General features: G+C 58.3%; 104 protein-coding genes (1 of these 104 running past the window's edge). 39 read left to right on the forward strand and 65 right to left on the reverse strand.

The features are described from left to right. Positions 1-159 precede the first annotated feature (159 nt). Together I6E42_RS04940 and I6E42_RS04945 are read left to right on the forward strand one after the other, a co-directional pair. Positions 160-837 carry a DUF2461 domain-containing protein gene (locus tag I6E42_RS04940; RefSeq protein WP_235370822.1) on the forward strand — a complete coding sequence of 226 codons (678 nt, stop codon included), beginning with the start codon at positions 160-162 and terminating at the stop codon, positions 835-837. A 796-nt stretch (positions 838-1,633) separates the two neighbouring features. Then, positions 1,634-2,092: an SseB family protein gene (locus I6E42_RS04945; RefSeq protein WP_235370823.1), complete on the forward strand. Its 459-nt coding sequence runs from the start codon at positions 1,634-1,636 to the stop codon at positions 2,090-2,092. A gap of 51 nt (positions 2,093-2,143) precedes the next feature. Here I6E42_RS04945 and I6E42_RS04950 read toward each other — a convergent pair whose 3' ends face one another. Then, positions 2,144-3,514, reverse strand: coding sequence for a M56 family metallopeptidase (locus I6E42_RS04950; RefSeq protein ID WP_235370824.1), 1,371 nt, complete (start codon positions 3,512-3,514; stop codon positions 2,144-2,146). A gap of 3 nt (positions 3,515-3,517) precedes the next feature. Further along, entirely contained in the window at positions 3,518-3,871 is a 354-nt protein-coding gene (locus tag I6E42_RS04955) for a BlaI/MecI/CopY family transcriptional regulator (RefSeq protein WP_235370825.1), read from the reverse strand. A gap of 458 nt (positions 3,872-4,329) precedes the next feature. On the opposite strand from I6E42_RS04955, the gene I6E42_RS04960 reads away from it, so the two are divergent. Then, positions 4,330-5,265 (forward strand): LysR family transcriptional regulator, encoded by a 936-nt coding sequence (locus tag I6E42_RS04960; RefSeq protein WP_235370826.1) that lies wholly within the window; start codon positions 4,330-4,332, stop codon positions 5,263-5,265. Positions 5,266-5,340: 75 nt separating this feature from the next. On the opposite strand, the gene I6E42_RS04965 is transcribed toward I6E42_RS04960, so the two are convergent. From I6E42_RS04965 to I6E42_RS04990, 6 genes are read right to left on the reverse strand one after another with little or no spacing between them, the layout of a single operon-like run. Beyond that, positions 5,341-5,775, reverse strand: a complete 435-nt coding sequence (locus I6E42_RS04965; protein ID WP_235370827.1) for an acetolactate synthase — start codon at positions 5,773-5,775, stop codon at positions 5,341-5,343. Between the two features lie 19 nt (positions 5,776-5,794). Continuing rightward, positions 5,795-7,096 (reverse strand): phenylacetate--CoA ligase family protein, encoded by a 1,302-nt coding sequence (locus I6E42_RS04970; RefSeq protein ID WP_235370828.1) that lies wholly within the window; start codon positions 7,094-7,096, stop codon positions 5,795-5,797. 28 nt (positions 7,097-7,124) lie between these two features. After that, positions 7,125-7,496 carry a fluoride efflux transporter CrcB gene (crcB, locus tag I6E42_RS04975; RefSeq protein WP_412761285.1) on the reverse strand — a complete coding sequence of 124 codons (372 nt, stop codon included), beginning with the start codon at positions 7,494-7,496 and terminating at the stop codon, positions 7,125-7,127. A 2-nt stretch (positions 7,497-7,498) separates the two neighbouring features. Beyond that, entirely contained in the window at positions 7,499-8,071 is a 573-nt protein-coding gene (locus I6E42_RS04980) for an indolepyruvate oxidoreductase subunit beta (protein ID WP_235370829.1), read from the reverse strand. Between the two features lie 4 nt (positions 8,072-8,075). After that, the gene (gene iorA / locus I6E42_RS04985; protein ID WP_235370830.1) at positions 8,076-9,818 is read right to left on the reverse strand and encodes an indolepyruvate ferredoxin oxidoreductase subunit alpha; all 1,743 of its coding nucleotides are present in this window, start codon (positions 9,816-9,818) and stop codon (positions 8,076-8,078) included. A gap of 42 nt (positions 9,819-9,860) precedes the next feature. Then, complete coding sequence (locus I6E42_RS04990) at positions 9,861-10,175, reverse strand: YerC/YecD family TrpR-related protein (protein WP_235370831.1); 315 nt, start codon at positions 10,173-10,175, stop codon at positions 9,861-9,863. 605 nt (positions 10,176-10,780) lie between these two features. On the opposite strand from I6E42_RS04990, the gene I6E42_RS04995 reads away from it, so the two are divergent. Then, the gene (locus I6E42_RS04995) at positions 10,781-12,415 is read left to right on the forward strand and encodes a class I adenylate-forming enzyme family protein (RefSeq protein ID WP_235370832.1); all 1,635 of its coding nucleotides are present in this window, start codon (positions 10,781-10,783) and stop codon (positions 12,413-12,415) included. A 278-nt stretch (positions 12,416-12,693) separates the two neighbouring features. After that, positions 12,694-13,641: an AEC family transporter gene (locus I6E42_RS12805; protein WP_235370833.1), complete on the forward strand. Its 948-nt coding sequence runs from the start codon at positions 12,694-12,696 to the stop codon at positions 13,639-13,641. A gap of 41 nt (positions 13,642-13,682) precedes the next feature. On the opposite strand, the gene I6E42_RS05005 is transcribed toward I6E42_RS12805, so the two are convergent. The 20 genes from I6E42_RS05005 to I6E42_RS05100 form a co-directional block, all read right to left on the reverse strand. Beyond that, entirely contained in the window at positions 13,683-14,246 is a 564-nt protein-coding gene (locus tag I6E42_RS05005; protein ID WP_235370834.1) for a DUF2313 domain-containing protein, read from the reverse strand. Then, a complete protein-coding gene (locus tag I6E42_RS05010; RefSeq protein WP_235370835.1) occupies positions 14,243-15,298 on the reverse strand; it encodes a baseplate J/gp47 family protein in 1,056 nt (351 codons plus the stop codon). The genes I6E42_RS05005 and I6E42_RS05010 overlap by 4 nt, the downstream gene beginning before the upstream one ends. Before the next feature lie 15 nt (positions 15,299-15,313). Beyond that, positions 15,314-15,661, reverse strand: coding sequence for a hypothetical protein (locus I6E42_RS05015; protein WP_235370836.1), 348 nt, complete (start codon positions 15,659-15,661; stop codon positions 15,314-15,316). Between the two features lie 2 nt (positions 15,662-15,663). Continuing rightward, positions 15,664-16,056 carry a DUF3540 domain-containing protein gene (locus I6E42_RS05020; RefSeq protein ID WP_235370837.1) on the reverse strand — a complete coding sequence of 131 codons (393 nt, stop codon included), beginning with the start codon at positions 16,054-16,056 and terminating at the stop codon, positions 15,664-15,666. Positions 16,057-16,121: 65 nt separating this feature from the next. Beyond that, positions 16,122-17,072 (reverse strand): hypothetical protein, encoded by a 951-nt coding sequence (locus I6E42_RS05025; protein ID WP_235370838.1) that lies wholly within the window; start codon positions 17,070-17,072, stop codon positions 16,122-16,124. Beyond that, positions 17,069-17,641, reverse strand: a complete 573-nt coding sequence (locus I6E42_RS05030; RefSeq protein WP_235370839.1) for a LysM peptidoglycan-binding domain-containing protein — start codon at positions 17,639-17,641, stop codon at positions 17,069-17,071. Before I6E42_RS05030 ends, I6E42_RS05025 begins: the two co-directional genes overlap by 4 nt. Positions 17,642-17,686: 45 nt before the next feature. Beyond that, positions 17,687-18,199: a hypothetical protein gene (locus I6E42_RS05035; RefSeq protein WP_235370840.1), complete on the reverse strand. Its 513-nt coding sequence runs from the start codon at positions 18,197-18,199 to the stop codon at positions 17,687-17,689. Further along, on the reverse strand, positions 18,196-18,456 hold the full coding sequence (locus I6E42_RS05040) for a molybdopterin oxidoreductase (protein ID WP_235370841.1): 261 nt from the start codon (positions 18,454-18,456) through the stop codon (positions 18,196-18,198). Before I6E42_RS05040 ends, I6E42_RS05035 begins: the two co-directional genes overlap by 4 nt. Then, complete coding sequence (locus I6E42_RS05045; protein ID WP_235370842.1) at positions 18,450-18,833, reverse strand: hypothetical protein; 384 nt, start codon at positions 18,831-18,833, stop codon at positions 18,450-18,452. Before I6E42_RS05045 ends, I6E42_RS05040 begins: the two co-directional genes overlap by 7 nt. 3 nt (positions 18,834-18,836) lie before the next feature. Beyond that, entirely contained in the window at positions 18,837-19,226 is a 390-nt protein-coding gene (locus I6E42_RS05050; protein ID WP_235370843.1) for a hypothetical protein, read from the reverse strand. Between the two features lie 18 nt (positions 19,227-19,244). Further along, positions 19,245-20,303: a phage tail sheath C-terminal domain-containing protein gene (locus I6E42_RS05055; RefSeq protein WP_235370844.1), complete on the reverse strand. Its 1,059-nt coding sequence runs from the start codon at positions 20,301-20,303 to the stop codon at positions 19,245-19,247. Beyond that, positions 20,300-20,803 carry a hypothetical protein gene (locus I6E42_RS05060; RefSeq protein ID WP_235370845.1) on the reverse strand — a complete coding sequence of 168 codons (504 nt, stop codon included), beginning with the start codon at positions 20,801-20,803 and terminating at the stop codon, positions 20,300-20,302. The genes I6E42_RS05055 and I6E42_RS05060 overlap by 4 nt, the downstream gene beginning before the upstream one ends. After that, positions 20,800-21,123, reverse strand: a complete 324-nt coding sequence (locus I6E42_RS05065; protein ID WP_235370846.1) for a hypothetical protein — start codon at positions 21,121-21,123, stop codon at positions 20,800-20,802. The genes I6E42_RS05060 and I6E42_RS05065 overlap by 4 nt, the downstream gene beginning before the upstream one ends. Continuing rightward, complete coding sequence (locus I6E42_RS05070) at positions 21,120-21,467, reverse strand: hypothetical protein (protein WP_235370847.1); 348 nt, start codon at positions 21,465-21,467, stop codon at positions 21,120-21,122. The genes I6E42_RS05065 and I6E42_RS05070 overlap by 4 nt, the downstream gene beginning before the upstream one ends. A 1-nt stretch (position 21,468) precedes the next feature. Continuing rightward, positions 21,469-22,476, reverse strand: a complete 1,008-nt coding sequence (locus I6E42_RS05075; protein WP_235370848.1) for a phage major capsid protein — start codon at positions 22,474-22,476, stop codon at positions 21,469-21,471. A gap of 21 nt (positions 22,477-22,497) precedes the next feature. After that, positions 22,498-22,836 carry a hypothetical protein gene (locus I6E42_RS05080; protein WP_235370849.1) on the reverse strand — a complete coding sequence of 113 codons (339 nt, stop codon included), beginning with the start codon at positions 22,834-22,836 and terminating at the stop codon, positions 22,498-22,500. A 57-nt stretch (positions 22,837-22,893) separates the two neighbouring features. After that, a complete protein-coding gene (locus tag I6E42_RS05085; protein ID WP_235370850.1) occupies positions 22,894-23,829 on the reverse strand; it encodes a hypothetical protein in 936 nt (311 codons plus the stop codon). Further along, on the reverse strand, positions 23,826-24,965 hold the full coding sequence (locus I6E42_RS05090; RefSeq protein WP_235370851.1) for a phage portal protein: 1,140 nt from the start codon (positions 24,963-24,965) through the stop codon (positions 23,826-23,828). Before I6E42_RS05090 ends, I6E42_RS05085 begins: the two co-directional genes overlap by 4 nt. Positions 24,966-25,082: 117 nt before the next feature. After that, positions 25,083-26,342 (reverse strand): PBSX family phage terminase large subunit, encoded by a 1,260-nt coding sequence (locus I6E42_RS05095; RefSeq protein WP_235370852.1) that lies wholly within the window; start codon positions 26,340-26,342, stop codon positions 25,083-25,085. Between the two features lie 4 nt (positions 26,343-26,346). Further along, entirely contained in the window at positions 26,347-26,643 is a 297-nt protein-coding gene (locus I6E42_RS05100) for an XRE family transcriptional regulator (protein WP_235370853.1), read from the reverse strand. A gap of 800 nt (positions 26,644-27,443) precedes the next feature. On the opposite strand from I6E42_RS05100, the gene I6E42_RS05105 reads away from it, so the two are divergent. From I6E42_RS05105 to I6E42_RS05130, 6 genes are all read left to right on the forward strand, one after another. Further along, positions 27,444-28,592 carry a D-alanyl-D-alanine carboxypeptidase family protein gene (locus I6E42_RS05105; protein WP_235370854.1) on the forward strand — a complete coding sequence of 383 codons (1,149 nt, stop codon included), beginning with the start codon at positions 27,444-27,446 and terminating at the stop codon, positions 28,590-28,592. A 193-nt stretch (positions 28,593-28,785) separates the two neighbouring features. Continuing rightward, positions 28,786-30,897: a 1,4-alpha-glucan branching protein GlgB gene (gene glgB, locus I6E42_RS05110; RefSeq protein ID WP_235370855.1), complete on the forward strand. Its 2,112-nt coding sequence runs from the start codon at positions 28,786-28,788 to the stop codon at positions 30,895-30,897. Between the two features lie 80 nt (positions 30,898-30,977). Next, a complete protein-coding gene (locus I6E42_RS05115) occupies positions 30,978-32,186 on the forward strand; it encodes a glucose-1-phosphate adenylyltransferase (protein ID WP_235370856.1) in 1,209 nt (402 codons plus the stop codon). After that, positions 32,183-33,298, forward strand: coding sequence for a glucose-1-phosphate adenylyltransferase subunit GlgD (gene glgD / locus I6E42_RS05120; RefSeq protein WP_235370857.1), 1,116 nt, complete (start codon positions 32,183-32,185; stop codon positions 33,296-33,298). The genes I6E42_RS05115 and glgD overlap by 4 nt, the downstream gene beginning before the upstream one ends. A gap of 211 nt (positions 33,299-33,509) precedes the next feature. Further along, positions 33,510-34,946: a glycogen synthase GlgA gene (glgA, locus tag I6E42_RS05125; protein WP_235370858.1), complete on the forward strand. Its 1,437-nt coding sequence runs from the start codon at positions 33,510-33,512 to the stop codon at positions 34,944-34,946. Positions 34,947-35,199: 253 nt separating this feature from the next. After that, positions 35,200-37,632: a glycogen/starch/alpha-glucan phosphorylase gene (locus I6E42_RS05130; RefSeq protein WP_235370859.1), complete on the forward strand. Its 2,433-nt coding sequence runs from the start codon at positions 35,200-35,202 to the stop codon at positions 37,630-37,632. Positions 37,633-37,752: 120 nt separating this feature from the next. Here the strand turns inward: I6E42_RS05130 and I6E42_RS05135 are convergent, their stop codons facing one another. The 6 genes from I6E42_RS05135 to I6E42_RS05160 form a co-directional block, all read right to left on the reverse strand. Continuing rightward, positions 37,753-38,946, reverse strand: coding sequence for an ATP-grasp domain-containing protein (locus I6E42_RS05135; protein WP_235370860.1), 1,194 nt, complete (start codon positions 38,944-38,946; stop codon positions 37,753-37,755). Positions 38,947-38,993: 47 nt separating this feature from the next. Then, positions 38,994-39,746, reverse strand: coding sequence for an esterase family protein (locus I6E42_RS05140; RefSeq protein ID WP_235370861.1), 753 nt, complete (start codon positions 39,744-39,746; stop codon positions 38,994-38,996). A gap of 23 nt (positions 39,747-39,769) precedes the next feature. Next, positions 39,770-40,534, reverse strand: a complete 765-nt coding sequence (locus tag I6E42_RS05145; protein WP_235370862.1) for an alpha/beta hydrolase — start codon at positions 40,532-40,534, stop codon at positions 39,770-39,772. Positions 40,535-41,092: 558 nt separating this feature from the next. Next, entirely contained in the window at positions 41,093-42,688 is a 1,596-nt protein-coding gene (locus I6E42_RS05150) for a recombinase family protein (RefSeq protein WP_235370863.1), read from the reverse strand. A gap of 337 nt (positions 42,689-43,025) precedes the next feature. Beyond that, the gene (locus I6E42_RS05155) at positions 43,026-44,606 is read right to left on the reverse strand and encodes an ATP-binding protein (protein WP_235370864.1); all 1,581 of its coding nucleotides are present in this window, start codon (positions 44,604-44,606) and stop codon (positions 43,026-43,028) included. Further along, positions 44,593-44,955, reverse strand: coding sequence for a hypothetical protein (locus I6E42_RS05160; protein ID WP_235370865.1), 363 nt, complete (start codon positions 44,953-44,955; stop codon positions 44,593-44,595). Before I6E42_RS05160 ends, I6E42_RS05155 begins: the two co-directional genes overlap by 14 nt. Before the next feature lie 156 nt (positions 44,956-45,111). Between I6E42_RS05160 and I6E42_RS05165 the strand changes: the two genes are divergently transcribed. From I6E42_RS05165 to I6E42_RS05175, 3 genes are all read left to right on the forward strand, one after another. Continuing rightward, positions 45,112-46,755, forward strand: coding sequence for a hypothetical protein (locus I6E42_RS05165; protein ID WP_235370866.1), 1,644 nt, complete (start codon positions 45,112-45,114; stop codon positions 46,753-46,755). A gap of 313 nt (positions 46,756-47,068) precedes the next feature. Continuing rightward, positions 47,069-48,277 carry a RecQ family ATP-dependent DNA helicase gene (locus I6E42_RS05170; protein WP_235370867.1) on the forward strand — a complete coding sequence of 403 codons (1,209 nt, stop codon included), beginning with the start codon at positions 47,069-47,071 and terminating at the stop codon, positions 48,275-48,277. Positions 48,278-48,280: 3 nt separating this feature from the next. Next, entirely contained in the window at positions 48,281-49,342 is a 1,062-nt protein-coding gene (locus I6E42_RS05175) for a hypothetical protein (RefSeq protein ID WP_235370868.1), read from the forward strand. Between the two features lie 347 nt (positions 49,343-49,689). On the opposite strand, the gene I6E42_RS05180 is transcribed toward I6E42_RS05175, so the two are convergent. The 19 genes from I6E42_RS05180 to I6E42_RS05270 all read right to left on the reverse strand — a co-directional run bounded on the left by I6E42_RS05180 (position 49,690) and on the right by I6E42_RS05270 (position 73,021). Continuing rightward, the gene (locus I6E42_RS05180; RefSeq protein WP_235370869.1) at positions 49,690-50,082 is read right to left on the reverse strand and encodes a DUF3846 domain-containing protein; all 393 of its coding nucleotides are present in this window, start codon (positions 50,080-50,082) and stop codon (positions 49,690-49,692) included. Next, positions 50,069-51,010 (reverse strand): class II glutamine amidotransferase, encoded by a 942-nt coding sequence (locus I6E42_RS05185; RefSeq protein ID WP_235370870.1) that lies wholly within the window; start codon positions 51,008-51,010, stop codon positions 50,069-50,071. The genes I6E42_RS05180 and I6E42_RS05185 overlap by 14 nt, the downstream gene beginning before the upstream one ends. Then, on the reverse strand, positions 51,010-52,119 hold the full coding sequence (locus I6E42_RS05190; protein WP_235370871.1) for an amidoligase family protein: 1,110 nt from the start codon (positions 52,117-52,119) through the stop codon (positions 51,010-51,012). The genes I6E42_RS05185 and I6E42_RS05190 overlap by 1 nt, the downstream gene beginning before the upstream one ends. A 422-nt stretch (positions 52,120-52,541) precedes the next feature. Next, positions 52,542-54,401 (reverse strand): polysaccharide biosynthesis protein, encoded by a 1,860-nt coding sequence (locus I6E42_RS05195; RefSeq protein WP_235370872.1) that lies wholly within the window; start codon positions 54,399-54,401, stop codon positions 52,542-52,544. A 201-nt stretch (positions 54,402-54,602) separates the two neighbouring features. Continuing rightward, positions 54,603-56,114: an MATE family efflux transporter gene (locus I6E42_RS05200; protein ID WP_235370873.1), complete on the reverse strand. Its 1,512-nt coding sequence runs from the start codon at positions 56,112-56,114 to the stop codon at positions 54,603-54,605. Then, positions 56,111-57,127: a glycosyltransferase family 2 protein gene (locus I6E42_RS05205; protein WP_235370874.1), complete on the reverse strand. Its 1,017-nt coding sequence runs from the start codon at positions 57,125-57,127 to the stop codon at positions 56,111-56,113. The genes I6E42_RS05200 and I6E42_RS05205 overlap by 4 nt, the downstream gene beginning before the upstream one ends. A 23-nt stretch (positions 57,128-57,150) precedes the next feature. Further along, the gene (locus tag I6E42_RS05210) at positions 57,151-58,308 is read right to left on the reverse strand and encodes a glycosyltransferase (protein ID WP_235370875.1); all 1,158 of its coding nucleotides are present in this window, start codon (positions 58,306-58,308) and stop codon (positions 57,151-57,153) included. Positions 58,309-58,439: 131 nt separating this feature from the next. After that, a complete protein-coding gene (locus tag I6E42_RS05215; protein WP_235370876.1) occupies positions 58,440-59,759 on the reverse strand; it encodes a glycosyltransferase family protein in 1,320 nt (439 codons plus the stop codon). Beyond that, positions 59,756-61,291, reverse strand: a complete 1,536-nt coding sequence (locus tag I6E42_RS05220) for a hypothetical protein (RefSeq protein ID WP_235370877.1) — start codon at positions 61,289-61,291, stop codon at positions 59,756-59,758. The genes I6E42_RS05215 and I6E42_RS05220 overlap by 4 nt, the downstream gene beginning before the upstream one ends. Before the next feature lie 4 nt (positions 61,292-61,295). Further along, the gene (locus I6E42_RS05225) at positions 61,296-62,450 is read right to left on the reverse strand and encodes a glycosyltransferase (protein ID WP_235370878.1); all 1,155 of its coding nucleotides are present in this window, start codon (positions 62,448-62,450) and stop codon (positions 61,296-61,298) included. 23 nt (positions 62,451-62,473) lie between these two features. Next, entirely contained in the window at positions 62,474-63,586 is a 1,113-nt protein-coding gene (locus tag I6E42_RS05230) for a glycosyltransferase family 4 protein (RefSeq protein ID WP_235370879.1), read from the reverse strand. Between the two features lie 39 nt (positions 63,587-63,625). Beyond that, positions 63,626-64,708 (reverse strand): Gfo/Idh/MocA family protein, encoded by a 1,083-nt coding sequence (locus I6E42_RS05235; protein ID WP_235370880.1) that lies wholly within the window; start codon positions 64,706-64,708, stop codon positions 63,626-63,628. Next, complete coding sequence (locus I6E42_RS05240; RefSeq protein ID WP_268841890.1) at positions 64,709-66,028, reverse strand: nucleotide sugar dehydrogenase; 1,320 nt, start codon at positions 66,026-66,028, stop codon at positions 64,709-64,711. It lies immediately after the preceding gene. After that, entirely contained in the window at positions 66,029-66,607 is a 579-nt protein-coding gene (locus I6E42_RS05245; protein ID WP_235370881.1) for an acyltransferase, read from the reverse strand. Then, the gene (locus I6E42_RS05250; protein WP_235370882.1) at positions 66,607-67,734 is read right to left on the reverse strand and encodes a DegT/DnrJ/EryC1/StrS family aminotransferase; all 1,128 of its coding nucleotides are present in this window, start codon (positions 67,732-67,734) and stop codon (positions 66,607-66,609) included. The genes I6E42_RS05245 and I6E42_RS05250 overlap by 1 nt, the downstream gene beginning before the upstream one ends. Before the next feature lie 15 nt (positions 67,735-67,749). Then, complete coding sequence (locus I6E42_RS05255; RefSeq protein WP_235370883.1) at positions 67,750-68,517, reverse strand: glycosyltransferase family 2 protein; 768 nt, start codon at positions 68,515-68,517, stop codon at positions 67,750-67,752. A gap of 49 nt (positions 68,518-68,566) precedes the next feature. Further along, positions 68,567-69,247, reverse strand: coding sequence for a sugar transferase (locus I6E42_RS05260; protein WP_235370884.1), 681 nt, complete (start codon positions 69,245-69,247; stop codon positions 68,567-68,569). Further along, positions 69,247-70,362 carry a DegT/DnrJ/EryC1/StrS family aminotransferase gene (locus I6E42_RS05265; protein ID WP_235370885.1) on the reverse strand — a complete coding sequence of 372 codons (1,116 nt, stop codon included), beginning with the start codon at positions 70,360-70,362 and terminating at the stop codon, positions 69,247-69,249. Before I6E42_RS05265 ends, I6E42_RS05260 begins: the two co-directional genes overlap by 1 nt. 175 nt (positions 70,363-70,537) lie before the next feature. Next, on the reverse strand, positions 70,538-73,021 hold the full coding sequence (locus I6E42_RS05270) for an O-antigen ligase family protein (protein WP_235370886.1): 2,484 nt from the start codon (positions 73,019-73,021) through the stop codon (positions 70,538-70,540). A gap of 395 nt (positions 73,022-73,416) precedes the next feature. On the opposite strand from I6E42_RS05270, the gene I6E42_RS05275 reads away from it, so the two are divergent. From I6E42_RS05275 to I6E42_RS05315, 9 genes are all read left to right on the forward strand, one after another. After that, entirely contained in the window at positions 73,417-74,877 is a 1,461-nt protein-coding gene (locus tag I6E42_RS05275) for a sodium:solute symporter family protein (RefSeq protein ID WP_235370887.1), read from the forward strand. Continuing rightward, positions 74,874-76,532: a sensor histidine kinase gene (locus I6E42_RS05280; protein ID WP_235370888.1), complete on the forward strand. Its 1,659-nt coding sequence runs from the start codon at positions 74,874-74,876 to the stop codon at positions 76,530-76,532. Before I6E42_RS05275 ends, I6E42_RS05280 begins: the two co-directional genes overlap by 4 nt. Continuing rightward, a complete protein-coding gene (locus I6E42_RS05285; RefSeq protein ID WP_235370889.1) occupies positions 76,522-77,892 on the forward strand; it encodes a sigma-54-dependent transcriptional regulator in 1,371 nt (456 codons plus the stop codon). The genes I6E42_RS05280 and I6E42_RS05285 overlap by 11 nt, the downstream gene beginning before the upstream one ends. Positions 77,893-78,095: 203 nt before the next feature. Further along, on the forward strand, positions 78,096-78,863 hold the full coding sequence (locus I6E42_RS05290) for a LamB/YcsF family protein (protein ID WP_235370890.1): 768 nt from the start codon (positions 78,096-78,098) through the stop codon (positions 78,861-78,863). A gap of 32 nt (positions 78,864-78,895) precedes the next feature. Then, complete coding sequence (locus tag I6E42_RS05295) at positions 78,896-80,134, forward strand: NRAMP family divalent metal transporter (protein WP_235370891.1); 1,239 nt, start codon at positions 78,896-78,898, stop codon at positions 80,132-80,134. A gap of 75 nt (positions 80,135-80,209) precedes the next feature. Next, positions 80,210-80,947 (forward strand): 5-oxoprolinase subunit PxpB, encoded by a 738-nt coding sequence (gene pxpB, locus I6E42_RS05300; RefSeq protein ID WP_235370892.1) that lies wholly within the window; start codon positions 80,210-80,212, stop codon positions 80,945-80,947. Then, positions 80,944-81,888: a 5-oxoprolinase subunit C family protein gene (locus I6E42_RS05305; protein WP_235370893.1), complete on the forward strand. Its 945-nt coding sequence runs from the start codon at positions 80,944-80,946 to the stop codon at positions 81,886-81,888. Before pxpB ends, I6E42_RS05305 begins: the two co-directional genes overlap by 4 nt. An 18-nt stretch (positions 81,889-81,906) precedes the next feature. Continuing rightward, entirely contained in the window at positions 81,907-82,728 is an 822-nt protein-coding gene (locus tag I6E42_RS05310) for a putative hydro-lyase (RefSeq protein ID WP_235370894.1), read from the forward strand. 453 nt (positions 82,729-83,181) lie between these two features. After that, entirely contained in the window at positions 83,182-83,613 is a 432-nt protein-coding gene (locus tag I6E42_RS05315; protein WP_235370895.1) for a hypothetical protein, read from the forward strand. Positions 83,614-83,697: 84 nt separating this feature from the next. Here the strand turns inward: I6E42_RS05315 and I6E42_RS05320 are convergent, their stop codons facing one another. The 3 genes from I6E42_RS05320 to I6E42_RS05330 form a co-directional block, all read right to left on the reverse strand. Beyond that, positions 83,698-86,199, reverse strand: coding sequence for an S-layer homology domain-containing protein (locus I6E42_RS05320; protein WP_235370896.1), 2,502 nt, complete (start codon positions 86,197-86,199; stop codon positions 83,698-83,700). Positions 86,200-86,496: 297 nt separating this feature from the next. Further along, positions 86,497-87,090, reverse strand: a complete 594-nt coding sequence (locus I6E42_RS05325) for a TetR/AcrR family transcriptional regulator (RefSeq protein ID WP_235370897.1) — start codon at positions 87,088-87,090, stop codon at positions 86,497-86,499. 72 nt (positions 87,091-87,162) lie between these two features. Beyond that, the gene (locus I6E42_RS05330; RefSeq protein WP_235370898.1) at positions 87,163-87,846 is read right to left on the reverse strand and encodes a DUF554 domain-containing protein; all 684 of its coding nucleotides are present in this window, start codon (positions 87,844-87,846) and stop codon (positions 87,163-87,165) included. Between the two features lie 295 nt (positions 87,847-88,141). On the opposite strand from I6E42_RS05330, the gene I6E42_RS05335 reads away from it, so the two are divergent. Both I6E42_RS05335 and I6E42_RS05340 read left to right on the forward strand, forming a co-directional pair. Continuing rightward, the gene (locus tag I6E42_RS05335; protein ID WP_235370899.1) at positions 88,142-89,533 is read left to right on the forward strand and encodes a sodium/glutamate symporter; all 1,392 of its coding nucleotides are present in this window, start codon (positions 88,142-88,144) and stop codon (positions 89,531-89,533) included. A gap of 33 nt (positions 89,534-89,566) precedes the next feature. Then, a complete protein-coding gene (locus tag I6E42_RS05340; protein ID WP_235370900.1) occupies positions 89,567-90,982 on the forward strand; it encodes an amidohydrolase in 1,416 nt (471 codons plus the stop codon). Positions 90,983-91,126: 144 nt separating this feature from the next. On the opposite strand, the gene I6E42_RS05345 is transcribed toward I6E42_RS05340, so the two are convergent. Together I6E42_RS05345 and I6E42_RS05350 are read right to left on the reverse strand one after the other, a co-directional pair. After that, a complete protein-coding gene (locus tag I6E42_RS05345) occupies positions 91,127-91,471 on the reverse strand; it encodes a hypothetical protein (RefSeq protein ID WP_235370901.1) in 345 nt (114 codons plus the stop codon). Positions 91,472-91,814: 343 nt separating this feature from the next. Beyond that, the gene (locus tag I6E42_RS05350) at positions 91,815-92,783 is read right to left on the reverse strand and encodes a LysR family transcriptional regulator (protein ID WP_235370902.1); all 969 of its coding nucleotides are present in this window, start codon (positions 92,781-92,783) and stop codon (positions 91,815-91,817) included. A 200-nt stretch (positions 92,784-92,983) separates the two neighbouring features. Between I6E42_RS05350 and I6E42_RS05355 the strand changes: the two genes are divergently transcribed. Then, a complete protein-coding gene (locus tag I6E42_RS05355) occupies positions 92,984-93,685 on the forward strand; it encodes an RraA family protein (protein WP_235370903.1) in 702 nt (233 codons plus the stop codon). A gap of 104 nt (positions 93,686-93,789) precedes the next feature. Further along, on the forward strand, positions 93,790-94,752 hold the full coding sequence (locus I6E42_RS05360; protein ID WP_235370904.1) for a hydroxyacid dehydrogenase: 963 nt from the start codon (positions 93,790-93,792) through the stop codon (positions 94,750-94,752). A gap of 100 nt (positions 94,753-94,852) precedes the next feature. Here I6E42_RS05360 and I6E42_RS05365 read toward each other — a convergent pair whose 3' ends face one another. Together I6E42_RS05365 and I6E42_RS05370 are read right to left on the reverse strand one after the other, a co-directional pair. Then, on the reverse strand, positions 94,853-95,716 hold the full coding sequence (locus I6E42_RS05365; protein WP_235370905.1) for a DMT family transporter: 864 nt from the start codon (positions 95,714-95,716) through the stop codon (positions 94,853-94,855). Positions 95,717-95,803: 87 nt separating this feature from the next. Further along, on the reverse strand, positions 95,804-97,372 hold the full coding sequence (locus I6E42_RS05370) for a tripartite tricarboxylate transporter permease (protein WP_235370906.1): 1,569 nt from the start codon (positions 97,370-97,372) through the stop codon (positions 95,804-95,806). Positions 97,373-97,528: 156 nt separating this feature from the next. On the opposite strand from I6E42_RS05370, the gene I6E42_RS05375 reads away from it, so the two are divergent. Next, positions 97,529-98,503 carry a LysR family transcriptional regulator gene (locus I6E42_RS05375; protein WP_268841891.1) on the forward strand — a complete coding sequence of 325 codons (975 nt, stop codon included), beginning with the start codon at positions 97,529-97,531 and terminating at the stop codon, positions 98,501-98,503. Then, the gene (locus tag I6E42_RS05380) at positions 98,500-99,105 is read left to right on the forward strand and encodes a polysaccharide deacetylase family protein (protein WP_328284082.1); all 606 of its coding nucleotides are present in this window, start codon (positions 98,500-98,502) and stop codon (positions 99,103-99,105) included. Before I6E42_RS05375 ends, I6E42_RS05380 begins: the two co-directional genes overlap by 4 nt. 354 nt (positions 99,106-99,459) lie before the next feature. Here the strand turns inward: I6E42_RS05380 and I6E42_RS05385 are convergent, their stop codons facing one another. After that, a complete protein-coding gene (locus I6E42_RS05385; RefSeq protein WP_235370908.1) occupies positions 99,460-100,719 on the reverse strand; it encodes an MFS transporter in 1,260 nt (419 codons plus the stop codon). Beyond that, complete coding sequence (locus I6E42_RS05390) at positions 100,703-101,416, reverse strand: GntR family transcriptional regulator (protein ID WP_328284081.1); 714 nt, start codon at positions 101,414-101,416, stop codon at positions 100,703-100,705. The genes I6E42_RS05385 and I6E42_RS05390 overlap by 17 nt, the downstream gene beginning before the upstream one ends. 356 nt (positions 101,417-101,772) lie before the next feature. Here I6E42_RS05390 and I6E42_RS05400 point away from each other — a divergent pair, with 356 nt between their 5' ends. The 7 genes from I6E42_RS05400 (at position 101,773) to I6E42_RS05430 (ending at position 111,087) form a co-directional block, all read left to right on the forward strand. Further along, positions 101,773-102,582, forward strand: coding sequence for a BtpA/SgcQ family protein (locus tag I6E42_RS05400; RefSeq protein ID WP_235370909.1), 810 nt, complete (start codon positions 101,773-101,775; stop codon positions 102,580-102,582). Positions 102,583-102,618: 36 nt separating this feature from the next. Next, complete coding sequence (locus I6E42_RS05405; protein WP_235370910.1) at positions 102,619-104,145, forward strand: FGGY-family carbohydrate kinase; 1,527 nt, start codon at positions 102,619-102,621, stop codon at positions 104,143-104,145. 44 nt (positions 104,146-104,189) lie between these two features. After that, entirely contained in the window at positions 104,190-104,759 is a 570-nt protein-coding gene (locus I6E42_RS05410; RefSeq protein ID WP_235370911.1) for a TRAP transporter small permease, read from the forward strand. Further along, a complete protein-coding gene (locus tag I6E42_RS05415; RefSeq protein ID WP_235370912.1) occupies positions 104,752-106,035 on the forward strand; it encodes a TRAP transporter large permease in 1,284 nt (427 codons plus the stop codon). The genes I6E42_RS05410 and I6E42_RS05415 overlap by 8 nt, the downstream gene beginning before the upstream one ends. A gap of 71 nt (positions 106,036-106,106) precedes the next feature. After that, positions 106,107-107,177: a TRAP transporter substrate-binding protein gene (locus tag I6E42_RS05420; RefSeq protein ID WP_235370913.1), complete on the forward strand. Its 1,071-nt coding sequence runs from the start codon at positions 106,107-106,109 to the stop codon at positions 107,175-107,177. Between the two features lie 104 nt (positions 107,178-107,281). Beyond that, a complete protein-coding gene (locus I6E42_RS05425) occupies positions 107,282-109,339 on the forward strand; it encodes a hydantoinase/oxoprolinase family protein (protein ID WP_235370966.1) in 2,058 nt (685 codons plus the stop codon). Beyond that, entirely contained in the window at positions 109,336-111,087 is a 1,752-nt protein-coding gene (locus I6E42_RS05430) for a hydantoinase B/oxoprolinase family protein (RefSeq protein WP_235370914.1), read from the forward strand. Before I6E42_RS05425 ends, I6E42_RS05430 begins: the two co-directional genes overlap by 4 nt. A 128-nt stretch (positions 111,088-111,215) precedes the next feature. On the opposite strand, the gene I6E42_RS05435 is transcribed toward I6E42_RS05430, so the two are convergent. Together I6E42_RS05435 and I6E42_RS05440 are read right to left on the reverse strand one after the other, a co-directional pair. After that, positions 111,216-112,160 carry a VanZ family protein gene (locus I6E42_RS05435; RefSeq protein ID WP_235370915.1) on the reverse strand — a complete coding sequence of 315 codons (945 nt, stop codon included), beginning with the start codon at positions 112,158-112,160 and terminating at the stop codon, positions 111,216-111,218. 279 nt (positions 112,161-112,439) lie between these two features. Continuing rightward, positions 112,440-112,667: an IS3 family transposase gene (locus I6E42_RS05440; protein ID WP_235370916.1), complete on the reverse strand. Its 228-nt coding sequence runs from the start codon at positions 112,665-112,667 to the stop codon at positions 112,440-112,442. A gap of 30 nt (positions 112,668-112,697) precedes the next feature. Between I6E42_RS05440 and I6E42_RS05445 the strand changes: the two genes are divergently transcribed. From I6E42_RS05445 to I6E42_RS05455, 3 genes are all read left to right on the forward strand, one after another. Next, positions 112,698-112,925 carry a polysaccharide deacetylase family protein gene (locus I6E42_RS05445; RefSeq protein WP_235370917.1) on the forward strand — a complete coding sequence of 76 codons (228 nt, stop codon included), beginning with the start codon at positions 112,698-112,700 and terminating at the stop codon, positions 112,923-112,925. Positions 112,926-113,125: 200 nt separating this feature from the next. Further along, positions 113,126-113,476, forward strand: a complete 351-nt coding sequence (locus I6E42_RS05450; RefSeq protein WP_235370918.1) for a VOC family protein — start codon at positions 113,126-113,128, stop codon at positions 113,474-113,476. 15 nt (positions 113,477-113,491) lie between these two features. Beyond that, on the forward strand, positions 113,492-114,337 hold the full coding sequence (locus tag I6E42_RS05455; RefSeq protein ID WP_235370919.1) for a sugar phosphate isomerase/epimerase family protein: 846 nt from the start codon (positions 113,492-113,494) through the stop codon (positions 114,335-114,337). Between the two features lie 140 nt (positions 114,338-114,477). Here I6E42_RS05455 and I6E42_RS05460 read toward each other — a convergent pair whose 3' ends face one another. Beyond that, positions 114,478-115,343 carry the 3' portion of a 3-hydroxyacyl-CoA dehydrogenase family protein gene (locus tag I6E42_RS05460; RefSeq protein WP_235370920.1) on the reverse strand. It continues 118 nt past the right edge of the window, so only the last 866 of its 984 coding nucleotides appear in the window; its start codon lies off the right edge, out of view; its stop codon occupies positions 114,478-114,480.

Consider the following 115,343-nt stretch of genomic DNA (forward strand, 5'->3'; position numbering starts at 1 on the left):
AACCCACGCCTGAGCCGGAGCCCGAGCCCACCCCTGAGCCGGAACCGGAGCCCGCTCCGGACCCCCAGCCCGCCGGGGACGGTGAGGGCGAAGCCTCTGAGCCCAGCGGGGCCGGGCCTTCCGCCGCCTGAGGCGATCCTATAGAAAGAGGTCACAAGCATGTTTCAAGGTTTTTCCCAGGGAGCCGTGGACTTTCTCTGGGGCATTCGGTTCAACAATGAACGCAGCTGGTTTCTGGCCCACAAGGAGGAGTACCTGGAGCTGGTAGACGCCCCCCTGCGGGCGCTGGCCGCCCAGATGAGCGGGGCCATGACCGAGGAGTTTCCCTCCCTGGGCCTGGAGCTGAAGGTGAGCCGCATCTACCGGGACGCCCGGCGGCTCTACGGCCGGGGGCCCTACAAGGACCACATGTGGTTCAGCCTCCGCCGCCCCAGCGAGCAGGAGGGGGCCACCCCCGGCTTCTACTTTGAGATTGCCCCGGAATATTACAGCTACGGCATGGGCTGTTACGACCCCACCCCCCTCACCATGGCCAAGCTCCGCTCCCGCATCGACCGGGACCCCAAGCCCCTGGAAAAACTGGCACGGACACTGGAACGCCAGGAGGAGTTCGTGCTGGAGGGCAAGGAGTACAAGCGGCCCAAGGGCGATCCCGGCCCCCTGCTGTACCCCTGGTACAACCGCCGCCAGATCGGCCTGTCCAGCGATCACAACTGCGAGGGGCTCCTGTTCCAGCCGGAACTGGCCGGACAGATATTGAATGGGTTCCGCTTTCTGGTGCCCTACTACCAGTATCTGAAGGACTTGGCTGGGGACCCTCCTCCGGAATCCATGTAAATCAGGAAGGCACACCCCCGGGCAGAGTCCGGGGGTGTGCCTTTGTTCAAAATCACCATATATCTATTTTTGTCGGGATAATTTTTCAAGAAATTTCTAGAAAATGCTTGACATTAGCGTACTGATGTGGTACATTATGGTCAGAAAGGATGAGTCCAATGTACTAAGAAAAGCCCCAGCACCTGATGTCAAGCCCGACAGTCGAAAGCAGAAAGGCCCGAAAATCCACTTATTCAACAGCCAATCTTATACAGATGGAATTTGGCACAAAGTTACCTCTGAATGGAACCCGAGCAATCGCAAGGACTACCAGCATGAGGTTCAGAAATGGGCCATCTCCAGACAGGTCAAGTGCATGACTCAGGAAACGCGCATACCACACCCGGCAGACGAAGGACGGACAGCACCAACATCCAGTACCTCATGTATGGGGAGAGAACCGCAAGGACGGTCACAAGAGAAATGGTTGAGTGAAAGATTCCGAAAACGTCGAGCAGGCAGATGTGGCGTGTGGCGAATTGAAAGAAAGTGAGGTAACCAAATTGATGTTAGATAACAAGAACGAACAGAAATGACCCTTGGCTGCAACGGATTACGAAACGGGCAGTCAAGGGTCATTTCTTTTGTCTCAACACCCTGGCACAGCATACATCACAGGTCCAGTACCGGCGCCCGGGGGGCGCTTTTTTGCTGTCCGTTTCCGCGCCCCGGCGGTACGGGTATGGTGAGATTTCTCTTGTCTCCCGCTCCCCCTGGGAGTACAATGGAGACAATTACAAGACAGGAGGCCCCAACCATGGAGGATATGAACAAGCCGGTCGCCAATCCGGAGCTGCTGGCGGCGGTGGAGCGGATGAACCGGGAAAACAGCCGGGAGAGCCGGGAGGCGGTCTTGGACCTGGTCATCACCACGGCCCGTTTTTTGGCTCCGGTGACCATCACCCCAGCCCCCCAGGAGCAGGTTAGCGGTCAAGCCGCCCTGGGCCAGGACACCCAGATCCAGTTTCAGCTGCTGGCCAACCAGGAGGGGCAGCCCTTCTTCCCCGCCTTCACCAGCTGGGAGGAGCTGCGCAAGCTGTGCGGACCCAAGAACCAGCAGACCCTGGTGCTCACCTTTGACGACTACTCCGCCATGGTGGTGCGGGACGTGCGGGCCGCCGGGTTCGTGGTGGACCCTTTCGGCGCCTCCCTGTCCTTCGACCGTGCCATGGTGGAGCACCTGGTGGAGCGGAAGCGGCAGATGACCGGCAACTGATTTGCAAAAAGCCCGGCGCGGGAGTTCCAAACTCTTCGCCCGGGCTTTTGTTTATGGCGTTTTGATTTCTCCTGTCCAGATACCCAGTTGGGTGTAGCCTCTCAGGTCCGGTTCGCCCATGGCCCTGATGGAACCGACAATGTACCTCGTCTCTCCGTAGAATACACAGTGGTACCACACCCCGTCCTCGTCCAGCACCACCAGCTGGTCCTCCGTCCGGTACCAGACCTCCTGGGGCAGCCAATCCGGCTGGCCCAGCTTCTCCCGCAGGTCCAGGAGCACCTGGGGGCCCTGGGCATAGTTCAGCCAATTGACCATTTCCATATGCTCCCGGTACTCCGTACCCTCCCAGCTGCCGCAGTAGAAGAACAGCACCATGACCACCGCCAGCAGAAAAGACAGGGCCTCCGTCCACTCCTTCCGGGGCTTCCACCCGGCCACCCGCCGCACCCGCAGGGCGGCGTCGCACTCCCCGAAGGAGGTGAGCGCCCCCCACATGGGCTTCCCAGCCCCCAAGTCCACCAGGGTGCGGGCATATTCCCGGCGGTCCTTCGCGTTCAGTTGTTCCATCACCGCCTCGTCGCAGGCCAGTTCCATATCACGGCAGGTGAGGCGGTAAGCGATCCATAAAATGGGGTTCCACCAATAGAAGTACATGGCTGTGCTGATCACACTTTTCTGCCAGGGATGGTGCAGCCGCAGGTGCTCCAGCTCATGGCGCATCACCAGCTCCATCCGCTCCCCGGGCAGGTCGTCCTGGAGGCAGATGACGAAGCGCACCCCGTCCCCGAAGCCCTCCTCGTTGCCGAGGCGCACGAAGCTGGTGGGCAGGCCCTTGCACAGTCGGACCACCGTGTTGTCCCGGTCCACCCCGTATTTGGCCCGCTGCTCCCCGTCCATCTTCACGCCCTGAAGCCCGATCCGTTTCAGCCGTCTGGTCTGGCGGCTGTCCCACAGAAGCAGGCCGATCAGGGTACCCAGCCACACCAGCGCCACCGCTCCCTGGAAGACGGCACTGATGTGGACGGGGAACTCCGCCCCGCCGGGGAGGGCCACCGTATAGTCCCCAGGTTTCCAGACATCCGGCAAAAAAGCGGGGAGCGTGCCGTTGGAGCCTCTCTCGGTCCGCGGGATCACCAGTGCGCGGAAGGAGACGGGAAGCAGGCTTATCTTTCCGATCAACCGGTAGATTTGGGTCAGGAAGCAGGTATACCACCCCACGAACCAGATCCACACCCGCTGTCGGGGCGGCAGGAGCCGGTTGGTCACAGGGCGCAGCAGGATGAGCGCCCCGAAGGTCATGCCCATCATTAGACCGACATTGAAGAACTGGACAGCCGTCCCACTCAAAGCCGCCACCCAGAAGCTCTCCGCCAGTCTGGCTTCCAGGGCGGCGGCCACGTTATGAAGCCATGTCCCCACAGCTTACCCCTCCCCCATCTTCTCGTCGATGAGCCGTTTCAGCTCCAGCGCCTCCTGTTCCGTCAGCTTCCGCCCGCCCAGAAAGGCGGTCATAAAGGGGGACAGGCCCCCGGCCCACCGCTCCAGCTCCCGGCTCTGGTCCCGGATGGCCTGCTCCCGGGTGAGGATGGGGGTGACGGTGGCCTCCTCGTGGCGCACCGCCCCCTTGTGCTTCAGCTTGCGCAGGACGGTATAGGTGGTGCTCTTGTTCCAGCCCAGCTTCTCCCGGCACAGGGCCACCAGGCGGGTGGAGTTCACCGCTCCGCTGTCCCACAGCACCTCCATCAGCTTGTATTCGCCTTCAAACAATTTATCCATCACTTCTGTCCTCCTTCACTCCAGCCTGTCCCGGCCCCGCAGGCCGGGGAGATTTTCCGTGGAACCAGAGGTTCCCCAAGCCCTCCATGGCCGTCTCCTCTTTCGGAAGTTTATTGCGATAAACCTTTCACTTGAGGCAAGTTTATCAAAATAAACCTTTTTTGTCAATGGGAGGTACTTTCCCCGGCAAAAAATGTTTGACATTTTGGTTAGTTTATGCTAACCTATGTTTGGTTAGAGAAAGACGTCCTCCCTCCTCACACCTCCCTACTTTCTTCCACAAACAAGCATGTACGATCTCTGACCACCAGAAACGCCCGGCGGGTGCAGGCATCTCCCCCGGGCAGGCCCTGTCCGTGCCGTATACACGCGGACAGGGCTTTATTTTGTCTTTTCTCCTTCGGTGATCTGTGCTATAATCTGAAACATAAGCATTTTGTTATAAGGAGCGGCGTCCCATGTTCGTGAAAAATCCGGAATATTTCCTGACCATCGTGAAGGAACACAGCATCTCCAAGGCGGCGGAGCGTCTCTACCTGTCCCAGCCCTATTTGAGCCAATATCTGGCCAAGCTGGAAAACAGTCTGGGCGTTATCCTCCTGGACCGCTCCCACACGCCTCTGAAGCTGACCCCGGCCGGGGAGGTATTTTACGCCTATCTGGAGCGGCAGAGCTATCTGGACCGGCAGCTGGTCAGCGACCTGCGGGACCTTCAGGACAAGAAGCGCCCCACCCTCCACATCGGGGTGTCCCCCTGGCGCGGGTCCACCCTGCTGCCCGACGTGCTCCCCGCCTTTACCCAGCACTATCCCAACGTCCAGGTAGTCCTCCATGAGGCTCCCGTCCCGGAGCTGGCCCAGCTGGCTGAGGGCAACGTCACCGACTTCTGCATCATGCACATCCCCGGCGACCTGACGGAGCTTACTTACGAACTGGTCATGCGGGAGCACATCTTCCTCATCGGCCACCGGGACCACCCCCTGCTGCGTGGGCTGGACAGCACCTACGATGACCCCAAAAATTTCCGGGACCTGCGGCTGCTGGAGCATGAACGGATCATCATGCTGCCCAGCGACTGGCGGCTGTCCAAGCTGCTCCACAACACCTTCGCCGTCCTCAACGTGGAGCCCCAGAACATCCTGGTCACCACCAACAACACCACCGCCATCAACCTGGCGGCGGAGAACATGGGCTTCGCCTTCCTCCAGGAGAGCGGCATCGCCCGCACGCCTTACCTGGACCGGCTGGCCTGCTTCACCATCGGGGAGCCGCCCCTCACCTGCCCCATGGCGGTGGTCTATAAGAAAAACGGCTTCCTCTCCCCCGCCGCCCGGACTTTTATCGACTTGACCAAGGAGTATTACAGCCGCTTCGACCGCCCCAACCTGTCCTGACGGCGCTTCTTCCCGCCCAACATGAAAAAACCGGCCGCCCAGTGGGCGGCCGGTTTTTCAGGTTTTACAGGAAACTTACAGGGCCTCGATCTCTTCCTGCTCCACCACCCGGATGCCTTCGGCAGCCAGGGCGGCGGTGGCGGCGTTTTCATTGGCCACCCGGAAGATCATGTAGGCGTGGTCCACATCCTGTCCGCCCAGGAAGGCGTACATGTATTCCACATTCACCCGGGCGTCTGTGAGGACCTGGAGGACCTTGTTCAGGCCGCCGGGAGTATCGGGGATGGCCACTCCCACCACGGGGGTGACAGAGTGGATATAGCCGGCGTCCTTCAGGACAGTGGTGGCGTCATAGACATTGTTCACGATGATGCGGACGATGCCGAAGTCCTTGGTCTCCGCCAGGGACAGGGCCCGCATATCCACATTGTTCCGGGCCAGTACCCCGGTCATGCCGTAAAGGGCGCCGGGCTTGTTCTCCAGAAAGACAGAGATCTGCTTGATGCTCATGCTCTTACCCTCCTCAAACTCAAATCTTACGCTTGTCGATGACGCGGACAGCCTTGCCCTCGCTGCGGACGATGGACTTGGGAGCCACCAGGGTGACCTTGGCGGTCAGGCCCAGCATGGAGCGCAGCCCGTCCACCAGCTCCTTCTGGCGGCGGTTGATCTCGCCCAGATTGTCAGTGAACATCTCAGGAGTCATCTCCACCTGGACGTCCAGGGTGTCGGTGTTCTTCACCCGGTCCACAATGATCTGGTAGTTGGCGGAATAGCCGTGGTTCAGCAGGACGGTCTCGATCTGGGACGGGAACACGTTGACGCCGCGGATGATGAGCATGTCGTCGGAACGGCCCATGGGCTTGCACATCTTCACGTGGGTACGGCCGCAGGCGCAGGGGGTGTAGTCCAGCATGCAGATGTCGCGGGTGCGGTAGCGCAGCAGGGGGAAGGCCTCCTTGGTGATGGAGGTGAAGACCAGCTCGCCCTTGGAGCCGGCGGGCAGCACCTCGCCGGTGTCGGGGTCGATGATCTCGGCGATGAAGTGGTCCTCATTGATGTGCATGCCGGTCTGCTGGGAGCACTCGAAGGATACGCCGGGGCCGGACAGCTCGGTGAGGCCGTAGATGTCGTAGGCCTTGATGCCCAGGGTCTCCTGGATGCTCTGGCGCATCTCCTCGGACCAGGCCTCAGCACCGAAGATACCCGCCTTCAGGGGGATCTGGTCGGGGGTCAGACCCATCTCCTTCATGGTCTCGCCGATGTAGGCGGCATAGGAGGGGGTGCAGCACAGGATGGTGGCATTCAGGTCACGGATGAACATGATCTGCCGCTCGGTGTTGCCGGAGGAGGTGGGGATGGTCAGGCAGCCCACCTTGTGGGAGCCGCCGTTGAGGCCGGGGCCGCCGGTGAACAGGCCGTAGCCGTAGGACACCTGGCACACGTCCTCGTCGGTGCCGCCGGCGGCCACGATGGCCCGGGCGCAGCAGTCCTCCCACAGGTCGATGTCGTGGTGGGTGTAGAAGGCCACCACACGCTTGCCGGTAGTGCCGGAGGTGGACTGGATGCGGACGCAGTCCTTCAGGGGCTTGGCCAGCAGGCCGTAGGGATAGGCCTCACGCAGGTCGGCCTTGGTGGTGAAGGGCAGCTTGTGCAGGTCGGCCACGCCCTTGATGTCGTCGGGAGTCAGGCCCAGCTTCTCCATCTTCTTGCGGTAGTGGGGCACGTTGTCCCAGACGTGGCGCACCTGCTTGACCAGGCGCTCGTCCTGCCAGGCTCGGATCTGCTCCCGGGACGCGCATTCGATCTCGGGCTGATAATATCTTTCCATGGGGATCATTCCTTTCACTCCCGCTCACTCACACGCGGGAAATAATTTGACTCATTTTCAGGCCGAGCGCCACGCCCAACAGGCACAGAACCGCGCTCAGCAGCATGTAGGCGCCGCCCAGCAGGAGGCGTCCCCGCTGAAGCAGCCCCAGGCTCTCCAGCGAGAAGGTGGAAAAAGTGGTGAAGCCGCCGCACACGCCGGTTTTCCAAAACAGGGTCCAGCCGCCGGAGAGCCGCCCCCTTCCCGCCAGGCCTGCCACCAGGCCGATCAGGACCGCGCCCAGCAGGTTGGTGGCCAGGGTCAGGATGGGGAACTCCCCCTTGACAGGCAGCAGGCTGATCCCGTAGCGGCCCATGGCGCCCAGGGCTCCGCCCAGTCCCACCCAGAGAAGCTCCATCATGCTCAGGCGTTCTTGCCCAGGGTGAAGGCCTTCTTGTTCAGCTCCAGGAACTTGGGGGGCACCATGGCCTCCAGGGACTTGAGCCAGGCCTCCTCAGGCAGGTCGAAATAGTGGGACAGCCGGCCCATGAGGACGATGTTCACCGCCTTGGAGGACCCGGCCTCCTCGGCCAGAGCCAGACAGTCCAGAGCGTCCACCTTGGCCCCGGTGGCTTTCATCTTTTCCACCAGGTTCTCGGGATACTGGGCCGTCCCGGTGATGACAGGCATGGGGTCGATCTGCTGGGTGGAGGTGACGATCTGGCCGTCGGGCTTCAGATAGCTCAGCCAGCGGGCGGCCTCCAGCAGTTCGAAGGAGACGATGTAGTCCGCCTCGCCCTTGTCGATGACGGGGGAGGCCACCTTGTCGCCGTAGCGCACATAGGTCACCACGGAACCGCCCCGCTGGGACATGCCGTGGACCTCGGACACCTTTACGTCATAGCCCTGTTCCATGAGCAGGTGGCCCAGCAGCTTGCTGGCCAGCAGGGAACCCTGGCCGCCCACGCCCACGATCATAATATTCTTGGTTTCCATGTTCTCAGCCCTCCTTCTTGGTGCTGTGGAAGGCTTTCACGCCGCACAGCTGCTCACACACGCCGCAGCCCACGCACAGGGTGTTGTCCACATGGGCCTTGCCCTCTTTGATGGAGATGGCGGGACAGCCGATCTTCATGCAGTTCTTGCAGCCCACGCACTTGGCGGCGTCCACCGCCAGAGGGGCCTCGTGCTTGACGTACTTCAGCAGGGCACAGGGCCGGCGGGAGATGATGACGGAGGGCTCGTCGGCAGCCAGCTCCTCCTTCACCGCCTGGTCGCAGGCCTTCAGGTCGTAGGGGTCCACCACCCGCACCCGGTTGAAGCCCATGGCCTTGCACAGCTGCTCCAGGTCGATCTTGCCGGCGGGGTCGCCCTTGATGTTGTAGCCGGTGGTGGGGTTCTGCTGGTGGCCGGTCATGCCGGTGATGGAGTTGTCCAGAATGATGACGGTGGAGTTGGACTGGTTGTAGGCGATGTTGGCAAGGCCCGTCATGCCGGAGTGCATAAAGGTGGAGTCGCCGATGACGGCCACCGTCTTCCCCTCGGTCTCGGCGCCCCGTGCCTTGTTGAAGCCGTGGATGGCGGAGATGGAGGCGCCCATGCACAGGGTCATGTCCATGGCGGCCAGAGGGGCCACGGCCCCCAGAGTGTAGCAGCCGATGTCGCCCAGGACGGTGCACTTATTCTTGCTCAGGGTGTAGAACAGGCCGCGGTGGGGGCAGCCGGCGCACATGACGGGGGGACGGGGCGGGATGGCGTCCTCCAGAGCCACACCGGTATGTACGGTGCCGCCCAGCTTGGCGGCGATCAGGTTCTGGGAGAACTCGTCCTCCAGGGGCAGCACGTCCTTGCCCATGACGTCCAGGCCCAGCTGGCGGCAGTGGTTTTCAATGATGGGGTCCAGCTCCTCCACCACGGCCAGCTTGTTCACCTTGGCGGCAAAGTCCAGAATCAGCTTCACCGGCAGGGGGTTGACCATGCCCAGCTTCAGCACGGAGACGGAGTCTCCGAAGACCTCCTTCACATACTGGTAGGAGGTGGAGGAGGTGATGACGCCCAAGCCGGTGCCGCCCATCTCCACCCGGTTGACGGGGGCAGTCTCGGCCCACTCCGTCAGCTTGCGGGTGCGCTCCTCCACGAAGGGGTGGCGGCGCTTGGCGTTGCCCGGCATCATGACGTACTTGCCGATGTTCTTCTCATAGGGGCGGGTCTCGGGGACCACCCGGTCATGGAGCTCCACTAGGGACTGAGAGTGGGCGATGCGGGTGCACATTTTCAGCAGCACCGGTGTGTCAAACTCCTCGGACAGCTGGTAGGCCAGCTTGGCAAAGGCCAGGGCCTCGGCAGAGTCGGAGGGCTCCAGCATGGGCACCTTGGAGGCGATGGCGTGGTGGCGGGAGTCCTGCTCGTTCTGAGAGGAGTGCATCCCAGCGTCGTCGGCCACCCCGATGACCATACCGGCGTTGACGCCGGTGTAGGACATGGTGAACAGGGGGTCGGCGGCCACATTCAGGCCCACGTGCTTCATGGCGCAGAAGGAGCGCTTGCCCGCCAGACAGGCGCCGAAGGCCACCTCCATGGCCACCTTCTCGTTGGGAGCCCACTCGCAGTAGATGTCGTCGTACTTGGCGGCCTCCTCGGTGATCTCCGTGCTGGGAGTGCCGGGGTAGCTGGAGATCACGCAGCAGCCCGCCTCATACAGTCCCCGGGCAACGGCCGCGTTGCCCAGCATCAGTTGTTTCATATCCTTCCCTACTTTCTTCAAGATCCCGGCTGACGCCGGCGCTCAGTTTTCCTGTTTGGGTTCGCCCAGACCTTCCCGGATGATGACCTCCTGCATCACGCCGCCCGCACCGTTGTCCAGCATGGACCGCCGGACCCGACTGATGGTGGCGCTGCTGGCCCCCGTCTTGTCCAGAATATCCAGATAGACCAGCCCCTGCTGGAGGTATACCGCCACGTCGAACCGCTGCTCCAGGGAGCGCAGCTCCGTGGGGGTACACAGGTCGTCAAAGAACCGGCAGCACTCGTCCAGGTCCTTCAGCTTCAGGATGGTCTCGTACAGGGCCATGCTTCTGGCCCGTTTTTCCGCTCTTGCCATGGGTCGCGTTCCTCCTCCAAAATGATCAGTTGCTTCTTTCCGTTGGCGCTTACCTTAATATTAGCACATTAAAGCGTAAAGGTAAACAAAAACCTACACATTCTCCGGAGAAACAAAAAAACCTCTGGCCTGAACAGCCAGAGGACGGGAAATTTCCCGTGTTACCACCTCTATTTACCGCCCCCTCACGGGAAACGGCCTCGCCGGGTGTCCAACAACACCCTGTCTCTGTAACGGGAGGACCCGGTACCGTTCTACTTGGCCCGCAGGCCGTTCCTCGGACAGCTCAGGAGGTGAAATTTCAAGCCGCGCCGCCATGCCCCTCGCACCAACCGGGAACTCTCTGAATGGCAACCATCCGCGCCCTACTTTGCCTCCGTCTTTGCTTTTTCTGCATTATATACATCCGTTCTCCCCTTTGTCAAGGGGTTGCGGCGAAAAAATCCAAATCCTTAAAACTTTGAAGTTTGCAGGAAACTTTTCATCTTGCCCTTGACTTTTCCCCTGAAAACGATTATCCTTGCTTTAATGGTTTAAAGGTCAAAACTACCTGATCGGACTACATATCCGGGGCCGCCCCGGTTTGGAAAGGAACGTCGAACATCATGCCCATTACCGATCTGCTGGAACGCAACAGCAAGCTCTATGGCGAGGAGATCGCCCTGGTGGAGATCAACCCCGAGATCCAGGAGGAGCAGCGGGTGACCTGGAAGGAGTACGAACTCATCCAGCCCACCTCCACCGCCCCCTACCGCCGGGAGATCACCTGGTCCGTCTTTGACGAGAAGGCCAACCGGGTGGCCAACATGCTGCTGGGCCGCGGCATCCGCAAGGGTCAGAAGGTGGCCATCCTGCTGATGAATTGCCTGGAGTGGCTGCCCATCTACTTTGGCGTTTTGAAGGCCGGGGCCATCGCGGTGCCCCTGAACTTCCGCTACACCTCCGACGAGATCGACTACTGCGTCAAGCTGGCCGAGGCCGACGTGCTGTTTTTCGGTCCCGAGTTCATTGGCCGGATCGAGAATATCGTGTCCACCCTGGGCAAGAACCGCCTGCTTTTCTTTGTGGGCGAGACCTGCCCCTCCTTCGCCGAGGATTACCACCGGGCCACCGCCAACTGCTCCAGCGTGGCCCCCAAGGTGCTCATCGACGACGAGGACGAGGCCGCCATCTACTACTCCTCCGGCACCACCGGCTTCCCCAAGGCCATCCTGCTGAAGCACCAGGCCCTGCTCCAGTCCGCCCGGATGGAGGCCATCCACCACGAGACCACCCACGACGACGTGTTCCTGTGCATCCCGCCCCTGTATCACACCGGCGCCAAGATGCACTGGTTCGGCTCCCTGTTCACCGGCAGCCGGGCGGTGCTGCTGAAGGGCAACTCCCCCAAGGCCATCTTTGAGGCCGTGTCCCAGGAGCGCTGCACCATCGTGTGGCTGCTGGTGCCCTGGGCCCAGGACATTCTGGCCGCCCTGGACCGGGGCGATTTGAAGATCGAGGACTACCAGCTGTCCCAGTGGCGGCTGATGCACATCGGCGCCCAGCCCGTGCCCCCCTCCCTCATCAAGCACTGGCTGAGCTACTTCCCCCACCACAAATACGACACCAACTACGGCCTGTCCGAGTCCACCGGCCCGGGCTGCGTCCATCTGGGTCTGGAGAACGTCCACAAGGTGGGCGCCATCGGCGTCCCCGGCTACGGCTGGGAGGTCAAGATCGTGGACGAGCAGAACGTCCCGGTTCAGCAGGGAGATGTGGGCGAGCTGTGCGTAAAAGGCCCCGGCGTCATGGTGTGCTACTACCACAACCCGGAGGCCACCGCCGAGGTGCTGGAAAACGGCTGGCTCCACACCGGCGACATGGCCAAGCAGGACGAGGACGGCTTCATCTTCCTGGTAGACCGGAAGAAGGACGTCATCATCTCCGGCGGCGAGAACCTGTACCCCGTCCAGATCGAGGACTTCCTGACCGCCTATCCCAAGGTCCACGACGTGGCCGTCATCGGTCTGCCCGACAAGCGGCTGGGCGAGATCGCCGCCGCCATCATCCAGGTGAAGGAGGGCATGAACTGCACCGAGAGCGAGATCAACCAGTTCTGCATGGACCTGCCCCGGTACAAGCGTCCCCGGAAGATCATCTTCGCCCCCGTTCCCCGGAACGCCACCGGCAAGATCGAAAAGCCCAAGCTGCGCCAGCAGTACTGCGGCGTCCGGCTGGTGGAGGCCCAGAACAAGGCCTGACCGCCTGCCTAGGAGCCCGGCTGGCCGTTACACCGTATTCCGGACAAGGGAAGCTGCGCTGCAGCTTCCCTTGCCTTTTAATTTGCCCGCAAATTTTTTCGCCGCATCGGCCGCCCGACATGTCCACGTCGTTTCCCCGGAACAGGGCCTTGGGTCTTCCGCCCTTTTCCCCGCAAAGCTCCCTTCAAATTTCAGTTTTTCTGACCGTTTCTTTTTTCCAAAAACATGCTACAATGATACGGTCATCACACACGGTTTTCGCCGTATGCAAAAGGCGGGTGATCCAAACGGAAAATTTTATCATCGCGGTCCGCTGCGTGACCCCCATGTTCCTGACCCTGTGCGTGGGACTGCTGCTCCGCCGGGCCCACATCGTCCCCGATGAAGCCTTCCACCATCTCAGTACCATCAGCTTCCGCTCCCTGCTGCCCTGCGTGCTGTTTTATAACGTATACTCCGCCGACCTGAGCGCGGCCATCCAGCCCAAGCTGCTGCTGTTTCTGCTGCTGTGGGTGCTCGTGTGGTTTCTTGTGAACTACGCCGCCTACACCGTCTCGGTCCCCGATCCCCGCCGCCGCGGCGCTTACATTCAAAGCGCCTTCCGTTCCAATATCGCGGTGATCGGCGTCTCTCTGGCCCAGTCCATGCTCAGCCAGGAGGGTCTGGCCGCCCTGGCTTTCGCCATCAGCGTGGTGGTCCCCCTCTACAACGTGCTGGCCGTCATCACCCTGGAGACCTGCCGGGGCGGGGCCATGGACCCGGGCAAGACCCTGCGGGGCATTGTTCGCAACCCCCTGATCATCGGCTGTTTCCTGGGCGTTGTGTTTCTGTTCTCCGGTCTGCGACTGCCCTCGCCGGTGGAACAGACGGTCAGGAACCTGGGCAGCGCCGGCAGCGTCACCACCCTGCTGGCCCTGGGGGCCTCCTTTGAGCTCTCCGGCGTGGCCCAGAACCGGAAGGCCATCATACACTGTACCCTGCACCGCCTGTTGACCGCCCCGCTGCTGGGCCTCGCCGCGGCCATTCTGCTGGGCTTCCGGGGGGACGCCCTGGGGATCGTCCTGGTGTGTCTGGCCGCTCCCACCGCCTCCACAGCCTACCCCATGGCCCTGGCCTGTGACAGCGACCACCAGCTGACCGCCCAACTGGTGGTCATCACCTCCCTGCTGTGCACCTTCACCCTGTTTTGCTGGATCTTCTTTTTAAAACAGTTCGGATTGCTTTAAGCATGCAAAAACGGCGCGGAACTCTCGTTCCGCGCCGTTTTTCAATTCACATGGTTTTCCAGTTCTTCCCAGTTCAGTGCCAGATCCTCGATGTCCTGCCAGCAGGAGAATGTTTCCTCCAGTTCCTTCCAGGTCAGGTGCCAGAAAAAGTACTGGATCTCCAGATGGGGCGGCAGAATATCCTCGATGATCTTTTTCATCTGGTCAAAGCCCGCCGGCACCCCGGCCACGCCCGGGAAGGAGACTGTCACCCGCTCCACCCCCGTCTCCTCCACCTTGGCCGCGATGCCGCAGCCCGAGATGGTATCATTGACGGCCGCCAGGGTAAAGCTGTCCCCGCCGATGCGGAGCAGGGCCGCCAGGGCAGCAGCCAGCGCCCTGGGCGTATCTGCCACCGGGCGCCGGACAAACAGGCCCGCCGTCCGCTCCAGGCCCCAGCCTTCCGCCGTGGCCAGACTGGTCTCCCGCAGGTCCTCCTCCAGCGTTTCTTCCACCCCGTCCAGGGCCTCTCCCGCCCCTTCCAGCTCTCCGGCGTTGAATGGGGCGTTCAGGTCATACACACCCAGGGGGCGCAGCAGTTCCTTCAAAAATTGGGTGTAACTCACGCCATCTCCTCCAGTGTCAGGGTGCCCAGGACAGGCAGTATGTCCGCCGCCACGGCCACATCCGCCGCCGGAGTCTTGATGGCGTAGTTGCTCACGCTCTCACAGCTATAGATCAGGTTCCCCAGCTGGGCCCGCAGCACGCTCTGGCCCAGCCGCTTACCGGTAAACCAGTTTCGGAGGACCGCCTCCACCTCCGCCCGCGCCTCGGCAAAGCTCCGTCCTTCCCCGGGTTTGACCTGAACCGCCAGGTTCACCGCCGCCGTCTCCGGCGCCCGCACCTGAACGTCCACAGCGATCTCCCGCCGCTCCTGAAAGTAGGCCTCCAGCTGGTCCAGCAGGTCCTGGTCCGGCAGGCCGGCCAGGGTGGTCACCACCACGTCCACCGTCCCCACGCCCCGGGGCCGGGGGACCACGGCGGCTCCGGCCACCTGGTCAAAGGACAGCGCCTCCTTCTGATAGTAGGCGGCGTTGGCCCCGTTGGGCAGACGGCGGTAGGTGTCCAGCACCCTTGTCCGCAGCACCTCGTCTCCCTCCTGGTCTCCGCCGCCGGCACAGGCCTCGGGATTGGTGCAGGAGGCAATGCCCGCCGGCGCCACCGTCATCACCGTGATGGTCCCGGCCGCCACATTTCCGGCGGCTCCGGGGGCCAGCGCCTGGACAGGCACCTCCGCAGTCAGGCTCCCCGCCGGAATGGTCCCGTCCTGGGTCGTCTCAAAGCGGATCAGTCCCGCCGTCATACACACCGTCCCCTTGGGGATGACCCGGGGTTCCCCGGCGGTGCTTCCCGCGGTGAAGCGGACCACGCCCTGGGCTGCCGAAGCCTTTTTCCGCTCCAGCCCCCGGAGCAGGGCGTGGCGGTCCAGATACTCCCCCTCCGCCGACTGGGGAAAAGCCTGCCGCACCGTCCAGTCCGCCTGAATATAGAGGGCGCAGACCTGGGCGGCCAGGGCGTACAGCCGGACGGACAGGTCGCAGCTCGCCTCCGGCTCCAGCCCCGTCCGCTCCCCGTAGCAGGCCAGCATTTCACCATAGATCTCTTCTACTGTCTTCATTCCTTCTCACCTCGGTCATGTCAGGCTCAGGGTCACCGACAGGGCCTCTCCCCGCCAGTTCAGCCGGACCGTCAGCTCCGCCTGTTCTCCCCGGTCGGTCAGTTCCACCCCGGCCACCTGCAGGTCGGGCTCCGCTTCCAAGGCCTCGGCCACATACTGGGCCGCCATAGCCTGCCGCGCGGAGGGCCTCTCCCGGAGGATCAAGTGGAGCCTGCTGCCCAGCTGAGGCAGAAAAGGCAGGCCGCCCCGCCGGGCGGTGAGCCGGTACAGCACCCGGCCCAGTACCTCGTCGCTCCCGCTCAGGCGGCACAATCCCCCGGCCCCGTTTGGCACATAGTCTCCGTCCATGATCTTCAATTCCATGTTCAGCCCCCCAGGATCGCCGCCACGATCATGGCGATGTATTCATCCAGCGTCACTCCATTGACCCACACTGTCCCGTTAAGGTCGACGGCGCCGTCACGCAGCGCCAGGGAACAGTCCGGCCCGTCCAGGCGCACCTCTCCCGGGCGCAGGTCCTCCCCCTGCTGGGCCCGGCCCAGGATGCAGGGTGCCTCCCGTTCTCCCCCCGTCTTCACCACCAGCACCTTGTCCCCGGCGGCAGGCCGCCAGGCATATCCTCCGGGGCTGTATACGGGCAGCCAGCGCCGCTCGCCTCCCAGGTTTACCCCCGCCGGGTCTCCGCCCAGGGTGACCAGACCCACCTCAGCCGCCGCCTCCTGGACCACGGTTCGGCGGTCCCGCTCTGATGTCCACATACTCCTCACCTCATAAAGTCGAGCCTTGTTCAACGGCCCAGAATACGCCTTGTCTCACTAGTCAGCTACAGCACCAAATCAGGCGGGGCCAGCTCCAGCCTCGTCCAGTAGCCCCGGCTGTCCATCCCCGCCACGGTCCGCACCGCCCGGTACAAGCCGCAGCGGTCCCAATTGCTCCGCTGGATCCGCACCAGATCGCCCGGCCATGCGCCGAAGGGCTGGGCCACCGTCACCTCCAGCCGTTCCAGCTCCGCCGCCGAGCGGTCCAGCTGGAACTGCCCGGAGTAGCGCATGGCCTTATAGTTGCTCCGCCCCGGCATAGTAAGGACCCGCCGTGCCCGGCCGCCGTCGGCCAGAAAGGTCTTGTTCTCCACCTTCTGGACCGCGCCGCTGAACCGGTCCCGGACCAGCACCTGGGACAACACGCCGTACCGCTTATCCCGGCAGCACAGCCTGGTCACCGCCACGCCGTCCCCCACCAGCCGTTCCTGGGTGTCCGGCCAGCCGGTCAGCACCAGGCGGCCCAGGCGGTCAAACCGGGGCGTCACGCCCCCGTAGTACCGGGCGAAGTCATAGACCACCGACCATTCGCTGCTCCCGGTGGCCACAGAGAACCGGGATACCGCCGGGAGGTTGGCCCCCGGAGCCACTTGGATGCCGTACGGGGTCACATGGTCCCGCAGAATGTCCGCCTGGGTGGCGGTGCCGTAATCCTGGCCCAGGGCCTCGTTGTCCAGCAGCAGGGCTGCCATGCCCCGGCCCGACACCTCCAGCGCGCTCCCCGACTCCGACTGGGTCACCTGGCACTCATCCACCACGCCGGTAAACACCCGTTCTCCCTGCCACTGCGCGGTAAACCCCACCCAGCGGGCGGGGTCCGTCCCGCTCCCCGCCTCCCAGGGACAGCGGAGCCAAAAGCTGTCACAGGGCACGCCGGAGGTATACTCCATCTGCCATGCGGTGAGCACGGGCAATATCCACGTCTCACCTTTGGCGTCGGTCACATAGCCTCTCACCGCACCCTCACCTCGTCTCCCACCCAGATCAGATTGGGATTCTTGATCTGGGGATTCAGGGCGATTAATTCCGACAGGGAGATGCCGTAGGTCTTGGCGATGGCCCACAGGGTGTCTCCCTTCACCACCCGGTGGTACGCCGCGCCCGCGGAGGCGGAGACAGCCGCGGCGCTCGAATCCTCCTGTCCAGTGACTTTGGCGGCCATCCCGGTGTACCAGCTGTCATCCTCCCAGAAGGCGAAGGAGTACCGCACATAGTCGGGCCTAGGCTCCTGCTCCAGCCGCAGGGAGACAAAATAAGCGTTGGACGCCTGCCACAGGGGGTGGACCAGCAGGCCCGGCCCGCCGTTGTAAAAGACATTGGCCAGCTTGCCAAACTGCGCGTAGGCGTCCTCCCCCACAAATTCCCCCTCTCCCTCCATGGTCCGGTGGGTCCGTCCCAGGTCCTGGAGGTGGAACAGGCCGAAGGGGGTCTTGTGCACCGCCATCTTCCGCTCGTAGTCGATGGAGTAAACCTTTGGATTGTGGGGCCAGGTATAGTTTTTATAGCGCATGGGCGAAAGTGTCATGCCCCGATCCCTCCTAAAGAATTGTAATGCCGGGGGCCGTCCCCGCTAATAGAGAAAGAAACCGCCGTCGTAGCGGCGGCTGTCCCGCCGGAACACCCGGTCCAGCCCCTCCGCCTGGAGGACCTCGTCGGTCCAAGCGGTACTTCCTGCTTCGCCGGACCCTCTCCGCGTCTCTCCTGCGTCCGGCAGCAATTCCCCCCAGGGGACTGTCCCCCGCTGGGCTCCGCCCAGGTTCCGGTCAAAGTTGCTCCGGCCGCTTTCCGCTTCCTCCCCGTTCTCCCAGAGCGCCGGGGGCTCCTCCTCCCGGAGCTGTCCCCATCCCTCCAGCGCCCGGTCCAGGGCTTCCAGCTCCTCCAGCAGAGGCATGGAGAGGTATTCCTCCTCCTGGCCGCTTTGTTCCGGAGGCTCTGCTTCCTCCGGAGCGGCGGATGGTCCGGTTTCCTCCCCGCGGGGCCCGTCCGCCGCGTCTTCCTTCCGGCTGAATTGCTCCAGCTGCCGCACCGCCTCCCAGAGGGCGTCCTCGTCCTCCCCTTCCCGGGGTTCCAGATAGTCGGTCACCGCCCGCCGCCTCCCTTCAATTCCTCAAACCGGCCAAGGTCAAAGGCCGGGTTGGCTGCGCCTTCCCCCCACCGGGGGGCGGGGCGGCCGCAGGCGGGGCAGCGGGCCTCCTCCGCCCGGCTCCGGCACTCAGGGCACAGCCGGTCCAGTTCCTCCTCCCGGTCCAGGATCATCTGGACCAGGCACCAGAGGTAGTCCCGCTCTTTCATGTCCTGGGTCCGTTTCTCCGTGGGCAGGGCCTGAAAGGCCTTCAGCACCCGCCACCGCAGCCGTCCGCCCCGGTCGGAGCGGAGTTTTTTTTTACGTTCTCCAGTTCCTCCCGGTCCAGGGTCAAGCCGGGGTCCGCCTCCTTCCGGAAGGCGGACCACCGGGCCGCCAGCGCGCCGATCTCCTCCACGGTCAAGCCGGCCAATACCGCCTCCCCGCTGTCGAAGACCGGGCTGTGGTCCCCGGTCCGCTCCAGCGCCCGGGCCAGCAGGCAGGCGTTGGAGCAGAGGGCCCGCTCCCGGTCTGACCGGGCCAGCTCCCCCGCCTCCCGCCGGGCCTGGAGGACCTCCAGGGCGGACAGCAGGCGCAGGTCCATGCCGTTGTCCAGGGTGATCCGGTCACGCTGGGCCAAAATGGACAGGGTCACGGCTTACACCTCCGTCTCAATGCGCCGGGAGGCCACCAGGGTGACCTTCTCCAGCACCATGCTGCCCAGGGTGGCGTTCTCCTGGATGGAGCTCCACTGGCAGTCGGAGTAGATGATCTTCCGGTCCGGCTTGCAGATGACCAGGGAGAAGCCGGACAGGCTGTAAAAGTCGATGCCGTCCCGGATGGCCTCGTCGGTGGCGTACAGCCGGGTCAGCTCCACCACATGCTTGGCCTGGCCCGGAATGGTGGCCACCGGCTCCTGTTCCCCGAAGGCCTCCACGGCGGTGCTGCTCTTGGTGGCCTTGGCGGTGTAGCTCTGGACCACCGCCACCCGGGTACCGTCCACCTCCAGATAGATGTCGCTGCTGGTGGGAAATCCCGCGATACTCATGCTCTAACCTCCCTCGCTTCAAACGGTAATATGGGCCGTGAGCCAGATCTGATTCAGCCCATGGGCCACGGTGAAGGAGAAGTCCACCAGACACCGGGTGGGGTCTTCGGCGTCCGCCGTCACCGCCACATTCTCATAGCCGGTGATAATCTCCCGGGCCAGCTTGTTCTCCAGCTCCAGCACCACCTGGGCCCGGATGGCCCCCCGGCTCTGCTCCGTGTTCTTGGCCCGGCGGAACTTGGCCCGCAGGGCGGTGCGCAGGCTGGGGATCACGTCGTCCACAATGCGGATGGTGGACAGGTCCCGCCAGGTGCTGTCCGCCGCCTCCCCGGTGGTGGTGCGGGTAGTGATCCCCCGGACCACCGTGATCGCGCCCCCCACCTGCTCCACGGGGGTAACGCCCCCCAGAATCAGCCGGTCCAGGTCATTGTCCTCATAGCGCAGGGCCAAGCCGTGGAGGCCCAGCAGCTCCGCGCCGCCCATGGGGACGGCGGGGTCACCCTCCCCCGCGATGGCCCCGGCCAATGCCGCCGCCACCGACACGCCGGAGAGGCCGGCTCCCTGGCTGTCCACGGCCCCGGGGGCCGTCAGTACCACCCGCTCATGGTTCAGTTCCTTGGCCCGGGCGATCAGGTCGTCCACCGATTCGTCCTTGGCCCCGGCCACCACGGCGATGCGCTCCCGCCGGGCCTGGGACGCCTGGACGGCGCTGTCCCGCAGCTTCTTCTGGACCGCCGTGTCCGTGCTATCGCAGATGAGGACGGAGATGTCCTCTGTCATGTTCAGCGCGTCAAAGGCCGCCTGATAGCCGCTCTCGTCCGCCGCCGCCACCGCGGCCACGGCGGAGGCGCCGTTTTTCAGAGCCAGACGGATCAGCTCCGCCATGTCCTGCCCCCCGGCGGAGCCGAAGGTAGCCACCGCCTTGTCATAGCTGGTGATGATATGGACCGTTCCCGCCTGGGCCACCGTATTGATCGCCGCCAGGCCCACGGTCTTTCCGCCGCCGCTGCCGCTCACCACCGAGGACGCGTCATAGGCGGAGTAGACCCCCGGACGCTGATGTACCGTGATATTCATGTTTTCCATCCACCTCGCAGTTCAAAATCCAAAAAGAGCCCGCCCGACTGGGGCGTGCTGTACAGCCAGGCCTGACACACCGCCTGGGCCGTCCGTTTCAGCAGACTTGCCTGACTGTCGTGCTTCGTCTCCCCGCAGGAGAACTCCAGCACCTCCAGCCCCTGGGGTCCGTCTCCGGCGAGGGCGGCGGCCAGGGTGTCGAAGGCCGCCTGGAGCTCCGCCCCGTCCCCCCGGGCGGGGGCGTACAGGTCCAGGCCGAAGGTGAGCCTGACCTTCCGACCATACAGCTCCTCCCACAGTCCGGTGGTTTCGTTGTACCGCTCCCCCAGGTAATTCTGAAAGCCGGCGGGCCCGGCCTCACATGCCCGCAGGGAGACCACCGCCACCGGGGCCTCCAGCACCTGCCGCTGTCCCTGGGGCCAGGCCGTCACGGCCCGCACCCCCCGCTCCGTCAAATAGCCGGCCATCCGCTCCCGGATGTTCTCCAATCCAGTGCTCATAGTTCCTCCTTGTCCCGGGGACGGAGCAGGGCCCACCAGTGGCTGTCTCCCACCTGGTGGGCCGACTGGACGTCATAGTCCCGTTTCCCCCACGTCACCCGGCTCTCCCCGGCAGTCAGCGGCTGGTCGCCGGGACCCAGATAGAGCATCCGGTCCTCCCGGCGCAGGCCCAGGGGGGAGGGCACCTCCTGTCCCCGGCTCCGGTCCAGCACCGGCTGGAGGAAGGCCCGCAGGGGCACCTCCTCCTGGCCGGCTCTGGGGCGCACCAGGACCTGCTGTCCGTAGCGGTTCAAAATGCTCCGCCACTCCCGGTCCATCATCCCGCCACCCCCCGGAAAGCAAAGCCCGTCTCCCCCAGCCAGGGGGCCATCAGCCGCTCCGCCTGGGCGGTGCGGGACTCGCTTTTGTCTGCCCCGGTGCGGATGGACACATCGCCCGCGGTAAAGGAGGTCACCCGTCCGTTCCCCGCCACGCCTTCCAGACCGTCCATGACCACCATGGCGGCGGCCAGGAGGAAGGCGTCGCCGCAGTCCTCCGGCGTGACTCCCGCTCTCAGCCGCCCCTCCATGGCGGACACCACCGCCCGGACCAGGGGGAGCAGCAGCTCCTCCCGGTCCCCATCGGCCCCCATGGCTTTACACAGGGCTACGATTTCTTCCGTCATCTCAAACCTCCAGCACGCGGGAAGCGTCCTGGAACACCTTGGCAAAGCCGCTGACAGTGGTGATGGCGGCCCGCTCCAGCTGGCGGTCGATGAGCTTGTCGTACTCCACCATCACGTCGCTGCCCTGGACCATCTCCAGGGCGAACCGCTTGTCCAAGCCGATGGCGGTGCCGGCGGGCAGGACAGAGGTGCGCAGCAGGGTGGCGCCCAGGGGGGTGGTCAGCTTGCCGGTGCCCTGGAAATTCAGGCCGGTCATGGGATTCTGGAACTCGGACAGCTTGAGCATCTTGACCATCACGTCGCCGGACACCAGCAGGGCGTTCATCTGGTAGGGGTCGAACTTGGCCCAGAAGTCCACCAGGTCGTCGTAGGTCAGGGTGCCCTTGGAAGCCACCTGGTCCACGGCGGCGGCGTTGTTGTTGCCGTCGCCGTTCATCAGCACATCCACCGCGTCCTCCAGGTTGGCCCGGGCGATGTGGGCGCCGATCTGGCGCAGGGTGACGGAGAACAGGTCCAGCTTCTGATAGCGCACCGCCTCATAGCTGGCCACCAGCATACGGCCCCGCTTGCGCAGCTTGACCAGATTGGACTGGACCTGGATCGTGGTGGCGGGAATGGCCGTCCCCTCCTCAACATGGCGCAGCTCATGGGCTTCCCCATTCTCGGCGGTGATGGAACGGTAATCCATACCCTCGAACTTGGTGACGGCGGCGGTGATATGAGGCAGGATGTCCTCCTCCATGCCCTGGCGGACAGCCCGGGCGATGTACTCGGGGAACAGGACGGCGGAATCGGCGGTGCGGAAGAACTTTTCCACCACGTCGCTGCCCGCGCCTTTCACCTTGATGTCAAAGCGCTTGAGCTGGCGCTGGAAGGCGTCCAGCCCCTCCAGGCTGGTGCCTTTGTACTGCTCGCTGGGGTCCAGGCGCTCCAGCACCTGGGTAAAGGTGCTGCCCGCCTCCTGGTACATGCCCTTGTCCAGTTTCAGATTGTCATAAGAAAAAGCCATTGTTCCACGCTCCTCTCAAAATTACAGACACACCACGGCGCTGCCGCTGCCGGCGCTGACTACCAGGACAGTGACGCCGCCGCTGGCGGCCGCCTTTACGCCGCCCTGGCCGTCGGCCGCCAGGGTGGTCCATCCCAGGGCCAGGTCGCCGGTGCAGCTGACGGTGACAAAGCCCTTCACCTGGACGGCGGCAGCGCTCTTCCGGGGCTCCAGGGCCACGCCGCAGAAAGCGTCCCCCGCGGCGCAGGGGCCAACGGTGCCGTTGCCCGTCACCTTGACCACCTGGCCGCCCTCCACGCCCTCGTCCGCGGCGAAGGTGGCCGTCACGGCCCCAATGTCTTCAAAGGAAATTTTGCTCATCCTCAATGTTCCTCCCTTGTTTATTTGGTAGGGCGGGTATTTCTCCCGCCGCTATCCTCAAATCAAAAACGCCCGGTCCTTCTCGCTGTCCAGGGTTGCTTTCTCCCCGTACTCCAGCTGGGGTTTCAGGGGATAGCGCTCCTCCGCCCGGCCGCCGTAGGCCCGCTTCATGGCCAGCAGTTCCTCCCGGGACAGCTTGTCCGTCATGCCCGTCAGCGTTTCGCAGTCCAGGCCCATCCCGGCCAGCAGTCCCAGGCGCACCACTTCCTGCCTCAGCTCAGTCAGATAGGTCCGGCCCAGCCGGGCCTCCTCCTCCAATTTCTCCAGTTCCCGGGCGCAGCCGGGATGCTCCGCGGCCAGGGTCTTCAGATCGGCGTACACCCGGCCCGCACCCTTAACCACTCCGGCGGCAGGCTGGGCGGGCACCGCCACGAAGGAGAACTCATAGGCGTCATCGGCCCCCTCCAGGCTGGCGTAGCACAGCTGCCCGTCGTAGCGCTCTCCCTTTTTGTGGCCGCACGCGGCCCGGTTCAGGTCCGCCCCGCAGATGGAACACACCGCGCGCTCCACCGCGCAGCCCACGCTGACCTCCTTCTTGATGCCCCCCTCGATCTCTGCGATCAGGTCCTTTGTGCTGTCGGTACGCACCATATAGGCGTACCCCTTCAGCCAGCAGTAGCCGTCCCCCGCCCGGGTGAGCTTCTCCGGCTCCTGAATCACCTCGGCCTTGTAGATGCGGGCGGCCTGACCCCGGGCGGACCACTGGTGGTCAAAGATGCCGCTCTTGCCCACAAACAGAGGGGCCAGCTCCTCCAGGGTCCGGGGGGCGAACCGCTCCAAGTCCCGGTCCACCTCGTTGTCGCACAGCCGCACTGAGAAGGTGTACACCTCCTCCGCTTTCAGTTCCTTCCGGGATAGGGCGTTGATGAGGACCAGGTCCTCCCCGGTCACCGCCGTGCCCTGTCCTCCCTGGGATTCCTTTACGATCTTCATGTGTTCTCCTCCTTCATGCTCTCCGCCTGGGCGCGGTACAGATCGGCCTTGGCCTCCTCCACGATGTCCTGCAGGTTGATGTCCTCCCAGACGATCTCCACCCGGTCATCATAGCCGCGGAGCCGCAGCCACAGCTCGGCCACCCGGCACAGCACCGGTTCCACGCTGCGGCGGATGGCGGTGATCTCGCTGGTGAGCAGGTCGGCCTGCTGGGTGCTCATCCGCTCGGTGGAGGACCAGGACAGGCCCAGCATGAAGGGCGGAATGCCCGTCCGAGCCACCAGCTGCTCCAAAATCTGCCGCACCGGCACCTGGCTGTCCAGCACCTGGCTGTCGGCGCCGATGACCTTGATGTCCACGTCGCCCACCGCCACAAAGTCCCGTACCGAGCCCTCCCGGCCCGCCTGCATGGCGGAGGACCACTCCTGGGCGATCTGGCGGCACCGCTCCTGGGCAAAGCCCCCCTCGCCCTCCTCAGGCCGGCACACCACGGCAAAGCGCAGGTTGCCCGCCCGCTCCCAGTTCTGTCCCGTGGTCTGGAAGATCTTCAGCAGGATGCCCGCCAGAAAGGGCATGGACCGCAGCAGGGACACCCCACAGGGGGCGTCTCCCGTGGGCTGGAAGGGGGTGAACAGCAGCAGGTCCTGAAAGGGCAGTTCCTCCGGCGCTCCCACCTTCCGTTGGCACAGGCGGAAGTCCATGGGGTTGTCTCCCGTCTTCACTTCCACCTGCTCCGGGTCAGCGCACAGCAGGGCGGCGATATCCCGTCCGCCGGGTGCCAATACGATCTCTCCCAGGCCGTGGCCGCAGGTGAACATAGCGTCCAGATACCGGTCCAGAAAGGACTGCACCCCCCGCTGGCCCCAGCCTGTGTCCACCGTCTTCCAAAACCGCTCCAGCCCCGGCTGGGCCCGGCCGTCCCTGCACCGGACGGACATGCCGCCGCACAGGCGTACCAGCTTCCAGATGGCGGCGTCCACAATGGGCACGCCCTCCCGGATGGCCCGGTACAGGCTCAGTTCTCCCGGCCGCAGGGGCGTGTACCGCTCCAGCGCGCCGAAGGGGTGGCTGCCGCCCTGGCGCACCTGCACCACCGGAGCGGGCGGCTCCTTCCGTTTCCGTTCCCACCATTTCACTTTACTGACTCCCCCTTTTTGTAGGGACCGCCGTCCCCGACGGCCCGTCTTCCCGCCACAGGCGGAATGGATAAAAAGGTCCGGCGAAGCCGGACACCACGTTTCCTGATTGCTGGCTCAAAACCTTCTCCGCTCCACGCTCCCCGCAAACCAGCTGCCGTTTGTCTCCTTCGCCGCCACCGTGGCGGCAAAATAGCGGATCTCATCCATGGCATGGTCATGTTCTTTCCGCACCCGGTCCTGGCCGTCCCCCTGTTCTTCCCAACGGTAGAGGGAGAACTCCCGGATGGCGTCCCCGCAGCCCTTGCAGATGACGATTTTCCCCGCCTTCAGCAGCCGGGCGGTGAGACGGATGCCGGACAGCACCTCGTTGTCCGCCTTCCGCACCCGCCATCCCCGGCGGCGCAGTGTCTCGATAAAGCTGGCGGCGGAGGGGTCTACCACCACTGCCCGGATCTCCCGCCCCCCGGCCAGTCCGGCCAGCTCGTCTGCGTACTCCTCGTCGGTCTTCTGCCGCCGCTGCTGCCTGGCGTCGTAGTAATACTCCGCCACCCGGTACCACACCCCGTTCCGCTGGCCCCACAGCCCCATGGACGTGGGATTCAGGGTGCCGTAATCACAGGAGATGTGCCAGTTTTCCAGATTTTCCCTTGGAACATCCTGCACAAAGCGTTCGTCGAAAAAGTCGTAGACCCGCCCCTCGGCGGCCACCCACTCCCCCAGGACGAACCGGCGGTAGAAGGTCCCCTCAAACATGGTCTTGTACCGTTCCAGCACCTCCGGGGACAGCCCCGGATTGTCCTCCATGGAGAATTGGAGGCGCAGTGCTTTTTTCTCCTCTGTTTTTAAGATCCATTCCCGGTAGAACCAGTGGGCCGGGGACTCGGGGTTGCAGGAGAACCACAGCTTGCTGCCTGTCACCGAACACCGGGCCACCGCCTGCTCCACAAAGGACCGGGGCATCAGCGCCACCTCGTCCAGCAGGGCCCCCGCCAGGGTGATCCCCTGGATCAGGGCCGCCGAGCCCTCGTCCTTGCCGCCGAACAGGTAAAAGGTATTGCTGTGCCCGCCCAGCCGGACCTTCAGGATATTCCGGGACACCTTCTGCTCACAGCGAAAGCCCATGTTTTCCAACAGGGGCAGCAGCTCCTCCAGCAGGTTCCGCCGCACGGACACAATGGTTTTTCCGCACAGGGCGAAGTTCTTCCGGTGGAAGGAACGCATGGCCCAGCAGAAAAAGGAAAGGCCGGTGCACAGGGTCTTGCCGCTGCGCACCGCGCCGTCGCAGATGATGGCCTGTTTCTCCCTGTGGGGCGAGCCAGGCCGCCACCAGGTCAACACGTTCCGCTGCTTGGGGGAAAACACCATGTCCTCCACGGCCTCATTCCCCCTTCCCCTCCATGGCGCTCAGGAAGCGGTCCACCTGTTCCTCACCGCTGTGGTCCGCGGCGTCCAGCAGCCGCTCCAGGAGCCTGCCCCGGTCGGCGAATTTCAGCTCGATGACCCCGTTGGCCCCCCGCTTGAATTCAGTGAGGGCGTCCAGGTCCAGGTTCTCCAGGCTGCCCCACTCCTCCTCTGGGAAGCAGGCCAGACGGACTGCGTCCACGGCTCCGGCGTTGGCCAGCTTCCACATGCGTTTTAAAATCTGCTCCCGTCCCGGGAGTTTTGTGTTCGCCACCCTATCCCTCCTCACCTATCCCCTCCCAGCGCGCAAATGTTGCACGTTTCCCGTCACCCAAGAAAAATAAATTTTCGTTTATGGGGCAAAGGGATTCGCCCTGCGGGGCGAGTTCCTTTTGCGGCGATCAAAAGGAACCAACGGCCCAGGCCGCAAAATTTGAATTGACTCACACCGCCTTTTTGCTTCGCAAAATCCAGAGATTTTACGGGGGATCAGCAATATAGCCCGCCTCGGTCACGGCATGACCTGTCCCTGACACTCCTTACCTCCGTGGCCAGCCGGGGCCGCCCGGTGGGACGTGCCACTGAATCAAGTTTTGCACAACGGGGCGGAGCAGCGCAGTCAGGAACCACGCCGCACAATTCGGAAACGCAGGCGCTGACATTCAGTAGCTGTTCTCATCCAAACTCGTATTACTCAGGGCCGAAGGCCCGGAAAGAGAGGCAACAGAACCGAATTTTGCGCGCCGGACGCAAGGAATACTTTCCCAATCGAACTCTCATCAGGTCCGGGCCCGCAGGCCCGGAGATTTTTTGGGTACTTTTGTATCTCTACAAAAGTACCTCGCCCGGGGGCGAAACATCCCCATCCCCGTCCCGCCCGCAGGCGATAACTTAATACAAACAAAAATTTATCATCTCCCCTTCGCCCTCTTTCGGCATATCTCACGCGCAGGATAGATTATGGTATTGGGAGAGCCTGTCCAGAAAAAAATACCGGTTTCCCTCCTGCATAGAACTTCCTTTTCCTCCACATCCTGACCATACACACCAACGATGGTTCAGGAGGAACGATCTATGAAGCGACTTTCCGCTGTATGTCTGGCGGCGCTGATATTGTCCGCCGCCATTCCCGCCTCGTCCGCCGTGGGGGAGGACGCCGGCCTGTCCCTGTCCTGCGCCTCCTCCGTCCTGATGGAAAAGGAGACCGGGACCATCCTGTATGACCAGGACTCCCACGCCAAGCTGGAACCAGCCAGCGTCACCAAGGTCATGACCCTGCTGCTGGTGATGGAGGCGGTGGATTCGGGCCGGCTGTCCCCGGAGGACATGGTCACCGTCTCTGCCCACGCCGCCGGGATGGGCGGCTCCCAGGTGTACCTGAAGGAGGGGGAGCAGATGTCCGTCTCCGAGATGATCAAATGCGTCACGGTGGTGTCCGGCAACGACTGTGCCGTGGCCCTGGCGGAACATCTGGCGGGCAGCGAGACCGCCTTTGTCTCCCAAATGAACCAGCGGGCCCGGGAGCTGGGCATGGCGGACACCAATTTCGTCAACTGCACCGGCCTGCCCGCCCAGGGCCACCTGACCAGCGCCTATGACATCGCCCTCATGTCCCGGGAGCTGATCCTGAACCACCCCAACATCCGCCAGTACACCACCATCTGGATGGACTCCATCCGGGACGGGGCCTTCGGCCTGACCAACACCAACCGGCTGGTCCGGTTCTACCAGGGGACCACCGGTCTGAAGACCGGCTCCACCGACGGGGCGGGCTTCTGCATCTCCGCCACCGCCGAGCGGGACGGCATGGAGCTCATCGCCGTCATCATGAGATCCCCCACCGGCCCGGAGCGCTTTGAAGACGCCAAGGCCCTGCTGGACTACGGCTTCGCCAACTACGCCCTGGTCAACGCCTATCCCGACGCTCCTCTGGCTCCGGTGGACGTGCTGCTGGGTACCGTCTCCCAGGTCCAGCCCCAGCTCCAGCGGGAGTGCCGCCTGCTGGTACGCAAGGGCCAGGAGGACCAGGTGTCCACCAAGCTCACCCTGGCCGAGGACCTGGAGGCCCCGGTGGAACAGGGCCAGACCCTGGGCCAATTAGAGGTCTATGTGGGGGAGGAGCTGCGGGACACCGTCCCCATCGTCTCCGCCCAGCAGGTGGACAGGCTCACCGTTCCCGGCATCTTCACCCGGATGCTCCGTCAGCTGCTCATGGCCGGCTGACCTACCCGCCTCCGGCGGGTACATAGTTGCCTTTTCTGTCTTTTTTCTCCCAAAAGATATGTTTCCCTCTATTTAACTTGACGGCACAAACAGCTTGTTGTATAATTTATATAAATATTCAGGGATTGTTTTGACACGGCGTTGTGCTTTTTACCCCAATCTCTGGTATTAACTCTCCACAGAGGTGATCATTTTGTCTAAATATCAGGAAAATCTCTCCTCTCATGAACTATTTTTTGAGCTGGAGGCTTTCTCCGAGGGCCGTTCCACCCACGCCTGGCGCTGCTTTGGCTCCCACCCCGCCAAGGACGAGAACGGCACCGAGGGTTATCTGTTCCGGGTGTGGGCGCCCAACGCCCCCCTGGTTTCCATTATCGGTGATTTTAACAACTGGGACCTCCAGGCCACCCCGATGACCAAGCTGGAGGGCGGCATCTGGGAGGCTTTCGTCCCCGGCCTACAGCGCTATGACGCCTACCAGTACGCCATCCACAAGGCCGGCGGCGGCTTTGTGGGCAAGGCCGACCCCTACGCCTTCCACGCCGCCACCCGTCCCAACGTATCCAGCAAGATCTATGACCTGGACACCGGCTACCAGTGGGGGGACCAGAGCTGGATGGAGTACCGGGCCAAGCAGGTCCCCTATACCTCCCCCATGAATATCTACGAGTGCCATCTGGGCTCCTGGCGCCGCACCGGCGAGGGCGAGTTCCTCAGCTACCGGGACACCGCCGCTTACTTAGTTCCTTATGTAAAGGAGATGGGCTTCACCCATGTGGAGCTGCTCCCCGTCACCGAGCATCCCCTGGACGCCTCCTGGGGCTACCAGTGTACCGGCTATTTCGCCGCCACCAGCCGTTTCGGCACCCCCGATGACCTGAAATACCTCATCGACCAGCTCCACCAGGCGGGCATCGGCGTCATCATGGACTGGGTCCCCGCCCACTTCCCCCGGGACGCCTTCGGCCTGTACAACTTCGACGGCACCCCCACCTATGAGTATTCCGACCCCCGGAAGGGCGAGCACGCCGACTGGGGCACCGACGTCTTCGACTACGGCCGCAACGAGGTCCGCTCCTTCCTGTTCTCTTCCGCCATGTTCTGGCTGGAGGAGTACCACATGGACGGCCTGCGGGTGGACGCCGTCTCCTCCATGCTGTACCTGGACTACGGCCGGCAGGACGGGGCCTGGATGCCCAACGTCAACGGCGGCCACGAAAACCTGGAGGCCATCGAGTTCCTCCAGAAGCTGAACACCGCCGTCTTCGCCGCCCACCCCGACGTGCTGATGATCGCCGAGGAGTCCACCGCCTGGCCCAAGGTGACCTATCCCGTCAGCGACGGCGGCCTGGGCTTCAACTTCAAGTGGAACATGGGCTGGATGAACGACATCTGCCACTACATCAAGATGGACCCCTATTTCCGGCAGTTCAACCACCGGGACATCACCTTCTCCCTGATGTACGCCTTCTCGGAGAACTACATCCTGCCCCTGTCCCATGACGAAGTGGTCCATATGAAGGGCTCCTTCTTCGGCAAGATGCCCGGGGACAACCCCCAGAAGTTCGCCGGCGTCCGGGCCTTCTACACCTACATGATGACCCATCCCGGCAAGAAGCTCACCTTCATGGGCGCCGAGCTGGGCCAGTGGAACGAGTGGCACTTTGAATACTCTCTGGACTGGCACCTGCTCCAGTATGAGCCCCACCGCCAGACCCAGGCCTTCTTCAAGGCCATGAACGCCCTCTATCTGGAGCAGCCCGCCCTCTGGCAGCAGGACAACTCCTGGCAGGGCTTCCAGTGGCTGTGCGCCGACGACAACACGGCCAACACCGTGGCCTTCCTGCGCTGGGACAAGGAGGGCAAGCCTCTGATCGTGGTGTGCAACTTCTCCCCCGAGCACCGGAAGGGCTACCGGGTGGGCGCTCCCTTCGGCGGCACCTGGGCCCCCATTCTGAACACCGACGCCCCCGAGTTCGGCGGCCAGGGCTTGGGCGACACCGCCCCCATCAAGACGGAGAAGGTCCCCTGCCACGACCAGCAGCAGTCCCTGACCATCGACCTGCCTCCCATGTCCGCCATGATCTACCGCTGCGTACGGAAGAACCCCGTCCGCAAGCCCAAGGCGGACAAGGACGCCGCCCCCGCCAAGGCTGAGAAGGCCCCCACAGCCAAAAAGGCCGCAGCGTCCAAGGCGGAAAAAGCCCCCGCCAAGGCCAAGAAAGCTGCCGCGCCCAAGGCCAAAAAGGCGGCGCCCCCCAAGGCGAAGAAGACTGCCAAGCCCAAGGAACCCGCGCAGGACTGATCCCCGGGAACAACAGGGCGCGCCTCCGGCGAGCGCCTGCTTCCATATAGCTCCCCCCGAAACAGACAAGAGGTGACAGTATGAAAAAAGAAGTTGTGGCCATGTTGCTGGCCGGCGGGCAGGGCAGCCGCCTCTACGCCCTGACCAGCCACGTGGCGAAACCCGCCGTTCCCTTCGGCGGAAAGTACCGCATCATTGATTTTCCCCTGTCCAATTGCGTCAACTCCGGCATCGACACGGTGGGCGTCCTGACCCAGTACCGTCCCCTGGAGCTGAACAGCTATCTGGGCAACGGCCAGCCCTGGGACCTGGACCGCTCCGACGGCGGCGTCCATATCCTGCCTCCCTACATGCGGGAAGGCGACCAGGGCACCTGGTATAAAGGCACCGCCAACGCCATTTATCAGAACATCGGCTTCCTGGACCTGTACGACCCCGAGTATGTGGTGATCCTGTCCGGCGACCATATCTACAAGATGGACTACGCCGACATGGTGGACCTGCACAAGAAGACGGGCGCCGCCTGCACCATCTCCGTGCTGGAGGTCACCATGGAGGAGGCCACCCGCTTCGGCATCATGAACGTGGACGCCGAGGACCGGATCTTCGAGTTCGAGGAGAAGCCCAAGCATCCCAAGAGCAACCTGGCCTCCATGGGCATCTATGTGTTCACCTGGTCCAAGCTGCGCCAGTACCTGATCGACGACGAGGCCGACCCCAACTCCTCCAACGACTTCGGCAAGAACATCATCCCCAACATGCTGGCCGCCGGTGAGAAGATGATGGCCTACCGCTTCCAGGGCTACTGGAAGGACGTGGGCACCATCAACTCCCTGTGGGACGCCAATATGGACATGCTGGCCCCCCGGAGCAGCATCGACCTGTACGATCCCAGCTGGCCCATCTACGCCCGTACTCCCATCAAGCCGCCCCACGTCACCGGCCCCAACGCCAAGATCTCCCACTCCCTGGTCACCGGCGGCTGCCAGGTGGACGGCACGGTGGAGAACTCGGTGCTTTTCCACTCAGTCACGGTGGAGGAGGGCGCGGATGTCCAGTATTCCATTCTGATGCCCGGCGCCGTGGTGAAGGCGGGCGCCAAGGTGTCCTACGCCATCGTGGCGGAGAACGCCGTGGTGGAGTCGGAGGCCGTGGTGGGCTCCGCCCCCGATGACAGCCCCGAGTGGGGCATCGCCGTGGTGGCCAGCGGCGTCACCGTGGGGGAAAAGGCTGTGGTCTCCCCCAGCGCCATGATCCGGGAAGATGTGAAGGGAGGTGAGCGGGCATGAACGACCTCCATGGTATTCTCTTTGCCTACCGCTCCGACGCCAATCTGGGTGAGCTGACTCGCCCGCGCAACACCTGTTCTCTGGCCTTCGGCGGCCGGTACCGTCTGATCGACTTCATGCTGTCCAACTACGTCAACGCCGGCATCACCGACGTGGGCGTCATCGTCCATGAGAGCTACCAGTCCCTGCTGGACCACCTGGGCTCCGGCAAGGACTGGGACCTGAGCCGCAAGCACGGCGGCCTGCGCATCCTGCCCCCCTTCAGCTACGCGGAGCAGGGCCACGGCGAGTACCGCGGCAATATGGAGGCCCTGGCCGGCGTGGCCGGATACCTGAAGAACATCCGCCAGGACTATGTCATCATGGGCTGGGGCGACGTGGCCGTCAACCTAGACGTGGAGGCGGTCTATGACCAGCACATCGCCTCCGGCGCTGACATCACCGTGGTGTGCACCCCCACTCTGAACGGCGCGCCCCGGTTCTCCGAGTATGTGGAGGTCAGCGCCGACGGCCGTGTCACCGACCTGTCCGTCCATCCCACCTCCGCCGACAAGGCTCTGGAGTCCCTGGAGATCTATGTCATGTCCAAGCAGCTGCTGATGGATATGGTGGAATATTGTGCCGCCCACGACGTACATAGCTTCAGCCGCGGCGTGCTCCAGCCCCGTCTGAAGTCCCTGAAGCTGATGCCCTATATCCACCAGGGCTACGCGGGCCGCTTCCAGTCCGTGGGCGACTACTTCCAGCGCTCCATGGACCTGCTGGACCCCGCCATCCGGGCCGACCTGTTCAACCCCGCCCGTCCCATCCGCACCAAGGACATGTCCAACCCCTCTACCTATTACGGCCCCAACTCCGTCTCCAAGTGCTCTCTGGTGGCGGACGGCTGCTACATCGAGGGCGAGGTGGAGAACTCCATTCTCTCCCGCGGCGTCATCGTGGAAAAGGGCGCCAAGGTGGTCAACAGCGTCCTGATGCAGGGCACCGTGGTCAAGGCGGGAGCCTCCCTGGCCTACGTCATCGCGGATAAGAACGTCACCATCAACGCTGACCGTATGCTGATGGGCCACTCCACCTATCCTCTGGCCATCGCCAAGGGCACCGTGGTATAACACACAAGAAACAGCGGCTCCATCGTGCGGAAAGCGGGGAATCTCCTCCCTCTCTCCCCCGGTGGAGCCACCTTATACTTGATTGCGGTCCTTTCTTTGCCTCCTCCGGGGCGCGGCGTTCCGCCGCGATCAAGCCGCGTGCAGCGGGTTTGATCAAAGAACTTGCAGGATACCCTGTCTCTCCGGCATTTTCGAACGAAAGGGGATCATTATGAAAATCTTATTTGCCTCTCCCGAAGTTGCTCCCTTCATCAAGACCGGCGGTCTGGCCGACGTGGCCGGCTCCCTCCCCCAGGCTCTGGCCAAGGAGGGCCATGAGGTCAAGGTCATTCTCCCCCTGTACGAGGGGATCGGCCAGGAATGGCGCAGCCAGATGACCTTCCTGAAATATTTCAACGTCACCCTGTCCTGGCGTCAGGTCTACTGCGGGGTCTTTGAACTGGAGCGTGACGGCGTCACCTACTGGTTTGTGGACAACGAGTACTATTTCAAGCGCTGGCAGATCTACGGTCACTTCGATGACTGCGAGCGGTTCGCCTATTTCTCCCGGGCCGTCATCGAGACGCCGGGGCAGCTGGATTGGGCTCCCGACGTCATCCACTGCAACGACTGGCAGACCGCCCTGGTCCCCGTCTATCTGCTGGAGGAGAAGTACCGTATCCCCCAGTTGGCCCACGCCAAGTCCGTCTTCACCATCCACAACATTGAGTACCAGGGCCGCTACGGCGAGCAGGTGCTGAAGGACGTCATCGGCCTGGACGCCAGCTACTTCAACGAGGGAATGCTGGCCTACTTTGGGGACGTGAACCTGATGAAGGGCGCCATCATGGCCTCCAATTTCGTTACCACCGTCTCCCCCACCTACGCCCAGGAGCTGCGCACCCCCTTCTATGCCAAGGGTCTGGACGGCGTCATCAACCAGCAGGCCGGCAAGATCGAGGGCATCCTCAACGGTATCGACATGGAGCTGTATGACCCTGCCACCAATCCCGGCCTGACCGCCAACTTCACCACCAAGGCTCTGGTCAAGGGGAAGAACGAGTGCAAGCTGGCCCTTCAGAAGGCCGTGGGACTCCAGGAGAACCCGGACATTCCCATCATCGCCTGCATCTCCCGCCTGGTGGGCCACAAGGGCTTCTCCCTGGTCACCGATGTTCTCCATGAGATCATGGGTATGGACGTGCAGATGGTGGTGCTGGGCACCGGCGACTGGCAGTATGAGGAAGCCTTCCGCCACGCCCAGAGCCAGTATCCCGGCCGTTTCGCCGCCCAGCTGACCTACTCCGCCCCCCTGTCCACCATGATCTACGCCGGCGCCGACATCTTCCTCATGCCCTCCATCTCCGAGCCCTGCGGCCTGAGCCAGATCATCGCCATGCGGTTCGGCACCGTCCCCGTGGTCCGGGAAACTGGTGGTCTGAAAGACACCGTCACACCATACAATAAGTTCACCGGCGAAGGACGCGGCTTCACCTTCTCCAATATCAACGCGGGAGACATGATGTGGGTGCTGCGGGAGGCTGTGGACCTCTATCACAACAACAAGAAGGCCTGGCGCAGCCTCCAGAAGGCCGGCATGACTGCCGACTTCTCCTGGACTAATTCCGCCAAACAGTACCTGGACATCTACCAGCGCATCCAGGACTGACCGTTCCCCGTCATCCAGGGGCCCCCGCCGGAAGGCGGGGGCCCCTTTCTTCCTCCTTTCCGCTCTTTCCCCGTCAAATATTGTATAAAATGGACAGAGCGTCCCGCGTTTTCTCCCCTTTTGCGCCTTTCTGCCGATTGACGCTTTCTGGAAAACCTGATACAATTAAAGGCTGTAAAAGCTCTATTCCCCCACACTTTTTCATAATAAATCATAAAATGATAAAACAATTCAAGGAACGGGAGGCAGCGTTATGGCTGAATATACCAAGGCCCAGCTTACCGATATGATTATAGGAAAGCTCCAGCGCAACTTTGGACGCACCGTGGAGGAGGCCACCAAGAACCACATGTTCAAGGCCTGCGCCCTGGTGCTCCGGGACATCATGTCCCGCCGCCAGATGGAGACAGACAACCGGATCTGGGAGGGCCAGCAGCGCCAGGTCCACTACCTGTCCCTGGAATTTCTGATGGGCCGCTCTCTGGAGAAAAACGCCTACAATCTGGGGCTGCTTGACACTCTGAAGGACGCTCTGGAGGACCTGGGCTTTTCCGCCTCCGACCTGTTTGAGCAGGAGCCCGACGCCGGTCTGGGCAACGGCGGCCTGGGCCGTCTGGCCGCCTGCTATCTGGACTCCATGACCACCCTGGAGATCCCCGCCACCGGCTATTCCATCTGCTACGAGCTGGGTATCTTCAAGCAGAAGATCATCGACGGCAAGCAGGTGGAGCTGGCCGACAACTGGCTGGGCCTGGGCGACGCCTGGCTCATCCCCAAGCTGGACGAGACTGAGGAGGTCCGGTTCGGCGGCAAGATCGTGGACCATTGGGACGAGAACGGCCACAACCACCCCGAGCATGTGGGCTACACCACCGTTCTGGCCATCCCCCGGGACATGGAGATCGCCGGCTACCAGACCCGCCACACCAATATCCTGCGCCTGTGGGACGCCAAGAGCCCCGTGCCCGTGGATATGTCCCTGTACTCCCGGGGCGAGTACCTGAAGGCGGTGGAGCAGCAGGCCATGGCCGAGGTCATCGCCAAGGTCCTGTACCCCGATGACAACCACTACGAGGGCAAATCCCTGCGTCTGAAGCAGCAGTACTTCTTCGTCTCCGCCACCGTCCAGTCCATCGTCCGCAAGCACCGCTCCCAGTACGGCACCCTGCGTAACTTCCACGAGAAGCACGTCATCCAGATCAACGACACCCATCCCACCCTGGTCATCCCCGAGCTGATGCGGATCCTTCTGGATGTGGAGGGCTACTCCTGGGACGAGGCCTGGCACATCGTCACCCACAGCGTCTGCTACACCAACCACACCATCCTGGCTGAGGCTCTGGAGCGCTGGCCCCAGACCCTGATCGAGACCCTGCTGCCCCGGATCTGGGAGATCCTCAAGGAGATCTCCGGCCGCTATCAGCGGGAGCTGGAGTACCGCTACGGCGGCGACATGGGCAAGGTGGGCCACATGGCCATCATCTGGGGCGGCGAGGTCCGCATGGCCAACCTGTGCGTCTGCGCCTGCCAGGCCATCAACGGCGTGTCCGCCCTCCACTCCGACATTCTGAAGCGGGACGTCTTCCACGACGCCTATCTGGCTAACCCCGACAAGTTCCAGAACGTGACCAACGGCATCGACCACCGCCGCTGGCTGTCCCAGATCAACCCCAAGCTGGACGCCCTGATCCGGGAGTGCACCGGCGGCGACCAGTACCTGCTCCAGCCCGAGGCCATCCGCGGCCTGGAAAAATACAAGGATGACGCGTCCGTTCTGGACCAGCTGGCCAAGATCAAGCAGGAGAACAAGCGCCGCTTCGCCAGCTATGTGGCCCGTGAGTCCGGCGTGATCCTGAACACCGACGCCATCTTCGACGTCCAGGTGAAGCGCCTCCACGAGTATAAGCGCCAGCTGCTCAACGTGCTCCATATCGTCCACCTGTACAACCAGCTGCGGGATAATCCCAACATGGAATTCACCCCCCAGACCTTCCTCTTCGGCGCCAAGGCAGCCCCCGGCTACCTTGTGGCTAAGGACATCATCCAGCTCATCAACTCCCTGTCCAACCAGATCAACAACGACCCCATCTGCAAGGATAAGCTGCAGGTGGTCTTCCTGGAGAACTACCGGGTCTCCCTGGCGGAGAAGCTGATGCCCGCCTCCGAGCTGTCCGAGCAGATCTCCACCGCCGGCAAGGAGGCCAGCGGCACCGGCAACATGAAGTTCATGATGAACGGCGCCCTGACCATCGGCACTCTGGACGGCGCCAACGTGGAGATGCACCAGCAGGTGGGCGACGAAAACATCTTCCTCTTCGGCCTCACCGCCGACCAGGTGGCTGAGCGCAAGCGCCAGGGCTACCGCTCTCTGGACTACTACCAGCAGAACCCGGCGCTGAAGCGGGTCATCGACCAGATCGCCTCCGGTTTCAGCGACCACACCACCTATGTCAATCTGACCAACCGCCTGCTGTTCGGCAGCGGCGGCTCCCTGGCCGACGAGTACATGCTGTTCGCCGACTTTGACAGCTACTGCGCCGCCCACCGCCGCGCTCTGGAGACTTACGCCGACCAGCGGCGCTGGAACCAGATGTCCCTCATCAACATTGCCCGGTCCGGCATCTTCGCCGCCGACCGCTCCATCTCCGAATACGCCAAAAACATCTGGCATGTGCCCACCCGTTAAAATCAACGAAAAGCGCCCTCCTGTTCCCCATGGGCAGGAGGGCGCTTTCATGCTGTCATTTCAAAAAATATGAGCCGCCGGGGCCTGTGCCCGGCGGCTCATATTCTTGCTCAAAACGTCTCAGCGGCACTGCAAAATGTCGCAGTAGAACTGGTCCAGTTCCTCCCGCGTGGGGAACACAGCCACGTACATCTGGTTGCCCATAGCGCCGGCCAGGGCGTCGGGAATGCGCTCCACCATCCGCATCTGGGCGGCATACTTGTCCAGGATCTCCTGGTGGCTGAGCACAAAGTCCTTGCCGTCCCGGCGGCCGGCAAAGGCGCAGAACGCGTGCTCACCCACCGGCATGGTGGACCGGCCGAAGGCGATCATATCCGCCCAGATCTTGTACACGTTGGTGCTGTGGGCGAAGTTGATCATATCGGGGGTAAACCCGCCGCAGGGGCGCATGTTGACCTCCAGGCCCACGATCTGGCCCTTTTTGCCCAGCCCCTTCTGGTCCTGAGTCAGGCGGAAGAACTCAAAGTGGACAAACCGGCTCTTGACGCCGAAGGCCTTCACCGTGGCCCGGCCGGCCTTCCGGGTGTCCTCAGGCAGGTCCTTCACAATGTAGTAAATGGAATTTCCGTTCTCGTTGACGATGTCCATGATGGAGAAGGGGGTGACGTTGCCCGTCTCAAACATAGGCTCGCCGTTGGCGTCGATGATGGCGTCGTAGGAATTGACCTCGGCGTTGACGAACTCCTCCATGATGTAGGGTATGTCCTGGGGCATCTCCGCCAGGAAGTTGTCCAGATCCTGGTCGCAGGCCAGCTTGTAGGTGTTGGCGGCGCCCACGCCGTTGTCCGGCTTGACCACCACCGGGTAGCCCACCTTCTTGATGAAGGCGGCGCAGTCCTCCCGGCCCTCCACCAGGTGGTAGCGGGCGGTGGGGATCCCTGCCTTGGCATAGAACTCCTTCATCTTGGACTTATACTTGACCCGGGGCATATCCTCGTTCTGGAAGCCGGAGGTGATGTGGAAGTCGGTGCGCAGCCGGGCGTCCCGCTCCAGCCAGTACTCGTTGTTGGACTCCAGCCAGTCAATGCGGCCATACTTGAAAATAAAGAAGGCCACCGCCCGGTACACCTGGTCATAGTTCTCCAGCGTGTCCACCTTGTAATACTCATTCAGGCTGGCCTTCAGGTCGCCGCTGAGCTGGTCATAGGGTTGGTCGCCGATGCCCAGCACGTTCATGCCGTTGTTCTTCAGTTCCCGGCAGAACTGCCAGTAGTTGGTGGGGAAGTTGGGGGAAATAAAAATGAAGTTTTTCATACCGATTCCAGCTTTCTCTCTTAATTCCAAACAGGACACACACCCTGTCACCCTAGCAGATAGGGCAGGAAATAGGCCACCTGTTTGTGCCACCAGGGCCAGTCGTGGTTCACGTCCCAGCCCCAGAAGTCCACCCACAGCTGGATGCCCTTCTCCTGGCACAGCTGCTGGACCCGCCGGGTGGTCTCCGGCTGTTCCCAGGCGCCCTGGCCCACGCAGATGACACCCTTGTGCTGGTTGTACTGGCCGATGAAGGGGTGGTCTGCGGGCAGGTTGGCCAGATAGTCCACAGGGGAGTTGAGGTAGACCACATCGTCCATGTAGCCGTCAAAGCCATAGCTGGCCGTGTAGATGCCGCTGAGGGCCAGCAGGCCATCGAACAGGTCGGGGCGGCGGAAATACAGGTTGACGGCGTGGGTGGCGCCCAGGCTGCATCCGAAGGCCATCACCCCCGGGAAGCCTGTCCACCCGTTGCAGCGGTTGGTCATGTCCCGGATAAAGGGGACCATCTCGTCGGTGATATACCGCATCCACTGTTCGTGGCGGCGGGCTCGCCAATAGGGGTCGCCCCCCTTGTCGGACCAGGTCTCCTTGTCCATGGTATCGATGGAAAACACCATCACCTGCCCCGATTCGATCCAGGGGGCCCAGGTATCGGTCATGTGGAAGCTCTCAAAATCAAAGAAGCGGCCGTCCTGGCAGGGGATAAACAGCACCGGCCGGCCCGCGTGGCCGTACACCTTACACTCCATATCCCGTCCCAGCGCGGGGCTGTACTGCTTAAAATATTGTGTCTGCATGGGGAGCACCTCCATTATTCAGCTTACAGGCCGTAGAGCAGCGTGTTCATAAAAAACGGGATCTGCCGCTCCCAGCTGGCCTCGCAGTGGGTGCCTCCCGGCACAATGCGGCAGGTGAGCGCCACGCCCCGCTCCAGCAGCAGAGACGCCACATCGGAAAAGCCCCGGAGCATCTCCCCGTGGTTGCCCATCTCCTGGGCGCCGTAATCCATGTACACCACGGTGCCGGGCTGGATGCGGGCGGTACGCAGCAGCCGTTCCAGCCGCTCAGGGGCCAGCCAGATCGAGGGCGACAGGGCAGCGCACCGGGAAAAATACTTGTTGTACTTGCTCACAGCGTACAGGCTCATCAGCCCACCCATGGAGCTGCCGCCGATAAAGGTGTGTTCCCGGCCGGGCAGGGTGGGAAACCGCTCATCGATCTGGGGCTTGAAGGTCTTCACCATCCATTCCATAGTCACCTTCCCCAGCCCTTTGATCCGTCCGAATTCCGGGTCCCGGCAGGCGAAGGGGGAATATTCGTTGAGGCGGCCATTGTTGGGGTCGTGGCTGCACTCCACGGCGGCAATGATCAGCGGAGTCTGGGTGGACTCCATGTATTCCAGCATCCCCCAGCTTTTTCCGTAGGTGGCGTCCTCATCAAAAAACAGGTTATGGCCGTCAAACATATACAGCACCGGGTAGCGCGCCTCCGGGTCCTGCTCCGCCTCATCGGGCAGGTAGAGATAGGCGCGCCTGGGCTGATCTCCAGACAGTTCCGGAATCGTGACTTCCCAAACATCAATCATGACAGATCTCTTTTCCTTACATCACAGTGGATGGAATTATGATAAGTTTAGCACGCCGCCTGCAAAAATGCAATTGACGCTTTCCGCAAACTCCGGGGCGAAGTTTCCATACAATGTGTCTGGAGCGGCAAGTCCTTTTTCTTTCCGGCCGCATGTTCCATTTTTTCTCTCCATATACATGAGCATCACGATTTTATAGGAGGGTATCGCCATGCGCCATCCATTCCGTTCCGTCCGGATCTTTCTGATTTCCAGAAAATGGGTCGTCTCCGGGGTCTGCCTCACCCTTGCCGCGCTTATGTTCTGCCTGGTCAACTATCCCGCCGTGGTCGGAGTTTCCGCCGCCTCCCGACAGCTGCCCATCTACTGCGTCCAGCGGGACCAGAAACTGGTCGCCATCAGCTTCGATGCCGCCTGGGGTGATGTTATTTTGCGGACGTTGGGTCCCACAGGTTTCGGGGCTCAGCGTCCGCATTTTTCTTGGAATGATGATAGCACAGGACAAATCAGCTGTAAAGGCATGGGATTTCCCCGAAAAAACGGACGGAGAAAACCAAACTATCCTCTGCCCCGCCGTTCCAGGACCCCCAGGTCATCTGAGAACGTGTATGTAATTTCCAGCTGTCCATCCTCGAAGACCAGGATCTGCCTGATGGTCTCAGCCACGGTGGCCCGGTCCAAAGCCGTCAGCTTCCCCCGCTTCAGCAGCTCCGATACCCACGGCCTGTCCAGTCCCCTGTCCCGCGTCTGTTCCGGCCGCTCCAGCTGCCCGGAGAGCAGTTTCTCCTGGCGCTGGTAGTCCTCCTGATAGCGGAGGAAGTCCTCTTTGGTGATCAAACCGTCTTTGTAGTCTTCATAGGCGGACTTTTTTAGCCTGCGGACCCGCTCCAGATTCCCCAGCAGGCGTTCCCGCTCCCCTTTGCGGTCGCAGGTCTTTGCCTCCGGCCGGGCCCCCTCCGCCAGCTCCTTCAGGTCCTCCACCGCCGAGATGATCTTGTTCAGGTCCTCCAGTACGATCTGTTCCAGCGCCCGGTACGAGATGCCGTGGCGGGTGCAGACTGTGGGGCCGTACCGCTTGTAGGAGCCGCAGCAGTAGTACACGCCGCCCGGACCGTTGGTTTTGCTCATGGCCCGTCCGCAATCGCCGCAGCGCAGGAAACCTGCAAAAGGGCTGATATTTTCCTTGAAGTTCAGCGTCCGGGTGTCCCGCTGCAGCAGGGATTGGACCCGCTCCCACTGTTCCGCGCCGATGATGGCCTCGTGGGTATGTTCCACTACCGCCCACTGGTCCTTCGACACAAGCCTGGCTTTGCCGTGCATGGTCTGACGGGGCGTCTTACCCTGTTCCATGTTGCCGGCGTACATCTGGTTGTTCAGGATGCGGTGTATGGTGGCGTAGGTCCAATAGGTTGTCCCATTCAGCTTCTGACCATTGTGATATTTCTCACCGTTGAGTTTCTTGTACTCGCTGGGGCAGGGCACCCCTTCGGCGTTCAATGTCTTGGCGATCTTGATTTTTCCATATCCCTGTTCAAATAAGGTAAAAATCCGCTGTACCACAGCCGCCGCCGGCGGGTCAACGATCAGCCGGTTGTGGTCGTTGGGGTCCTTCTGATACCCATAGCTGGCAAAGGCGCCTACAAACTCCCCTCGCCGCTGTTTGGCTTGGAAGGAACTTCGCACCTTTTGGGAGATATCCCGCGCGTACTGTTCGTTGATGATGTTCTTCACCGGGAGCAGCATGTCATAAGGGCCTTTTTCACTGTCGATATTGTCCCCGATGGCGACAAAGCGCACACCACGCTCTGGGAACCACCGCTCCAGATAGCGTCCCACATCAATGTAATCTCTTCCGAAACGGGACAGGTCCTTGACCACCACGCAGTTGACCCGCCCGGACTCAATATCCGCAATCAGGCGTTTGAATGCAGGACGCTCAAAATTTGTACCGGTATAGCCATCATCCACGTAAAAGTCCATCGCTGCCATATCCGGCCGTTGGGCCAGATAGTCCTCCAGGAGCTTCTTCTGGTTGGCAATGCTATAGCTCTCCGGCTTGTCGCCGTCCTCCCGGGACAGGCGGGCATAGAGGGCGGCGCGCCACATGGCGCCGCCAAAGGGGCGATTCGCTTGGTTCCGCTTTGTACGTGCCATGGGCACACCTCCCTTCCACTGTAATATGCAGACTTACGCAGACTCGAAATGGGCTCTGATCAAACTTTTGAGCATGTCCTTTACACTACGGTCAGAATCGAAGCGACGTTCCACACGGATCTCCCTCGTTTTCACCCCCTTTTCTGGCATACCGTCCAGATCTGGTTTTTGACGCATTTTCTCCCTCCTCTCCGGTTTTGGATTCTATCCTTAATGAATGCGGCACATCGTCTGGCTTAGAACTCCAAATGCCTCTTTCCTGTGTATGATATATACGCGATACCTGGGAGAAAATCGGAAAATCCATCGTTTGGCGCGCGGCAGGCCGAAAATCAGCTTACGCCCCTGCCCGTTGAAAGAATTTCGCGTTCAAAAAGACCCATCGAATCCCCTCCACTTTTTTACTCACCCTATTACTGCTGTCTACAGACACCAGTTGATTCATACGCAGGTATTTTGACACATTCCGCTCCGATATCTGCGGGTTGCATTTGCGCAAATACGCCATCATGTCATCAAATTTGACGCAGAAGTACCCTTTGTACCTGAATCCCGGTATTACCCCGGTGCGAACGCCCTGCAGGATCTGTTCCTCAACCGGTCTATTCTGCTCCTGGCGACGGCGAATCACCCCCAGTTCCTCATCAAACACAGCCATAAGGCATTGCTCAAAGCTCTGCTTGAGCTCAGGGATCCGGTCGCGGCACGGTCCAATCGTGTTCAGGAAACGAAGGAAGCTTTCCAAACACCAATCTATCTGCAGAAATGAAGTCCACAGCCGCTCCACATCCGGATAGGGCGTTGTTGGGAACCCGGCCTTGGCACTGCGCAGATTTTCCAGTTCCTCCTCACAGTGTTCGGCAAACCAGCTCAGATAGGCTCTCAGCATCCCGGCTGCAAGCTGACGATCACGGGAAGTTCCGCCGATGCGATAGTCATGGACCTGCACCAACAGGCACCGGGTAATTTCCGAAAGCTCTTGGGGCAAAATCTCTGCGGTCAGAACCAGTCCCGCTTGACACGGATGTGACTGAGGGTCAATTCCCGACATCTTCATTCGACCGCTCTCGTTGGCCACATAACGCACCGCTTTCACGCCGTTATCCAGTCGTTTACGCTGATTTTCGGTGTCTGTACTGCGGCAGATGTCGTCATACAACACTGTGCGGTCTCGGGTTCTGTGAAGGATCTCCCCCAACGACGGTGTAGTACTCTCCGCATCCGGAAACTCTTCCGGAATGCCATTCCTGTCGTACAACTGGCAAAAGTTTCTGGCCAAGGTTGTTTTCCCTGTGCCCGACTTTCCAACGATAAATAATGCGCATGCAAACGGGAGATCTGACTCTTTCCAGAGAGAACGGTGAGCCGAAAAAATCGCATATCCGAATACCGGAAGCCGGTAGCACAGATGTTTTTGCAGCGACGTCAGGAATTCTTGCGCTGTCACGTCCAGTGTCTGGTCCCCTGGGGCTGCCAGCCTTGTACCGGTATGACACACCGTCAAGAATTCTTCGGCCGCTTGGTCAGGGGCGGCGGGGAGCAGTTCGTCCCCCGCCGCAAAGATTCGTTTCCCATCCGGCAGCGCATACCATCCGCTCTGCGGGAAACAGAGCGCCGCCTGCCCCGTACCCAGGTGCTGGATTGCTGCGGCACGGACGATCTCCCGGACCTGCTTCTTTGCCCGGGATGTAATGTACAGGCACCCCGCGGCATGTTCTTCCAGATTCAGGCGCTGCAGCTGATTCATGGGCAGCAAAATTTTCTGTTCCCGCGCATCACCTTCCACCCTTAACTTCAACAGGAGAAAATACTCAGACGTGGTGGGATGCTCCACTCCGGCGGGCCGAAACACCCGCTCCAGAGCAAGGTCAAAATTTCCAAACTGCCCGCTTTTAATGAAGTAATCAGCGCCGGCCACGGCCAAGCACCTCGAAGCCCACTTCGATCGGCGGTTCCCGGAGGGTGCCTTTTTGAGCCCCCAGCGCCAAGTGTAACATCCTGTCCAAGCAGAAATTTTGGTAAGCCAGAACGCCGTTCTGGAAGTTAACGCGGGCCACCGTCTGCTCCAGGCGATGTTTCCGTTTTTTCCCCTTTCCTTTTTTCTTTTTGCCCTTCTTTTTCCCACCGGAGTTCTCCATCAAGCTATCCAGGAGAGAAGGATCAATGGCCTGCAGGCAGTTGAGCGAATGATTTCCCGGCGTGCTGTCCACGGTATCATCTTCCCCGATGGTCAGATTTGGGTTCGTACGGTAGCTGTTGAAACTCATGTTTTTTCCTCCAATCGTCAAGTTTTACAGGGTTTTCACGTCAGACATTATTCCACATTTTATTTGTGATTTCTATTGACAATACCATGATTTGTTGAATATAATTTGAATATATTCGATTATATTTTTTAATAACTAATTTTTTGGAGGATATTCGTGGACGCAATCAAGGAATTATACGAAAAAGAGCAATACAATCGTCAAAAGGCCCCGGGGTTTCTGACACTGATCCGCCGCAAGGGTGGGGCGGTCGACACGCTTCCGCATTTTCGCTGCTTGCCTGATGGGAATGCAGCCCCCTTGTTAGATGTGTGGAGGCGTTTTCATCATGCGGCCCACCACAAGGCTTTCGCCGATTTTTATGATAAGATCCTATACTGCTCTGAACTATGTGAAGGTCTGCTGGACGAGCCCACATTTCTGGAATTGATTGCCGACCGCAGCTTCTTGTTTCTGAACTACAGCGAATGTGGGACCGATCCGGAATATCCTACGCTGTCCCGCCTTGTGGATTCCTATGACACATGTCTTGAGAATTACAGGCGTGAAAATGTGGAGAAGGTGTGGGAGCAAGGGTTCGTTCCCACCGACGCCAACTATTCTGACTACCTGGCCTTTCAGCACAATCTGTCTGAATTAAACGCAGCGATTGCTTTGCGTAAAACGTTTCTGGATGACCCCGAGGGGAAGGCGTCTCTGCCCGAGGGGTTTTGCCTGGAGATCAAACCCGCCCGGGAGGCGCTAAGCAATGCGGAGCTTTCTCTCAGCAGCCTGTTCGAACACTATTTGGATGCCTGTAAAAATCAGGCATATGTCAGGTGGGAACCCCTCCGCTCCGGCCCAACGGAGCCGTCGCCATGGAACGCTGCCATACACGCGGTCTGGGAGTATACCTCCCGGACCTGCGGGTATCAAGATCCCCCCACCCGCGCATTGGTCTTTTTCCATCTGTTTACGCAAAAAGCGCAAAAACTATATAACGGAACACTGCGGCAATATAAGTTCGAAAAGATTAGAGAACGCACGACGCTGACAGAAAATCCCGATTCCACCCAGCTACGGATTCAGAAGCGCATCCGCTGCAACATCCAGCTCTATGACCAGCTTTTGGAACTGTTCATCGGACAAAGCTGTCTCCCGTTTCCTACGGAGGAGGCACGTACCCGGTATTCCTGCAGCGCAAAGTTCCAATTCTACCGATACAGCCGGTATGACCGTTACTGGCACTATGATCTGAGCGCCTTTTGGGATAGCGGATACAACCCCCGCTTTGGGTTCCATTACTTGGAGAACTATCGGGACGGCGTTGACAATCTGGGAAACCTTTTGCGTCATCACATTCATTATTGCCTTCCCAATCAGGCTCAGTGGTTGATTCCGGTGCTGCACCATGATCGCCGGGAGCCGCCTCTCTCCGTTCTTACGACCTTTCTCCTTGCGGAGTCCACTCTGAACCTTCAGCCAAACAAACGGTTGGTTCATAAAGTTCAAAAGCTACTGGACTCCAAAGATGGAGCGATGCTGGTAAAGGAATACACACAGTGCTGCACCAATCAGACCCGTACCCTGGAACTGCTGACCGAAGCATGCAGAAAGTATCAACTTATCATCCCTCATGAGGAACTGGTCCTGTATGAATCCCTGGGAGGTGACACTACCGTCCAGAAATGCAGCCAATATGTTCTGGAGTACTTTCTGAGAGAGCGCATGATCAGGAAGGCCCGCGCCCGGCTGGGTACCCTTGCCAAAACGTATTTCGATCAGCTGTGCCTGAACAGTTTTTCCTACAACGGGAATTGACCGTGAGAAACAAAATCAGGGGAAGCGGGGAAATTCCCCTCTTCCCCTGAAAGCTGCAGATGGGGAAACAGTGAGTTGGTTCTATGGTGCTCTATTGGCAAATGATCCGCCCCTAATATATCCTCCCCTCTGTCTGTTGTTTCGTGTGCGGCGTCGCTGTTTTAAGCCAGGACTCCCTTCCGAACCGGGTTTGCGTACCATCGTTCCTACTCCCATGAAATTGAGTTTTTTGTTGGAAAGCGCACCACAAGTACATTATAAAATGAAGATCTCCCAACAGATTTATAACGATTCTGTTGGGAGGTTTTATTTTATGAAGATCCGTAAATCCGTGAAAAAAGCCATGGAATTGCTCCAAATCGAGCAACTGAGAAGAAATCAACTCAAACCGATCAATGCGATCCTGGACGGTCGTGACACCATGGTCATTGCGCCCACTTCCTTCGGCAAATCCGTGCTCTATCTGATCCCCGCCCTGGCACAGGACACAGGGATCACCATTGTGATCGAACCGCTCCTTGCCCTCATCCATGACCAGGTACATAAACTGCGAAAGCTGGACATTCCCGCGTCCTACCTGGATTCCACACAGTCCAAATCAGAGCAGAAAGCGGTCCTGGATGACCTGTGGAAATGCCGCGTCAAGATCCTCTATGTTGCCCCTGAGAGACTGGAGACGGGTATTCTCTCTTGGATCGAGGAATTTGGCCAAATCAAGATTGTCGTTGTGGATGAATGCCACTGCGTGACCACTTGGGGCAGCACGTTCCGGGATGCCTACCGATCCATCGGTGAATACATCGACTCGTTGGAACATCATCCTGTGATCGTTGCTCTCTCCGCCACGGCAGTTCCGGAGGACCGGCCTCGGATCATGAAGCTGTTGTCCATGCGTAAGGCCAAGGAGTTCGCGGTAAGCCTGTACCGAAGCAAGCTGTCCTTTATGAAGAAGCATGTTCCCTCCGGCTATGGTCACCTGTCAGAACTAAAAAAGTGCCTGAAGAAGTACCACCACCACACAACGATTTTGTTCTGCAATACCATCGCTGCCACGGAGAATGTTGCGAAAGAACTCAAGAAGCTCTATCACGGCGAGGTGATGGTCTATCACAGCCGGAACAAGGAGCAGGAAGAAGATATGTTGTCCGGAAAGAAGCATATCATCGTCGCTACCAGCGCGTTGAGCATGGGGGTAGACATCCGGGACGTGGACCTGGTGATCCACTACAACATGCCGCTGTCCCTTGCAGAGTATTACCAGATGGCAGGTCGGGCCGGCCGGGAGGGACAGCACGCCAGAAGTATCCTGCTGTATAATCCTGACGATTACAACAAGAATCGCTGGTTGCTGAAGCAGATTGAAGATAAGAAGGTCAGGGGGCGAGCGCTGAAACGGCTGGATGAGATGAAAGAATTCTGCGAGGATGAGGAGCAATGCATGGTCATCACCTTGCTCAATGCCCTGGGAGATGCGCACGAGAACGCCTGCCGCTACTGTACCAACTGCCAGAAAGGAAGATGAGAGATGTGCCAGATTGACATAGGGATCGACAGTTTTTCCTGTACATACAGTCTGACTCCGAAGCAGAAGTCCAGCATTCTGGGTGCACTCAGGATACGTCCGAAGTTTCAGACCAGATGCAGCGATTATTTTGATTGCACTTATGACTATACCAGCGACTGCTTCGCCGGACAGGGCATCAAGCTGCGGGTCTCCCGGCATAAAGGCTCGCTCTGGAATCTCACCGTCACGATCCATCCTACCCTTCTGCTGGGGGATACCGACAGAAGCGCTCTGTTTCATCCCAACAAGAAAACGGTCAAGGAAGTGATGCACGGGGCCGACACACCTCTGAAGCAGATCCATTGTCCCTGTAAGCTGAAAGATATGAAGTTGTATCGGGTGGATGTCACGGCCAACCTGATTTTTGAAACGGCAGCCCTGGTGGAGGGCTACCTGCGCATCCTAAAGAAGAGTCTGATCCTGCCCAGGTATCATGTGGAACAATTCAAAAAGGGCGAGGGCAAAGCCAAAGACTGCAAGGAGGCCAACAGGCACTCCTATAAGCAGAGCTGTACGGCTGCTTCCTTCTTTGCCTATGATAAGACGGCGCAGTTGGAGATGATCGCCGCCTCACCGGCCTCTCTGGTGGGGAAACGGGTGCTGCGGCTGGAAGTGCAGCTGCGCCGCAAAGGTATGCGGAAGTGGGTAAGTAAAGATCACATGGACAACAACGGCAAGGTATTGAAGATGCTGTATGAGAAGGCGGGAGACATCCTACGCTGGTATCTCGGGCGGCTGCAGCTCAAGGGGCAACGCCATGTTCGCTACAAGGAGGCAAAGGAGATGATCGATGGCCTTCGGAGTAAAAAGACAAGGGAGCGGATGCTGTATCTGCTGAGAAAGGCAAGCGACCGGAAAAGCCTTTCCGCCGCCATTGAAGATCTGAGAGCGGAATTCGGCCTGAAGTCCGGACAGATCAACCGGGTCCTGAAGAAGTTTGACAAACTGGGCATCAGCCCCATCACGCTGACCAACGCGGACGGCGAAGAAAGTCTTCCAGCGCTGGCGGGATTTCTTGGATAATCTAAATTTCTGTGTCTTTCGCATCTAAAAAAGCTCGAAATTGCTCAGAAATGAGTGTTTTTAAGTGAACGGTAGGTAACATTAGGATACATATTTGCTGGAATTCCGGAGCTGATGAGTATTCCAGTTATGCCATGTATAGCTGCTCCACACTAAGTTCCTGCATCAGCACCTCCTGTCTGGCTGTGTTCTTTTCCCGGGTGTTGACACGTACATATCCAACTTTCGTCATCCCATCTCCATTTTCCCAATAGGGTCAGTTTTCAAATTGGCACATGCCACAATGCGAAAACCGACCCTATTGGGACAGTTTTTTTGCCGTTAGGGCACACCCTATTGGCATATGGTCAACAAGAGATCATCACAAGCTGGCCGCCAATATTCAGAAACAGCTCCGGCTTGGCAAACACCGCCTTGTAATTCCGGAGCTGTTCATCCGTTAAAGAAATAAAATCTTCTTCGTCCGGCGAGGCGCCGCAGAGGAGAAATGTCCCGCAGACGATGTCATAGGGCTTCCCAGTACGGGACTCGCGCAGTGCACGGTTCATAGGCAGTCCCAGAAGCTTCCCTTCATCGTTGCAGATCAGCGCCACTGGTTCCTCAAAGGGATACAGCGCCTGAATCAAACCACCCACGATATTTTGCATCGCGGCGAGACCGGAAGGTATCTCTTTTTCATAAGGTGCCCTCCCGGGTTCCACGATCAGGACACGCAGCGCCGTTTTTTCAGATGTCCCCACAGTACAGCATCTCCTCTACATCATCCGTCGTAAAGCCGTCAGTCAGCAGGGTATCCACATAATCAGGCGAAAAGCCGTAGAAAGATGCCACCGATTTCAACTCCCGAATATACGCCTGGTCTGGTGATGCTGGGAGCGGGACACTCCGGCTCCGGACCGAAGGCTCCATCAGGAAGGAATATGGGGCATATCCGCGGGTATACAAATTCCAGGTGTCAAAGCCAGCACGGGTTTGTTGTCCTTCCGAATCGATTTTCAGGATCTCGCCGCACGCCAGAACCACTTGAGATGCCTTGCCCAATCGATAGGGCATCCGGGCAAGGGCTTTCCTCAAAATCTCCTCGGTGGAGGCATAGAGGTACAGGCCGCTGTCGGGATAATGATAGATGCAAAGTGGATTGTCCCCTTTGACGAAGTACAGATTGTTCCGGTCATCCAGCACGGTAAAGGAGAAGGAGCCCTCCACCTGTTCCGCCATGTATCTCAGGCTGTCAAAGGTGAGGGTTCCTTGCTGTTGGAGCAGCTGGACCGCCACGAAGCTGTCCGTCTCGATGTTGGTCCGGGGCAGCTTTTGGGTGGCCCGGAGCAAAACATCGTTGTACAGCACCCCGTTATGGGCCAGGGCAAAGGAATGGCTTCCCGCTCTGGCCAGGAAGGGGTGGTTGTTGTAGTTGCGCCGTGCGTCCCCCTGGGTGGACATTCTGGTGTGGCCCATGATTACTAGGGCGTCCTCCGGGATATGGAACCGGACCTTATGGGCGGGCAGAGGCCGCTTGAACACATGTAGCTTACCGCCAGAATTGTAGGCGATCCCGGTGGCGTCGGTGCCTCTGACCTCGCTGGCTGTGGCCTGGACATGGAGCATCCTGGCCTTTTGCTTTCCAGTAAACCGATGGTTCCCGTCAATCATTCCAAACAAACAGCACATCAGACCTCCACCTCCGTCTCCACAGGGTCATTGACGTACAGCCGCCGCTCTTTCAGGTACCGCACTAGTTCCGGCTGGGTGCAGCCGGAGACAAAGGTGGTCCAGGACATGGCCTTGATCTCCTCGTCGGACAGAAAAAGAGCCACATCGCAGATCCTATCAACGAGCTGCAATGTGGCGATCAAGGTATTCAGTTTCAATGTTCCTCTGAAAATACGAAACTCGATAGTATCTTCATTTTGGAGATTGACGCAGGTGTACCGTCCGGCCCCATCCCCTTTCTTGGCGTGGTCCAGGATGTCACGGGGCTGCTCTTTGTAGCCATACCGGGCTGCCCAGCGTTCCAGTTGCCGTGGCGTCCTGCGGCTGAACTTCAGCAGCTCCTCCCAGTGCTTCTCAAAGAAATAGAGGATGCGGGCGATGGCAGCGTCCTGCTCAGCCTCGGTGACGCCAAAAGCGGCACGGCTTACATGGACGTGCAGCCCGCAGGTCCCGGCCCGGTGGGACTGATAGCCCAGACGGACCGCTGCTTTCAAAATATCTGCCCAGGGCATCTGATGACAATGGTACTCCAGGGACATGGGATGGCTCACCAGTTCAAAGCCATCGTCCAGAGAGCCGTCATGTTTGCAGTACAGCAGTTCCGAACCGCCTCTGTTTGCCACGTCCATAATCTGTGACGCCTTGTTGTCCAATTCCCCCGCTCCGTCGACCTCCAGCTCGACGCCCATGTAGCGGGGACCTTCTCCATGGAAGATGGGTTCCGGCTTATAGTAATAGTCGTGGATTCCCTGGGGCGAGGTGTAGTAGCAGGAGTCGCAATAGGGATACTCCTCAGCCTCGTCGGAGTCCCGGTAGAAGGCCTCTGACCGCCTGAGAAGTGTTCCACAACGGGTACAGGTGGTGTAGTAGTCATCAAAACAGTCTTGACACAGGGGATGCATCTCGGTCCCCGCATTGTCTTCCCGCAGGATTCGTTCTCCGCACACCCGGCAAAGAGTGGTTTGTTCCGCCAAGCAGTCGGGACACAGTTCCCGTCCATTCACTTCTGTCCTCTGGTCTTCCGGGTGCTCAGCGCCGCAAATACTGCATACAAAGGTTGCTTTCATGCTGTTTTCCTCCTAAAATCAATTAAACCCCGGGGAATTACCCCGAGGCCTTCACTGTTATAATATATATTTGCGATACGGAGGAAAACCGGTTGGAAGGATGATTCCCTGGCGTTATATGCTTTATATTAAACTCACATGCTTAAAAGAGGTCAAACAAGTCGGAAAATAAGTTCAAAATGCCCCAACTCCTCGAGAATATTTTCAACAGCCATTTCTCCTCGTATTGTTTTCTGGTCAGCGGTAACTATATCCCGTTTTATCCAATTGGTGATAGCCTGGTTGGAATTGGTCATGTTCTGTACGTGTTCCCCCATCCTGTCAGGCAGCAGATTTCCTCACACATTTCAAAAGAATAGGGCATAAATAGGGCCTGCGGTGCACCGCAGGCCCTATCATTTCCGCTCCATCCGATATTCCCTTCATTGCGCAGCGCTTCCACAAGCTACTCCGACTGCTTTTTCCACAGCCACTTCCGGGGCCTTGACTTCCTCTCCCCGTTCAGGATTCACATCTTCCGGTTCGTGGAAGGTTGGGACAACTTGATGCAAGGTCTCCCGGATAATGCCAGGATTGTTTTGATCCAGGGCTGCCGCCAGCACAGCAAGCTTGTCCCTCAACTCCTCGGGGGTAATGCCGGGCTGCCGCTCCACAAAGATCTGGTCGTTCTCTGTCTTCTCGATATCCCGGCTGGCAACCAGCAGTTCCTCATACAGCTTCTCCCCGGGCCGCAGGCCGGTCTCCACGATCTGGATGTCCCGGTAGGGCACGTAGCCCGACAGGCGGATGAGGTTCTCCGCCAGATCCAGAATTTTCACCGGCTGGCCCATATCCAGCACATACAGTTCGTTCTGTTTCGCCATGGCGCCCGCCTGGAGCACCAGCTGAGCTGCCTCGGGGATAGTCATAAAATAGCGGATGATCCGCTTATCTGTGATGGTGACAGGACCGCCCGCGGCAATCTGCCGCTTAAAAAGAGGCACCACACTGCCGTTGGACCCCAGCACGTTGCCGAAGCGTACCGCGGCAAAGGTAGTCTTGCTCCGGCCCCTCATGGACTGGAGGATCATCTCGCACAGCCGCTTGGTGGCGCCCATGACAGAGGTAGGGTTCACCGCCTTATCGGTAGATATCTGAATAAACTTGCCCACACCGTACTCGTCAGCGGCCCGGACCAGATTCAATGTTCCGAACACGTTATTCCGCACCGCCTCCTGAGGGCTTTGCTCCATCAGAGGTACATGCTTGTGGGCTGCGGCGTGGAACACTACGTCGGGCCGGTAGTGGGCGAAGAGCTGCCGCACCCGCTCGCCGTCCCGGATAGAGGCGATCTCCACCGCCAGGTCCAGCTTATTTTTGTAAATGTATAAAAGCTCCTGCTGGATATCGTAGGCATTGTTCTCGTAAATGTCCACGATGACCAACTGTTTGGGCCGGTGCTTGGCGATCTGCCGGCACAGCTCGGAGCCGATGGAGCCACCTCCGCCCGTCACCATGACCACCTTGCCCTCCAGATAGCCGTCCACGGGCTTGGAATCCAGCCGCACCGGCTCCCGACCCAACAAATCCTCGATCTGGATGTCCCGCAGTTGGGCGCCGATGGGCTTTTGCTCGATCAGGTCCATGGTGCTGGGCAGCACAGATACCTTTACCTTCACCCGGTCCAGACCGGACAGCTCCTTCAAAATTTCATGCCGCCGCTCCTCGCTGATGGAAGGAATGGCCACGATGATCTGGCGAATATCCATAGCACGCAGGCGGGTAGGGATGTCGCGGATCGTACCCTTCACTTCTACTCCATGGATGCGCTTACCCACTTTTGACCGGTCATCGTCAAAAAAGCACTGGACCTGATAGCGGCTGTCGGCGTTGCTCTGGAGTTCGCCTAATAGTTGAACTCCGGCGGCACCGGCCCCAATGATTGCTACAGGGAGGCGGTGGCTCCCTCGCCGGTGCATTACCTGATTGCGGTAAACCCGGTAGGTAAACCGCATCAGCAGCATTCCCAGCACCCATACGCTGGCAATGGCGGTCAGCAGTACAAAGGACATCACAGAGCGGATCACCGCCCGGCTGATGATCTCATATACGCAGAACCCCCAAAAAGCCGCCATCAAAAGGGACAGGTATTCCCGGCTTTCTGCATAACGCCAAAGGCTGTCATAGGTATGAAACGCAATTTGAAAGACCACCGTGCACACATACAGCAGTAGTAGGTGGGGAAGTAGTTTGCCCTGACCCACAGCGTCGGGCAGAGCATACCGCAGTGAAAATCGGGCCAATAGAATGGCCACAACAATTAAAATTGAACTATCACATATAAATAAAAGTTCTTTTCGAAATCGGCTCATGGCAGGGAATCTCCAATCATTTCAAACCGGGACCTCAAGTCCTTCGTTACAATTATGCTACAATATAACACAATCTTTTGACAAAAGGAACACTTTTTCCCGTATTTATACCTGCATAATTTCTACCCCTGCTTAAGAATGACGAAAGACCTTGCTTCGAAGGAATTGAATTATGAAGGCGCGGCAGTGAGGAAGCAACAGGCTTTGCCCGCAAATCAAGACACACAGAGACAAGCAGGTGGCAGCAAATCCCACTAGGATCAGGCTGAAATACGAATCCATTGAGACACCGGCGAACAGCCAGCGGAACAGGACCTGAGTCAAGGCGAACAACGCAATATCGACAAGGTAAATGGAATAGGTGCGCTTGGCGCTTCGGAAGAGCAGCTTGTGGTTGGCATACAGGATGATGTCATTGGTGCGGTAAAGCAGAGCGATGACCGTTCCCAGCAGGACACCATAAATGCCGAGAAAGTAAACGCCAATCAGGGATACCGTCAAATTGATCGCGGATTCCAGAATGGTCTGCCGCAGAGTGTTTTTGAAATGCCCGGCGTATTGGATGGTGGACAGCATGGACGTCCGGCTTTTATCCAGCAGAGAGGCCAGAACAAAGAGCACAGCCAGCCAGGGGTCTACGTAATTGATATCTGTGACCCCGGCGGTGTACAGGCGCATAAACGGGAGGAAGAGAAACAGGGCTACGGAGAACAACGCGTAGAGTGCGGCGCTGTAATAGGACTCCACCAGGTCGATCTGCCGGATGTAAAGCGGCCTGTCCGTCTGATATGTCTGTCCCAGAACAAAGCTGATGCTGCTCAGCGGGATCCCTAGAATCGATTCCAGCTGGGAAGTGACCAGCTTGAACATGGAGTACACGCTGACCACCCGGAGGCCGCAGGCCATTGTAAGGATCAGCACGTCCGTATTACGGAAGATCAGCGTGCTAATCTGGTGGACCAGAACAGAGTTTTTTTGCGAAATGGCCGCATAGTTTGGCAGGACGTTCAGGTCCAGGCGGGGGTATTTCCGGATATACCAAAGAATATAGGCCGCTTGAAGACACTGAAGCAGGAAGGAAAACGCCAGGATAAAAACGATATTGGCATGGAGATAAATCAGGATGATCTTGGCAATACTGGTCAGGATGGTCGTGACCGTGGCAAGATTGGTCGTGATATACAGCTTTCCGTCCGCCTGGAGGAGAAAGCGGTACTTCCCCTGGAAATAGAAGAGGACAACATTCCCCAGTCCGCTGAAAAATACGGCGCCGAATACCGTGAGATAGGACAGCGAGCTGTCCACGACCAAAGGATAACACACAGCCAGAACGGTCAGGCTGAGCAGATACCAGCGCCCGGTCTTGTGGTAATATTCATTGGTGGCGGCAAGTACGCCGTTGATGCCATCCCAGTCTTCCCGCGCCATGGGCTTATAGAGAGCCTGCAGGGTAGCGGTGCCGACACCGGCCTCAAACAGGCTCAGATAGACCAGGAGCTGATTCAAGGAGTTCAGCAGGCCGTTGACCTCGGAGCCGTAGCTGACCACAAACATCCGGGGCAGCAGCAAACCAAACGCGATGGTGAGCGCTTGACTCAGGATCAAATACAGCAGATTTTTCAGACTTTTCTTCCGATTGTTCATGTGCGGTAATATCCCTTCCATTTTTCCCGGAACCGGGCAAGGACATTGTATAAATATGGGGCTTTGACATACAGAACGATACGGCGGCAGAGCCTTGCGGGAAGATGATTTTTCCGCGCCAGAACCTGCCGCAGATGAGGCTGCAGAAATTGACGGCAGCTTTGCCGGTCTTCCGGATTTTTGGATATCGCCGCCATGTACGCCAGAGAATGAATCTGAGAAGCGTACTGAATAAAGAACGCCGTTTGCATCTGTGCATCATTTTCCGAAATAGTAAAATACCTGTGTTCCCACATTCTGACATTGTTTATTTGAGGGATCACCGGATTTTTCTTCCCTTGCGCGCATATGCTTTGATCCCGCTGAATGTAAACGTATCCGGCATAATCGTCAAGATATGCGGTCTGACATTGGCAAAACACATCCGTCATAAACCAGCCATCTTCATAATAGCAACGCAGATCGGGAAAACGAAGATTCCCGATACACTTGGCGCAAAACAATTTACCAAGTACAGACGAGAAATACATGTCTTTTCTTTTTAAAATATCCGAAAAAAATTCAGATCTGTTTTGAATGAGCCGCTTTGCACTGACACGGGGATACGGATAATAAAACGGATTCCCTCGATCATCCGCATACGTATAATTGCAGCAGGCCATCTCCGTATGGTTCTCTGTGATATCGTTTAAAAGAACTTCCAAATAATCAGGAGCCACGCGGTCATCTGCGTCCACAAAGGCAATATACTCCCCCAAGGCGGCATCCAGCCCCACGTTCCGGGTTGCGCTGAGCCCCTGATTCGTCTGGTGAAACACACGGACACGGGGGTCCCTGGCAGCGTACCCGTCACACACGGCCCCGGAGCCATCGGTGGACCCGTCATCGATCAGGAGGATCTCCATATTCTGATGGGTTTGCCCCAGGAGACTGTCCACGCACGGGGTCAGATACGGACCGACATTATAGACGGGAACAATGACGCTAATCAGCGGCTTTTCTGTTGTATGCATTGCTTTTCCTCCTTGCGAATCATTCAGATATGGTCCAGGAAAGTTGCGAAGCGGTCAGCATTCCGGACCGCGTCAAACTGTTCCCGCCAAAGCCGGAAGGCAGCGGAGCGCATGGCGCCTCTCTGCGCGGGCGTGCTTTCATACATGCTCCTGACGGCGGCAGATATCTCCTGGACTGAAGGTTCTTCGGGCAGCAGGAATCCGGTCTCCCCTGTCCGGACGATTTCCGGGATGCCGCCCACCGCTGTCGCGATGGCGGGGATCCCCATGGAAAAGGCCTCCTGGATCGAGACCGGAACGCCGCCCTCCGTGGAAGTCGTTGTGATGAACACATCCGGGCAAATACTGTGATAGAGCGCTTCCAACTGGTCGTTGACCACATACCCGTGGAAGGTCCACCGGATATCAGGATGCTCCCGGAACGCCTCCCTGCTTCTGACCCGGAGGGCGTCCAGTTCCGTTCCGTCTCCGATGTGATGCCACTCCACCCGGTAACCGGCGGGAAGTGCGGCCAGTGCGTCTATGATCAGATGGACCCGCTTCAACGGGATCGCATTGGAGCAGCTGACCAGCCGGAGCGTCCCGTCCGAGCAGGGCTGGAACTGCCCCATGGAGCGGCTGCCCAGGTAGGCTGTGATGCGCTTTTGGGGCCATCGGCTCCCCCAGCGGGAGAGAAAGTACTGCTCCCCTGCCTGAGACGCGAAAACCAGGCGGTCAGCCCGGGCAGCCACGAAATTACGAAAAGGCTGCCAACGAATGCTTGTTCGCTCCTCATATAGATCGTACCCATGAAAGCGGGTAATGACTTTAAGAGTCGGAAATTCTTTTTTCAACGAAAGCGCGGCCAGTGTACAGGGCGTGCACCAATAGGTGTAGACAACATCGATCTGGTCCTCCGCCACGATTTTCCGTATGCGGGGAAGAACCTGGGTGATGTGGTAGCTATACGAGAGGATTTCGCGGTAATACGTTTTGAAGCTGCAAGAATCCGTGTGTTTTACCGCTGAACAGACTTCCTTTAAGATGTGAAGGTTCATAAAAAGCCGAAATACACAGGTCTTTCGGGCCTCGTGGAGAGGGGAGAAAGTGTAACGTTCGATCCGCTGAAATCCCTCCGCGGGATGTACCAGAGGGGCCTTCTGGTCATAGGCCAGAAGGCTGATCTCAAATCGCTGCTTCAAAGCCTCTATTTCCGCGGAGAGGAAGCTCCTTTCGCTTTCCCCATAGGGATACCCGTTTGTTATGAGCAACAGTCGTTTTTTCATATCAATTCCTTCACTTAAAAATGACTCGACGTTGTTTTGTTTCAGCATCAGCCCTCTGTCAGTTCCTGAAAAATGGTTTCCAGCTGGCGGGCCAGACTGTCATAACGAAAGTCAGTAAACAGTTCCGGCACCGGAAGATATTCTACATGACCTGTTTCCATCTTCTGTTCATACGCCTGCCGTAGGTAATCACAAAGCTGAGGAAAATGTGTCTCTTCCCGGCAGCACTCATAGCAAAAGCCGCAGCGATATTGTTCGTTGATCTGGTACAGCTCACTGTTCGGGACATCTCCGTTGATAATGGAGAGAATAGGAGAACAGTTGCGGATTCCCTCATAGAACTTGCCTGTCATCACGCCGGTTTCATTGTGCAGGTTCCAGGATGCGACCAGAAATATATCGGACTGCGCCTGTATATCCACAACCTCATTCCGGGAGACATACCCGTGATTCACCAGGATCTGTTCCACATGATATTTTTCGGCCTGTTGCCGAACCATATCAAAAGACGGACCGGCGTAATGCAGCTTGATTCGCTCCAGCGGAAAGCCTAATTGCTGAATACTATGAAAAAGTGGTTCTAGGGTGCTTAGATTGTCGTATAACTGACCGGTATAGCAAAAGGAAAGAACATCCTGCTCTTTTTTCACTGTACTTGAAAATGCGCTTTTATCATTATAGCCATTGCGCAAAACACGAATAGGCACATTTGTCGTTTCCGTAACCAGCATGTCCGCCAGGCCCTGGGAAACCGCTGTACATAAATCGGCGCTGTTCACAGCATCCGTCTGAATGCGGGTCAACTTGCGACACTCACGAACCGATGTTAAAGCGTGATGAGCGATTGGATCTCTGAAATCTAAAATCCATTTGCAGTTAAAGAGCTTCGCGGCATAGGCACCGGCATAGACGTTTTCCAGCTCGCCGTAGGTGGAAAAGACGATGTCAAAGGACTGCCCTTTCAATGCATCTAATACCTGGCACTGCTGAGTCAGGCGCTGTTTCATTGCCTGTTGCTGCTTGGAAAATTCTATTGGCCGCATAATCTTATGATAAAATGAGGCGATAGGAAGGCGAATAGCAGAAGGCAGAAACGAAATCCGGCTTTTTCCAATGGAACTCACTTCTCGCCGAGTACCTCTTTCATACTGTTCCGCAGGGCTGTCCAACCCCATATATGAGATTACCCTCGTGCTTCCCAACTCCGCTAGCGGTAAAGCGTCATCAGCTTTCCCAATGACCAGTCCTGAACGCAAAACCGTCACTTGATGGCCAAATTGTGCGAGGTACTTTGCCAGCATATAGGGTCTCACCGCCGCAATAGCGGTATCTGGAGAAAAATAGGTGCACAGTATCAAAATATTCATAAGGTTACCCCTCGATAGTTGACTGGTTGAATGTTCTCCAAATCGGGTGCATACTTTGGAAGAACAGCATACCTATCGTCAAACAAGATGACGGCCGCCAGATAAATCCACATGCAGAGGAGATCCTGAGCATCCGCAGATGCTGTGGAGACGAAGGGAAAGATCAGCAGCGTGCAGAAATAGAGAACAGCGAGGCCCACAAGGCGGCGGTCCCGTGTTTTCAAACCGCTCCCAAAAAGCGCCCATGTCCGCTTGAGCAGCAAAAAGCCGATGACGGAAAGTGGTATCAGCACAAAGATGCCGTAATCCGCGGCGATCCGGGCAATGAAGCAGTGGATAGCCTCATAGTATCCATGTTGCTCATTTCCCGCCACATACCGCTGTCCCGCCAGCTTTTCCGTGTTTCCCAAGCCCACGCCCAGACCTTTTGATTCTTTCAAACAGTTGAATGCGTGCAGCAGCAGCCGCACCCGGACACCGCCGCTTCTGGTGTTGTTCAACTCTTTTTCTCCAGTCTCCTCGTTGATCTGGAAGAATTGCCCTTCCAACGGATCCTCCCGAGGATCACCAATATTAAGAGTTGGTTTTTCGACAGGCGTGGTAGGCTCGACAGGTTCCTGTTCCACCTGCTGACGGTATTCTTTCATCTGCGCCATGTATTGCTGAATGGGAGGCACGATGAAGCGGTACTGGTTGGCAAACTGTACACAAAAGATTAGCAGAATCGCCACTACCGGCACCCAGACGTGTTTGTGTCCTCTGCAGAGAAACCAGCCCGTGGCACCTGCCAGCAGGATACAAAAGGCTGCCTGGCACAGTCTGGCGGAGGAGGCCAACATCAAAAACCAGACAAAAGGGATGGTCAATGCGACCGTCCACAGCTGCCAGCGGGGAATGGTATCCTTCCGCCCGGCAGCCCAGAACAACAACACGATGGCACCCACAAACAGCATGGTGCCAGCGAATTCATTGCAGGTAGAGGAAACGGTGAGGGGAAACTGACAGTCCCGCATAAACAGGAGGAAATAGGTTCCTTCATCGTATTTGCTGTTAAAAATACCACCGTTGAAGATCTCATAGACACCCATCGTTGCCATAATAGCCGCTGCCGCCAGGGAGAGATACAGCGTATACCGCAGCATACGTTTATCCCGGCACAGGCGCAGCAGCAGAAAGAAGAAGCAGAGGTCAAAGCAGAGATTGAACAGTTTGCGGAAGGTGAACATGAAATCGATGGCCCGGAACAGGGACACCACGCTGTACACCAGCATAATGGCAATCAGCAGGTAGCACCATTTCTCCAAAGCGGAAGTACCCTTCCAGAAGCAGTCCTTTTCCCGGACAGACCAGACTAGGTACAGCACTGCTGTCAGCACCAGAAACACGCGGAACGGGAAGACCTCTCCCATACCCGGGACAGAGACTGACAGCATGGCGCTTCCAAAGAAGGATGTAAATACGGCAGCCAGAAAGCACAGCTTCATGCTGCCTTCTAGCTTGTCCGCTTCCCAGTCCGTGATCAGCTCTTTCATCTCTCTATTTCCCTTCTATCAATGATTGAAACAATCCGGTATAGTTGGCCGCATTTTTCTCCCAGGTCAACTCCAGGGCATCTCGACGGCCTTTTGCCGCGATGGCACCGGCAGCCTCCGGGTTTTGCAGGCACCACTCTATGACCTCCGCGATGGCCTGGGGGTCGTCCGGCGGCACCAGAAAGCCGTTTTCACCATTCACGATCAGGTCGGCGATGCCCTCTCCCTCCGTGCCTATGGTGACGCAGCCGGAGGCCATGGCCTCCAGGTAGACGACACCAAAGCCCTCGTGGACGCTGGGCATGACGAAGAAGCGGGAGCGACCCAGTTCCTCCAGCGCTTCGGAGTTTGGGAGCTGTCCGGTAAAGCGGACCGCGTCTCCCAGCCCTCCGGCGGCGCACTGCTGCTCCAGAGCTGTCCGCTCCGGGCCTTCGCCCACCAGCGTCAACGCGGCGCCAGGATGGCGTTCCCTCAGCCGCCGGAAGGCCTCCACGGTGACGCTCACCCGCTTTTGGGTGGTGAGGTGTCCTACCTGCACCACGGAGAGCGGCCGCTTTTCAGCGGAATCACAAATGTGCTCCACGGCAAAGCCGTTGAGGATCACCCGGTGGGGCGGAGACACCTCGGCCGCGTCCATGCACCGCTTGATTGCGGAGCTGACGCAGACCACCGTGTCCGCCTGATCAGCGTGGCGCTTGATGGCCGCCGGGTCATGCATCCAGGGCTCCTCGCAGCCGGTCTCACCATGGCTGGTGAACACCAGGGGGCAGCCGGTTTCCCTTTGGAGAAGGCTGCCAAGCTCCGTATTGGTACCCAGCTTGTGGGCATGAATGATATCCGGCTCAAAATCCTGCAAGACCGCCGAAAGACTGCGGCGAAGGAACCAAATGGCGCTCCGGGTGTTCAACCCTCCCTTTTCCCCATACCGGGAGAAAGAGGGATATCGAAAAAACATGTGCTCAATACCGTCTACCACCTCAGTATGGAGTAGAGGCAGGAACCGCTTTCCGTCCTGCCCCACCTTGCCCATGGGAGTGGGAACCAGAATTCTGACACGGTGCCCCGCCCGGAGGAATGCCCGCATCTGGTCGTGGACAAACAGGGCTGTGGGGACTCCAATACCCTGATAGTGATAGTGCGCAACGACAAGAATATTCATAAGCTTCCTTTCTGAAGCCGGTATCAGCAGTTCCCTGTGTTTACCGCTTCCCGGTAATACGCCTCGCTGCAAGCACATACAGCGTCCTGGCTGAACTGGGCAGCGGCTTCTCCACAGTGCGGCTGCAGCGAGTCATATTCCTTTATCACTTGTTGGATCTGGCATACGATATCCTCCGGGGACAGCGGATTTACATGATAGCCCACAAAGCCCTCGGGAAATTGCTGATCGAACCCCTGACCGGCACTGTAAATCACAGGAAGACCCTGCGTCAAAGCCTCCGCATAGACCAAGCCAAAAGACTCGGTCAAAGAAGGCAACACAAAGAGATCCGCCCGGTGGTATTCGTCAATCAGCTGTTCCTTGGGGAGCTTCTGGATCCTGCGGACAAAGTTGTGGGCGCATATCTGCCGATCCAGCGCTTCATCCTCCCCCGCCCCAACAACTGTCAGCTCCGCATCCATCCCCTGCTGTCGCAGCATCTGAACGGCCTTTGCTGTCCGCAGCTGATTTTTGCGGGCGTTCACCACCCCGACCGTCAGCAGCCGCACCGGCCCATCGTGGGAGGGGTGGCGAGCAGAGTCGGTATGCTCCGTCCAGAAAGGATCCACGGCAAAGGGCAGCAATCGAAACTTTTTTGACACGTCTTCCCGAGCAGAGGCAGGGACCATGTGGCGCAGGACAAAGGCCCGGTAGGCGTCGGAGATGAAAAACACCAGCTCTGCCTCCCGGAGAATATCCCATCCAAGCCCACGCAGATGGATCAGCCTGCGGTAAATAGTATTCACATCGGTATCCTGGACTGTGACCACATAGGGGATGCCGAACTCACGTTTTGCCCACAGGCAATGGATACCGCCGGAAAACAGAAAATACCCATGTAGGAGATCTGGACGCTGCCGCTCCACTTCCCCGCGAAGCTGCCGGTATATCTTGCGCTGTTTATTCATATACCAATAGCGGTCATAGGGATGAAAACAATGAGCCTCCAGAACGTTAGGTACCTGGTGCTGTGGATCGCGATACCGCATGGGCACAAAAAACACCGAATCCAGGCCATCCCGCAGGAAGCCTTGATGCAACGTCCGGTAGACACCGGAGTTGAAGTAATCATTGGATATGTGAAGGACCCGCATATGCGTTTCTCCTTTCCGGGAGTCCACTTTATCGGAGCTTCATTTCCCGAATCTCCCGGCAAAATCCGTGCTGGCCACATCCTGCAGCGGCAGCTTCACCGGCTTGTCGGTGGCGGCGGACTGGTAGATGGCCAAAATTATTTCCAACGCATTCCGCCCGGCCACAGCGTCCACATAGGGCTTGCGGTCGTGCTCGATGGCGTCGATAACGTCGGCGAACAGACTAGTGTGGCCGTTGCCGTAGACATTGCTGGTGGCCTCCTGAAGGCCCTTGTTCTTCTCGTCGGCCTCCCCTTCGTCGGCGAATTCCCACACGTCGATGTTGTTGGTGGAGGTGCCGCCGATCTTTACCGTGCCGGTCTCGCCGAACAGGTACAGCGTCTCCTCCAGGTTCTTGGGGTAGACGTTGGTGGTGCCCTCGATGGTGCCCACGGCGCCGTTTTTGAACTTCACCACCGCCATGCCGATGTCCTCGCACTCCAGGTAATCGTGGAACTGCTGCTTGGTAACGCCGTAGACCTCGTCCACCTCGTCGCCCATCATCCAGCGCAGCAGGTCGATACCGTGGATGCACTGGTTCATCAGACAGCCGCCGTCCTGAACCCAGGTGCCCCGCCAAGGAGCCTGGTCATAATAACCCTTGTTGCGGTTCCAGCGGACGTGGATGGAGCCATGGGACAGCTTGCCGAACCGACCCGCCTCCAGAGCCCGGCGGGTCTCCTGAACCGCGATGTTGAAGCGGTTCTGATGGCAGGCAGAAACCTTGACGCCCTTCTCCTCACCACGGCGGATGATTTCCTCCGCATCGGCGATGCTCATAGCCATGGGCTTTTCAATGATGATGTTCACCCCGGCGTCGATGCAGTCCAAGGCGATCCGGGCGTGAAGGCCGCTCTCCGTGGCGATGCTGATGAGCTGGATGCCCGGGTTTTCCGCTAGCATGGTTCTGTAATCCGTGTAGCGGGCGATGGACGCATCCTTTTCCAGGCCGTGCTTGGCCAGCAGGGTCTCCATGGCCTCCGGCAACACATCGCAGACAGCCACGATGTGCAGATGGTTGTTCAGCGCCGCCTTGATGTGGTTGACGGCGATACGGCCGCAGCCGATGAGCGCGTAGTTCATTTACAGCACCTCGATATTCTCCCGGTCAGTGATATTTTTGCAGACGTTCTTGCAGTCGAACACCGGCACGCCACAGGAAACCACCATGGGGTAATCCACTTTGGTATGGGCGGTGGTGATGCAGACCAGGTCGTACTGCTTTACCGCCTCGGCGGTCAAGGCGGGAATACCCTCGTACCACTTGCCCTTCTCCCGGTACTTGGGGATGAAGGGGTCGTAGAAGTCCACCTCCGCACCGGTCTTATGGAATTCTTCGATGACACGGATGGCGGGGCTTTCCCGGTAGTCATCGATGTCCTGCTTGTAGGCGACGCCCAGCACCAGAACCTTGGAGCCGTTCAGCGCCTTCTTGTGGCGGTTCAGGATCTTGCCTGCCCGTTCCACGGTGTACTCCGGCATCCGGTCATTGACCATCATAGATGCCTCAATCATGCTGGTGTGGAAGCCGAACTCCCGGGCCTTCCAGCTCAGGTAGTAGGGGTCTAGGGGGATGCAGTGGCCGCCCAGGCCGGGGCCGGGATAGAAAGCCTGGAAGCCGTAGGGCTTCGTCTTGGCGGCATCCACCACTTCCCAGATATTGATGCCCATTTTATTGCACAGAATAGCCAGTTCATTGACCAATCCGATATTAATATTACGGTAGGTGTTCTCCAGAATCTTCTCCATCTCCGCCACGGCAGGAGAGGACACAGTGTGAACCTCGCCCTCCAGAATAGCCCGGTAGACCATGGCAATTACTTCCGTAGCGTCTGCGCCGATGGCGCCCACGGTCTTGGGGGTGTTGCTGGTCTTGTAGATGAGGTTGCCCGGATCCACCCGCTCTGGAGAAAAACCCAGGTAAAAATCCTTGCCACATTTAAGTCCGCTACCCTCTTCCAAGACCGGTTTAAGCAATTCCTCAGTAGTACCGGGATAAGTAGTAGATTCCAGCACTACTACAGTTCCACGAGTAAGATGCTGTGCAATCGCTTTTGCGGAAGAACTCACGTAACTGATGTCCGGCTGCTGGTGCTTGTCCAGGGGCGTAGGCACGCAGATGGCGATAAAGTCTACGTCCTTCACAAAGCTGAAATCCGTGGTGGCGGACAGCATACCGTTGGCCACCAACTCCTCCAGGTCGGCATTCACCACGTCGCCGATGTAGTTCTTGCCGGCGTTGACCATGTCTACTTTTTCCTTCTGAACGTCGAATCCGATGGTCTTAAAGCCGTGCTTGGCCTTGTCCACCGCCAGAGGCAAACCCACATAGCCCAGGCCGCAGACGCCCATGGTCAGGGTCTTGTTTTGGATCTTTTTGATCAGTTCTTCTTTGATTCCCATTTATGTTTCCTCCACATTCCCGTTGGGCGATTTTTGATAAGTCCTTCCGCAGGCGGCACAAATCGCCTGATCGTTTTCAAAATTCATGCGCGCCCCGCATTCACAGACATAGCCTGCAATCCTGGCCGGTACGCCCAGCATCATAGCATGATTGGGAACATTGTCCGCAACCACAGCGCCGGCCCCGATCAGCGCCCAGCGTCCCACAGTGTGACCGCAGACGATGGTGGCGTTGGCGCCGATGGACGCACCCTCACGAATGAGGGTCTTTTTATAACCCGCGCTGCCCTTCGGATACTTGGAGCGGGGCGTCAGGTCGTTGGTGAACACACAGCTGGGACCGCAGAAGACATAGTCCTCCAGCTCCACGCCCTCATAGAGAGAGACGTTGTTCTGGAGCTTGCAGCCGTCGCCGATCTTTACATGATTGCTGATGTTCACGTTTTGCCCCAGAGAGCAGCGTTTACCGATGCGGGCACCCTTCTGGATGTGGCAGAAGTGCCAGATCTTGGTGCCCTCTCCGATCTCTACGTCCTCGTCCACATAGCTGGACTCATGTACAAAGTAGTTCTTTTCCATCACAGCGCCTCCAGAACTGCGTCAATAACCGTCTGCTGCTCTGATTCTTCCAGATAGGGGTGCATAGGCAGGGAGAAGGTCCGGGCGCAGTAGTCGTTGGCGTTTGCGAACACCTCGCCATAGGTGGGTTCGTCCTTGAATACCGGCAGGCCGTGCTGGGGGGTGGGATAGTAGACCATGTTGGGGATGTTTTTCTCTTTCAGGTGGGCGATGATCCGGTCCCGGGTTTCCGTATCCTTGGCCAGCACCGCATACTGGGCCCAGGTGGAAACGCAGCCGTCCGCCACAAAGGGCGTCTGCAACTTTCCGGCAAAAGCGGTGTTATACCGCCCCACCACGGTTTGCCGGGCGTCGATCTCATAATCGTCCAAGGCTTTCAGCTTGGGCAGCAGCACAGCGGCCTGGATGGTATCCAGCCGGGAGTTCATGCCGACACGGATGTTGTCGTACTTACCGCCGGGGCCCTTGCCGTGGACGCAGAGGGAGCGGATGAGAGCGTCCATTTCATCGTCGTCGGTGAAGATGGCGCCGCCGTCGCCGTAGCAGCCCAAAGGCTTGGCCGGGAAGAAGGAAGTCGTTGCGATATGCCCGAAGGCGCAGGCCCGCTTGCCCTTGTAGGAAGCGCCGAAACTCTGGGCAGCGTCCTCGATGAGGAACAGGCCGTACTTCTCGCAGATGGGGACGATAGCGTCGTAATCGCAGGGGTTGCCTAGGATGTCCACGGCGACTACGGCTTTGGGGGTCAGCTTGCCTTCTGCCAGAACGGCCTGAATCTGGCGTTCCAGACTCTCGGGGCAGAGGCTGTAGGTGTCCGGGGTGATGTCGCAGAACACGGAGGCCGCGCCGAACATCTTGGCCGGCTCCGTGGAGGAGATGAAAGTCATGTCCGGGCAAAACACGGCGTCCCCCTCCCCTACTCCCGCCACCATATAGGCGATCTGCAGGGCGTCGGTGCCGTTGGCGCAAGTGACGCAGTGCTTGCGGCTAACAAACGCGGCCAACTGTGTTTCCAGTTCCTTCACCTGGGGGCCACCGATAAACTGGGCGGAGTCCAGGACTGTCTGGATGTTGGCGTCGATGTCGGTTTTCAGCGCCCGATACTGTGCCTTTAAGTCGATGAATTGCATATCCTTTTTTCTCCTTCAATTGGAAATCCGTTTTTTATTAAAAATCTTTTTCAGGATTCCCCAGAACAGATTGTAAACTGTCAACAGCACTGACACCACCGGAGATTTCCCCAATGCCTTTCGATATAAAATGTAATGGTGCTTAATCAGTTTCAGCTTGCTACCACTGGAAATAGACCCTTCTCTTTTCCGGTAGCAGGACAAGCTCTCTGGAAGGCGGTAGCAATCCGCTTTTTCAATCACTTTGAACCACATGGCGTAATCATTGTTCTTCTTGATATCCGCGATCTGGATCAGCCCAATGGCCTCACGGTCATACATGACCGTGATTGTTGAAAAATAACAATACCGGTATAGCATCCGCTTAGTGATGTGGGAGGGCGCTGTATAGATATAAGGTGACTCCGTCCCATCCGGCAGTGTGATCCGATAATCAGTACAGGTAAACTGATAGCCATGCTCCTCCATAAATCGGATCTGCTTCTCCAGCTTTTCCGGTTCCCAGAGATCATCACTATCTAAAAACGCAATCCATTTCCCTCTTGCTTCCCGCAACGCATAATTTCGGGAAACGGCGGCACCGCTGTTTTTTGCGTTTTTCAGATACCTGATTCGTGAATCGCCAAAGGATGCAACGACTGCTTCAGTGTTATCTGTGGAACAGTCGTCCACGATAATCATTTCCCATTCCTGATACGTCTGTGCCAGAACGGATCGAATCGTATCCCCGATATACGCCGCTGTATTATAGGACGGCGTAATGATGGAAACCAATCCACTCATTTTGCTTTTATCCTTTCTTTCACGATTTCAGATAAATCACGGTTTTCCCCTACTGTGTCTGAACCAATTCCCCAGCCTCGCTCAACCTCTGGCAGTAATCATTCTGGTCAATAGCGCCAACGCGTAGCAGGTAGTCTCCGTAATCCTCCGCGGTGGCCATGCCCTCCGCGGAAACATCCTCCCTGATGAACAGGCATCGAATCGTCAGCAGGATGATCTTCAGATCCTCCGAAAAACTGAGCTTCTCTAGGTACTCCAGATCGTACCTGAGCTTATCCTCCCAGCGAATAGCATTCCGCCCATTGACCTGAGCCCAGCCAGTCAGCCCGGGTCGGATCGTATGACGGCGGCGCTGCTCTGGGGTCATGAACACCATGTCCCGTACCAGCTGGGGCCGGGGACCGACGATGGACATATCACCTTTCAGGATGTTCCACAGCTCCGGTAGCTCATCCAAACTAGTGGCCCGCAGTTTCTCACCTAAGGGAGTCAGCCGCACCGCATCCGGAAGCAAATTGCCGTATTCGTCCCGCTCATCCGTCATGGAGCGGAACTTATACATTTTAAAAATCTTTTCATCCTTACCGGGTCGCATCTGACAAAAAATCACCGGACTGCCCAGTTTAAGGCGCACCAGGATGGCCACCACTAGCAGCACTGGGGACAGCACGACCAATGCGCAGGCGGAGAGGACAATGTCAAAAAAGCGTTTAAAAAAATGACGATACATTATGTAAAGAGTCCTTTAATAACAGAGATGATACGTTCCATATCCTCGGGAGTGTTCTTGATGTCGCTGGGCAAGCACAATCCCCGGGCGAAGATGTCCTCGCCCACGCGGTCGCCCACGGTGATGAAGTCGTTGGCGGCGTACAGGGGCTGGAGGTGCATGGGCTTCCAGATGGGCCGGGCCTCGATGTTCTCCGCCTCCAGGGCCAGCCGCACCTGCTCCGGCGTCACCGGGCAGCCCGGGTCGATGGTCATGCAGCTGAGCCAGAAGTTGGGCCGGCTGCAATCCAGATAGGGGTTCATCTTCACCGGCAGGCCCGCCAGGCCCGCCTCGTATGTGCGGTAGATGTCCTCCTTCAGCTGCCGGTGCTCGTCCAGGTGCAGCAGCTGCCCCCGGCCGATACCCGCCACGATGTTGCTCATGCGGTAGTTATAGCCGATCTCCTTATGCTCGTACCAGGGGAAGGGCTCCCGGGCCTGGGTGGCCCAGAACCGGGCCTTGGCCACGGCGGCCTCGTCGTCGCTGAGGAGCATACCGCCTCCGGATGTGGTGATGATCTTGTTGCCGTTGAAGGAAATGGCATTATATTGTCCGAAAGTGCCGGTTTGTTGTCCTTTATAGGTGGCAGACAGGCTCTCGGCGGCATCCTCGATCATGACGGCACCATGATCGTCGCAGATGGCGCGCAGCTCGTCCAACTTGGCCGGGGTGCCGTACAGGTTGGCCACCACCACGCATTTGCAGTCCGGGTACTTGGCAAAGGCCTTTTCCAGGGCACGGGGGTCCATGTTCCAGGTCTCCCGCTCGCTCTCGATGAACACCTGCTCGCCGCCCTCGTAGCGCACCGGGTTGACGGTGGCGGAGAAGGTCAGATCGGAACAGAACACCTTGTCCCCCGGCTTCACCCCCGCCAGCTTGACAGCCAGATGCAGGGCAGCGGTCCCGGCGGTCAGGGCTGCGGCGTGGCCTACGCCGATGTAAGCCGCCATCTCCTTTTCAAACTCGTTGACGTTCTTGCCAAGAGGCGCCACCCAGTTGGTGTCAAAGGCCTCCTTGATAAACACCTGCTCTTCCCCATGCATGGTGGGAGAAGACAAAAAAATCCGTTTATCCATACGTACATACTCCTTCCTGTCTATGTTCCAAGATAACAACGGAGCATATTTTTATTTTAAAATTCTCGTATACAGAATTATATTCCGAACGTCCAAGTCTCATAAAAATCGGCCCTGGCAATTCCGCCAGCTTTCCAAATCATGGTGCGGCAAAATTGCCAGGGGGCATATAAACTCAAGGAGCGGTACTCTCCGATGCTTCAACGCTCAAGGACGTCAGCAGCAGATACGCTTCCTCACCAGAGGTGCCATTTTCCTCGATGGAGTCCACCGCATCCAGGAAGGCCTGGTTTTCCTCCGACAGCTGGATCTCTTCCAGCCGCCCCTGGCTGTACTCAGTCAGATAATCTCTCAGCGCGAGCACACCATCCACAAAAGCATCCATATGCTCCGAACCGGCGGCAGGCAGCACCTCACCGCGGTAGAAATCCAGCTGCAGATTCCATGCATCCTTGGCCGACGCCTCCTGTGCGATCCCTTCCCGTGAACAGGCGAACAGTTCCTCGTAATCGCCCAACGGCAGATAATAATATTTCGCCAGACCGGAACAAGCGGTGTAGGTCCCGGAAGACCTCAGCGCTTTCACATATTTCTCCATGTTGGCATTGTAGCTGCTGTCATCCAGCAAGACAGCGTTGGCCACATAGTTGAGCTGATACTGCTCATGGTCGAAAACATCCCAGCTGGTATAATTCTCCATGGTGTGCATCAACTCATTGGCGCTGCCGGGCTCAAAATCAGCCGCCGCCTGCTGGATCATACGGTGGCTGGCAAGGAGTCCGCCGAACACCGCCAGATAACCCCAAATCACCCCTGCAGTCACCAGGCCGCACAGCTTGACGGTTTTTTCCGCCAAGGGCTTCCCGTAAAGCACCACAGGCAGGAGCAGAAGCGGATAGGCGAAACATTGAAACGCCCAAACGGAGAAATTGATTTCCATCAGGCTGTGGGCGTTGATCATGACCCAGCCGGCCAGGAGCATCGCGGCCAGACTCCGCTGTTCCTCCCGTAGCTGGCGCACGATCAGCCACAGCCCTCCCACCATCAATGCCAGGAAGGACAGCAGCCCCAGCAGGCCCATATCAGACATGACCTGCAGGATATGGTTGTGGACATAGAGGGACTCATAGAAGAACGGCTGGACAGAGGTGTACAGCCCCTCCGTGGAACCCAAACCATGACCCAGTATGGGGTTCTGGGTAAAGAGTGTCCAGGCGTCCTTCATATACTGAACTCGCAGCAGGTAGCTGTGTCCATGGAACATCCCTTCCTGTAGCCGGTATGCGATCATCTCCGGTATCCACTTGTAGGTCAAGGGAATGCTGGTCCCATTGGACAGGGAAACCGAGCGCAGCACATCGCCCGAGTTTCCGGTAAATCTAAAAAATACGCTGACAGCACCCTCCGGGACCTCAAAACTGGCATCCTTCAGTAGGCCGCGGTAGAGGGTAGTTTCCCGGTTCATCAGAGCTTCCTCGTCGCTCCGGCTGTAGATCAGCACATCGGTGGTATCTTCTCCGTCCCAATCACCTGTGACCGTATACTCTCCCGCATCCAGGGGCAGGGAGCGGTAGAGGTAGGAACCGTCCTCAAAGACATAGGGCTCTGTCATCTGCATCGCCCCAAAACCCAGTCCGCAGAATGCCAGGACCAACACGCCGCAGGCCGCCGCCACCGCCTTGCCGTGGCCGGCCAGCTTACCCGCGAGCCGCTGGCCCGCGCCCCAGTCCAGAAGGAAGGTCAGTCCTCCGCAGAGAAAGGCCATCATCCCGGGCAGCAAGGATCCCTCTGTCATATTCAGCATTGCCACCGAGCCGGTGATGACCACAGACACGCCCAAAGACAGCATCAGGGCAAACAGCGAAAGCCGCTCCTTGGAACCCACAGCGGCCAGATAGACCAGCGCCGCCAGCCCAAAGCACAAGATCGCACCGCGGCTCATGGCGATCATAAAGCCCACGGCAGAAACGCCCATCAGCAGGGACGCCGCCGCCTTGCGCTTGCTGTCCCGCTCCGTATGGACCAAATAGAGGTTCAGCAGGATGGCTGTGCCCAGGAGGGCGCCGGTGATGTTGGCGTCTTTAAAAATTCCGTTGGCGCGAATGCCCTGGCTGCCTTCCAGAACGCCGAAATAATCCACACCCCAGGCATACATCCATGAGGCAAACAGGTCAAACAACTTCCGAAAACTGCTCAGATCGATACACAGCAGGGAGATGACCGCCGCGACAACGGCGAACCCCCACAGGAGTCCCCGGACGTGCTTTTTGTCAAAGCGGGCCAGCAGGATCACCGTCATGGCAAAGGCCGCGATAAACTTATCGTATTCGTTGACGGCATAATCGCCAAAGTCAGAATAAATGGCTGCCAGGCCGTTCATCAGGGCAAAGGCCAGCAGACCGATCACCGGGATGCAGAAGCGGCCCCTGAACCGCTTCAGAGGGCCCTTGCCGATGGACAATACCAGCGCCAGGGCCGTTAAAACCAGCGCCATGGTACCGGTCTGGACCGTCATGGCCAGGAACAGAAGGACCGAGTAGGCCGCGATCCAAATCTGGTCTTGTTTTGTGATCGGTTCCGCGGCAGGGACCTGGGAGGCCGGCACAGACTGTGCCGCCGTTTGGACGTCCGGCCGGAACCGGGATTTCTTTCCGCTCACAGTGAGTTCCTCCAGTAGTACCGGGGCCTATAGCGCCCCATTTTAGTGCAATTATTATATAGCAAGCACTCCAGTATTTCAACCCAAAAATTCTTCATTTTTATTCAAGAAATGTCACTCTTCCCCCGTTTTTTCTGTCAAAACAGCTCCTGTTTTTGTCAGAAAAGGAAACGTTCCCTGTCTTTTTCCCAGATTGCCCGCCGGAGGGGCGATTCCGACTTTCTATCCCCCTCGAAAACCCGGGCCGCCGTCCGCCGCCATTTTGTGCGGCGCCACAGACGTGGTTTCCATCGATTGACTTGGAGGGAGCTTTTCCTCTATAATCAAGATGGACGGTAAAAACGCCGCCGGACGGACGTATTTCGCTGAAACAGACAAAGTGAGGTTGAATGACCATGAGCAAGACAGCCCTTTACCTGATCTATTTCTGCATCTACTCCCTGGTCCTGATGGTCATCGGGAAAAACAGCCTGCGCGGCGGCCACTCCATGCGGGACTATTTCATCTGTGACCGCTCTGTCAGCCTGCCCCTGTGCGTGTGCACCTTCACCGGGACCTGGGTGTCGGCCATCACCATTCTCAGCTTGACCGGCAGCATCTATGAGGACGGGGTCTCGGTTCTGATCTACTCGGTGGCCCCCTGGTTTTTCGGCGCTTTTCTGTTGGCGCTGGTGGCCAGGCGGCTCCACCAGAACAACGTCATCACGGTCCCGGAATTTTTCCGGAGCCACTACGGCTCCCGGGGCCTTCAGTGCGTCTACGGACTCATTTTCATGCTGGTGTACATCCTGTATCTGGTCTCCCAATACAAGGGCTTCGGGACCGTGGCGTCCGCGGTCTTTGACATTCCGTATCCGCTGGCGGTGGGCATGGTCTACCTGTTTATCCTGTACACCACCCTGGGCGGGTATCGCTCGGTGGTGCGGACCGACGTGTTCAACCTGATCCTCCTCGTCGTGGGGCTGGCCGTGATCTGTGTCACCATCGTATCCAGAGTGGGCGGACTGGGCGCTCTGTTCACACAGGCGGGGCAGGTCTCCGGCTACGCCCACAGCGGCATGAGCCAGCCCACCCAGCACGGCGGCCTGTTCGCCATTTTCAATGACCGGTACACCCCCCTGGTCAGCCTGTCCATGTTCTGCGGCTGGGGCCTGGGTCTGGCCGCCAACCCTCAGTATGTGGTGCGCCTTCTGGGCGCAAAGGACGACCGCACCGCCCAGAACACGGTGCTCTGCTCCCTGGTCCTGCTCACGGGCATCATGCTCATGCTGGTGCTCATCGGCCTTGGGATGCGAGTTCTGGTGCCGGTACTCTCCACCCCGGAGACCACGGACGGGATCTTTGTCCGCCTGATCAACAATGAGCTCTACTCCCACTGGAGCGGCTTTTTCCTCTTTTCCGTCATCGGCGCCTGCATCTCCACGGCCAACTCCCAGCTGCTCCTCATCGCCTCCTCCTTCTCCTACGACGTGGTCAACGCCCTGAGCCCCAAGCCCCTGCCGGAGAAGCAGGTGGTATTTCTGGGCCGGATGTCCATTCTGCTGTGCGGGACCCTGTCCATGATCCTGACCCTGGACCCGCCCCTGTTCAGCCTGTCCTACGGCGGCGACATCTGGGGCGTGGTGGGGATCCTGCTGTTTCCGCCGCTGTACGGCACTTTGGTCAGCAAAAAGATCACCCGGCGGGGCGTCTGGGCCTGTCTGGCGGTGGGGGGGCTGTCCATTGCGGTGTTCTACCCCCTCTACTACCGGAACATGCTGACGGCCCATCCCGCCATGTTCGGCGTACTTCTCTCCACGGCGGCCATGTTCCTGGTTTCCGCCGCGGACCGGCGGCGGGGAGGGCAGAAGACATGAAACGTCGAAACCTGTTCACCATCGAAAACAAGATCCTGATCCCCTTCGTCGCCATCACCCTAGTGGCCATCGTCGGCTTGTTCGTGGTGTTCTACCAGATGGAATACAAGATCAAGCTGGAGAGCGAAAGCGTCAACGCCCAGGCGCTGGTGGCCTACATCAACTCAGACATTGACGCCGGGGGCTACTGGAAAGCCCCGGAGGACCTGCTGGAAAAGTACGAGAAGACCTATCAGGGCCAGGATTTGTTCCTCTACGACCGGGACGGGACGCTGCTGTTCAGCCGCCGCCCGGTGTCGGAGAACGAACTGGTCCTCCAGGACAACAGCGACAACCGCCTGGGCTGGCGGATCGTCTGCTCCATGGACCGGCAGGCCCTGAACAACGCCTTCATTGACGAACAGCACTACGTCATTCTGGGCGCGGTGGCCATGCTGCTGGTCATTGTGCAGTTCAGCGTGCTCATCGCCTACCACATCTCCAGCCCCATTTCGGAGCTGAGCCAGCTGTGCACCCGGATCAGCCGGGTGCCGGAGCACTCGGAGGACCTGGACCTGGAATACACCCGCCGCCGGGACGAGGTAGGGGAGCTGGCCTCCGCCTTCCAGTCCATGATGGAGCGGCTGCGGGCCTACACCGACGAGCTGTCCTGGGTCAAGACCCTAAACGAGAGCATCGTGGAAAACCTGCCCATCGGCGTGGTGGTCTGGAACGGACGGCGGGAGGTCATCTTCCGCAACACCCGGGCGGAGGCCATGCTGGGCCAGACCGGCGAGGTGGACGAGCAGGGGCGGACCCTGCGGACCATTTTGAACGAGATGGCCCGCAAGGACGAGGTGCTCCCCGCCCCCGCCAAGCTGCAAGGGCCGGACGGCAAGTGGCACAACTACGAGCTGGGGGCCTGGAAGCTGCACCACCCCGACGGCGGCGACTGGGGCACCCTGTACACCATCGACGACGTGACCTACCAGCGCCACATGGAGGAGAAGCTCAGCCGGGACGAAAAGCTGGCCTACACCGGCCAGCTGGCGGCGGACATCGCCCATGAGGCCCGCAACCCCCTGGCGGGCATCCGGGCGGGGCTCCAGGTGGTGGGGCGCAAGCTCACCGACCAGCGGGACCAGATGCTGTGCCGGGAGATGATGCGGGAGGTGGACCGGGTCAACCTGCTGGTTGAGAACCTGCTCAACGTCTCCCGCAAGCGGGAACGGGAACGGACCACCGTGGCCCTCAACTCCCTGAGCGAGGAGCTGGGAATGCTCTACGACAAGGTGGCGGAAAACAAGGGGGTCGTCTTTTCCATTGAAATGGAGGAGGACCTGTGGGTGCTGGCGGACGAACAGGAGCTGCGGCAGATCCTCATCAACCTGATCAACAACAGCATCAAGGCCCTGCCCAACGGGGGCAAGGTCAGCCTCCATGGCCGCTGCGGCGCGGAAGGGGTGACCGTGGTGGTAGAGGACAACGGGCCGGGGATGGACCAGGCCAAGCTGGACCGTGCCCTGCGAGGCGAGGACGGAGGGCTGGGCCTTCCCATCGCCCACCGGCTGGCGGAGCAGAACGGCGGACGGCTATGCTTTGAGACCGCCCCCGGCCTGGGGACCCGGGCCATTCTGACCTTCCACGGAACAGGAGGTATCAGCCATGAAGTATAAGGTGCTGATCGTAGATGACGAGCCGCTGATCCGGATGACCCTGGAGAGCGGCCTGGCGGACCTGGGCTACCAGACTTGGAGCGCCATGAATATCCAGGAGGGGCTGGCCCTGGCGGAACAGTTTTCCCCCGACGCGGTGCTGCTGGACAACCGGCTGGGGGGCGAGCTGGGCGTGGAGCACGTGGGGGATTTCAAGCGGGTGGACGAGGACATGATGGTGGTCCTGATGACCGCCTACGGCTCCGTCTCCCAGGCGGTGGAGGCCATGAAGCAGGGGGCCAGCGACTATGTGCAGAAGCCCTTCGACCTGGAGGAAGTGGACCTGATCATCAGCCGGGGGATGGAGCAGCTGACCCGCCGGCGCAGTTTGGAGCTGATGAAGCTGCGGCCCCACAAGATGCTGGGGTGCAGCCAGGCCATCACCAAGATCCGGGAGGACATCCAGGTGCTGGCGGAGAACGACAACGTGGACCTGCTGATCTGCGGGGAGACGGGCACCGGCAAGGAGGTGGTGGTCAGCAGCATCCACAACAGCAGCTCCCGCCGGGATAAGCCCATGGTCAAGATCAACTGCGGGGCCATCCCCTCCAACCTGCTGGAGTCGGAGCTGTTCGGCTATGAGAAGGGGGCCTTCACCGGGGCCAACAAGGCCAAAAAGGGCCTGATGGAGCTGGCCAATGGCGGCACCGTCTTCCTGGATGAGATCGGAGAGATGCCCCTGTTCATGCAGGCCAAACTGCTGACCTTTCTGGAGGACCGCTGCTTCAAGCGGGTGGGAGGCCTGCGGGACATTGAAGTCAACGTCCGGGTGGCCGCCGCCACCAACCGGGACCTGGAGGCCGAGGTCCGAAAGGGCACCTTCCGGGAGGACCTGTATTACCGGCTGAACGTGATGCAGATCCACATCCCGCCCCTGCGGGAGCGGCGGGAGGACATCCCCGTTTTGTGCCAGTTTTACCTGGAGCACTTCAACCGGAAGTTCGGCAAGTCCCTCCGGGGCATCGATCCCGGGTTTATGGAGACGCTGCAGAACCACTACTGGAAGGGAAATGTGCGGGAGCTGCGCAACGTGATGGAGCGCAGCGTCCTGTTCGCCCGGGGGGAGCTGCTCACCGGAGAGAATGCCGGCCTGATCCCCCAGAGCGGCGCCGTACCCCAGCCCGCCGGTCCCGCCTTCCCCATGCGTGACCTGACTGGAGGCCCCATCGACCTGAAAAATGAAGTGGACGCCTTTGAGCGGACGTACATCGACCGCGCCATGGAGCTGGCCGGAGGCAACCTGTCCCGGGCGGCCCAGATGCTGGGCTGTACCCGGTTCACATTGAAACGGCGGCTGGAAGGCGAGAACACACCGGAGTGAGGTGTGTGCAGATTCGAACGCCCAGGTGTGCGAAAACGCACATCTGGGCGTTTTCGCTCCGGCGGTCTTTCCAAAAAAGTTGCGAAAATGCCCGGGCGCCAGGGTTTTAGCCAGCTAAATCGATAAAAATCGTGACTTCGGAATATTGGCACGGGGATTGCTTATATCATTAGGTGAGATTCTTTTTTGAGGAGGGAGTTTCTATGTACAAAGTAGATCTGAACAGCGACCTGGGCGAGAGCTTCGGCGCCTATACCATCGGCATGGACGAAGCGGTCATCGCCCACATCTCCTCGGCCAACGTAGCCTGCGGCTACCATGCCGGCGATCCCCTGGTGATGGATAAGACCATTGCCGCGGCCAAGGCCGCGGGGGTGGCCGTGGGTGCCCACCCGGGCTATCCGGACCTGATCGGCTTCGGCCGGCGGAACATGGCCTGCTCTCCCAAGGAGGTCAAAGCCTATGTGAAGTACCAGTTGGGCGCCATGATGGCCTTTGCCGCCTCCAACGGCGTAAAGGTCCAGCACTGCAAACCCCACGGAGCCATGTACAACATGGCCGCCAAGGACATGGACCTGGCCATAGCCATCGCCGAGGCCATCGCCGAGGTGGACAAAGACATCATCCTCATGGGGCTGGCGGGCAGCAAGATGCTGGAGGCCGGAAAGCAGCTGGGCCTGCGGGTGGCCAGCGAGGTCTTCGCCGACCGGGCCTACCAGGCCGACGGCTCCCTGGTCCCCCGGAGCAAGCCCGGCGCTGTCATCCACGACAAGGACGCGGCCATTGCCCGGACCATCCGCATGGTCACCGAGGGCAAGGTGACCGCCATCACCGGCGAGGAGGTCTCCATCGACGCCCACTCCATCTGTGTCCACGGCGACAACCCCTCGGCGGTGGAGTTCGTCAAGAACATCCGGGCGAAGCTGGAGTCTGAGGGCGTGACGATCGCCCCCATCGCAGAGATCGTGTAACAGGAATACGGACAAAATATGGGAGGTACATTATGAGTAATCAACCTGGCACCGGAACAAAGCCCAGCCGCTCCGTTCTGTTTGGCGCGGCCTTTCTGATGGCAACTTCCGCCATCGGCCCCGGCTTCTTGACCCAGACCTCCAAATTTACTGCCCAGTACGGCGCGCCCCTGATCATGATTATTGTACTGGCGATCCTGATGGATATTACCGCCCAATCCAATATCTGGTCTATCGTGGGCGTGTCCGGGATGCGCGCCCAGGATGTGGCCAACAAGATCATTCCCGGCCTTGGCGTGGTCCTGGCTGTTTTGGTGGCCATCGGCGGCCTGGCCTTCAACGTGGGCAACGTGGGCGGCGTTGCCCTGGGCTTTAACGCCATGCTGGGCCTGAATGAAAAAGTAGGTGCCGTCATCGCCGGCTGTCTGGGCATCATCATCTTCGTCAATAAAAACGCCAAGACCATTATGGATAAGGTGGCCACTATTCTGGCCGGCGTGATCCTGATCACCGTGCTGGTAGTGGCTGTGGTCTCCCAGCCCCCTCTGGGCGAGGTGGCCTCCAGCTTGACCAAGCTCAACGAGATCCCCTCCATGTTCGTGGCGCTGACCACTCTGCTGGGCGGCTCCTGCGGCGGCTATATCGCCTTCTCCGGCGCGCACCGGCTGCTGGACGCCGGTATTTCCGGTCCTGAAAACGTGGGCCACATCCGCAAGAGCGTCATCCAGGGCGTGTGCACCTCCGGCACCGTCCGTATTCTGCTGTTCCTGGCCGTGTTGGGCACCTGCACCATCGGCGCCACCTGGAACGCCGCCAACGCCGACGCCATTATCGCCGCCAGCAACCCGGCCGCCGAGGCCTTCCGTCTGGCCGCCGGCAACCTGGGCTACCGCCTGTTCGGCCTGTGCCTGTTCTCCGCCGGCGTCTCCTCCGTGGTGGGCGCGGCCTTTACCTCCGTCTCCTTCCTGAAGACGCTCCACCCCTTCATCGGCAAGTATGAGCGGCAGTTCGTGGTGGGCTTTATCGCCTTCTCCACCCTGATGATGGTCATCGTGGGCAACGCCGCCCAGCTGCTGATCATCGCCGGCGCCTTCAACGGCCTGATCCTCCCCGTCTCCCTGGGCGTCATGCTGCTGGCCTCCCGCAACAAGAAGATCGTGGGCGACTACAAGCACCCCATTTGGCTGACGGTCCTGGGCTGCATCGTGGTGGCGGTTTCCCTGTATTCCGGCGTCAAGGCGGTGCCCGGTATTCTGAAGCTGTTCGGCTAAATCCTTACTCATCCATTCAGCCGTGTGGGCCCGTCTCCCGGCGGGCCCGCCGGCCTTCGCAGAAAGGAGCCTTCTATGGCTGACGTAAAATTCCTGCTCACCGGGGATACCTCCCTGTCGGTAGAGTTTGGCAACGAGATCAGCGAGGAGATCAACGCCAAGATCCGGGCCTTCAACATCGCCCTTGCCGACAGCAAGCTCCCCGGTATTGTGGAGACGGTCCCCACCTACCGCTCCCTGATGGTCCACTACGACCCCGGAGTCATCCAGTACGCCCCCCTGGTCAAGCGGCTCCAGGGCCTGCTGGGCCAGCTGGACCACATTGAGATCCCCCCCAGTGAGGTGCTGGAGGTCCCCGTGCTGTACGGCGGGGAGATGGGGCCCGACCTGGACTTCGTGGCCCAGCATAACGGCAAGACCCCGGAGGAAGTCATTCGTATCCACACCTCTACCGAGTACCTCATTTACATGCTGGGCTTCACCCCCGGCTTCACCTATCTGGGCGGCATGAGCGATGAGATCGCCACGCCACGCCTGAAAACTCCCCGGGTGAAGATCCCCGGCGGCTCCGTGGGCATTGCGGGCAGCCAGACCGGCGTATACCCCATCGACTCTCCGGGCGGCTGGCAGCTCATCGGCCGGACCCCGGTGAAGATGTATGACCCAAACCGTGAAACCCCCATTCTGCCCCAGGCCGGACAGTACATCAAGTTCCGGTCCATCGGCCAGGAGGAGTATGACCAGATCGCCGCCCAGTGCGAGGCGGGGACCTATGTGTGCCGTACCTATCCCAGAGAGGAGGGCGGAAAATGAGCATTACCGTATTGAATCCCGGCCTGCTGACCACAGTGCAGGACATGGGCCGGGTGGGTTATCAGCAGTTCGGCGTCTCCGTGTCCGGGGTGATGGACCCCCGGGCCACCTCCATCGCCAACATCCTGGTGGGCAATGACGAGGGGGAGGCGGTGCTGGAGTGCACCATGCTGGGCCCCCAGCTGCGTTTTGACGCCGCCAACTGCATCGCCATCACCGGCGGCGACCTGGGCCCCACTCTGGACGGCAAGCCCATCCCCAACTACTGCGCCGTCAGCGTGGAGGCCGGCCAAGTTCTGCGGTTCACCGGCCCCAAGACCGGCTGCCGCGCCTTCATCGCCTTTGCCGGGGGGCTGGACATCCCGGTGGTCATGGGCAGCCGCTCCACCTACATGAAGGCCAAGATCGGCGGTCTGGCAGGCCGCAAGCTGGCCAAGGACGACGTGATCGGCTTCCGCGCCCCCAGGACCCAGCTGAAAAACATGAAGGACCGGAACCTCTACCCCGAGTTTGTCCCCCGGGATGTCTACACTGTACGGGTGGTGATGGGCCCCCAGGACGACGCCTTCACCGACGCGGGCGTTAAAACCTTCTTCAGCGAGACCTACACCGTCACCCCTGAATTTGACCGCATGGGCTGCCGTCTGGAGGGGGCCGTGATCGAGCACAAGGAGAGCGGCGACATCATCTCCGACGGCATCGCCTTCGGCGCCATCCAGGTGCCCTCAGCGGGCAAGCCCATCATCATGCTGGCCGACCGCCAGACCACCGGCGGGTACACCAAGATCGCCAACGTCATCACCGCCGACTTCCGGCTCATCGGCCAACTGAAGGCCGGAGACAAGGTCCGGTTTGAAAAGGTGTCCATCGCCCACGCCCAGGACGCCCTGCTCACCCAGCGGGCAGCTCTGCGGCTGCTGCGGAAATCGGTGGACCGCTGATTGGAGAGGAGCGTTCATATGGCTTTTGACATTACCCCTTACATCGACATGAAACCGTCCCAGGTGCGCCAGCTCATCCGGGAGGGGGTCATCGACTTCCCCACCGCCGGCATGTGCCGGGGCTACGCCCAAGCCAACCTGGTCATCCTGCCCCCGGAGTACGCCGCCGATTTTGAGGAGTTCGCCAAGCGCAATCCCTTCCCCTGCCCCATTCTGGAGATCATCAAGGGCACCCCCGAGACCCACGACATGGGCGAGGGCGGCAACATCGTCACCGACATCCCCCGCTACCGGGTCTATGAGAACGGCATCTTCACCAAGGAGCTGACCGACGCCTCCGACTACTGGAAGGAGGGCTATGTGGGCTTCCTCATCGGCTGCTCCTTCTCCTTCGAGGAGGCCCTGATGGCCGCGGGCATCGAGGTGCGCCATATCGCCCAGGGCCGCAACGTCCCCATGTACAAGACCAACATCCAGACGGTGAAGGCCGGCCCCTTCGAGGGCCCCATGGTCTGCTCCATGCGGCCCATGACCCCGGAGAACGCCCAGAAGGCCTATGACATCACGGTAAAAATGCCCAACGTCCACGGGGCTCCCGTCCACATGGGCGATCCCGCCGGGGTGGGCGTGGCCGACGTGATGAAGCCCGACTACGGCGACGCCGTGGACATCTACGAAGGGGAGATCCCCGTGTTCTGGCCCTGCGGCGTGACTCCCCAGGCCGCTGTCGAGAACGCCAAGCCCCCCATCGTCATCACCCACGCCCCCGGCCACATGTTTATCACCGACATCCTCAACTCCGAACTGAACGACTATCTGGAAGCCAAAAAGCACAAGTAATTGCCCGTGAAACAACGCCGCCCGGCCCGTTTGAGAAGCTCTCTCCTCGAACGGGCCGGGCTTTTTCACGCCTGATTGAAATTTTTCGAATTTATATTACGTTTTGTATTGTTCTGACGTGAAGATTTCTTTGTCAAAGTTGTACGGAACCATCCCACATCCAGCCTTTTTCCGCTATTTACAGAGGAAGAAGAACGGGTTCGGCCCGGTGAGGGCACCGGGCCCTACATGGAGGAGGCCGGGAAGCCCCACGGGAGGCGGATCATCCCACGTGGGACAAGGCGGGCGGCCACATGGGGCGCCCCTGCAAAATGGCCCGCGGGGCCCAGGCATAGGCAACGCCGCCGGGTCTTTTCCGGAGGCGCGGCCCGGTGAGGGCACCGGGCCCTACAAGAGATATGGTGAAACCAAATCGGCGAAGAAAAACCGGAGATTTCATAAGGAGGAAACAACATGGCAAACGGACAGACGGCAAACTACGCCCTGAACCAATGGGCGGCCAGCGACCAGGTACTGCGGACGGAATTCAACGCGGACAACAGCAAGATCGACGCGGCGCTGGCGAAAAAATTCGGCACGGACAACGCCTCCCTGAAGGTCGGGACATACACAGGCAACGGCGGGGACTCCATCACTGTGACCACGGGCTTTCAGCCCTCGCTGGTCATCATCCTCAGCCTGTCGGCTGTGGGTTCTTATGACTACGGCCTCATGATTGGAAACGGCACCGGGCAGTTTTTGGAGACCCTGTTCAACAGCCGCATCATCGATACTGACGCATTACAATGCACCAGCACCGGATTCACGGTGACCAATACGGTCAGCAGCAACTATGTGGGCTTCAACACCGAGGGCTGCACGTGCCTTTATTTCGCCTTCCGCTGAGAAAGAAAAGAACAGCCCCCCGGACCAAGGTCCGGGGGGCTGAACTATTTAGTGTTGGATCAGGATCCTATTCCAAAGAAAGGATTAGTAATCCACGACCACGATGGCGATGATGGAGCCTTCGTAGGTGACAACATAGGCCACGTCGTCAGCATCGGTCACCAGGGAGCTGGTGCCGGCGGTGTCGGACAGGCTGTTGCCCACGGGCTCATAGTAGGCGACGATGGCGTCGTCCTCAGCGCCCAGCCACTTGGTGTAGTCGCTGCCGTTGTAAGCGAAGCCGATCAGGCCGGAGCTGGAGGCGCGCTTGACACCGTTGTAAACCTGAGTGGTGCTCAGATCAGCATCATCCTTAACGGTCTCCAGATCGGTGACCAGACCCTTGCTGTTCACGGTCATGCCGTAGAAGGTCAGGATGGACTTGTCAACGCCCTTGCAAGCGTCAACAACGATGCTGTTGGCGGTATCCTTCACCTTGATGGTGGTGGTCTCGCCGTTCACGATGGCCTTGTACTCATAGTAGGTGCCGACGGAGCTCTTGATGGGCTTCTCAGCGGTGCGGCCGATGACGAACACGACGTCCTCAGCGGACATCTTGGTAGCAGCGCCGGTGATGAAGACGAACTTGGCAACGCCCTTCTTCTCAACCACAGCGACCTGAGTGCCGCTCTGGCCCTCGATATCGGCAACGGCCTTGTAGCCCACATAAGCGGTGTACTCGTCGTCGTCGTAATCGTTGCAGTACAGGTAGATGGTGTTGGCATCGCCATAGGCCAGGGTGCTGCCGCCGTTCACGATGGCGGTGGTGCCCTTCTTGATCTTCAGGGTGGAAGCAGCCTCCAGATCAGCCTTCACGGTCAGAGAGTAGGTGCCGTCATCGTTCACGGTGTAAGCAACGACCTCCTCCTCGAAGGCATCAATGGTAGCCTGAGCGTTCTCCTTGCCGTTGACCTTGACGTAATCGTCGTCATCGACCTCGACGCGGACGATGGAGCCGTCAGCCAGAACCATCTTGGCATACACGGTGATGTCGTTCTCGCCGTACTTGTCGCTCTCGCTGCCCATGGAGATCACGTAGGCATAGTCGCCGGACTCGATGGCGTCGTCAACCAGGACGATGTAGCCCTGCTGGTCCAGATAGAAGGCCACGGTCTCATCATAGGAGTCGATCTTGATCTTGTCGGAAGCATCAACAGTGGTGTTGTACTTGTAGGTGGTGCCGTCGATGATGACGTTGTTCACGTCCTTGACCTGGCCGACAGTACCCTCAACATAGGTAGCCTCGCCCAGAACAGTCTCAACGCTCCACTCGTTGCCGTCCCAGGACTTGGTGTACAGGACAACGTCCTCTTCCTCATAGCCCTCGACGTCGAACTCCAGGTTGGCGTCATCCAGAGTGATGGTCTCATCCTCAACCTTGGTGATCTCAGCGGCGTAGGTTCTCACGATGGTGACAACGACTTCTTCCTTATCGTCATCCAGATAGACGCTGGTCACGGTGCCGTTGCCGGTGTTCTTCAGAGCAGCAGCGTTGTTAGCGACAACAGCGGCCTGGAAGTCGTCGGAAGTGTAAGCAACATCCTTGTTGTTGTCGTCCTTCTTGGTGCCCAGAGAGCAGTCGCCGTCCAGATAGACAGCCCAGTCGTACTCCTTGGCAGCGGTCTTGCCCACGGCGCTGTACAGAGCCTTGCTCTTGATCTCGCCCTGGAAGACCAGATCAGCCTCCTCGGCATAGGTGCCGACCTCGCTGCTCTTGTAGGTCCACTTGTTGGCGGGAGCGTTGAAGCCGTCAAAATCGCTGTCATCCAGCTTCAGGTCGCCCTTGTACAGCTTCTCGCCCAGCTCCACGATGTAACCATAGGTGGAGACAGTGGTGGTGAAGTTGGGGGAGACCTTCTTGATGGCCTTGGCATAGGACTCGCTGCTGGTGACATAGACGTAGTTGACCTTGCCAGCCTCGACCTTGGTGTCGCCGGTGACGACCTTGATGGTGTCGTCGTCAGCCTCGACCATGCCGGACTTCAGGGTGTTCAGAACCAGCTGAGCCAGCTCGTTACGGGTCATGGGCTCGCGGACGCCAGCCTCAACACCCTCGAACAGGTCGATCTTGTTGCCCTGAGCGACGGTGGCCAGCTGCCAGTCGTCGGCGAAGTCGGACTGATACTGGAAGTAACCCAGAGCCTTCATCAGCATCAGAGCGGCCTGGGCGGTGGTGACGGTGTCATTGCCGCCATAGATGGTGGCGCTGTAACCAGCGGTGATGCCGTTGGTGTAGCAAGCGGCCACGAAGGGCTCGGCCCACTCAGGCACATCGGTGAAGGGAGAGGTGCCCTTGTAGCTGGCAACGCGGTAGTCCATCAGGTTGGACATAACCACGGCCATCTCGTTACGGGTAACGTTCTGGTCAGGATTGAAGTTGCCCTTGTCGTCGCCGGACATGATGCCGACGGCCTGGAGCACTTCGATGGCTTCCTGATGATTCTCGGAAGTCACGTCCTTGTAGCTCGCGCCGGTGCCGACGACCATCATGCCGAGCAGCATGACGGAGGCAACAGCCAGACTGAGAGCCCGCTTCAGGTTTCTCATTCGGAATTCCTCCTTAAAAATTTGTTCGGAGTTGGATCAATGCCTCAGGAAACCTGCTGCACCTTTCTTCTCTCCGGTGATAGCCAGGGGCATTCCGATCACACCCCTAACTTCCTGGTTATCATACCAAATGGATTTTTGAAAGTCAATTGGCCACGCCGAAATGTAACAAAGGTGTAACAAAGCCCGTAACAAAGCGTCGGGGCCGGTTCATTCTATTATAAAGGAAGAGGAATGGCACACGCCATTCCTCTTATTATTACTTTACCATCCGGCGCAAATCAGCCCAGGATTTTGCTAACTGTAGGCTTTGATAAATCTTTTGGCCCGTATATGAAGCTGCTCCATGTAATGGGGCTGATGATTCCAATCAGCCCAGTCCCCAGAGACCAAAACACGCATGGACAGCGGGTAAAACGCCTCCTGATATGTGCTCCAATAGTGAAGCGGCGCCAAGACTCCTTTTCGGATCTGTACATCCAGGAACTGATAAAAACGCAGCCGGTGCGGCTCACGGAAGCGGTTATTGATCTCCTCCAGAAACTCGGGCCTCCGCCCGATCAAAGAGTACGCGCACAAAATCAGCTTTTTAAACTCCGGCGTAGCCAACAGATCCAGATATTCCGCCATCATTCGCACGAACCACTCCTCCGCTGGCGTATCCTCCGGGATCTCCAGCACCTTCGGCGTCTGGACGTCCTCCATACAGGCAAAGAGGAGGTCGTCCTTGTCCTTAAAATAATAGTAAATAATGGCGGAACTCTTGGCCCCAGCTTCCTGGGCAATCATCTTTATGCTGGTGGAGTCAAAGCCATAGCGGGAGAAACATTCCAGCGCAGCCCGGGTAATGACCTGCCGCTTTTCAATAAACTTTGTGTTCTCCGGCTGCATGGCAAACCTCCTAAATAGACAGTCAACTTTTTGTGTCTATCTATATAATTTTACATCCAGCCACAACCTTTGTCAATGAAAAGGCCATAAATACGTAATCGGAATAATCAAAAGCAAGCCCGGAATCAGGTCCAGCACAGGCGGATCTTTTAGCTTTGCGATCCGCAGAGCGTTGACCAATTGAATCAGCCCTCCGCAGGCCGAAAAGTTGCCGATCATTTCCTCGCTTAAATAGGGCGCAATCATGGTAGACAGGAGATAGAAACAGACCAGTATCACCCCAAGGGGAAGCGAAATCACAGACAAAATCCACCCGCAGCTCGCCGCGAAAAATACCGCGGATAAAAAGTCCATGATCGCTTTGGTCATCAACAATGTAGGATCACCCAGAAACCCCAGATCCAGCGCCCCCAATATTCCCGCGGTGCTGATGCAGAACAAGGTAAAGGCCACCAAAAGCGTCTTTGCCGTGTCTCCCTGCCCATTGTCCTGCACTTTCTCCGCCAAAGAGTATACCCTCCGGTCGATTTTCAGACAGTGGCCCACGATCCCTCCGAGCAAGAACGCCAATACTACTGCGGCAAAATGGGATACCCGGCTCAACATCTGAATGCCCAAAGCCGCGGAAATGACAGAGAAATAGGTCATGGAATTGTCCCGAAGCACGGGAGAAATATATCTGCGCAATAGACATCCTCCCGCCGTTCCACTCAGGACCGCTAAAATATTACAGCCAAGTACCAGATAGGCAGACATATACGCTCTCCCCAACACAAAAATATTCTTTCGTCTTATTATTACCATAAATTGATTGCTTTGTCAAACTTTATTATTTTTATTTTTACTTGCATTTTTTGATTTAAACTTTCAAAAATAAATAATTTCATAGATATTGACAAGTTATGTTCGCTGTGGTATGTTAAATACAAATTGAACGTTCAATCAATTTTCTTCTTGCCACACACCAGAAAGGCAACGAAGTCTCTCTGTCCATATCCAAGGGTAGATAAGTGTGTGACATCCCGTACACAAATGTAAAGGAGAGAACACTATGACAAGCGCTGATATGGTAGAATTGTTAAAGGCTCTGGCTCTGCTCAGTGTATTCCTGCTGATTGGCACCTTTCTTCGGGCGAAAATCAAAATTTTCCAAAACACCTTCCTTCCTGCCTCTGTGATTGGCGGCTTTTTGCTGCTCATTTTCGGCCCTCACGTGTTGAACATTTTGAAGATTCCCGACACTTGGATGAGCGCGTATTCCGCGCTGCCCGGTGTTTTAATTATTCCCATTGTCGCCGCAGGCCCCCTTGGCACCAAATTCAGCTCCGGCGGTTCCAAAGCCCGTAACTACCGCATCGGCCAGATGCTGCTGCTGATGTGCCTGCTGACCGCCGCCCAGCTCACCATCGGTTTTGGCATCAATCTGGTCTTCCGCGCCTTCGGTTATCCCCTCTATGACGCCTTTGGTTGGGAACTGAATATGGGCTATGTGGGCGGTCACGGCACCGCCGGACTGCTGGCCAGCCTGCTGCAGAGCGTGGGCGATCCCAACTGGGAAGTCGCCCAGGGCGTGGCTACTACCATGGCAACCATCGGTCTGGTGGGCGGCATTTTGATCGGCATCGCCCTCATCAACTGGGCCGCCCGCCGCAACCAAACCGCCTGCCTGGACAAGCCCGGTATGATCCCCGCCGAACTGAAAATCGGTTATGTGAAAGATGCTGAGAAGCAGCCCTCCATGGGCCGCGAGACCACCATGTCCGCCTCCGTGGACGCCTATGCTTTTCACCTGGCTCTGATTCTGACCGTCTGCGGTATGGCCTACTTCCTCCAGATCATGGTCAAGAAGCTGAACAACTCCATTTTGTCTGGCATCAGCGTATGGGCTTACGCCATGCTGCTGATGTTCCTGGTCTGGTGGATCATTAAGCGGCTCAAGCTGGACTTCCTGGTGGATGCGAAGGTGAAAGGCAAAGTTGCCGGCTCCATGACCGACTTTGCTGTAATTGCCGCAGTATCCAGCCTGAACATCAAAGCCGTTTCCGCCTATCTGATCCCCATGCTGGCCATGGCTGTTGTCGGCATGGTAGGCACCATTCTCGTGCTGGTCCTGTTTGCGCGCAAAATGTTTCACAAAGAGTGGTTCGAGCACATGATCGCCGTCTTTGGTCAAGGCACCGGCGTTTTCCTGACCGGCGTGCTTTTGCTTCGCATCTGTGACCCCGACAACAAGACGGAGGCGCTCAACAACTACAGCATCGCCTACACCTTTGCCGGCGTTATCACCCAGATCCTGATGCCCATCTACGCCACCATCATCGCCACCTGGGGTACGGCTGTTATGTTTGGTCAGTCTGTGGCGCAGCTGTTTGTGTGGCTCATCTGCTCTGTCCTGCTCTGGGTCCTGGTCGGCAAAAAGCTGAGCGCAAACCACGAACTGTAATCGGCGACTACAATTATTTGGAGGAAGCATACTATGTCCATGCATATAGAGCAGTATCGGGATGTTTTATGTGGGTTGAATCAGACGATCTGGTCCAGTGCGGAAACCAGGTTTGAGGAGCGGCAGTCTGTCGCCGCCCAGCTGACCGTTTTGGAAAGCGCCGGCTATCAGATCGAACAGGGCGTCGCAGGTATTGATACTGCCTATATCGCTACATTGGGCAGCGGGAAGCCAGTGATCGCACTGTTGGCAGAATATGATGCCTTGGACGGGTTGAGCCAGCAAGCGGACGTCTGTCACCCGTCCCCCCGCCCTGAAACTACCAAAGGCCATGGCTGTGGGCACAATCTTCTGGGTACCGGTGTAATCGGCGCGGCTCTGGTGTTGAAGGACTATTACCAGGAGCATCATCTTTCCGGAACAATCAAGATTTTCGGATGTCCCGGCGAGGAGGGCGGCTCCGGTAAGGTATTCATGGCCCGGGACGGACTGTTCGATGATGTAGATATCGCCCTAACTTGGCATCCCAGCACCATGAACGCAGTCATGACTGGCAGCATGCTGGCAAACGTACAGGCGTATTTCCGCTTTCACGGAACCAGCGCCCACGCAGGCGCCGCGCCACATCTGGGCCGCAGCGCTCTTGATGCTGTGGAACTGATGAACGTAGGCGTGAACTACATGCGGGAACATATGGAAATGACTGACCGGGTCCATTACGCGGTGACCGATACCGGCGGCCATTCACCCAACGTGGTACAATCTCATGCCGAAGTTTTGTATCTCATCCGTTCCAAAACCGCCCCGGGTGCCAGAGCACTTTATAACCGGGTATGTAAAATCGCCCAGGGCGCGGCTCTGATGACGGAAACCACAGTGGATGTGGAATTTGATAAGGCTTGTTCCCAAGTGGTCCCCAACCACACCATCGCGAAACTGTTCCATGACTGTATGAGCCAGCTGGGGGTCCCGGTTCACTCCGAAGCGGAGCGGGATTACGTAAAGCAGTTCAGCGCCACAATGCCCGCTGAAATCGTGGCCAACGACCCCGGGCAGCTCCCGCCTGATTATTTGGCGGAGACCCGTAAGGCGTTAGTCCAAGATCACCCGGACGGCGAATTTATCCTGCCTTTCAGCGCTCAGGAATCCCTGGTCTGCGCTTCCTCCGATATGGGAGACGTAAGCTGTCTCGTCCCTCTGGTCCAGCTGCAAACGGCCTGCTTCGCCATGGGAACACAACCTCATTCCTGGCAATGGGTGGCACAGGGCACCTCCGCGTTCGCTCTCCACGGCACTCTGTACGCCTCCCAAATCTTAGCAGATACCGCGCTTCAGCTCTTTACACACCCCGAAATCATTGCGCAAGCCAAAGACGAACTGAAAAACCGAATGAGTGGGCAGCCCTACGTCTGTCCCATTCCCGACGATGTACATCCCAGAACGAATTAAAGAGGTCAAATAAAACCCCGCCTTTCATTTTGAAAGGCGGGGTTTTGTATTGCATACAGTTGTTTAAAAAATGAAAGTTATCCAGAAATCAAAGGTTTCCAACATCAGGGAGACCAAATCGCATCCCGCAGAGATACCAAAGAGTTATTCCGCGCCCTGCCTTTCCTCGGCCACGAGGATGCGGATGCGCCCGCCGGCGGGGTATCCGAAGGGGTCGTACCACCCCGTCAACCGGTAATCGGAGGCGTTGATCTGGGACAGCGTGGTGGCGTAGTATTCCTGTTCGGAGGCGTCTTTCAGCAGCACCTGCACGTTTTCATCCAGCTGATACTGCTGGTTTCCGGACAGGGCGCTCAGGCCGGTGAGGCTGTCCAGGGAGACGGAGGTGAGCTGACGGATGGTTTTCAGCGCCCCGTCCTCATAGACCAGCGCGGCCCCTCCGGTATTCACGGCGTAAACCTTGCCGCTGGTGGCGATGGTGTATCGCATCCGCTCTCCTCCGTTATAAATCGAATCAAATAACACACTAACCGCTGTACAGTATACCACATTATCGGCAAAAATACCAGCCGTCTTTCGGGTCAACCGGTTTATTTTTGCCGTTAAAGGAAGTTCTATTCCGGTAGCTTGCCACTTTCTACCTCATAAAATAATCTAAAGGTGTGATATGAATCACGTTATTATTAACAATGATATGATAACAACGAAAAGCAGCCACACACCGAAGTGCATGACTGCTATGACGGAAGCCGCCTCGCATTGCGCGTCGGCACATCTCATAAAATCCAACATGCCGTTGGCGCTATAAAATAAGATATCGACATCCCATCTCTCAACCATGCTCTCCATTGGCAATCCGAGAAACAGGGGTCTGTTCCGTAGCGGCACAGAAGGCGGATAACAGTTCCAAAAAATATTTGCTGTAGTGAGTCAAGTACCGTTGTTTGTGGCGCAGCAGGGAGAGGTGGAGATACATCGGTTCCCCTTGGCAGAGCAGCGGAAAAATATTCATATCCGGTGGGATCTCCGCTTGGCGTTTGGTAAGATTGACCTGAGACGCAAAGAAAGCGACCAGCCCCTGGAAGCCAACCGTTGTACAGACCTGCGTGTAGGTGGTGTTCAGCCGTATTTTGGGCGTAACATTTTCTTCTTCGAAACAGGCGTGGATCCGTTGTCCCATGTTATTGGAGAAGATACAAAAGGGCAGTTTGGCAAAATCGCTGACACAAGCCCCCTGAAGGGATCTCCCCTTGATTTCCTCTGCCTCATCCCCGTAGTATTCCCGCAGCAACGAGTCCTTGACGCACAAATAGATCTGGTCCTCCATCAAATCTTCCTGTATCAGGTCACTATTGCTCTTATCCGAGGTCACAATGGCAAAATCCAGTTCCCCGTTGGCCACCATCGGCTCCAGCGTACGCGAGATGACACTGGTCAGGCGCAGTTCCACATTGGGATAGCGTTCCGTAAAAGCCGGAAGCAGAAACGGCAGCATGTTCATTCGCATACTGCTGGCGCCAAAGCGAATGATGCCCCGTTCGTTGCGTTCCACATCAGAAAGGATGTCGATCAGATTGGTCTGTTCCTTGATCACCACATCCGCGAAGGACAGCACAAATTCCCCGGCATAGGTCAGGGAGAGCTTCGGTTTCCGGTTGAGCAGCTGGGCGCCAAAATACTCCTCAAGCCGCTGGATATGATTGCTGAGCGTCTGCTGAGAAATGTACAGGCGATTTGCCGTTTTTGTGATGTGGAGATCCTTTGCCACTTCTTTAAAATAGTACAGGCTTATAATATCCATAACGTTCCCTCCCATGCGCTAATCCACAAATTTTCTTTGTGGATTGGCTAAAAAAACGCTGTTTGCCTTGTGGATAATTCTATATTATACTGGCTTCAACAAAAACGCAAGAAGCAAGATGGACAAGAAAGCATACGCTGCATCCTTCCTGCCGATTTTATCTTGCGGGCTTCCTGTGAGCCATGAAAGGAGAAAAATCCATGTCTGTCGGAAAGCGTATTTACCTGAAACGTGAGATGCCTGACCCTGCGCTGGTGGAGCAGTTCAAAACCGTCCCCGCTTCCAACACCGCTGATGTCATGGGCCGCAGCTGCGCCATGAATCCCCGCATCCATCTCGTCAGCAGTCCCAAGGCCCAGATGATGGCCGGCCCCGCCTTTACTGTCAAGTGCCGCGCTGGTGACAACCTGGCCCTGCACGCCGCCCTGAACCTCTGTCAGGAGGGAGACGTGCTGGTGGTCTCCAATGAGGAGGACAACACCCGTGCCCTGATGGGCGAGGTCATGATGGCCTACCTGTATCTGCAGAAGAAGGTGGCCGGTATCGTTCTGGACGGTCCCATCCGCGACATCGATGAGATCGGCAAGTGGGATTTCCCTGTCTACTGCACCGGCACCACCCCCGGCGGCCCCTACAAGGAAGGCCCCGGCGAGCTGAACGTGCCCATCGCCTGCGGCGGCATCAGCGTGAACCCCGGCGACATCATTCTGGCTGACCCCGACGGCGTGATCGTGATCCCCCGCAAGGATGCCGCCGTAGTTTTAGAAGACGCCAAGAAGTTCCAGGCCGCCGACGAAGGCAAGCTGGAGAAGACCCGTCAGGGCACCATCAACCGGGATTGGGTTACCAAGACCCTGGAGGCCAAGGAGTTCGAGATCGTGGATGACGTCTACCGTCCCTGAACCTCCGTTGCTGGCCCCATGAGCCCATCAGATCAAGAAACAAAAGCCGTCCCAACTGCCCTGATGATATAACAGGGCCGGGCGGCTGTAAGGAGTGAAACATCATGAGTATTAAAGTACTGCTCCCCCAGCCCATTCTGCCCGAGGGGTATGCCTACCTCCGTGAGCGGGGCTATGAAGTGGTGGATGGCCGGGGCTTTACCGAGGAGGACATTCTGGCCGACATCGCCGACTGCGACGCTATGATCGTCCGTACCGCCAAAATCACCGCCAAAATTCTGGACGCCGCCCCCAAGCTGAAGATCCTGGCCCGCCACGGCGCCGGCTATGACGGCGTAGACCTGGAGGCCGCCCGGCGCAACAACGTGCTGGTCACCACCGCCGGCGGAGCCAACGCCATCTCGGTGGCGGAGCTGGCCATCTTCTACATGCTCTACTGCTCCCGCCGCTTCCAGGCTGTCATGGCCCACTGCCGTGAGGACTACCGCTACGCCAAGATGGGAATTCAGAAGACCGAGCTGGAGGGCAAGACCCTGGGCCTGATCGGCACTGGCAACATCGGTAAGCTGGTGGCCCAGAAGGCCGCTATGGGCTTTAACATGAAGGTGCTGGCCTACGATCCCTTCGCCCGGGAGGTCCCGGAGTACATCCAGCTGGTGGAAGACCGGGACGAGATCTTCCGGAACAGCGACTATGTCTCCCTCCATGTCCCCGCCACCAAAGAGACCATCCACAGCGTAAGCGACCGTGAGTTCGACCTGATGAAGGAAACCGCCTTCCTCATCAACACCGCCCGTGGCTCCATTGTGGACGAGGCCGCTCTGATCCGGGCCCTGGAAGCAAAGAAGATCGCCGGCGCCGGACTGGACACGGTGGAGAAGGAACCCTTCGACCTGAGCAATCCTCTCCTGAGCATGGAGAACGTCCTGGTGGCCCCCCATATCGGCGGCGCTACAAAAGAGGCATCCACCCGCTCTTCCGTCGCCTGTGCCGAAGCCATCGACGACTTCTTCTCCGGCCGCAAGCCCAAATTCATCGTCCCCGAGCTGCGGGACCTGATGCCGTAATCGCTGTTTTTCCTTCTCTCCTTTCCTATACAAGAACAAAAATGGCCGCATCAGCGGCCATTTTTGTTCTTATGCGCTTATATCATACATTTTGGTTGTCTTAACGCCCCGCCCGCGCCTTGCCATACTGAAACACAACTAAGGCGGCGGCAAAAATCAGGACGTAGCCAACCAGACTGACCTGATCCGGCAGGTCCCCCCAGACCAGATAGCTCCAGATCCCCGCGAAGATCACGTTGGTATTGGAGTAGATGGACAATTCTCCCGCCGGAGCACAGCTGTAAGCAATGGTGGTCACCAGATGCCCAATCAATGTACAGACGCCGCTGAGCAGCAGCACCGTGACCTGGAAAGCCGTCATGGGCACAAAATCCAGCAGCACTCCAGGCAGCATGGCCACTACCACCGCGGTAGAAAAGAACCACACCACACGGCTGGAATTCTCGCCCCGCTCCCCCAGCGCCCGCACCGCCACATAGGATGCCCCGGTGGTGACCCCGCCCAGAAAACCCATGAGTGCGGGCAAGACCTCCGTGGTGGCAAAACCCGGTTTGACGATCAGGAGGCTGCCGAAAAACGCCGCCGCCATACAGGCAATATGTACCGCCGTCATCTCCTCTTTCAGGAACATCCAGCAGAACAGGATCACAAAGAAGGGATACAATTTGTTGAGGATCGTGGCGTCCGCCAGATTCATGTGTCCGATGGCGTAGTAGTGACACAGCACCGCCGCCACGCCCAACAGGGCCCGCACCAGCATCAGCCCGGAATTGCCCTTCTGCCAGCGAAAGGAGACATGTCCCCGGCACATCATAACGGTGGTCCCAATGGCAGAGACCGCATAGCTGAACAGGCCCTTCTGCCCCGACGGGAGCGCCCCGGCCAGCTTCACAAACAGGTTGGAGCTGGAGAAGCAGAGTGCCGCGATGATGATATACAGGATGCCTTTTTGTTTCTTCGTCATAAATGGTATGCCTTCTTTTCCGCGCGCATTTTATAAATGGCAAATGGCCCCCGCGGACAGCGGGGGCCAAAGCGCACCATTCATCGATTAGACATTGGCCTTGCGGGACTTGACCATCCGGACCACGCTCTGAATGGCGGGGACCACAACGGTCAAAACGATGAGGATCAGCAGCACCAGGCTGGCGGGACGCTGGAGGTAGTACAGCATCACCGGGGTATTCTTGGCCATCAGGATGGCGTTCTTGAAACCGGACTCACCGGTAGCCTCCAGCAGCATACCCAGAATAATGGGAGCGGTCGGGAGGTTGACCTTTTTGCACAGGTAGCCGATCAACCCGAATACCAGCATCATGTAGACGTCGGAGATGCGGTTGTTGATGGCGTAAGAGCCGATGGTGGACAGGACCACAATGACCGGGACCAGCACCGCGTCGGACACCTTGGTGATCTTGATGACCTGGCGACAGATCAGCATACCGATCAGACCCATCAGAATATTGGCGGCGATAAAGCCGATGATGATGGTGTAGGTGGTGGTGACGTTCTTGGTGAACATGGACTGGCCGGGGGTCAGGCCGTGCATGATCAGGGCACCCAGCAGAACAGCTGCCACGGTGGAGCCGGGGATGCCCAGAGTGATCAGGGGGATGATGGAGCCGCCGGTAACAGCGTTGTTGGCAGTCTCAGAGGCGCAGATGGCTTCCACAGCGCCCTTGCCGAACTCCTCGGGATGCTTGGAGGCCTTTTTGGCCTGGCTGTAAGCAAACCAGGCGCCGATGTCGCCGCCAGCACCGGGCAGGATTCCCACGATGATACCAATGATACCAGACCGGATGAAATTAGGCAAGTGCTGGATCATCTCTTTGCCGGTAGGGAGGAATTTGCCGTGGAGGGCGGATTCGTCCACCGTCCGGTGTTCGCCGCGCTTGAAGGCCAGGTGCTGCTCGCACAGGACCATGGCCTGGGAGAGGTTGCCCGCGCTGCGGGCCATGCCCATCAGTCCGCAGTCCAGAATGGCGGCGCCGTTTTCATAGGCGGCGATGGCGTTGGCGGCGGAGAGGCCCAGGTTGTTATGACAGTGGAAGGCCACGGGGATGGACACAGCGGCGGTGAGCTTCCGGGTATACTCGGCTACCTGGTCGGGCAGCATGGTGCCCGCCGAATCCATGATGGTGATCTGGTCCAGGCCGGCAGCCTCCAGTTTTTTCCCTTCCTCCGCCAGCTGATCCGGGGTCAGCAGATAGGCCTTCATCAGGGAGTAAAATGCCTTCAGTCCTCCGGCCTTGATGTCCCGGATGGCCTGGAGGGAGATGTCGGCGTCGCCGGCGTCCGCGCCCACCCGCAGGAAAGACAGGCCGCTCTCTTTGGCCAGAGCCACATTCTTCTCCCGGTAGCGCTTGGCGTTGAGGAACATGCCCAGCTCCGAACCCCGGTCCAGATACTTCTTGGCGATGTCCAGATAGGTCTGGTCGGTCTCGGCGGCGGTGAAGCCGGCCACTTCATAGGCGCCGATGCCGCCGGCGTTGCCGAACTCGATGATGGGCACATGACAGGCTGTCAGGCCGTCCAGTACCATGTCTGTGATCTCGGCGGAAAAACCTTTTCCCACCACATTTGCACCGTCGCGCAAGGTGCAGTCCATTAATGTAACCATAGTTGCCTCCTGAAATATTGAACTTCTTGCTTGTAGCATAGCAAAAAGTTGTCCCAGTCTCAACCAGTTATTTTATCAGTTTTTAACAGCTTTTAAGTTGTGATATAGCGTGAGGTATGCTATACTGACTGTACATAGCGGAGGAGGCGGTCAGGGATGGAACTAAACTCTTTTTCTATCTTTTTGATGGTCGCGGAAGAAATGAATTTCACGCGGGCTGCGGAACGTCTGTACATCACCCAGCAGAGCCTTTCCGGACATATCAAACGGCTGGAGTCTCATTACAATGTCAGGCTGTTCCAGCGACGGCCCGTTTTGAAGCTGACTCCCGCCGGAGAGGCCATGGTATTTTGTGCCCAGCGTATCCTGGAAGCGGAACAGGCCATGACCTCCCGTTTTGCGGACCTGAACCAGCAGGCCGCCGGAATTTTGCATCTGGGCATCTCTCCACAGCGCAGCAGTGCCTTCTTCCCCGGGATCTGGAGCCGCTACCATGCAGAGTATGGCAATATCTCTGTTCGTCTGCACAACAGGCTCACCAATCAGCTGCTGGAGGAGCTCCAGTCCGGACGGATCGACATGATGGTGGGGATCGACATCCCGGAACTGGCGAATCTGGTGGTCGTCCCCCTGGCTCATGAGCAGCTGCGCTGTATCATCCATGAAGCTGTCCTAAAAGACTATTTTCCCACCTGCTGGCAGGACATGCTGCAGCGTTACGCCCAAGAGGGCGTGGATCTGATCGAATTAAAAGAGCTTCCTCTTATCCTGCTGTCCTCTACGAACCGGCTGCGTCAGCCTATCGACCAACTGTTTCGCAAACATAACGCCATTCCCCACATCTCATTGGAGAGCTCGTCCCACGGACTGCTCTTCCAGTTGGGGTGCCAAGGAAACGGTATCGCGCTTGTCAATCCCCTGAGTATATATGAGCAGATGCGCTTGCAGGGCCCGCTCCCTCCCCGGTGCCACACGTTTGTCGTCCGCAACCTCCCCCAGAACTCCGTATCCCTCGCCTACCGCAAGGATATTGAGCTGCCCCAATATGCCATGGGCATGGTGGACGCAATTGTGGAGGAGTTTGACTATTACACCAAGTTTTTAGAGCGGTTTACCTTTGCCGTAAAATAGCATCACCCTGGGGCAACGAGGACACCCAGCAGCTCATTGACATTCTGGGCCGCTACCAGGTCAAAGCTACGTTTTTCGTGGTGGGAGACTGGGTGGACAAATACCCGGAATCTGTCAAGGCCCTACATGACGCGGGCCACGAGGTCATGAACCACTCCAATACCCACGCCCACTATCCCCAACTATCCTCCAGCCAGGTGGTAGCCGACCTGAACGCCTGCAACGATAAGATCGAGGCTGTCACCGGCATCCGCCCCACCTTAGTCCGCTTTCCTTACGGAGACTACGATGACAATTCCATCAGCGCCGCCCGCTCCATCGGCATGGACCCCATCCAGTGGGATGTGGATTCCCTGGACTGGAAGGACCTCTCCGCCGGAGAGATCACCAAACGGGTGACCTCCAAGGTCTGCCCCGGCTCCATCGTCCTCTTTCACAACGCCGCCAAGCACACCCCGGAGGCGCTGCCCAGCATTATCGAGTGTCTGCTGAAGGATGGCTATACCTTTGTCCCCATCTCCCAGATCATCCTGCCCCAGCCCTACACCATTGACCACACCGGGCGGCAGTGCCCACAGGCCCAGGATAAGGTATCCGGGTGATTGGGATCAAAAATCTCGTTGCAAGTCACGACCGTTACCAGATCCTCGGTATCACTCGGATTGATGCTGTTGTAGGAAGATACGGGAGAATGAATGTAAACTGTACCCTGCAGAATGGACACTCATAGTTTAGGGGTGCCCTGATCTTCGGACAGGAAGATTGAGATGACGCCCTTAACGGTGGACACTTCTGCGGGAAAGATTTGTGTGGTAAGATGTATCCATGAAGAGGACAGAAAAGTGGACTCCAAGAATTGAAATTCGCACAATACCAGAAATTAACGGCAGACCCGATAAGTTGGGTCTGCCGTGTTTTTATGGACGCAAGCTTATGGAACGCTGGTATTGTAAACTTTAAGAGGCGCCTGCACATTCATCAATGCTTTTCTTCAACTGGGGGAATCGGCGGGACTGAGTGAACAGCCACATGATATTTACGCAGCCCAGTACGAGTGTGACCGGAATCGTTGACAGCACTCCGGAAAACTCAATGAGCAGACCACCGGCGAAATTAGCCAGCACTGTCCCGAGTAAACTGCTCAACGCCAATCCGAGGGAAATGGCTGTATTTTTGATTTGATAAGGGACCAGTCGGGACAAGCATTCTACACTGGCGGTAAAGTAGATGGAAAATCCGATGGATTGTATGATTTGTCCTGCCGCGAAAAAAGCTGTTCCGAAGGGCAGCGACAGCCAACAGAACACAGGTCGGACAAAATTGATGGCCAAACAAATCAGCAAAAGCCGATCCAGGGGGCATCTGCGAATCCAGCGATAGCCAAACAGAGGGATAATGATCTCCGCATAGCCGCCCAGCCCAGTCACGATACCGAACGCGGATGTGTCTCCGCCCACCGCCCGGACCAAAAGGGCCAGATAGCTGCCGATCATACGATGGGTCAACCAATGAAGCAGCATGAGAATAACTGCGAAGCGAAAACCATGGTCGGCACAGATGATACGCAGAGATGCAGACAGAGACAAGGTTCCAAAGTCCCGTGTCCGGTTGTGCATGGATATCTCGGGCAGCCAGTGAAGGATGAGGATGAGCAGCAGACAAAAAACGATTTGAACTTGAAAAATAGGCCGTACCCCGTGCTGCTGGACGAGTCTGCCCATGATCAGGGATGTGAAGCCATACGCCAAGGAACCCCATGCTCTCACCAGTGGATAGTTTAACTTCGGGGTGTCTTCTTTAGCGGCCAGTACCCATACATCCAATAGAGACATCATGGGAACGGTCACGCCGGCTACCACTGTCAGCACCAGCAGCAGGACTGTTCGGCGGCTAAGTACGCTGGGGAGTAGCACGGTGCCGGCCAGTGTGACCGTTACTGCGATTTGAAGACAGCGGCGGATAGAAAGCACGGAATCGGTCAAATAACCCATCAACGGCTGGGTGAGAATGCTGATCAGATATGTTAAAGTGCCGGCAACGCCACAGAAAATGGGGGAATACCCTGCCATAGTCAAGTAAGTGACCATAAAGCTGAGGAACAGACAGTAGATGCCATAGTATACCCCGTAGGCACAGCCAAAGCAAACGGTCTGTCGCCTGAGAGATGGGTCGTTGACCCGTTCTTTCGGGCGATGTTCTTTAGACGTAAAGCTCAAATTTATCACCCACGATCAACTGCAATGAGCGATGACACGGTTTCCTGTTTGCGTCGTAGGAAACACAGGCGATGGAGATCAGCGGATAGCCCTTGGGTATAGAGAGGTATTTGGCTTGCTCATAGGTGGCGTAGACAAGCTTCAGCGTCTTTGTGCTGGTGCTGGTGAAGTGGATGTCATACTTCTCCGAAAGCAACTCGATCAGAGAAGCGTTATTCAGGTCCTCTTCGATCAGGAAGGAAAAACTTTCCGGAAAACGGGAAAACTCAATGGCTACAGGGGTGCTGTCCGCGTATCGGATACGCTCCAGAACAATCACCTTTGAATCGGGGCAGATCCCCAGTTCTTTGATATCGGAATCCGTGGCGTCTTCGATCACCGATTTAATGGTGCGGGCACCGGGCGTCAGTCCGGTGGCTTGACAAATGTCGGAAAAGCTGGAGTTGTGAGAGATGTCTCGTCGCAGGGAATGGTCTGTGACAAAGGTTCCCTTTCCCTGATGCCGGACCAGAAGTCCCTCCTGCTCCAGCTCTTTCAGTGCCTTTCGTACTGTGATGCGGCTAACGGAGAAATTCTGAGCCAGTTCATTTTCCGTCGGGATTTTTTGCCCCTTGGCATAGATACCGGCACTGATATTTTCCAAAAGCTGATTCTTCAATTGCAGGTAAAGAGGCTCGGCCGTGCCGTTGGTAAGCATATCTCGTCACTCCTTCAATTGGGAAATGCCAAATAACTAATCCATTGTATTATATATCGAACTTTTCCGGCGTGTAAAGACAAATAGTACATTTTACTCCGAACACATTTTTGCCAGAAAAATATTGAAAAAACAAAAAATATAGGGGCATTTTTAGTTGAATCTCAACGAAAATATAGATAATAACAAAATTTTTAAACTAAAAATTTGATATTTCACACAAAATGAGCGAAAAGAAGTTTCACCGCTGAAAAGGAAAAAATGGTTGACATGGTACTAAAGAGTATGTTATATTTACCTCACAAGATAATACAAATAATACATTTAGGAAATATGATACGAGGGTGAAAAGCAGTATGTGGACAGAAGAATTATTTCATGTAAAAAAACCGGTGATCGCTCTGCTGCACCTGAGGGCACTCCCTGGAGATCCGTTGTATGACTGCGCAGAAGGAATGCAGGGAGTGATCAATATTGCAAGAAGAGAACTTCATGCCCTTCAGGATGGGGGAGTGGACGGCATTCTCTTTGCCAACGAGTTCAGCCTCCCTTACCAGCCTCAGGTCGATTATGTTACCGTGGCAGCCATGGGCCGTATCATTGGGGAACTGCGCGGTGAGATTAAGGTCCCTTACGGTGTAAATATCGCGTCCAACCCCCTGGCGGCTATTGATTTGGCGGTAGCGACGGATGCCTTGTTTGTGCGTGCGGCCTTCACTGGAGCCTATCTCAGTGAAGGAGGGATCATCAATACCGACGTAGCCAAGGCGGTGCGCCGTCGGATGCAGCTCAACGGTACCCACATCAAAATGTTATATAAGGTAAATCCGGAATCTGACGTATATCTGGCCGAGCGAAACCTGCAAAAGATCACCAAGTCCATTATCTTCCACTGTTTTCCGGACGGGCTGTGTGTCTCAGGCTCCAGCGCCGGAACGGAAACAGATGACGGAATCCTTAAGGATGTCAAGGCTGTTGCGGGCGAGGTGCCTGTGTTCTGCAACACCGGCTGTACAGCCCAGAATATCAAGCAGAAGATGGATACGGTGGACGGTGTATGTGTGGGAACCGCCTTTAAGAAAGACGGTAAATTCCAAAATCAGGTGGACCCCAAGCGGGTCGTAGATTTTATGGACATTGTACGGGCCTACCGGGAAACACTCTGACCCTGTGTCCTGCCGCTTTCGGGGAAGGAGAGTACAATGAGTCACCCGAAATACTTTATGGGAATCGATGTTGGCACATCAGAGACCAAAGGCCTGGTCATAGACGAGAATTGCCGTATTTTGTGTCAAGCCAGCGCTAAGCACGGCATGGAGCACCCCAAGCCCGGCTATTATGAGCACGATGCCGAGGAAGTATGGTGGCACGATGTATGCCAGGTCGCGCGGGAGCTGCTGGAAAAAACGCAGATTCCGCCTGAGCGGATCAAGGCTCTTGGGACCAGTACTCTGGGTTCTGATTGTCTCCCGGTGGACAAAAACTGCCGTCCCCTGCGCAAGGCTATTTTGTACGGCATTGACGCCAGGGCTCAGGCTGAGATCCAGTGGCTGACGGACTACTATGGTCCAGACAGAGTACAAGAATTGTTCGGACGGCCCATCTGCTCCGGAGATGTAGCGGCCAAAATTCTGTGGATCAAAAACCATGAACCGGATGTCTATGAAAAGACGTATAAATTCCTGACAGGATCTTCTTATTTGGTGGCTAAGCTCACGGGGGAATATGTCGTAGACCAATTCCTGGGACAAGCCTCCTTCCGGCCCCTCTATCGGGAAGACGGAAGCATACGAACTGAGGAATGCTCCCTGTATTGCCGGCCCGATCAACTGGCCCAGGCCAAACCGGTCCATGCCATTGCCGGGTACATCACGCCGCAAGCGGCTCTTGAAACCGGGCTGTGTCCCGGTACTCCGGTCATTACCGGCACGGGGGATTCCTCCGCGGAGGCCATCAGTACCGGTGTTTTGGGAGCCGGGGATATGATGCTCCAGTTCGGCTCCACGCTTTTCCTCTACTATTGTTCCCAAGTCCCCGTTAAGGACGATCGAGTGCGTGGAAACAATTTCCTGATACCTGGCACATTCAGTTTGGCGGGTGGGACCAACACTTGCGGCACACTGACCCAATGGTATCGGGATGTGCTCTTTCCGGATTATCTGGAGCAGGAACGGCAGGGTGGGGAAAGCGCCTTTGCTAGAATGCCGATTGGGATCGAAGATATCCCGCCCGGATGCGGCGGACTGATCACGCTGCCCTATTTTGAAGGGGAGCGGACCCCTATCAATGATCCCAATGCCAGAGGCATGATTTTCGGTCTAAATCTCTCTCACACCCGCAAACACCTGTATCGGTCGGCGTTGGAAGCTGTGGGCTTCTCCGTGCGGCAGCACCTGGAAGTGCTTTCCGATCATCATCTTCCGCTGAACAAGCTGATGGCTGTGGGTGGCGGGACCAAGAACCCGGTGTGGATGCAGATCGTAGCTGACATTATTGGTCAGCCCGTTCAGGTGGCCGCTGTCTCTGTGGGCGCGGCTTACGGAGACGCGCTGATGGCAGCCTTGGGGGTGGGGCGGTTTCAGGACTTCTCCCAGTTGGGACAGGTCATTTCCACTGCCCGCACCTACGTTCCGGATATGGAAAAGCATCTGCAATATGAGCCTTATTATCAAATGTATTGTCAGCTTTATGAGCAGAACAAGCAGCTGATGCACCAGCTTCACAGATAACAGAAGAATCCCCAACCCGCAGAACTGTACGAGGAGGCTTTGCCATGGAAGAACCGTATATCCCCGGTGGAATGCTAGGTCGGGTCTGGCGTGTGTACGACATGGGCATTCAGATCATTACAACCATTGGCGCGTTGTCGTCTGTCGTATTTTTGGGAGCCATGTTCATCAATGTGGTCCTGCGCTATGTATTCAGCTGTCCTGTTTTCTGGTTCGATGAAATGATCGTTGCCCTGCTGGTATGGTACTCCGCACTGGGTACTGTGGTATGTTACTGGACAAATGAGCACGCGGTAATCAATTTCTTTCTGAAATATTTTAACCGTTCATGCAAGGTTTTCCTGATGTTTATGCCTCATGTCCTGGTGGCCGCGACTTCTTTTGTGTTTGTGGCAGGCGGAATCAAACTGTTTGGTCTTCAATTAAACCAGCTGCCTCAGGGCGGCCTCCCTTTCTCCCGGGCTTATTACTATGCGCTGCCCATGATCGTGATGGGGGTGCTGCTGACGCTGTGTGCCATTTACCGTATCGTGGAGTACATCAAGACGCCCAAGGACGTATTTCTCCAACGATTCCAGACGCTCCAGGACGAGGGAGGGATGATCATTGAGTGAGTTGTTGGTGTGGGTCTATTTTGTACTGTTCATTGCTCTGATTCTGTTGGAAGTCCCCATCGGAACAGCAATGGTCCTGTCGAGTCTCCTCTACATCGTACAAAACGCCCAGAGCTTTGTAATGTTTGCGCAGAAAACAGCGACCTCCTTTTCCAGCTATTCTCTGCTTGCGGTCCCCGCCTTTGTCTTTGTAGGCTGCGCCATGAATGAGATTGGGTTCAGCGACCGCATATTCGGTTTTGCGGAAAAAGGGTTGGGTCATATCCCAGGCGGCTTGGGTCACGCCAACGTGCTGGCCAGCATGATCTTTGCAGGCATGTCCGGATCTGCCATGGCGGATGCCGGCGGCCTGGGCGCCATTGAGATCAAAGCCATGAACGACGCCGGCTATGACACCGGCTTTTCCGTGGCAATTACTGCAGCCTCTTCCGGCATCGGTCCCATCATTCCGCCCAGCATCAATCTGGTGGTCTGGGGCTTCCTGGCCAGCGTTTCCACTGTGGAGTTATTCATGGCCGGCCTGCTTCCCGGTATCCTGATGGGTCTTTGCCTGATGGCATACATCTACATCGCGGTCACACGCTTCCATGTGGCGGCTCCGCTCACCCCGCGGGCGAGCTTTAAGGAATTCCTGCATGCGTTGTGGCGCGGCTTGCCCGCCCTGGGCGCTCCCGCCATTTTGCTGGGTGGCATCAGCTCCGGTATCTTTACCTCTACGGAGACCGGCGCCGTGGCCTGTGTCTACATCATCATTCTGGGCCTGTGCTATAAGCGTCTGACTTGGAAAAAAATGTTAAATATTCTGAAGGGCACGATGTCTACTACGGCCATGACCATGTGGCTGTGCGCTACCGGGTCTGTGTTCAACTGGATGATCATCAACAGCGGTCTTACCACCACATTGTCCAACATGATGCTGAGTATCCCCAGTAAAGTCGCGGTGCTGCTGCTTCTGAATCTGCTGCTGCTGTTTATGGGCTGCTTTATGGGTTCTCTGCCGGTGCTCATCATGATGGCGCCCGTGTTGCTCAATGTAGCGGATGCCTTCTCCATGAGCTATATCACCATGGGTGTTATGGCGGTTTTGAATCTGACGATCGGGCTGATTACTCCGCCTATGGCCCCGGCCCTGTTTGTGGCTGCCAAGACGGCGAACGTGCCCTTTGAACAGGCTTTGAAACACGTGCTGCCTATGATCGTGCCCCTTGTAGTGGCATTGCTGATGGTGACCTTTATCCCACCGGTCACCCTGCTCCTGCCCAGTCTGATGGGCTGATCCCGCTCCGAATTGGCCCGGCGCGGAGGGCCAATGAAGAAAATAGAAAAACAATGTAGGAGGAATTAAACATGAAAAAGCTAGTCTCTCTGTCTCTCGCCATTGTCATGCTGCTGACGGTTTTTGCCGGATGCAGCAAGCCTGCCGAGCAGAAACCTGCCTCTTCGGGCGCCTCGAGCAGCGCTCCCGCTTCAAGTGAACCCGCCCCCAGCACTCCTGCCCATGATGAGATCCTCATCAAGCTGGGCGCTTCCTCCGCCCCCACTGAGCCCACCGGAAAGGCTGGCCAGATGTTTACCGATCTGGTCAATGAGCGTCTGGCCGGCAGCGTGAAGGTGGAATTCTATCCCGGCGAGCAGCTGGGCGCCGCCATGGAAGAAGTTGAAAATATGCAGGTCGACCTTCAGCAAGGCGCTATGTTCTCCTTCGACAACTACACCAGCATTGCTAAGGACCTGAACATCATGTCCATGGCCTTCTCCTTTGACAGCATCGAGCATGTCTATGCGTTCCTGGAGTCTGACCTGGCCGACAACGCCTTCCAGACCCTGGAGGATTCCGGAATCCACATCGTCACTTACAAGATGCAGAAGAACCCCCGCGCCATCTTCGGCAAGAAGCCTCTGGAAACTGTTGAAGATCTGAAGGGCGTGAAGTTCCGCGTGCCTAACATCGACATCTGGCAGAAGAACTTCAACACCATGGGCGCTGTTCCCACCATCGTTGCCTGGTCCGATTACACCATGGCCATGATGCAGGGCGTTGTGGACGCCGGTGAGTGCTCCTATGAGTCCATCGTCGCTCTGGACCTGCATAAGTATGCTCCTTACATCTCTCTCGTAGACTACGCTTACCCCCTGGAGAGCCTTGCCATCAACACCGCCACCTGGAACAAGCTGACTGCCGAGGAGCAGAAGGTGATCGAGGAGTGCGCTGCTGAGGCAGCTGAGTGGTTCACTCAGTACGTCAAGGAGCAGTGGGAAGTGGACAAGCAGACCATTATCGATGATGGCGGCACCTTCGTGGAGTTTGACAAGCAGTCCTTCATCGACGCGATGGCTCCTCTGGCCGACCAACTGGAGGCCGAAGGCTACTGGGCTACTCCCGGCCTGTATGATTCCATCCAGGCTCTGCCCCACTAATGACTGTTTTCAAGCAATGTAAAGAAAATACTGCATACAGATTGGATACGGTCTCCGTATCCAATCTGTATGCAGAGCAAAAGGAGTGACAAATCGTGAGTTACATGATTGGCGTGGATGTGGGAGGAACCTTTACCGACTTCTCTCTGTTTGACACCCAGACCGGCGCGCTGACCCACTATAAACGCAGTTCCACGCCTGAGGATCCCTCGAAAGCCATTATGGGCGGTATCCAAGAGATCCTGGCAGAACAACAGATTGATCCGAAGGACGTGTCTTATCTGGCTCACGGGACCACTGTGGCCACGAATGCCCTGATCGAGAAAAAGGGCGCCCGGATGGGGCTGATCACCACCGAGGGGTTCAAGGACCTGATGGAGATTGGTTGGCAGCGTCGTCCTTCGCTCTATGATCTGCGTCGTCCCAAACCGGAGAATCTGATTCCCGCTGGCATGAAGCAGGAGGTCAAAGAGCGCATCCTCCATGATGGCAGTGTGCTTACGCCTCTGGACGAGGACAGCGTGCGAAACGCCGTGCGGTATCTGAAAGCCATGGGGGCACAGACCATCGCCGTTTGTACGCTGTTTTCCTTCCTCAATCCGGCCCACGAGGATCGCATCAAAGAGATCATTGACGAAGAATATCCCGGTGTGTATGTCTCAGCGTCCCATGATCTGGTAGCGGAGTTTCGTGAATACTCCCGCATGAGCACCACAATGCTCAATGCCTACCTGGGCCCCGTCATGAAGGAGTATGTCCACAATTTTGAACGTTCTGTTCAGGAAACCGGCATACAGGTCGCTCCTTACGTCACTCAGTCCAACGGTTCTATTATTTCTATCGCGGAAACAGTGGACTGCCCCATTAAAACCGCGGTTTCCGGTCCCTCCGCCGGCGTCATCGGCGCGATTTATATCGGAAAACAGTGCGGTCTGGATAAGATCATAACCTTTGATATGGGCGGTACCAGCATTGACGTCAGCCTGATTGAAAATGGAAAGGCTCAGTTGTCCAATGATCGCACCGTCGAGGGTTATCCTGCCCGCATCCCCATGATCGATATCGTTACGGTGGGTGCCGGCGGTGGTTCCATTGCCAGGATCGACGAGGGCGGCGCCCTGAAAGTAGGTCCCCGCAGCGCCGGCGCTACTCCGGGTCCCGCTTGTTATATGCGCGGCGGCGAACTGCCCTGCGTCACGGACGCAAATATTCTTTTGGGTAAGCTGAATTCCGAGAAAATTCTGGGCGGTAAAATGGATGTGGATATTTCGCTGGCTGAGAAAGCAATCCGCACCCATATCTGTGAGAAGTCCGACCTGGATCTCCACCGGGCTGCCGCTGGCATCATTTCCGTCGTAAATTCCAACATGGTGCGCGCCATCCGGGTGGTCAGCGTGGAGCGCGGATATGATCCCCGGGAGTTTACCTTGATGGCCTTTGGAGGAGCGGGACCCCTCCACGCCTGTGAAGTGGCCCGGGACATGGGAATCCGCCAGGTCCTGATGCCTCCGTCCCCCGGAACGCTGTGTTCCCTGGGACTGCTGATGGCTGATACCAAGTTCGATTTGAGCTGTTCCAACCTGACCCCGGCCCAACCGGATTCTTTGGAAAAGGCCCAGAAGATCTTCCAGGATCTGCTGGCCGAAGGCAATGCGCTGCTGGATAAAGAACACGTGGCGCAGGATAAACGCCAGTATACTTATACTGTGGATTGTCGCTATATGCGGCAGAATTATGAGATACCCATTCAAATCACAATGCCCTTTGACAAAGCGTCTATGGACAATATGATTGAGCAGTTCAATCAGGAGCATGAGCATGCCTATGGCTACTGCAACCGGGAGATGCCGGTGCAGATGGTCAACTTCCGTATCAGTGCCATCGGTGTGATGGAGAAACCCAATTTGGCGGCGGTGACACTGCAGCCCGACGCCAAACTGCCGCAGCCCATGGAGGTTCGCAAAGTCCTCTTTGACCGGGAGGAAGCGTTTGTTGATACGAATGTATACCGCCGGAGTGACTTGAAAGCGGGCGTTACCATTCAGGGCCCCGCCATCCTGGAACAGATGGATTCCACATGCGTCATTCCGCCGCAGTGGCAGGCATACACCGACGCGTATCACAACATTATTGCCACGTATCAGGGGGGTGACGAGGAGTGAATCGGAAAACAGATGCGGTCATGCTGGAAATCGTAGGCAATCTGCTCCTGTCCATTGCGGAAGAAATGGGCGTCGCCATTATCAAGAGCGCCTACTCGAACAACATTAAGGAACGTCGAGACATCTCCACCGCCATGTTTGACCCGGAGGGCAACATGGTGGCCCAGGCTGAGCATGTGCCGATGCACCTGGGATCTCTGCTGGGAATTATCGGAGAAGTATTCAAAAAATTCCCCAAAGAGGAAATACACCCTGGAGACATGTTTATTGGCAACGACCCCTATAACGGGGGTGGAACACACCTCAACGATATTACCATCGCCGCGCCTATCTTTGCGCCGGACGGGCAGCTGATCGGCTGGGCCGCCAATTTGGCGCACCATAGCGATATCGGCGGTAAGGAGCCAGGGTCCACCTGCGGCGATGCCATAAACATCTTCCAAGAGGGGTTGAAGATCCCTCTGGTACGGGTGTGCAGCCAGGGAAAGACCTTAGATGATATCGTCGATTTCGTTCTGTGCAACTCCCGTATCCCCGGAGAGCGCTATGGCGACCTTCAGGCACAGATCGCGGCCAACCGCGTGGGCGCCCGCCGCCTGCTGGATGCCTATGAGCGGTATGGACAGCTGCTGGTGGATTGTATGCACGAACTGCAAAATTACGCCGAGCGACGCCTGAGAGCCGGTATCCAGAAGCTGCCCGACGGGGAGTACAGCTTTGTGGACTACATGGATGATGCCGGTGTGGCGTCTCCCGATCCCGTGAAGATCTGTGTCAAGATCACCATCAAGGGTGACGATCTCCATGTGGACTTTGCCGGGACTCAGGGGCAGGTGGCTGGCCCCATCAACATTACCAGAAACGGTATGTTGGCCGCTGTGTTCTACTCGCTGAAAGCTCTCATCGACCCCGAGTCCCCCTCCAACGCCGGAATTTACCGTGCGTTTACAGTGGATGCCGAACCCGGGATGATCCTGAACGCCAAGAACCCCGCCGCCGTGGGTGAGCGTATTGATACTGCCATGCGGATTGCCGACGTTGTATTTGGAGCGCTGGCCCCTGCCGCCGGCCTGCGCGCCATGGCTGGCAGCAACGGAAGCTGTACTACTGCATTGTTCAGCGGCGCGGACCCCAAAGATCCGGAGCGCTACCACGTTTATATGGAAACCATTGCCGGCGGAGCTGGCGCCCATCGGGATATGGACGGTCAGAACGGCGTGCAGGTCCATATGACCAACACCTCCAATCTGCCGGTGGAAGCCTTGGAGATGGAATTCCCGCTGATCATCGTCAGAAAGTACGGTTTGCGGCCTGACAGCGGCGGACCGGGCATGTTCCGGGGCGGACAAGGAATCGAGCGGGTCTATGAGGCCGTGGAGAACAATGTAATCTATACCGGACTGGGCGATCGCCAGCGTTTTGAGCCTTGGGGACTGGAGGGCGGTCAGAACGGCGCGGGCGGCTGCTACTATCTGACCCGGGCCGGCCAGACTGAGTCGGAAAGACTGACCTCCAAATGTACCGGTCTGGTCATCAATCGAGGAGATGTGGTGTGCGTTCGTACACCGGGCGCTGGTGGCTGGGGTAACGCCAAACTCCGTGCGCCGGAAAAGGTGCTGGAAGATGTTCTGGAGAAAAAGGTCTCTGTGGAGGCTGCCGAGCGGTGTTACGGCGTGGCTCTCAAGGGAGAGGACGGCTTCTGGACGATTGATGAAGAAAAAACGAAGCAGCTGCGCATGGAGAAGTAAAATCTATCCAGCCTGATAAAAAATCAAAGTAAACAATGGCCTCCTGATGCAAGCATAAAGCTGCGTCAGGAGGCTTTGGTTTTTTGAATGGAACGGCGCGAAAAGAGGGAAAGGACAGACAGAAAGAGTCAGGTCAATCTGGCACGTCGGCTGCTGAGCAATGCTACAACCCAGATGAGCGCGGCCACCACCACGCCCACGGCGGATATGGCAAGCAGGGTGGCGGCATTTCCTCCGCCCGCCGCCAGATGGACAGCGCCGCAGGCCAGCAGAGCCAGCGGCAGAGACAGGAGGGCGCCGGCGGGCAGTCTCAGACCGCACAGGGCGCAGGACAATACCACGCCGCAGCCCAGCAGACCGCAAAATCCCAGCCGGAACACATCCCCCGTGATGGGTAGGAGCCGGACAAGAAGCTCCTGCCGCGCGGCGTCGCTGAGGGACCAGAAGTCCGGGGCGAACCGCGTCGCCAGCCCTTGGAGGGGCTGGAGGAGCAGGGGAGAGGAGAACAGTCCGGGTCCGAAGACCAGCCCCACCAGGCAGATCACCCCCGGTAAAAGCGCGGGAAGTGACACAACAGGCCTGGGCATCCTGCTGCGGACACGGCCCACCCACAGCAGCAGCGCCACCAGCCCAAGAGCCAGAGCCGCGCCTGAGAAGTCGATGCAGACATCCCGCAGCTGCCCACTGCGGCCGGGAATAAAGGTCTGATGGAACTCATCCAAAGCCGCCAGTCCGGTGCAGAAAAGGGCCGTCACAGCACCCTGGACGGCCTTGCCCTTCAGCAGCCAGGACAGGGCAAACCAGAGCAGCAGCGCCAGGACAAAGTACAAAAACATGTGAGCGGCCTTTCGCTCAAAGAAGGAGAGCACTTCAACGGCGGTGTTCCGGGTCAGGGTGTCTGCCGCCGCGAAGCTGGGGGACAGCCGGTGGAGCAGCCGCCAGAGCAGCCGGTCTGAGAGGTCGCCGGAGACGGCCGCTGTCTGGTTGGAAAAGCGCCAGATCACATGGTACCACAGCAGGGCGGGGGCCCAGGCTGCGGCTTTCAGAAAGATGGAAGGTGGAATTCGGTTCATAACTTGCTCCTGTGACAGATTTTGATCCAATCACATTTTACCTCGGACCCGGACAGGGCACAATGGATTTCCTGTGGTTTTTGCAAAATGGTAATAATACTGCTGTACAGTCTGCGAAAGTGATAATAGTGAAATAAGCAGCCCCCCGCACCAAATGTGAACCGCACCCCGTCAAGAGGACAAAGAAATAAATAAAATTGGAACACAGCGCTGCGGCGCTGTGGCAACCGCGGATTCTGGAAGACAGCTATGGCTGCCATCCAGAATCTGCGGTTTTGTTTATGCCGCAAAATACAACTCATGCTTTTCAAGCGGCGTGAGGACGCCCAGACCGCGCTGCAGTCGCCTGGTGTTGTAGTAGGTAATATAATCCTCAATCATATTCACCAGGACTTCCCGGCTGGTAAAGCGTTTGCCGTAGTAACGCTCGCGCTTCAGAATGCCCCAAAAGCCCTCCATCGGCCCATTGTCGATGCACTTGCCCACACGGGACATACTCTGGGTCATGCCTGCTCGTTCCAGCTTTGTGTGGAAAGCTTGGATTGGAAGGACCTGTCCGCCGGAGAGATCACCAAACGGGTGACCTCCAAGGTCTGCCCCGGCTCCATTGTCCTGTTCCACAACGCTGCCAAGCACACCCCGGAGGCGCTGCCTGGCATCATCGAATTTCTTCTTCAAGAGGGGTACACCTTCGTCCCCATCTCCCAAATGATCCTGACCGGCGAATATACCATCGACCACACCGGGCGGCAGTGCCCCGCATAAAGGGAGCCCCAAAGGGACAGGTTCCGCCCGCCGCACGCGCAGAAGCAAGCTTGATCCTGTTCCCAATCAATACCGGCCTTGCCATCCGATTATTTTTTTCTGTTTGCCCCAATTCTTTTGCCAAAGCCCCTGTCCTATGATATAATCAACATTATCACAGCAGCGAGACAGAGAAGCTGCCCAAGAAACAGAATGAAAGTGTGGATCAGATGACATACCGGATCAAGCATGTGGGGATCAACAACGAAACGGACCAGCAGGCCCGTGAACTGGCCGACAAACTGTGCGACATTTTTGGGCTGGAGCGGGTCTCAGAATCGGCGGCGAGTATTTTTGCCGGGGATATTTTTGAGGTGATGAAGCATTCCCGGCGGGGGATCCACGGTCATTTGGCGCTGCAAACCGAGGACGTAGAGGCGGCCATGGCGGAGCTTGCCCAGAAAGGGATCACCTTCTACGAAGATACCATCCGCAGAGACAAGGACGGCAAGATCATCTTCGTATACCTGCAGCAGGAATTCGGCGGATTTTCCATCCATTTGACCGTTTAATAAGGAGAACGAACTATGCAGCTATGTATGAATGAACTGACCATCATGCAAAACGGGGACCTGTTTTCCCACATCGCATCCTGCGCGGAACACGGCTATTCCCACATGGAGATCCGCAAAGCGAGCCTGATCCGCACCTTGCGCGCCGGCCACAGCCTGGAGGAGATCGACCGGGCTCTGAAAGACCACGGCGTCACACCCGCCTGCGTCAACGCCATCGAAAGCATCTCCTTCAACAACCGCCGCGGCATGCGCATGCTGAAGGAATTGAGTGATTACCTGTTTTATTGCTGCCGCAGCATTGGGTGCAGCTGCGTGGAGGTCATCGCCTCGTTCCGCGCTCCTACGGACGATCCGGAGGAGATCAAACAGGAGACCGTCCAATCCCTTTTGCAGCTGTCCGATGTCGCGGACCATTACGGCGTCAACCTGGCGCTGGAATATATGGGGCTTCCCGACAGCTCTGTCAAGACCTTCCGGCAGAGCCTGGAGATCGTCGACGCGGTGGGCCGGCACAACGTGGGCATCCTTTTAGACACCTGGCACCACTATGCCTTCGGTTCCCAGCCGGAGGACATCCTTCTCGCCCGGGACGGTCAGGTTTTTATGGTCCACGTCAGCGACTGCCCCGCCCGTGAGCCGGGCCAAGCCATCCGCTCTGAAAGCTATCTGCCCGGAGACGGCGTGGTCCCCATCGCAGACATGCTGAGAAACCTGAAGCAGATCGGCTACGACAGCGCGGTTTCCGTCGAAATATTCGACCCCGCCATTCAGGCCATCCCCACGGATGCGTGCCTCACCGCGGCGCGGGAAAAGACCTTGGCCGTGATGAAGACCGCCGGCGCTCTGACCGAGCATTGACAAAAAGCGCCGCACCTTATGAAAAGGTGCGGCGCTTGTCTGTCCAAAGGCCCGGACGGAACCTGTTCAGACGCTGTACCCAGGCTCCAGGCGGGCAGGATCTTTCCGGTTTTCCCCCGCCGGCAGGTCTGTCTGCCCGCTTAGTCCCGGTCCCAATCCTCCCTCTGTGTCCCCAGAGGCTCCTCCAGAAACGCTTTTGCGAGGCGGATGCTTTTCAGCAGCTGCCGGTCCCGCAGGTCAAGGGTCTGCAGCGGCTCCAAAGCGGAATAGTCATAAAAGCCCTTTCCGCTCTTCGCGCCCAACTGGCCGTCCTCCACCAGGCGGTAGATCGCACTGTCCCCGCCGGGGGCGGGCGCGGGGCTGTAGCTGGCGTTTTTCAGGCCGTTGACCACCGTGTCCAGCCCCGTAAAATCCATCCGCTGTACCACGCCCAGCAGCATGCCCCGGGGCATGAGGCTGGATTTGGCAACCAAGTCAATGGTCTCCGGGGAACAATATCCGCCATCCAGCAGATACAGCACCTCTCTGGTCATGGCGCTTTGCAGGCGGTTCAAGATGAAGCCCGGCACATATTTTTCAATTCGGACCGGCGTTTTATCACACTGTTGGTGGAGCTCCATCACCTGTTGGACCACCGTTTCCTTCGTCTCCGGACCCTTCACGATCTCCACCAGGGGGATGATATGGGGCGGCGCGACCCAGTGGGAGATGATACTGTAGGGCTGTCTGCGGTCTGGCATAAGGGCGAAGATGTCCATGTAAGATGTATTGCTGGCGATGATGACGTCCTCCGGCAGCATCCGGTCCAGATCCTCATACAGCGTCTTTTTGGCGTCCTTTCGCTCCGAGATGGTTTCCACCACATACCACGCGCCGGAAACCGCTTCCTCCAGAGACCGGGTACAGCGGATCCGGGAGAAGGCAGCTTCGATCTCACCGGATGCGATAAGTCCCTCTTCGGCAAAGAGCTGCAACGCGTTCCCAATGACCCGGAGCGCCCGCTGCA

Source organism: Pseudoflavonifractor phocaeensis, from assembly GCF_021531815.1.
Lineage (GTDB): Bacteria > Bacillota > Clostridia > Oscillospirales > Oscillospiraceae > Lawsonibacter > Lawsonibacter phocaeensis_A.

Excerpts from the sequence above, each read along its gene's own strand:
- I6E42_RS04940 (WP_235370822.1), top strand. The coding sequence starts at position 160 with ATGTTTCAAGGTTTTTCCCAGGGAGCCGTGGACTTTCTCTGGGGCATT.
- I6E42_RS04945 (WP_235370823.1), top strand. The coding sequence starts at position 1,634 with ATGGAGGATATGAACAAGCCGGTCGCCAATCCGGAGCTGCTGGCGGCG.
- I6E42_RS04955 (WP_235370825.1), bottom strand. The coding sequence starts at position 3,871 with ATGGATAAATTGTTTGAAGGCGAATACAAGCTGATGGAGGTGCTGTGG.
- I6E42_RS04960 (WP_235370826.1), top strand. The coding sequence starts at position 4,330 with ATGTTCGTGAAAAATCCGGAATATTTCCTGACCATCGTGAAGGAACAC.
- I6E42_RS04965 (WP_235370827.1), bottom strand. The coding sequence starts at position 5,775 with ATGAGCATCAAGCAGATCTCTGTCTTTCTGGAGAACAAGCCCGGCGCC.
- I6E42_RS04970 (WP_235370828.1), bottom strand. The coding sequence starts at position 7,096 with ATGGAAAGATATTATCAGCCCGAGATCGAATGCGCGTCCCGGGAGCAG.
- crcB (WP_412761285.1), bottom strand. The coding sequence starts at position 7,496 with ATGATGGAGCTTCTCTGGGTGGGACTGGGCGGAGCCCTGGGCGCCATG.
- I6E42_RS04980 (WP_235370829.1), bottom strand. The coding sequence starts at position 8,071 with ATGGAAACCAAGAATATTATGATCGTGGGCGTGGGCGGCCAGGGTTCC.
- iorA (WP_235370830.1), bottom strand. The coding sequence starts at position 9,818 with ATGAAACAACTGATGCTGGGCAACGCGGCCGTTGCCCGGGGACTGTAT.
- I6E42_RS04990 (WP_235370831.1), bottom strand. The coding sequence starts at position 10,175 with ATGGCAAGAGCGGAAAAACGGGCCAGAAGCATGGCCCTGTACGAGACC.
- I6E42_RS04995 (WP_235370832.1), top strand. The coding sequence starts at position 10,781 with ATGCCCATTACCGATCTGCTGGAACGCAACAGCAAGCTCTATGGCGAG.
- I6E42_RS05010 (WP_235370835.1), bottom strand. The coding sequence starts at position 15,298 with ATGAAGACAGTAGAAGAGATCTATGGTGAAATGCTGGCCTGCTACGGG.
- I6E42_RS05015 (WP_235370836.1), bottom strand. The coding sequence starts at position 15,661 with ATGGAATTGAAGATCATGGACGGAGACTATGTGCCAAACGGGGCCGGG.
- I6E42_RS05020 (WP_235370837.1), bottom strand. The coding sequence starts at position 16,056 with ATGTGGACATCAGAGCGGGACCGCCGAACCGTGGTCCAGGAGGCGGCG.
- I6E42_RS05030 (WP_235370839.1), bottom strand. The coding sequence starts at position 17,641 with ATGACACTTTCGCCCATGCGCTATAAAAACTATACCTGGCCCCACAAT.
- I6E42_RS05050 (WP_235370843.1), bottom strand. The coding sequence starts at position 19,226 with ATGAGTATCGCGGGATTTCCCACCAGCAGCGACATCTATCTGGAGGTG.
- I6E42_RS05055 (WP_235370844.1), bottom strand. The coding sequence starts at position 20,303 with ATGAATATCACGGTACATCAGCGTCCGGGGGTCTACTCCGCCTATGAC.
- I6E42_RS05060 (WP_235370845.1), bottom strand. The coding sequence starts at position 20,803 with ATGAGCACTGGATTGGAGAACATCCGGGAGCGGATGGCCGGCTATTTG.
- I6E42_RS05065 (WP_235370846.1), bottom strand. The coding sequence starts at position 21,123 with ATGATGGACCGGGAGTGGCGGAGCATTTTGAACCGCTACGGACAGCAG.
- I6E42_RS05070 (WP_235370847.1), bottom strand. The coding sequence starts at position 21,467 with ATGACGGAAGAAATCGTAGCCCTGTGTAAAGCCATGGGGGCCGATGGG.
- I6E42_RS05075 (WP_235370848.1), bottom strand. The coding sequence starts at position 22,476 with ATGGCTTTTTCTTATGACAATCTGAAACTGGACAAGGGCATGTACCAG.
- I6E42_RS05080 (WP_235370849.1), bottom strand. The coding sequence starts at position 22,836 with ATGAGCAAAATTTCCTTTGAAGACATTGGGGCCGTGACGGCCACCTTC.
- I6E42_RS05085 (WP_235370850.1), bottom strand. The coding sequence starts at position 23,829 with ATGAAGATCGTAAAGGAATCCCAGGGAGGACAGGGCACGGCGGTGACC.
- I6E42_RS05105 (WP_235370854.1), top strand. The coding sequence starts at position 27,444 with ATGAAGCGACTTTCCGCTGTATGTCTGGCGGCGCTGATATTGTCCGCC.
- I6E42_RS05115 (WP_235370856.1), top strand. The coding sequence starts at position 30,978 with ATGAAAAAAGAAGTTGTGGCCATGTTGCTGGCCGGCGGGCAGGGCAGC.
- glgD (WP_235370857.1), top strand. The coding sequence starts at position 32,183 with ATGAACGACCTCCATGGTATTCTCTTTGCCTACCGCTCCGACGCCAAT.
- glgA (WP_235370858.1), top strand. The coding sequence starts at position 33,510 with ATGAAAATCTTATTTGCCTCTCCCGAAGTTGCTCCCTTCATCAAGACC.
- I6E42_RS05130 (WP_235370859.1), top strand. The coding sequence starts at position 35,200 with ATGGCTGAATATACCAAGGCCCAGCTTACCGATATGATTATAGGAAAG.
- I6E42_RS05135 (WP_235370860.1), bottom strand. The coding sequence starts at position 38,946 with ATGAAAAACTTCATTTTTATTTCCCCCAACTTCCCCACCAACTACTGG.
- I6E42_RS05140 (WP_235370861.1), bottom strand. The coding sequence starts at position 39,746 with ATGCAGACACAATATTTTAAGCAGTACAGCCCCGCGCTGGGACGGGAT.
- I6E42_RS05145 (WP_235370862.1), bottom strand. The coding sequence starts at position 40,534 with ATGATTGATGTTTGGGAAGTCACGATTCCGGAACTGTCTGGAGATCAG.
- I6E42_RS05150 (WP_235370863.1), bottom strand. The coding sequence starts at position 42,688 with ATGGCACGTACAAAGCGGAACCAAGCGAATCGCCCCTTTGGCGGCGCC.
- I6E42_RS05160 (WP_235370865.1), bottom strand. The coding sequence starts at position 44,955 with ATGAGTTTCAACAGCTACCGTACGAACCCAAATCTGACCATCGGGGAA.
- I6E42_RS05170 (WP_235370867.1), top strand. The coding sequence starts at position 47,069 with ATGAAGATCCGTAAATCCGTGAAAAAAGCCATGGAATTGCTCCAAATC.
- I6E42_RS05175 (WP_235370868.1), top strand. The coding sequence starts at position 48,281 with ATGTGCCAGATTGACATAGGGATCGACAGTTTTTCCTGTACATACAGT.
- I6E42_RS05185 (WP_235370870.1), bottom strand. The coding sequence starts at position 51,010 with ATGTGCTGTTTGTTTGGAATGATTGACGGGAACCATCGGTTTACTGGA.
- I6E42_RS05190 (WP_235370871.1), bottom strand. The coding sequence starts at position 52,119 with ATGAAAGCAACCTTTGTATGCAGTATTTGCGGCGCTGAGCACCCGGAA.
- I6E42_RS05200 (WP_235370873.1), bottom strand. The coding sequence starts at position 56,114 with ATGAACAATCGGAAGAAAAGTCTGAAAAATCTGCTGTATTTGATCCTG.
- I6E42_RS05205 (WP_235370874.1), bottom strand. The coding sequence starts at position 57,127 with ATGCATACAACAGAAAAGCCGCTGATTAGCGTCATTGTTCCCGTCTAT.
- I6E42_RS05215 (WP_235370876.1), bottom strand. The coding sequence starts at position 59,759 with ATGAATATTTTGATACTGTGCACCTATTTTTCTCCAGATACCGCTATT.
- I6E42_RS05220 (WP_235370877.1), bottom strand. The coding sequence starts at position 61,291 with ATGAAAGAGCTGATCACGGACTGGGAAGCGGACAAGCTAGAAGGCAGC.
- I6E42_RS05225 (WP_235370878.1), bottom strand. The coding sequence starts at position 62,450 with ATGAATATTCTTGTCGTTGCGCACTATCACTATCAGGGTATTGGAGTC.
- I6E42_RS05230 (WP_235370879.1), bottom strand. The coding sequence starts at position 63,586 with ATGCGGGTCCTTCACATATCCAATGATTACTTCAACTCCGGTGTCTAC.
- I6E42_RS05235 (WP_235370880.1), bottom strand. The coding sequence starts at position 64,708 with ATGAACTACGCGCTCATCGGCTGCGGCCGTATCGCCGTCAACCACATC.
- I6E42_RS05240 (WP_268841890.1), bottom strand. The coding sequence starts at position 66,028 with ATGGGAATCAAAGAAGAACTGATCAAAAAGATCCAAAACAAGACCCTG.
- I6E42_RS05245 (WP_235370881.1), bottom strand. The coding sequence starts at position 66,607 with ATGGAAAAGAACTACTTTGTACATGAGTCCAGCTATGTGGACGAGGAC.
- I6E42_RS05250 (WP_235370882.1), bottom strand. The coding sequence starts at position 67,734 with ATGCAATTCATCGACTTAAAGGCACAGTATCGGGCGCTGAAAACCGAC.
- I6E42_RS05255 (WP_235370883.1), bottom strand. The coding sequence starts at position 68,517 with ATGAGTGGATTGGTTTCCATCATTACGCCGTCCTATAATACAGCGGCG.
- I6E42_RS05260 (WP_235370884.1), bottom strand. The coding sequence starts at position 69,247 with ATGTATCGTCATTTTTTTAAACGCTTTTTTGACATTGTCCTCTCCGCC.
- I6E42_RS05265 (WP_235370885.1), bottom strand. The coding sequence starts at position 70,362 with ATGGATAAACGGATTTTTTTGTCTTCTCCCACCATGCATGGGGAAGAG.
- I6E42_RS05275 (WP_235370887.1), top strand. The coding sequence starts at position 73,417 with ATGAGCAAGACAGCCCTTTACCTGATCTATTTCTGCATCTACTCCCTG.
- I6E42_RS05280 (WP_235370888.1), top strand. The coding sequence starts at position 74,874 with ATGAAACGTCGAAACCTGTTCACCATCGAAAACAAGATCCTGATCCCC.
- I6E42_RS05285 (WP_235370889.1), top strand. The coding sequence starts at position 76,522 with ATGAAGTATAAGGTGCTGATCGTAGATGACGAGCCGCTGATCCGGATG.
- I6E42_RS05290 (WP_235370890.1), top strand. The coding sequence starts at position 78,096 with ATGTACAAAGTAGATCTGAACAGCGACCTGGGCGAGAGCTTCGGCGCC.
- I6E42_RS05295 (WP_235370891.1), top strand. The coding sequence starts at position 78,896 with ATGAGTAATCAACCTGGCACCGGAACAAAGCCCAGCCGCTCCGTTCTG.
- pxpB (WP_235370892.1), top strand. The coding sequence starts at position 80,210 with ATGGCTGACGTAAAATTCCTGCTCACCGGGGATACCTCCCTGTCGGTA.
- I6E42_RS05305 (WP_235370893.1), top strand. The coding sequence starts at position 80,944 with ATGAGCATTACCGTATTGAATCCCGGCCTGCTGACCACAGTGCAGGAC.
- I6E42_RS05310 (WP_235370894.1), top strand. The coding sequence starts at position 81,907 with ATGGCTTTTGACATTACCCCTTACATCGACATGAAACCGTCCCAGGTG.
- I6E42_RS05315 (WP_235370895.1), top strand. The coding sequence starts at position 83,182 with ATGGCAAACGGACAGACGGCAAACTACGCCCTGAACCAATGGGCGGCC.
- I6E42_RS05320 (WP_235370896.1), bottom strand. The coding sequence starts at position 86,199 with ATGAGAAACCTGAAGCGGGCTCTCAGTCTGGCTGTTGCCTCCGTCATG.
- I6E42_RS05325 (WP_235370897.1), bottom strand. The coding sequence starts at position 87,090 with ATGCAGCCGGAGAACACAAAGTTTATTGAAAAGCGGCAGGTCATTACC.
- I6E42_RS05330 (WP_235370898.1), bottom strand. The coding sequence starts at position 87,846 with ATGTCTGCCTATCTGGTACTTGGCTGTAATATTTTAGCGGTCCTGAGT.
- I6E42_RS05335 (WP_235370899.1), top strand. The coding sequence starts at position 88,142 with ATGACAAGCGCTGATATGGTAGAATTGTTAAAGGCTCTGGCTCTGCTC.
- I6E42_RS05340 (WP_235370900.1), top strand. The coding sequence starts at position 89,567 with ATGTCCATGCATATAGAGCAGTATCGGGATGTTTTATGTGGGTTGAAT.
- I6E42_RS05345 (WP_235370901.1), bottom strand. The coding sequence starts at position 91,471 with ATGCGATACACCATCGCCACCAGCGGCAAGGTTTACGCCGTGAATACC.
- I6E42_RS05350 (WP_235370902.1), bottom strand. The coding sequence starts at position 92,783 with ATGGATATTATAAGCCTGTACTATTTTAAAGAAGTGGCAAAGGATCTC.
- I6E42_RS05355 (WP_235370903.1), top strand. The coding sequence starts at position 92,984 with ATGTCTGTCGGAAAGCGTATTTACCTGAAACGTGAGATGCCTGACCCT.
- I6E42_RS05360 (WP_235370904.1), top strand. The coding sequence starts at position 93,790 with ATGAGTATTAAAGTACTGCTCCCCCAGCCCATTCTGCCCGAGGGGTAT.
- I6E42_RS05365 (WP_235370905.1), bottom strand. The coding sequence starts at position 95,716 with ATGACGAAGAAACAAAAAGGCATCCTGTATATCATCATCGCGGCACTC.
- I6E42_RS05370 (WP_235370906.1), bottom strand. The coding sequence starts at position 97,372 with ATGGTTACATTAATGGACTGCACCTTGCGCGACGGTGCAAATGTGGTG.
- I6E42_RS05375 (WP_268841891.1), top strand. The coding sequence starts at position 97,529 with ATGGAACTAAACTCTTTTTCTATCTTTTTGATGGTCGCGGAAGAAATG.
- I6E42_RS05390 (WP_328284081.1), bottom strand. The coding sequence starts at position 101,416 with ATGCTTACCAACGGCACGGCCGAGCCTCTTTACCTGCAATTGAAGAAT.
- I6E42_RS05400 (WP_235370909.1), top strand. The coding sequence starts at position 101,773 with ATGTGGACAGAAGAATTATTTCATGTAAAAAAACCGGTGATCGCTCTG.
- I6E42_RS05405 (WP_235370910.1), top strand. The coding sequence starts at position 102,619 with ATGAGTCACCCGAAATACTTTATGGGAATCGATGTTGGCACATCAGAG.
- I6E42_RS05410 (WP_235370911.1), top strand. The coding sequence starts at position 104,190 with ATGGAAGAACCGTATATCCCCGGTGGAATGCTAGGTCGGGTCTGGCGT.
- I6E42_RS05420 (WP_235370913.1), top strand. The coding sequence starts at position 106,107 with ATGAAAAAGCTAGTCTCTCTGTCTCTCGCCATTGTCATGCTGCTGACG.
- I6E42_RS05425 (WP_235370966.1), top strand. The coding sequence starts at position 107,282 with ATGATTGGCGTGGATGTGGGAGGAACCTTTACCGACTTCTCTCTGTTT.
- I6E42_RS05435 (WP_235370915.1), bottom strand. The coding sequence starts at position 112,160 with ATGAACCGAATTCCACCTTCCATCTTTCTGAAAGCCGCAGCCTGGGCC.
- I6E42_RS05440 (WP_235370916.1), bottom strand. The coding sequence starts at position 112,667 with ATGACCCAGAGTATGTCCCGTGTGGGCAAGTGCATCGACAATGGGCCG.
- I6E42_RS05455 (WP_235370919.1), top strand. The coding sequence starts at position 113,492 with ATGCAGCTATGTATGAATGAACTGACCATCATGCAAAACGGGGACCTG.